The 115343-nt window shown below is 37.4% G+C and carries 113 protein-coding genes, 2 tRNA genes, 3 pseudogenes and 3 riboswitches (1 of these 121 running past the window's edge); of the genes and pseudogenes, 4 read left to right on the top strand and 114 right to left on the bottom strand.

All coding sequences use genetic code 11. The features are described 5' to 3' along the window. The 37 genes from fliD to recD2 form a co-directional block, all read right to left on the bottom strand. A protein-coding gene (gene fliD / locus HNQ80_RS12380; protein WP_184310975.1) for a flagellar filament capping protein FliD crosses the window boundary here: on the bottom strand, positions 1 to 1032 show its 5' portion. Its footprint begins 537 nt before the window's first position; the window shows 1032 of its 1569 coding nt (coding positions 1–1032); the start codon lies at positions 1030 to 1032; the stop codon falls past the left edge of the window. A gap of 53 nt (positions 1033 to 1085) precedes the next feature. Further along, complete coding sequence (locus HNQ80_RS12375; RefSeq protein WP_184310974.1) at positions 1086 to 1442, bottom strand: flagellar protein FlaG; 357 nt, start codon at positions 1440 to 1442, stop codon at positions 1086 to 1088. A 147-nt stretch (positions 1443 to 1589) separates the two neighbouring features. Beyond that, positions 1590 to 2426 carry a dTDP-4-dehydrorhamnose reductase gene (gene rfbD, locus HNQ80_RS12370; protein ID WP_184310973.1) on the bottom strand — a complete coding sequence of 279 codons (837 nt, stop codon included), beginning with the start codon at positions 2424 to 2426 and terminating at the stop codon, positions 1590 to 1592. Positions 2427 to 2437: 11 nt separating this feature from the next. Next, a complete protein-coding gene (gene rfbB, locus HNQ80_RS12365) occupies positions 2438 to 3448 on the bottom strand; it encodes a dTDP-glucose 4,6-dehydratase (protein WP_184310972.1) in 1011 nt (336 codons plus the stop codon). Positions 3449 to 3467: 19 nt separating this feature from the next. Next, the gene (rfbC, locus tag HNQ80_RS12360) at positions 3468 to 4028 is read right to left on the bottom strand and encodes a dTDP-4-dehydrorhamnose 3,5-epimerase (RefSeq protein WP_184310971.1); all 561 of its coding nucleotides are present in this window, start codon (positions 4026 to 4028) and stop codon (positions 3468 to 3470) included. A gap of 15 nt (positions 4029 to 4043) precedes the next feature. Further along, positions 4044 to 4913, bottom strand: a complete 870-nt coding sequence (gene rfbA, locus HNQ80_RS12355) for a glucose-1-phosphate thymidylyltransferase RfbA (RefSeq protein ID WP_184310970.1) — start codon at positions 4911 to 4913, stop codon at positions 4044 to 4046. 63 nt (positions 4914 to 4976) lie between these two features. Next, complete coding sequence (locus HNQ80_RS12350; RefSeq protein ID WP_184310969.1) at positions 4977 to 6086, bottom strand: DegT/DnrJ/EryC1/StrS family aminotransferase; 1110 nt, start codon at positions 6084 to 6086, stop codon at positions 4977 to 4979. 55 nt (positions 6087 to 6141) lie between these two features. Continuing rightward, the gene (locus HNQ80_RS12345; RefSeq protein WP_184310968.1) at positions 6142 to 6756 is read right to left on the bottom strand and encodes a GNAT family N-acetyltransferase; all 615 of its coding nucleotides are present in this window, start codon (positions 6754 to 6756) and stop codon (positions 6142 to 6144) included. A 96-nt stretch (positions 6757 to 6852) separates the two neighbouring features. Further along, positions 6853 to 7221: a holo-ACP synthase gene (acpS, locus tag HNQ80_RS12340; RefSeq protein WP_184310967.1), complete on the bottom strand. Its 369-nt coding sequence runs from the start codon at positions 7219 to 7221 to the stop codon at positions 6853 to 6855. A 17-nt stretch (positions 7222 to 7238) separates the two neighbouring features. After that, complete coding sequence (locus HNQ80_RS12335; protein WP_184310966.1) at positions 7239 to 8600, bottom strand: class I adenylate-forming enzyme family protein; 1362 nt, start codon at positions 8598 to 8600, stop codon at positions 7239 to 7241. 30 nt (positions 8601 to 8630) lie between these two features. Continuing rightward, positions 8631 to 8879, bottom strand: a complete 249-nt coding sequence (locus HNQ80_RS12330; protein ID WP_184310965.1) for an acyl carrier protein — start codon at positions 8877 to 8879, stop codon at positions 8631 to 8633. Positions 8880 to 8979: 100 nt separating this feature from the next. Beyond that, a complete protein-coding gene (locus HNQ80_RS26475; protein WP_184310964.1) occupies positions 8980 to 10797 on the bottom strand; it encodes an HAD-IIIC family phosphatase in 1818 nt (605 codons plus the stop codon). 22 nt (positions 10798 to 10819) lie between these two features. Beyond that, complete coding sequence (locus HNQ80_RS12320; protein WP_184310963.1) at positions 10820 to 11749, bottom strand: class I SAM-dependent methyltransferase; 930 nt, start codon at positions 11747 to 11749, stop codon at positions 10820 to 10822. Positions 11750 to 11760: 11 nt separating this feature from the next. Continuing rightward, the gene (locus HNQ80_RS12315; protein WP_184310962.1) at positions 11761 to 12975 is read right to left on the bottom strand and encodes an SDR family oxidoreductase; all 1215 of its coding nucleotides are present in this window, start codon (positions 12973 to 12975) and stop codon (positions 11761 to 11763) included. Between the two features lie 2 nt (positions 12976 to 12977). Further along, positions 12978 to 13976 (bottom strand): 3-oxoacyl-ACP synthase III family protein, encoded by a 999-nt coding sequence (locus HNQ80_RS12310; protein ID WP_184310961.1) that lies wholly within the window; start codon positions 13974 to 13976, stop codon positions 12978 to 12980. Positions 13977 to 14008: 32 nt separating this feature from the next. After that, positions 14009 to 14707, bottom strand: coding sequence for an MBL fold metallo-hydrolase (locus tag HNQ80_RS12305; RefSeq protein ID WP_184310960.1), 699 nt, complete (start codon positions 14705 to 14707; stop codon positions 14009 to 14011). Next, positions 14708 to 15415 (bottom strand): SDR family NAD(P)-dependent oxidoreductase, encoded by a 708-nt coding sequence (locus HNQ80_RS12300; protein WP_184310959.1) that lies wholly within the window; start codon positions 15413 to 15415, stop codon positions 14708 to 14710. Positions 15416 to 15418: 3 nt separating this feature from the next. Next, positions 15419 to 15724 (bottom strand): hypothetical protein, encoded by a 306-nt coding sequence (locus HNQ80_RS12295; protein WP_184310958.1) that lies wholly within the window; start codon positions 15722 to 15724, stop codon positions 15419 to 15421. Positions 15725 to 15791: 67 nt separating this feature from the next. Beyond that, a complete protein-coding gene (locus HNQ80_RS12290) occupies positions 15792 to 16211 on the bottom strand; it encodes a sugar 3,4-ketoisomerase (protein ID WP_184310957.1) in 420 nt (139 codons plus the stop codon). A gap of 66 nt (positions 16212 to 16277) precedes the next feature. Then, positions 16278 to 17870, bottom strand: coding sequence for a glycosyltransferase (locus HNQ80_RS12285; RefSeq protein ID WP_184310956.1), 1593 nt, complete (start codon positions 17868 to 17870; stop codon positions 16278 to 16280). Then, positions 17867 to 20860 (bottom strand): glycosyltransferase, encoded by a 2994-nt coding sequence (locus tag HNQ80_RS12280; RefSeq protein WP_184310955.1) that lies wholly within the window; start codon positions 20858 to 20860, stop codon positions 17867 to 17869. The genes HNQ80_RS12285 and HNQ80_RS12280 overlap by 4 nt, the downstream gene beginning before the upstream one ends. 45 nt (positions 20861 to 20905) lie before the next feature. Beyond that, the gene (locus tag HNQ80_RS12275; RefSeq protein WP_184310954.1) at positions 20906 to 21274 is read right to left on the bottom strand and encodes a hypothetical protein; all 369 of its coding nucleotides are present in this window, start codon (positions 21272 to 21274) and stop codon (positions 20906 to 20908) included. 21 nt (positions 21275 to 21295) lie between these two features. Beyond that, on the bottom strand, positions 21296 to 23368 hold the full coding sequence (locus HNQ80_RS12270; protein ID WP_184310953.1) for a glycosyltransferase family 2 protein: 2073 nt from the start codon (positions 23366 to 23368) through the stop codon (positions 21296 to 21298). A 48-nt stretch (positions 23369 to 23416) separates the two neighbouring features. Next, complete coding sequence (locus tag HNQ80_RS12265; protein ID WP_184310952.1) at positions 23417 to 25483, bottom strand: glycosyltransferase family 2 protein; 2067 nt, start codon at positions 25481 to 25483, stop codon at positions 23417 to 23419. A gap of 179 nt (positions 25484 to 25662) precedes the next feature. Continuing rightward, complete coding sequence (locus HNQ80_RS12260) at positions 25663 to 26481, bottom strand: flagellin N-terminal helical domain-containing protein (protein ID WP_184310951.1); 819 nt, start codon at positions 26479 to 26481, stop codon at positions 25663 to 25665. A gap of 162 nt (positions 26482 to 26643) precedes the next feature. Next, positions 26644 to 26871, bottom strand: a complete 228-nt coding sequence (csrA, locus tag HNQ80_RS12255; protein WP_184310950.1) for a carbon storage regulator CsrA — start codon at positions 26869 to 26871, stop codon at positions 26644 to 26646. A gap of 13 nt (positions 26872 to 26884) precedes the next feature. Next, on the bottom strand, positions 26885 to 27331 hold the full coding sequence (fliW, locus tag HNQ80_RS12250) for a flagellar assembly protein FliW (RefSeq protein WP_184310949.1): 447 nt from the start codon (positions 27329 to 27331) through the stop codon (positions 26885 to 26887). Between the two features lie 133 nt (positions 27332 to 27464). After that, the gene (locus tag HNQ80_RS12245) at positions 27465 to 28031 is read right to left on the bottom strand and encodes a DUF6470 family protein (protein ID WP_184310948.1); all 567 of its coding nucleotides are present in this window, start codon (positions 28029 to 28031) and stop codon (positions 27465 to 27467) included. Between the two features lie 36 nt (positions 28032 to 28067). Then, on the bottom strand, positions 28068 to 29051 hold the full coding sequence (gene flgL, locus HNQ80_RS12240; RefSeq protein ID WP_184310947.1) for a flagellar hook-associated protein FlgL: 984 nt from the start codon (positions 29049 to 29051) through the stop codon (positions 28068 to 28070). 75 nt (positions 29052 to 29126) lie between these two features. Next, entirely contained in the window at positions 29127 to 29507 is a 381-nt protein-coding gene (locus HNQ80_RS12235) for a four helix bundle protein (RefSeq protein WP_184310946.1), read from the bottom strand. A gap of 53 nt (positions 29508 to 29560) precedes the next feature. Then, on the bottom strand, positions 29561 to 31129 hold the full coding sequence (gene flgK, locus HNQ80_RS12230; protein WP_184310945.1) for a flagellar hook-associated protein FlgK: 1569 nt from the start codon (positions 31127 to 31129) through the stop codon (positions 29561 to 29563). 11 nt (positions 31130 to 31140) lie between these two features. Beyond that, on the bottom strand, positions 31141 to 31638 hold the full coding sequence (locus HNQ80_RS12225) for a flagellar protein FlgN (protein ID WP_184310944.1): 498 nt from the start codon (positions 31636 to 31638) through the stop codon (positions 31141 to 31143). 57 nt (positions 31639 to 31695) lie between these two features. After that, positions 31696 to 31971, bottom strand: coding sequence for a flagellar biosynthesis anti-sigma factor FlgM (gene flgM, locus HNQ80_RS12220; protein ID WP_184310943.1), 276 nt, complete (start codon positions 31969 to 31971; stop codon positions 31696 to 31698). A gap of 80 nt (positions 31972 to 32051) precedes the next feature. Further along, positions 32052 to 32462: a TIGR03826 family flagellar region protein gene (locus HNQ80_RS12215; RefSeq protein WP_184310942.1), complete on the bottom strand. Its 411-nt coding sequence runs from the start codon at positions 32460 to 32462 to the stop codon at positions 32052 to 32054. Positions 32463 to 32535: 73 nt separating this feature from the next. Beyond that, positions 32536 to 33282: a ComF family protein gene (locus HNQ80_RS12210; protein ID WP_184310941.1), complete on the bottom strand. Its 747-nt coding sequence runs from the start codon at positions 33280 to 33282 to the stop codon at positions 32536 to 32538. A 234-nt stretch (positions 33283 to 33516) separates the two neighbouring features. Then, positions 33517 to 35007, bottom strand: a complete 1491-nt coding sequence (locus HNQ80_RS12205; protein ID WP_184310940.1) for a sensor domain-containing diguanylate cyclase — start codon at positions 35005 to 35007, stop codon at positions 33517 to 33519. 78 nt (positions 35008 to 35085) lie between these two features. Beyond that, the gene (recD2, locus tag HNQ80_RS12200; protein WP_184310939.1) at positions 35086 to 37311 is read right to left on the bottom strand and encodes an SF1B family DNA helicase RecD2; all 2226 of its coding nucleotides are present in this window, start codon (positions 37309 to 37311) and stop codon (positions 35086 to 35088) included. Positions 37312 to 37607: 296 nt separating this feature from the next. Here recD2 and HNQ80_RS12195 point away from each other — a divergent pair, with 296 nt between their 5' ends. After that, entirely contained in the window at positions 37608 to 38063 is a 456-nt protein-coding gene (locus HNQ80_RS12195) for a YaaR family protein (protein ID WP_184310938.1), read from the top strand. A 24-nt stretch (positions 38064 to 38087) separates the two neighbouring features. Here the strand turns inward: HNQ80_RS12195 and HNQ80_RS12190 are convergent, their stop codons facing one another. The 12 genes from HNQ80_RS12190 to HNQ80_RS12135 all read right to left on the bottom strand — a co-directional run bounded on the left by HNQ80_RS12190 (position 38088) and on the right by HNQ80_RS12135 (position 44504). Continuing rightward, positions 38088 to 38690 carry a competence protein ComK gene (locus tag HNQ80_RS12190; protein ID WP_184310937.1) on the bottom strand — a complete coding sequence of 201 codons (603 nt, stop codon included), beginning with the start codon at positions 38688 to 38690 and terminating at the stop codon, positions 38088 to 38090. A 124-nt stretch (positions 38691 to 38814) separates the two neighbouring features. Further along, the gene (locus HNQ80_RS12185) at positions 38815 to 38958 is read right to left on the bottom strand and encodes a YvrJ family protein (protein ID WP_184310936.1); all 144 of its coding nucleotides are present in this window, start codon (positions 38956 to 38958) and stop codon (positions 38815 to 38817) included. Positions 38959 to 38971: 13 nt separating this feature from the next. Further along, complete coding sequence (locus tag HNQ80_RS12180; RefSeq protein ID WP_184310935.1) at positions 38972 to 39190, bottom strand: DUF2922 domain-containing protein; 219 nt, start codon at positions 39188 to 39190, stop codon at positions 38972 to 38974. A 40-nt stretch (positions 39191 to 39230) separates the two neighbouring features. Continuing rightward, positions 39231 to 39455 (bottom strand): DUF1659 domain-containing protein, encoded by a 225-nt coding sequence (locus HNQ80_RS12175; protein WP_184310934.1) that lies wholly within the window; start codon positions 39453 to 39455, stop codon positions 39231 to 39233. A gap of 59 nt (positions 39456 to 39514) precedes the next feature. Continuing rightward, entirely contained in the window at positions 39515 to 40084 is a 570-nt protein-coding gene (locus tag HNQ80_RS12170) for an RNA polymerase sigma factor (RefSeq protein ID WP_184310933.1), read from the bottom strand. A 198-nt stretch (positions 40085 to 40282) separates the two neighbouring features. Then, positions 40283 to 40618, bottom strand: coding sequence for a glycosyltransferase (locus HNQ80_RS12165; protein WP_184310932.1), 336 nt, complete (start codon positions 40616 to 40618; stop codon positions 40283 to 40285). A gap of 94 nt (positions 40619 to 40712) precedes the next feature. Beyond that, positions 40713 to 41903, bottom strand: coding sequence for a methionine adenosyltransferase (gene metK, locus HNQ80_RS12160; protein WP_184310931.1), 1191 nt, complete (start codon positions 41901 to 41903; stop codon positions 40713 to 40715). Positions 41904 to 42295: 392 nt separating this feature from the next. Continuing rightward, positions 42296 to 42397, bottom strand: a riboswitch (SAM riboswitch). Between the two features lie 67 nt (positions 42398 to 42464). Further along, on the bottom strand, positions 42465 to 42662 hold the full coding sequence (locus HNQ80_RS12155; protein WP_184310930.1) for a DUF3006 domain-containing protein: 198 nt from the start codon (positions 42660 to 42662) through the stop codon (positions 42465 to 42467). A 4-nt stretch (positions 42663 to 42666) separates the two neighbouring features. Next, positions 42667 to 43542, bottom strand: coding sequence for a ComEC/Rec2 family competence protein (locus tag HNQ80_RS12150; RefSeq protein WP_184310929.1), 876 nt, complete (start codon positions 43540 to 43542; stop codon positions 42667 to 42669). 98 nt (positions 43543 to 43640) lie between these two features. Next, on the bottom strand, positions 43641 to 44108 hold the full coding sequence (locus tag HNQ80_RS12145) for a COG2426 family protein (RefSeq protein WP_184310928.1): 468 nt from the start codon (positions 44106 to 44108) through the stop codon (positions 43641 to 43643). Between the two features lie 237 nt (positions 44109 to 44345). Further along, a tRNA-Glu gene (locus HNQ80_RS12140) sits at positions 44346 to 44420 on the bottom strand. A gap of 7 nt (positions 44421 to 44427) precedes the next feature. Further along, positions 44428 to 44504, bottom strand: a tRNA-Pro gene (locus HNQ80_RS12135). Positions 44505 to 44933: 429 nt separating this feature from the next. Here HNQ80_RS12135 and HNQ80_RS12130 point away from each other — a divergent pair. Further along, positions 44934 to 47759 carry a phosphodiester glycosidase family protein gene (locus HNQ80_RS12130; RefSeq protein ID WP_184310927.1) on the top strand — a complete coding sequence of 942 codons (2826 nt, stop codon included), beginning with the start codon at positions 44934 to 44936 and terminating at the stop codon, positions 47757 to 47759. A gap of 45 nt (positions 47760 to 47804) precedes the next feature. Here the strand turns inward: HNQ80_RS12130 and HNQ80_RS12125 are convergent, their stop codons facing one another. After that, positions 47805 to 48308, bottom strand: coding sequence for a hypothetical protein (locus HNQ80_RS12125; RefSeq protein ID WP_184310926.1), 504 nt, complete (start codon positions 48306 to 48308; stop codon positions 47805 to 47807). A gap of 417 nt (positions 48309 to 48725) precedes the next feature. Between HNQ80_RS12125 and yyaC the strand changes: the two genes are divergently transcribed. Next, positions 48726 to 49292, top strand: coding sequence for a spore protease YyaC (gene yyaC, locus HNQ80_RS12120; RefSeq protein WP_243183216.1), 567 nt, complete (start codon positions 48726 to 48728; stop codon positions 49290 to 49292). On the opposite strand, the gene HNQ80_RS12115 is transcribed toward yyaC, so the two are convergent. The 34 genes and pseudogenes from HNQ80_RS12115 to mreB all read right to left on the bottom strand — a co-directional run bounded on the left by HNQ80_RS12115 (position 49255) and on the right by mreB (position 87494). Beyond that, positions 49255 to 50193 (bottom strand): AEC family transporter, encoded by a 939-nt coding sequence (locus tag HNQ80_RS12115; protein ID WP_184310925.1) that lies wholly within the window; start codon positions 50191 to 50193, stop codon positions 49255 to 49257. The two genes, yyaC and HNQ80_RS12115, sit on opposite strands and share 38 nt — an antisense overlap. Before the next feature lie 138 nt (positions 50194 to 50331). Further along, positions 50332 to 51741, bottom strand: a complete 1410-nt coding sequence (locus tag HNQ80_RS12110; RefSeq protein WP_184310924.1) for a Na+/H+ antiporter NhaC family protein — start codon at positions 51739 to 51741, stop codon at positions 50332 to 50334. A gap of 41 nt (positions 51742 to 51782) precedes the next feature. Continuing rightward, positions 51783 to 52931, bottom strand: a complete 1149-nt coding sequence (locus HNQ80_RS26470) for an alanine dehydrogenase (RefSeq protein WP_184310923.1) — start codon at positions 52929 to 52931, stop codon at positions 51783 to 51785. A 322-nt stretch (positions 52932 to 53253) separates the two neighbouring features. Further along, on the bottom strand, positions 53254 to 54657 hold the full coding sequence (locus HNQ80_RS12100; RefSeq protein ID WP_184310922.1) for a sigma-54 interaction domain-containing protein: 1404 nt from the start codon (positions 54655 to 54657) through the stop codon (positions 53254 to 53256). Positions 54658 to 54886: 229 nt separating this feature from the next. Continuing rightward, positions 54887 to 55354, bottom strand: coding sequence for a VanZ family protein (locus HNQ80_RS12095; protein WP_184310921.1), 468 nt, complete (start codon positions 55352 to 55354; stop codon positions 54887 to 54889). Positions 55355 to 55498: 144 nt separating this feature from the next. After that, a complete protein-coding gene (locus HNQ80_RS12090; protein ID WP_184310920.1) occupies positions 55499 to 56668 on the bottom strand; it encodes a hypothetical protein in 1170 nt (389 codons plus the stop codon). Between the two features lie 129 nt (positions 56669 to 56797). Next, entirely contained in the window at positions 56798 to 57115 is a 318-nt protein-coding gene (locus HNQ80_RS12085; protein WP_207726988.1) for a hypothetical protein, read from the bottom strand. Between the two features lie 96 nt (positions 57116 to 57211). Beyond that, positions 57212 to 58951 (bottom strand): phospho-sugar mutase, encoded by a 1740-nt coding sequence (locus tag HNQ80_RS12080; RefSeq protein WP_184310918.1) that lies wholly within the window; start codon positions 58949 to 58951, stop codon positions 57212 to 57214. 410 nt (positions 58952 to 59361) lie between these two features. Then, positions 59362 to 59544 (bottom strand): hypothetical protein, encoded by a 183-nt coding sequence (locus HNQ80_RS25930; protein WP_243183214.1) that lies wholly within the window; start codon positions 59542 to 59544, stop codon positions 59362 to 59364. Between the two features lie 106 nt (positions 59545 to 59650). Further along, positions 59651 to 61492, bottom strand: a complete 1842-nt coding sequence (locus tag HNQ80_RS12070; RefSeq protein WP_184310917.1) for a nucleoside-diphosphate sugar epimerase/dehydratase — start codon at positions 61490 to 61492, stop codon at positions 59651 to 59653. Positions 61493 to 61651: 159 nt separating this feature from the next. Continuing rightward, a pseudogene (locus tag HNQ80_RS12065) lies at positions 61652 to 62191 on the bottom strand (UTP--glucose-1-phosphate uridylyltransferase); the annotation flags it as partial. 223 nt (positions 62192 to 62414) lie between these two features. Then, the gene (locus HNQ80_RS12060; protein ID WP_184310916.1) at positions 62415 to 62708 is read right to left on the bottom strand and encodes a transposase; all 294 of its coding nucleotides are present in this window, start codon (positions 62706 to 62708) and stop codon (positions 62415 to 62417) included. Between the two features lie 89 nt (positions 62709 to 62797). Continuing rightward, positions 62798 to 62926, bottom strand: a pseudogene (locus HNQ80_RS26580) (UTP--glucose-1-phosphate uridylyltransferase); the annotation flags it as partial. Between the two features lie 5 nt (positions 62927 to 62931). Beyond that, a complete protein-coding gene (gene murJ / locus HNQ80_RS12055) occupies positions 62932 to 64458 on the bottom strand; it encodes a murein biosynthesis integral membrane protein MurJ (protein WP_184310915.1) in 1527 nt (508 codons plus the stop codon). Between the two features lie 40 nt (positions 64459 to 64498). Beyond that, on the bottom strand, positions 64499 to 66112 hold the full coding sequence (locus HNQ80_RS12050; protein WP_184310914.1) for an asparagine synthetase B family protein: 1614 nt from the start codon (positions 66110 to 66112) through the stop codon (positions 64499 to 64501). A gap of 103 nt (positions 66113 to 66215) precedes the next feature. Beyond that, positions 66216 to 66497 (bottom strand): glycosyltransferase, encoded by a 282-nt coding sequence (locus HNQ80_RS12045; RefSeq protein ID WP_184310986.1) that lies wholly within the window; start codon positions 66495 to 66497, stop codon positions 66216 to 66218. Positions 66498 to 67090: 593 nt separating this feature from the next. Continuing rightward, positions 67091 to 68302 carry an O-antigen ligase family protein gene (locus HNQ80_RS12040; RefSeq protein ID WP_184310913.1) on the bottom strand — a complete coding sequence of 404 codons (1212 nt, stop codon included), beginning with the start codon at positions 68300 to 68302 and terminating at the stop codon, positions 67091 to 67093. A 232-nt stretch (positions 68303 to 68534) separates the two neighbouring features. Beyond that, on the bottom strand, positions 68535 to 69629 hold the full coding sequence (locus HNQ80_RS12035) for a glycosyltransferase (protein ID WP_184310912.1): 1095 nt from the start codon (positions 69627 to 69629) through the stop codon (positions 68535 to 68537). Between the two features lie 38 nt (positions 69630 to 69667). Next, the gene (locus HNQ80_RS12030; protein ID WP_334297387.1) at positions 69668 to 70804 is read right to left on the bottom strand and encodes a DegT/DnrJ/EryC1/StrS family aminotransferase; all 1137 of its coding nucleotides are present in this window, start codon (positions 70802 to 70804) and stop codon (positions 69668 to 69670) included. After that, on the bottom strand, positions 70804 to 71721 hold the full coding sequence (locus HNQ80_RS12025) for a UDP-3-O-(3-hydroxymyristoyl)glucosamine N-acyltransferase (RefSeq protein WP_184310910.1): 918 nt from the start codon (positions 71719 to 71721) through the stop codon (positions 70804 to 70806). Before HNQ80_RS12025 ends, HNQ80_RS12030 begins: the two co-directional genes overlap by 1 nt. Positions 71722 to 71750: 29 nt before the next feature. Then, a complete protein-coding gene (locus HNQ80_RS12020; RefSeq protein ID WP_184310909.1) occupies positions 71751 to 72836 on the bottom strand; it encodes a Gfo/Idh/MocA family protein in 1086 nt (361 codons plus the stop codon). 13 nt (positions 72837 to 72849) lie between these two features. Beyond that, positions 72850 to 74133, bottom strand: a complete 1284-nt coding sequence (locus tag HNQ80_RS12015; protein WP_243183213.1) for a nucleotide sugar dehydrogenase — start codon at positions 74131 to 74133, stop codon at positions 72850 to 72852. A 95-nt stretch (positions 74134 to 74228) separates the two neighbouring features. Continuing rightward, positions 74229 to 75431, bottom strand: coding sequence for a glycosyltransferase family 4 protein (locus tag HNQ80_RS12010; RefSeq protein ID WP_184310907.1), 1203 nt, complete (start codon positions 75429 to 75431; stop codon positions 74229 to 74231). 20 nt (positions 75432 to 75451) lie between these two features. After that, positions 75452 to 76075 carry an acetyltransferase gene (locus HNQ80_RS12005; RefSeq protein ID WP_184310906.1) on the bottom strand — a complete coding sequence of 208 codons (624 nt, stop codon included), beginning with the start codon at positions 76073 to 76075 and terminating at the stop codon, positions 75452 to 75454. Between the two features lie 47 nt (positions 76076 to 76122). Beyond that, on the bottom strand, positions 76123 to 76761 hold the full coding sequence (locus tag HNQ80_RS12000) for a sugar transferase (protein ID WP_184310905.1): 639 nt from the start codon (positions 76759 to 76761) through the stop codon (positions 76123 to 76125). Next, entirely contained in the window at positions 76762 to 77874 is a 1113-nt protein-coding gene (locus tag HNQ80_RS11995; RefSeq protein WP_184310904.1) for a DegT/DnrJ/EryC1/StrS family aminotransferase, read from the bottom strand. Positions 77875 to 78142: 268 nt separating this feature from the next. Continuing rightward, a complete protein-coding gene (locus HNQ80_RS11990; protein WP_184310903.1) occupies positions 78143 to 81082 on the bottom strand; it encodes an O-antigen ligase family protein in 2940 nt (979 codons plus the stop codon). 173 nt (positions 81083 to 81255) lie between these two features. Continuing rightward, complete coding sequence (locus HNQ80_RS11985) at positions 81256 to 82212, bottom strand: YveK family protein (RefSeq protein ID WP_184310902.1); 957 nt, start codon at positions 82210 to 82212, stop codon at positions 81256 to 81258. Positions 82213 to 82443: 231 nt separating this feature from the next. Continuing rightward, positions 82444 to 82875 (bottom strand): 3-hydroxyacyl-ACP dehydratase FabZ, encoded by a 432-nt coding sequence (gene fabZ / locus HNQ80_RS11980; RefSeq protein WP_184310901.1) that lies wholly within the window; start codon positions 82873 to 82875, stop codon positions 82444 to 82446. Positions 82876 to 83213: 338 nt separating this feature from the next. Beyond that, complete coding sequence (locus HNQ80_RS11975) at positions 83214 to 83582, bottom strand: rod-binding protein (protein ID WP_184310900.1); 369 nt, start codon at positions 83580 to 83582, stop codon at positions 83214 to 83216. A 42-nt stretch (positions 83583 to 83624) separates the two neighbouring features. After that, positions 83625 to 84416 carry a flagellar basal-body rod protein FlgG gene (gene flgG / locus HNQ80_RS11970; protein WP_184310899.1) on the bottom strand — a complete coding sequence of 264 codons (792 nt, stop codon included), beginning with the start codon at positions 84414 to 84416 and terminating at the stop codon, positions 83625 to 83627. 157 nt (positions 84417 to 84573) lie between these two features. After that, positions 84574 to 84939, bottom strand: a complete 366-nt coding sequence (locus HNQ80_RS11965) for a four helix bundle protein (RefSeq protein WP_184310898.1) — start codon at positions 84937 to 84939, stop codon at positions 84574 to 84576. 59 nt (positions 84940 to 84998) lie between these two features. Continuing rightward, positions 84999 to 86072 carry a flagellar hook-basal body protein gene (locus HNQ80_RS11960; RefSeq protein WP_184310897.1) on the bottom strand — a complete coding sequence of 358 codons (1074 nt, stop codon included), beginning with the start codon at positions 86070 to 86072 and terminating at the stop codon, positions 84999 to 85001. A 390-nt stretch (positions 86073 to 86462) separates the two neighbouring features. Further along, entirely contained in the window at positions 86463 to 87494 is a 1032-nt protein-coding gene (gene mreB, locus HNQ80_RS11955) for a rod shape-determining protein (protein ID WP_184310896.1), read from the bottom strand. Between the two features lie 236 nt (positions 87495 to 87730). Here mreB and spoIIID point away from each other — a divergent pair, with 236 nt between their 5' ends. Continuing rightward, complete coding sequence (spoIIID, locus tag HNQ80_RS11950) at positions 87731 to 87979, top strand: sporulation transcriptional regulator SpoIIID (protein ID WP_184310895.1); 249 nt, start codon at positions 87731 to 87733, stop codon at positions 87977 to 87979. Positions 87980 to 88143: 164 nt separating this feature from the next. Here the strand turns inward: spoIIID and HNQ80_RS11945 are convergent, their stop codons facing one another. From HNQ80_RS11945 to HNQ80_RS11805, 30 genes and pseudogenes are all read right to left on the bottom strand, one after another. Next, positions 88144 to 88992 (bottom strand): M23 family metallopeptidase, encoded by an 849-nt coding sequence (locus tag HNQ80_RS11945; RefSeq protein WP_184310894.1) that lies wholly within the window; start codon positions 88990 to 88992, stop codon positions 88144 to 88146. A 183-nt stretch (positions 88993 to 89175) separates the two neighbouring features. Then, complete coding sequence (gene spoIID, locus HNQ80_RS11940; protein ID WP_184310893.1) at positions 89176 to 90159, bottom strand: stage II sporulation protein D; 984 nt, start codon at positions 90157 to 90159, stop codon at positions 89176 to 89178. Between the two features lie 513 nt (positions 90160 to 90672). After that, the gene (gene murA, locus HNQ80_RS11935) at positions 90673 to 91926 is read right to left on the bottom strand and encodes a UDP-N-acetylglucosamine 1-carboxyvinyltransferase (protein WP_184310892.1); all 1254 of its coding nucleotides are present in this window, start codon (positions 91924 to 91926) and stop codon (positions 90673 to 90675) included. A 110-nt stretch (positions 91927 to 92036) separates the two neighbouring features. Then, complete coding sequence (locus tag HNQ80_RS11930; protein ID WP_184310891.1) at positions 92037 to 92792, bottom strand: YwmB family TATA-box binding protein; 756 nt, start codon at positions 92790 to 92792, stop codon at positions 92037 to 92039. A 384-nt stretch (positions 92793 to 93176) separates the two neighbouring features. Next, the gene (locus HNQ80_RS11925) at positions 93177 to 93734 is read right to left on the bottom strand and encodes a YueI family protein (protein WP_184310890.1); all 558 of its coding nucleotides are present in this window, start codon (positions 93732 to 93734) and stop codon (positions 93177 to 93179) included. Between the two features lie 129 nt (positions 93735 to 93863). Continuing rightward, positions 93864 to 94661: a transglutaminase domain-containing protein gene (locus HNQ80_RS11920; RefSeq protein ID WP_184310889.1), complete on the bottom strand. Its 798-nt coding sequence runs from the start codon at positions 94659 to 94661 to the stop codon at positions 93864 to 93866. Positions 94662 to 94676: 15 nt separating this feature from the next. Next, positions 94677 to 94761: riboswitch (cyclic di-GMP riboswitch) on the bottom strand. Between the two features lie 133 nt (positions 94762 to 94894). Continuing rightward, positions 94895 to 95593 (bottom strand): class D sortase, encoded by a 699-nt coding sequence (locus HNQ80_RS11915; RefSeq protein WP_184310888.1) that lies wholly within the window; start codon positions 95591 to 95593, stop codon positions 94895 to 94897. 69 nt (positions 95594 to 95662) lie between these two features. Further along, positions 95663 to 97552 carry a DUF7507 domain-containing protein gene (locus HNQ80_RS11910; RefSeq protein WP_184310887.1) on the bottom strand — a complete coding sequence of 630 codons (1890 nt, stop codon included), beginning with the start codon at positions 97550 to 97552 and terminating at the stop codon, positions 95663 to 95665. A 166-nt stretch (positions 97553 to 97718) separates the two neighbouring features. Beyond that, positions 97719 to 97810: riboswitch (cyclic di-GMP riboswitch) on the bottom strand. A 126-nt stretch (positions 97811 to 97936) separates the two neighbouring features. Then, positions 97937 to 98341, bottom strand: a complete 405-nt coding sequence (locus HNQ80_RS11905) for a F0F1 ATP synthase subunit epsilon (RefSeq protein ID WP_184310886.1) — start codon at positions 98339 to 98341, stop codon at positions 97937 to 97939. 13 nt (positions 98342 to 98354) lie between these two features. After that, positions 98355 to 99749 carry a F0F1 ATP synthase subunit beta gene (gene atpD, locus HNQ80_RS11900; RefSeq protein WP_184310885.1) on the bottom strand — a complete coding sequence of 465 codons (1395 nt, stop codon included), beginning with the start codon at positions 99747 to 99749 and terminating at the stop codon, positions 98355 to 98357. Positions 99750 to 99787: 38 nt separating this feature from the next. Beyond that, the gene (gene atpG / locus HNQ80_RS11895; protein ID WP_334297386.1) at positions 99788 to 100651 is read right to left on the bottom strand and encodes an ATP synthase F1 subunit gamma; all 864 of its coding nucleotides are present in this window, start codon (positions 100649 to 100651) and stop codon (positions 99788 to 99790) included. Positions 100652 to 100771: 120 nt separating this feature from the next. Then, positions 100772 to 102286 carry a F0F1 ATP synthase subunit alpha gene (atpA, locus tag HNQ80_RS11890; RefSeq protein WP_184310884.1) on the bottom strand — a complete coding sequence of 505 codons (1515 nt, stop codon included), beginning with the start codon at positions 102284 to 102286 and terminating at the stop codon, positions 100772 to 100774. A 19-nt stretch (positions 102287 to 102305) separates the two neighbouring features. Then, positions 102306 to 102848, bottom strand: a complete 543-nt coding sequence (locus HNQ80_RS11885; RefSeq protein WP_184310883.1) for a F0F1 ATP synthase subunit delta — start codon at positions 102846 to 102848, stop codon at positions 102306 to 102308. Continuing rightward, positions 102836 to 103348: a F0F1 ATP synthase subunit B gene (gene atpF / locus HNQ80_RS11880; protein ID WP_184310882.1), complete on the bottom strand. Its 513-nt coding sequence runs from the start codon at positions 103346 to 103348 to the stop codon at positions 102836 to 102838. The genes HNQ80_RS11885 and atpF overlap by 13 nt, the downstream gene beginning before the upstream one ends. Positions 103349 to 103423: 75 nt before the next feature. Continuing rightward, positions 103424 to 103690, bottom strand: coding sequence for an ATP synthase F0 subunit C (gene atpE / locus HNQ80_RS11875; protein ID WP_184310881.1), 267 nt, complete (start codon positions 103688 to 103690; stop codon positions 103424 to 103426). A gap of 156 nt (positions 103691 to 103846) precedes the next feature. Further along, the gene (gene atpE / locus HNQ80_RS26770) at positions 103847 to 104092 is read right to left on the bottom strand and encodes an ATP synthase F0 subunit C (protein ID WP_456298210.1); all 246 of its coding nucleotides are present in this window, start codon (positions 104090 to 104092) and stop codon (positions 103847 to 103849) included. Positions 104093 to 104107: 15 nt separating this feature from the next. Continuing rightward, positions 104108 to 104359: pseudogene (locus HNQ80_RS26765) on the bottom strand (ATP synthase Fo subunit C); the annotation flags it as partial. Between the two features lie 91 nt (positions 104360 to 104450). Beyond that, positions 104451 to 105149: a F0F1 ATP synthase subunit A gene (gene atpB, locus HNQ80_RS11865; RefSeq protein WP_184310879.1), complete on the bottom strand. Its 699-nt coding sequence runs from the start codon at positions 105147 to 105149 to the stop codon at positions 104451 to 104453. Beyond that, positions 105149 to 105553 (bottom strand): ATP synthase subunit I, encoded by a 405-nt coding sequence (locus tag HNQ80_RS11860; RefSeq protein ID WP_207726987.1) that lies wholly within the window; start codon positions 105551 to 105553, stop codon positions 105149 to 105151. The genes atpB and HNQ80_RS11860 overlap by 1 nt, the downstream gene beginning before the upstream one ends. Positions 105554 to 105734: 181 nt before the next feature. After that, a complete protein-coding gene (locus tag HNQ80_RS11855; protein ID WP_184310877.1) occupies positions 105735 to 105956 on the bottom strand; it encodes an AtpZ/AtpI family protein in 222 nt (73 codons plus the stop codon). A gap of 361 nt (positions 105957 to 106317) precedes the next feature. Then, positions 106318 to 106971, bottom strand: a complete 654-nt coding sequence (locus HNQ80_RS11850; protein ID WP_184310876.1) for a 3-oxoacid CoA-transferase subunit B — start codon at positions 106969 to 106971, stop codon at positions 106318 to 106320. Position 106972: 1 nt separating this feature from the next. Continuing rightward, a complete protein-coding gene (gene atoD, locus HNQ80_RS11845; RefSeq protein ID WP_184310875.1) occupies positions 106973 to 107626 on the bottom strand; it encodes an acetate CoA-transferase subunit alpha in 654 nt (217 codons plus the stop codon). A 380-nt stretch (positions 107627 to 108006) separates the two neighbouring features. After that, positions 108007 to 108822, bottom strand: a complete 816-nt coding sequence (locus tag HNQ80_RS11840) for a BKACE family enzyme (protein ID WP_184310874.1) — start codon at positions 108820 to 108822, stop codon at positions 108007 to 108009. 255 nt (positions 108823 to 109077) lie between these two features. Continuing rightward, complete coding sequence (locus HNQ80_RS11835; RefSeq protein ID WP_184310873.1) at positions 109078 to 110442, bottom strand: aspartate aminotransferase family protein; 1365 nt, start codon at positions 110440 to 110442, stop codon at positions 109078 to 109080. 348 nt (positions 110443 to 110790) lie between these two features. Then, a complete protein-coding gene (locus HNQ80_RS11830; protein WP_184310872.1) occupies positions 110791 to 111129 on the bottom strand; it encodes a DUF3870 domain-containing protein in 339 nt (112 codons plus the stop codon). A 298-nt stretch (positions 111130 to 111427) separates the two neighbouring features. Continuing rightward, entirely contained in the window at positions 111428 to 111712 is a 285-nt protein-coding gene (locus HNQ80_RS11825) for a GIY-YIG nuclease family protein (protein WP_184310871.1), read from the bottom strand. Positions 111713 to 111859: 147 nt separating this feature from the next. Next, complete coding sequence (wecB, locus tag HNQ80_RS11820) at positions 111860 to 112990, bottom strand: non-hydrolyzing UDP-N-acetylglucosamine 2-epimerase (RefSeq protein ID WP_184310870.1); 1131 nt, start codon at positions 112988 to 112990, stop codon at positions 111860 to 111862. Positions 112991 to 113037: 47 nt separating this feature from the next. After that, on the bottom strand, positions 113038 to 114108 hold the full coding sequence (locus HNQ80_RS11815; RefSeq protein ID WP_184310869.1) for a glycosyltransferase family 4 protein: 1071 nt from the start codon (positions 114106 to 114108) through the stop codon (positions 113038 to 113040). Between the two features lie 76 nt (positions 114109 to 114184). Continuing rightward, positions 114185 to 114631 (bottom strand): deoxycytidylate deaminase, encoded by a 447-nt coding sequence (locus HNQ80_RS11810; RefSeq protein WP_184310868.1) that lies wholly within the window; start codon positions 114629 to 114631, stop codon positions 114185 to 114187. 267 nt (positions 114632 to 114898) lie between these two features. Further along, entirely contained in the window at positions 114899 to 115093 is a 195-nt protein-coding gene (locus HNQ80_RS11805) for a hypothetical protein (protein ID WP_184310867.1), read from the bottom strand. Positions 115094 to 115343: the final 250 nt, after the last annotated feature.

Below are 115343 nucleotides of genomic sequence, written 5' to 3'. Positions count from 1 at the left end.
CAAGGTCTTGTTGATATATGTATTGCTTCTCAGCAAGCCACTTTTTGCTTTTTCTTCCCAGAGCTCGATTTCCTTTTCTGACATAGATTCTTTTTGCTCATCCGTAAGGGGCTTATAGTCTCGATACTGTTTTTCTGACGTTAACGTATTTAATTTATCTACTAATTCGTTATATTTGTCCACAAATCCCTTGATCTTATTATAAACGCCATCCACATCGGTATCAACTTTTATAGTCTGAGGACCGCTCACTTGCTTCAGCTCCAGTTGAAGGCCATTAATCGTAATTTGATTTGTATCATATGCGATACCAGTCGCTCCATTGTAGTTAATTTTTGCTTGCTGCCCTTTATAGGATGTCCCTGATACAAGTGAAGCTGCAGTGGCATTTTGGTCTGTCACCTTAAGATCAAGCTTTGCAAGCAAAGATCCAGCTGTATCGTCTATCGTAAGCTCCGCTTGTGAGCCCGTCGTAGTTGTATTTATAAAGAACCTTTTAGCCGTTGTATCATAACTTGCCTTTACACCTGGAACTTCTGCATTAATTTTCTTTGCTACAGCTGTTAAGTCGTCTTTTCCAGTGAAAGTGATCGGTTTACCATTAATCGATATTTCATAGGTGTCATCTTCACCAATACCGAGAAGATCTTTAAGGGTTTTATTTTCTACGGTACTTCCACTGGCAGCAGTAACTCCTTTTGCCAACTGTGTTACTTCAATTGTATGGGTTCCTGTAGTTGCAGTGGATAAAGCTGTAGCAGATATAGCACTATCATTGGATGATGTAGCTTTTTTGCCCCATGCCAACTTTGAAGTAGAAGATATGGAATCAATGCCAAATTCCTTTCTCGTATCCAATATAAAATTTGCAAAATCTTTGTTCACATCATTATATAGTTGTTGTTTCCACTTCAACACTTGTTGATTTTGGTTGTATTTGTCAACCTTCGCCCGCTCTGCCTTCATCAAGCTCTTAATAATTGATTCTGTATCAAAACCGCTGGCAAATCCTGTTATACGTGTCACACTCATTCTATTACCTCCTTATATCCAATTTAAACCTTTTTTTAATTAATTTACATTTTTTAAATCTTTTTATCCACAAACAGACCTGTCCGCTCCAGCATAGAAGCTACCATATCTAAAATTTTCTCCGATGGAATCTCTCGGACTACTTCTTTGGTTTCACTGTCTACAACTTTTACTAATATCGCCTTTGTTTTCTCGTGGATAGAGAATTTTAAATTGGTACTTTTAATGTTTAAATCCTTATTTGCACGTTCGATTTCTGCAATAAGCTGCTTTTCCCCTGGAAAATTTGAAGTCGCCGCTTGAACAATTTCTCCTTCGCCAGTTCCTTGTTGCCCATTACTTGCTTGTCCCTGCCTTTGATTTGGCGAGTTAATATCTACAGCATTGCTAATACTAGATTCAATTCGCATATGAACACCACCTCATTATTTTTTCCTATGGATATTATCGGTATATTTTTTATTTACTTTATAGTAGATAAGCTATGAATTGAGGCAGTATATCTACAAGATTTTGACAACACTGCAATAACTAAGCTTAGTCTGTTCATAGGGTATTTATTCTTTCACAAATCTTTTCAATGCATCTACCCAATTATCTAAATGATATCCGAAGTCGAGCTCAAGTAAGTAGTTTCTCATAACTGAATTTTGAGGTCTACGTGCTGAGCGCTTCAATTCTTCTGTTGTTACAGATAGAATTTTTTTATTGATTTGATATAAAGAAAAAATCTGGCTAGCAAATTCGAACCAAGTACAAGCTCCATTATTAGAGGCATGATAAGTTCCGTAGGCTTCCGTTTCCATAAGCAGCCTTATTACCCGTACCAGATCCTTGGTATAAGTAGGCGTTCCCTTTTGATCATCGACTACTCTCAAAATCTCATTCTCTTTTGCCAACTTCAGCATGGTCTTTACAAAATTATTCCCATATTGTCCATATAGCCAAGAAGTTCTTAGAATAAAATGTCTTGGGTATATTTGCCTAATATATTCTTCACCCATGAGTTTGGAATGTCCATAAATATTTATGGGATTTGCCTTGTCGAATTCAATATAAGGTTCTTCTTTTTTGCCATCATATACGAAGTCAGTGGAGATGTGTATCAATTGTGATTTCGTTTCTAAACACGCCACAGCTAGATTTCTGCATGCCAATCCATTGACCCTATAAGCCATATCTCTTTCTTGCTCTGCCTTATCAACGTTAGTATAAGCTCCACAATTAATGATAATATTTGGCTTCATTCCTCGCACAATATTTATTGTATCATCAAGCTTTGTAATATCCAGTTGTGCTCTTCCATACCCCTTTACAGCATAAAAAGGGGACAGCATGTCCATTAAATCTGCCCCTAGCTGTCCATTTGCACCTGTTATTAATATCTTTTTCATCCTAACACCTACTATCGATTGGAATACATCTTTTCATAATAGTCCAAATATGCTCCACTTCTGATTTGCAGCCACCACTGTTTATTTTCTAAATACCAATGGATGGTCTCTTCTATGCCCTTATCAAAAGTATATTTAGGTATCCAGCCCAATTCGCTCTGAATTTTTGAAGAATCAATGGCATATCTTCTATCGTGTCCTGGTCTATCCTTAACATATTTTATTAAAGACTCTGATTTATTCAAAATACCTAGTATCAATTTTACAATCTCGATATTTGTCTTCTCATTGTTTCCACCGATATTATAAACTTGTCCAGGCTTGCCCTTATGTATCACCAGATCAATGGCACTGCAGTGATCTTCCACATGAAGCCAATCCCTTACATTTAACCCATCACCATACACAGGAAGTTCTTTTTCTTCATAGGCATTAGCAATCATTAATGGAATCAATTTTTCAGGGAATTGATACGGCCCATAGTTATTCGAACATCGTGTGATATTCACTGGCAAATGGAAAGTCTCATGATATGCCCTCACCAGTAGATCTGCCGCTGCCTTACTAGCCGAGTATGGACTGTTTGGAGCCAAAGAAGTTTCTTCCGTAAAAGACCCTGTTTGGCCTAATGAGCCATAGACTTCGTCTGTAGAAACCTGTACATATTTTTCTACACTATATTTTTTAGCAGCGTCTAAAAGGGATTGTGTTCCCATAATATTCGTTCTTGCAAATATCTCAGGTTCTTCAATACTCCTATCCACATGGGACTCAGCCGCAAAGTTAATGATGTAGCTTATTCCTCGAGAAACGATTTGATCAACCTGCTGACGATCTGCAATATCGCCTCTAATAAATTCGTAATTCGGATGCGCTTCTAAGCCCTTCAAATTTTCTAGATTTCCCGCATAAGTTAACAAATCTAAGTTAATGATCTTATACTGGTCATATTTCCCCAGCATATAGCGGATAAAATTGCTGCCAATAAATCCAGCACCACCCGTAACTAAGACTTTCTTCATTTTTCTCCACCACCCGATTTTATTTAAAATGGATCTCAGTATTTTTTAGTAATGACCACCTTTTATCCTTTTCTGAAAGAATCACCTGTTCTATCCCGTCTAATGGCCAAGCGATATCTATATCCGAATCATTCCACAGAATTCCACCTTCATCATCAGGATAGTAATAATCTGTACACTTATAAATAAACTCAGCTTCATCAGATAAAACCAAAAAACCATGGGCAAAACCTTCTGGAACATAAAGCTGTTTTTTATTTTCATCTGATAATATGATTCCGAAATGCTTTCCGTATGTTTCTGATGATTGCCTTAGATCAACAGCTACATCGAAAACTTCTCCGTTGATCACCCTTACCAATTTTCCCTGCGGATGCTCTTTTTGGAAATGTAATCCTCTTAATACACCTTTTTTAGATTTTGACTGGTTGTCTTGTACAAACACCATATCTAGTCCATTTTCACAGAATTCGCGATGATTATATGACTCCATGAAATATCCTCTTTGATCTGCAAAAACTTTTGGTTCAATAACATAGAGCCCGCTTATCTCTGTTTGGATAAATAAAAACTTTGCCATATATACACCTCTTATTTAAAGTCCATTGGCTACATCTAATAAATATTTTCCATATTCTGTTTTCGTATATATTTCTGCCAGTTGAACTAATTGGTCTCTATTGATATAGCCCATCCTATAGGCAATTTCCTCTAGACAAGCGATATATAACCCCTGTCTCTTTTGAACTGCTTCCACAAAGTTACTGGCTTCTAGCAAACTGTCATGGGTTCCTGTATCTAACCAGGCCATACCCCTACCAAACAATTCAACCCGTAACTTTCCTTGCTTTAAATATGCTTCATTTACGGCTGTGATCTCAAGTTCTCCTCTTGCCGATGGTTTCAAATTCTTCGCAATTTCAACGACATTGTTATCATAAAAATATAGCCCTGGTACAGCATAATTAGATTTCGGTACTTTAGGCTTTTCTACTATAGAAATCACATTTCCCTTTTCATCGTATTCAACGACACCATAAGCTGTAGGATCTTTTACGTAATAACCGAATATAACTGCACCACTATCCAAAGTACTGGCTCTATGAAGCATCTCTGTAAATCGCTGCCCATAGAAGATGTTATCTCCTAACACCAAAGCTACTTTATCATCTCCGATAAATTCTTCTCCAATGATGAACGCTTCAGCGATGCCATTGGGTGCTTGTTGCACCTTATAAGTGATGGATAATCCTAGATATCTGCCGTCACCAAACATTTTTTCATATAAAGGAACATCCTGCTCCGTTGAGATAATGAGAATCTCTCTTATACCTGAGAGCATTAAAACAGAAAGTGGATAGTATATCATGGGTTTATCATAGATAGGCAATAATTGTTTGGATATTGATTTTGTTATTGGGTAAAGTCTTGTCCCAGAACCACCTGCTAAAACAATCCCTTTCATGAAGTCCTCCTTGTAAATAAGTATTTGAAAACAACATACTAAAATTCGCTCGAGTCAACATGCTTATCTATTAGGTTTCCATTTATTTAAAATATCAATTATATATTCAATTTGTTTTTCCTGCATCCCATACCAGATCGGTAAACTTAATATCTCCTCTGACAGCCTTTCTGCAATAGGAAAATCCCCTTTTTTATAACCCAAGTCTTTATAGGCTTCTTGCAGGTGAATAGGTATAGGGTAATGAATCAAAGTTTCTATGCCATGTCTAAATAAATATTCTTTTAATTCATCCCTAAACTTACTTCTTATAACAAAAAGATGCCACACACTTTTTATATCTTGGGCTGTATATGGCAAAATAATATCATTATTGCTGATATTATTAATATATATATTCGCAATTCTCGATCTGTCCTCATTCCACTTATCTAAGTGCTTTAGTTTTATGCTTAATATAGCGGCCTGAATTTCATCTAGTCGCGAGTTAATCCCTTTATGTTCATGATGATATTTGATGTTTGATCCATAATTACTTAAGTTTCTTATCTTATTTGCCAATTCTAAATCATTTGTTACGACCGCCCCCCCATCTCCAAATGCACCTAAATTTTTTCCGGGATAAAAACTGAAACCAGCAGCATTTGAGATAGATCCGGTTTTTTGCCCTTTGTATAATGCACCATGGGCTTGAGCTGCATCTTCAATAACCTTTAGATCATACTTTTTAGCAATCTCGTTAATGGGTTCCATGTCTGCAGGTTGACCGTATAAATGAACTGCGATAATTGCTTTTGTTTTATTTGTTACAGAATTCTCTATACGTGTAGGGTCAATGTTATAGCTTTCACGTTTAGGCTCTACTAAAATTGGTTTTGCACCCGTATAACTTACAGCCAAAGCAGTAGCAATAAAAGTATTAGACGGAATGATCACTTCATCCCCAAACCCAATCCCGTAACCTCTTAATATTAAATGCAACGCATCTAACCCATTTCCTACACCTACAACATAGCTTGCATTACAATATGCAGAAAATTCTTCTTCAAATAAATGTTTCCTTTCCCCCAATATAAACCAATTCGAATCATATATACCTTCAATAGCTCGTAAAGCCTCTTCTTTTATAGAAGAATGCATGGGTTCCATGTCCAAAAACTTCACCTGAGTCATAATAATTTCACCTTAGTCCTCCCCATAGGCTTATAAGTATAAGAGTACTAGTATTTTATGTTCTTATTTTGCCTATTATATGGTTATTCCAATAGTAATCTAGAAGTGCAATAAAGCTTTTCCTTGTTCGCTCATATTGCTCCTTTGTGTTAACCATTTCTACTAGATGCATATTATTCACAAAGCAATATTGCGGAAATAGAGTATTTTCTGTAGGAACAAATCCGAACTTCTTATCAAATGATATTACCTGCTTATTTTCTTTAACACAATGTCCATATAATTCATTTAATTCTAATTCATTAAATATAAAATCATAAATAAGAACCATTGCTTCAATTAATTCTCTTGAACCTCTATATTCTTTTTCACCTATTAATAGTCGTCCTAAAATACCTGTTTTATTATCAAAGTTTAAATCATTTACACCTATTGTTCCAATTTTTTTAAAGTTCTTCTGTTCTATAATAACAAATAAAATTTCATTACTTTTTAAATACTTGTCTTGATACCATTTATATTGTAATTCCAATGTCAATTGATATGGTTGATTAAGAAAACGATTTATTTCAGGATCATTTCTCCACTTTATGATTTGAGGAAAGTCTTCCTCTATCAAACCTCTCAACTCAACAAATCGGCCTTTTAAAACAATTTCTTTATTTACCATACAAGTTTCCTCCTGGCATAAGTTGTTTTTGGCATTATCTTTATCTCATAGTTGATAAACTATGAAACTATGTATACCTAACACTCCTATTAATAGTCATGTAAGGATCACCATTGCGATAGCATAATTACTACAATGAGAGATAGAAATATTGTATTCACTAATAGCTAGTTCATCTGATAATTCCTTTGCTTTGTTGTGGAGGTTTAAAATGGGTTTTCCTTTTTCATTTTTTAGTATTTCTATGTCTTTAAATGAAATATTTCTATCAAATCCCGTTCCTAATGCCTTCACTGTAGCTTCCTTTCCAGCAAATTTACCTGCCAAGGTTTCTAACTTTTTTGCATAGCTTAGATCCTTTGTTAACTCCAATTCCTGTTTCGTAAAAATTCTACACAACCCACTTTCATAGGCAGTCAGTTTTTCGAATCTTTGAATTTCAATTATATCAGTCCCAATGTACATCTGTAGTTCTCCTAGATTTATTCTTCATCTTTAATTAATCGAACCTTCTTAAATCTTGTACTATGCTGACCTTCTTCTGAAATAATTGTAAAGCGCATTGGTACTTTATATTTCGCAAGTCGCTTAAGACAAAAACTTCTTAATCTAGTACTAAGCTCTAGCAAATCCTCTGGCTTATAAAGTGATACGCGAGCATGAACGACTTGCCCCATTAATGGATGCGCTACTCCGAAGACGGCCGCTTCTTGTATGTTTTCATCCTCTAACAATACTGATTCAACTTCCACTGGATAGACTTTTTGTCCTCCTACATTAATGATTTCTGATTTCCTACCAAGAAATCGAAGTTGATCACCTCTAACCTCTACTTCATCACCCGTACACATCCATCCTTCCTCATTAAAAGGATTAGGCGCATTCAAGTAACCTACCATATTTGCTTCTGAACGAACCCAAAGAATGTTATCTATGATTTTTGTTTCAAAACCATCTCCTCCAACTTTTAGCCATACAGAATTATCCTCTGTTGATTTTGAACGCAATACACCTAATTCTGATAATCCATATGTCTGCTTCAACACGGCATTTGGAAATATCTTTTTTACATTATTCAAAGTTGCTTCATTCATTAACTCAGTTCCATACGTTATCAATTTGATTGAATCAAGCATATATTGTTGATAGCATTTTGAAGCAATGAGTAAATTTAGAAAAGTAGGAGTAGTGGGAAGCAACGTAGCTTTTGATTCTTCTATAATCCGAGACACTGATTCTGGTGTACGTTCAGGTATGCATATTCCTGTTCCACCATATGCAAAAGTAGATAAAAGAGTATTGAATCCTCCAAAATGATCCATCATTAAAAACAACACGGTTCTCCATCCTGGTCTATTAACAACAAACTTGTTCATTACACGTTCACAATCATGTAGAATTCCTTTAGGTGTGCCGGTTGATCCTGATGAAAAGACAATTAGGCCTGGTTTCTCTTTTTTTCTGAATGAGTTAACTAATTCATTTTGAGATACATTATCGAATTTTTCGACTGTATAACTGTCTTCCTCCGTAAAACGAAACATACATTGAACACCAGCTATTTCTCTAAAAACTGGAACCTCGGCTTCAATCGATCTAGTAAATGGAACGAGAATAGCACCCACATTCATTAGTGCAAAGAATAAAGCACAAGTCTGTGGAGAATAATCACTTAAAATTCCACATACCGTTCCCTTCCCAACATTATAGTCATTTAACTTTTCTATCCACATATCGACCATATCAAAAAATTCATCGTATGAATATTCCTTGCTCTTCCAAAAGATGGCTGGTTTTTCATGATTTTCTCGCATTCTCTTTACTACCGTTTCAATGGCTGTCATAATTAAATCCTCCCTTCTTTCAGCTATACATTATATATCAAATCTGATTCCATGTTCCTCTAATACAATCTTAATTAGCGGATAACTAAGAATCTCTACTGTCTGCTCTTCAGTGAAAGTAATATCAAATTCTGCTTCAATGGCTAATACAAGGTTTAAGTGCTTTACCGAATCCCACTCATCTACTGTATCAACAGATGTATCTTCATTAATAGCCTCGTAGGAAATATCAAGAACATCCATCATAACTTGTTTTAGTCTCTTTTCATTATCTTTCATATATCCACCTCATTATTTATTTTTTTCTTCGGATTTTCAACATTTTCTATTGAGTTTTTTGATTACTCTGTCAAGAAATAATAAATATATACGAATAAAATCAATCTATTCGTGTTACCTTAATATATGCTGGTGTACATGTTTCGACTTTTTGTAGATCTGCTTCCCAAATATATTCCCCATTGTTTTGAATCTTAAGTTTAAAGTTGTGCTTTTCGTAAAAATCTTTTACTTGAGCATTCTTCTTTGTAGGAATATAGCGACCAATTATAGATCGATAACCCTTTCCGCGAGCAATTTCGAATAAATGAGATAAAAGTATGTTTTCAATGCTACGTCCAAGCGCTCTACAGCTTAAGAGAAAGCTGTCTATTTCAACAGCAATACCGACATGATATTTGAGGATCGCTACACCGATAATTCCCAAATCCGATACCTTATCATGAAGCTTAATATAAAAAACATCACTTTCTGAACTGTTAGCCAAACTAGCAATTTCAGCTTCTGTATACCTAAAAGTAGTTAAATTGAATTGATTTGTCTTCTGAGTAAGCTGAGAAACTCGGGGAAGTTGAATTGTATTTGGAGTACCAATTTCAACTTCCATATTCAATTTTGTTAAATATTCCTCAAGTGTTCCTGAAGTTTCGTAAATTTGTTTTCTTTGAATATTGTCTTTGTAAGTTTTATTTCTAAGCCTGTCTTCATTTGTATAGACGAGAGTATCAAATAGACCACGGACACTCAGCATTGACTTATAGGATGACGGTTCTTTCGGTAAGTGAATAACCTCAACTTGTGGTAATCTTTCCCTAACTTGGTTGCATTCAAACTCACTATCATCGACAAATACCAGGCTATCTAGTCCAATATTCAAAGTTTCTGCTATTTTAATAATATTGCTCACTTTATCGCTCCAGTTTATTTGCCATGTAGCAAAATGCTCTTCTCTAAGTAACATTCCTGGATGGTTATTCAATACCTCAATAACATCTTCCTCATTGTTTTTACTACATAATGCTAGAATTACACCCTTATGATATAAGTTGATAATCTCTCGCTGAAATGCTTGATAACAAGAGCCAGGATAGTCTACTCCTAGTTTTATTCCATCTAACCCCGCTTCACCTATGATGCCACCCCATAAAGTTTCATCGCAATCTAAAACTAGACATTTCCTTGTCCTACCTTTAAGTGCCCTGAAAAATTTTCCATATTCTTGACCAAGCGGAACAATTCCATGTCTTGATATAGGCGCTCTGGACATATGCCAGTATCGTTCTTCAACGCTATGAAAACTACCTAGTTTATAAATCAACTTAAAATAATCTACTATATAAACATCTGAACTGTTTTTAGCAAGTTCTTTCAACTTACTATTTATATCTAACAATGTGCCCATTTGAGAAATATCATTTTGCGTATCCAAGATTCCTAAAGTATTATTTGTAATTAAAGGAAAGTTATTGATCAAGATAGGCACTGTAGAACTTTTTCTAATCTCTGCAATTATGTTCTTAAAATCCATTATTATTCTTTCAACCTCTTCTGCAATTTCCTCAGGAGATAGAGTTATATAGCTTAATGCTAACTTAGCTGATACAGATTCAAACCACTGTGCTATAATGATCAAATCTGGCTGAAAGTGATATAATCCACTTTGGGGCTCAATCACATTTTGCATAATATTGTCAAAATCCCCAACATAAATCTCTGGATAGAATCCTTCTAAAACAATTTCCCCTCTTATTACAGGTATCACAGGCTCAATTGTAAAATTTCTCAATATAGCCACTTTCATTATTGGAAGGTTTACTGGCTTTAATCTATCAAGTGCATTTGAAATAGCTGTATATGAACTATATGCTTTATCACTTTTTAAGCGGCTAATCAACGAACTTAACTTGGAATCTTGCACATACATCAAACCCCTTCACTAATCAATTAAGCGTTAAAATCGCAGCATAATTAATTGCCACTAAATCCTTTTCCCATTTTTCCTCAGGTATATCTTCAACTGGCAAAACAATTTCGTCACTTATTGACAATCCAATACTTCGAATTAAATTTCTTATTTCATCAATAGTTTTGAAATGATAAATATGATCTATTGCTGGACTGTTTACACAAGTTGACATAAAAATCTTTCCATCTTTGTCTAATAATTCCTTAGCCTTTAATAGAAATCCTGGAGCGTCTTCTACATGCTCTAGTACTTCTCCCATTATAATAAAATCAAACTTAGCTATACCGTCACCTGTTTTCAAAAAGTCTTGAAGCATAAAATGAATATTATCTGTAGGCAAATTAAAAGCGCAGAGTATTTCCTTTGCGATTTGAAGAGATTCATTGCTAATATCTATTATATTTATCTCAGCGTTATTGAATTTTTTTAACACTTGTGCAGTAAATAAGCCGTGTCCTGCACCAATCTCTAAACATCTACTCGTATCGACCTGATTAAGTTCTTTTTGAAAAAAATCAAGTATGGCGTAGTGATTTGGCCAAAAAAGGTAAGATAATAATAATCCAATAATATAATTACGCATTTTATCTTTATCACTGTAAACTTCTGTCTCTACTATCTGACTACTATTACAAAGATAATATCCAGTTTTTTTAAATCTAATTTGTTCTCTTAAAATTTCCATGCATGTTTTATTATAAGCTTTTACAACATCTAGCTTATTATGACCACTCGCCAGAAAATATTGATTTAGTGAGTTACTTAGCTCCTCTGCAAAAGTCCAATAGCTTAAATCTTGTTTCTCCAAAAAAGAACTTATTTTTTTCCTTTGCAATGGATTATCTTTCAGTACTAATTCAATAATGCTTACAAACTCAGGATATTTGTTTTTGTATGAGATCATATACTCCCTCCTTAAAGCATTGTAGACCCACCACATACTCGAATTGTTTCTCCAGTAATATATCGAGCTCCAGGTTCAAGTAAAAAGGATACAACACCAGCTATATCTGAAGGCTCTGCTAAACGTCGTAAAGGTGTTTGCATTTTTACTAATATTTTTGATTTGTCTGGCATATTCCCAATTCTATCTGTCTGAGTCATCCCTGGTGCTACAATATTAAATCGGATTCCTTTAGGTCCATATTCTACAGCCATGCTACGCGCGAAAGTTGTAAGAGCTGATTTTGCTATTATATAGTCCGTCTGATGAAGTGGAGGCACTCCATCAGAAGCAATAGATCCAATAAAGATAAATGAACCAAATCGAGCTTCAATCATATTCGCTATAGATGCTTTTACACAATTAAAGGCGCCTTTTAACTGAATATCAATATGTTTCTGTACTTCATTCCACTCTAATTGATCGAATGCTTTGATTTCATTTTTTGGAGCAGCGCAATGAACTACTGCTTCGACAGCCCCGATATCTTCTTCAATTTTCTTAAACATATCTTCTACTTCATCCCAATTTGATATGTCTGCTTTAAAGGGATATGCGCGTCCACCTTCTGATTCTATTTCTTTAACAACATTAAACGCTTCTTGGTCTGAATTTACATAATTAAGTATAACTGTGTGCCCTTTTTTAGATAAATTATATGCAACTTCAGCACCAATCCCACGTGTTCCCCCAGTAATAAGTACGATTTTCCTATCATCTTCCATCTGCTGTTCCTCACCTTCTAGCTCTGTCAATTTCACCTTAGATTCGCCAACAATCACTAGTTGATTATGTTGATTTTTTATCTCAACACCTAAGACTAATGTTCTTACTGATTTAGATATTTGTTTAATTGTCGCTGTAATATGAATCGTGTCTCCTACATATACTTGGTGTAAAAACTCAATAGTTTGTGAAACCCAAAGGGCTCCTTTACCAGGCAAAAGCATTCCTATCATAGTAGAAATGAATGAAGCAGATAACATTCCATACACTACAGGTTTTCGAAATCTAGTTCTTCGAGCAAACGAAGGATCTAGATGTAATGGATTATAATCCCCTGTTAATTCTGCAAAAGTATCTACATCTTTTTGAGTTATTTCATGCGTTAATTCTGCCTTATCATTCAAGGTGAAACTTTCAAATGGTGTAATAGAAAATTTCTGTGAGTCATTTAACTCATGCATAGTTAATACCACCTCATTGCCGTCGCTCCAAAAGTAAATCCAGCTCCTACACCTGTAATTACGACTAAATCACCACGTTTAATAAGACCTTTTTCTACTGCTTCACACAAGGCGATAGCTAAAGAAGCATCTGCTGTATTTCCAATATCTGCAATATTCGTATATGTTTTACTCATAGGTTGCTTCATTCTCGCCATTAAGTATTCGATAAGCCTCAAATTAGCTTGGTGGAAAATAAAAAAATCAACATCCTCTATTTTTTTATTTATTTTTTCTAGTACTTTTTTTATTACTATCGGTTGATACTGAATAACTTGTTTCCAGACTTCCATTCCATTCATTTCATAATATTGTAATCCATCGCTTACATTATTTTCGCGAATAGGATAGCTAGATCCTCCACCTCTCAGCCTCACTGCTTCATATACTCTACCGTTACTCATAATTTCATTTGCAAGAATTCCATACCCTGCTGGTACCTGTCCCAAAATTGCAGCACCAGAACCATCTCCAAAATACATGGCAGTGTTTGGATCATTCCACTTAATGTATTTAGATTGAACTGCTGTTCCAACAACTAAGCTAAATTTAATATTAGGATCACAATACATACGGTCAGAAGCTACTCCTAAGCCCACTTGAAATCCAGTACAATTTGCCATTATATCAAAAGCACCTGCATTCCATGCTTCCAATTGTTCTTGTATCTTACACGCCATAGCTGGATACACATAATCTCCAGAAAAAGTACATCCCAATATTAAATCTAATTGCTCAGATTTTATACTGGCCATTTCAAGTGCCTTCTGGGCTGAGATCGTTGAAATTCCTGAAGCAGTCTCCCCTTCTTCAATAATATATCTATTTTCTACCCCGGTTTTTTCAATTATAGTTTTGGCTGGAATACCTGCCCATTCTTCAATTTGCTTGTTAGATATTATTTTCTTGGGGATATATTTTCCAGTTCCTATGATACCAACTCCATAATCATTACTCTTCACTGAGTTTCCTCCTCATGCAATGGTATTAAAAATTAATCTGCAATATCGAAAGTATTAAGTTGAGGGGGTACGTCTATTACTTCTTTCCACCATGTTTTCGCCTCATTAACAGACCAGCTTCGGCCATGGCCTGGCAAGATTATTAAATCCTTTTTAGTTCTCTCGAGAAGTTTATTGATTGAGGTTTTTAACTCTTTTCCATTTGAATTGGGTAAATCCGACCTCCCAATCGCCTTATATAGTAAAGTATCTCCTGTAAACAAACAACTCTCTATTCTAATGCAGGCACTACCAGGAGTATGCCCGGGTGTATGGATAACTTCTATTGAAATATCCCCTATCATAAATACATCTTCTTCACAGAAAGTAATTAAATTTGGAATTCTTATGTTTTTACCAGCAAATCTAATTGCATACATAGGCGCATGCATTATAATTCGTTTGTCTTGACTATGTAGTGTACAATTAATTCCATAATGATCAGAGATATATGCTGCAGCACCTACATGGTCGTGGTGCCCATGGGTTAAAAATATGTGTGTTAATTTGCTTCCCATTGAGTTAATCTTACTACAAATTATGTGAGGATCATCACCTGGATCAATTAGTATTACCTGATCATATTTTACGAAACGTACCAAATAACAATTTTCTTTCCATCTACCACCTGTAACCATTTTGTAGACTAAATAATCTTCATTACTATAAATTTTTGTATTTTCTTCTATCATTTAGTTCACCAATCCCATATGAATAACTTGTCCAGTTATACATGCGCTTTGCGGTGCAATAAAAAAAGATAATACATTACAAATTTCGTCAATCGTTAATTTTCTTTTAATCGTTAATTTATTCAATGCATGAGAAATAATTTCATCTCCTAATACTTCCACTGCATCGGTCATCATCATAGACGGAGCCAGGGTATTGCATGTAATATTGAATGGAGCTAATTCTTTCGCTAATATTTTTGTCATTTCCACAACAGCACTTTTTGAAGCAGCATAGGCTGATGTTCCTTCTAGATGTAAACCTACCGCCATAGAAGAAATCGTAATAATTCTACCTGACCGCTGTCTAACCATTTGCTTAGCTACTTCTTGGCAAACATAATAAGTCCCTCCAATATTGGTACTCATGACCTTTTCAACCAGATCGCCTGACATCATAGTCAAAAGCGTAGAAGCAGGCGCAATTCCTGCATTACATATAAGTACATCAATACTAGGACTCACCTTTCTAATACTGCTTATCCATGTTCTTACCTGTTTATAGTCTGTAATGTCTACCTGTGAATGGAAATATTCTGGCTCTTCTAAAGTAGATGCACTTCTACTACATCCAAATACAGTATATCCCTTACTTAGAAAGTATTGTGCTATTCCTCTTCCTATTCCTTTACTTGTCCCAGTAATAATCATAGAAGGATTTTCTTTCATTTTTTACCTCATTCCATCCAACAAATTTTCGATGAATGCTATAAGCACACTAACAGTTAAATAATTCTCTTTTGGATTAAAGTCATGAATTTCGTTAAGTACAAGATATATTTCTTCGTTTGTTTCCACTCTCAATCTATCTTCAATATCAACAAAAAGAGTAACAAATGCTACTGAATCCAGCTCTGAGCCTGGCCCAATTAGAACAGTATCATCTGTTGCTATTATCTTATTTTCTATCATTCCACTCTCATAAAGGCTATCAAATGATTTCTGAATCATTTCTTTAATAGTTGTATTTCTTAACATACCTAATCCCTCCAAAATTTTATTATTTGAATAACATGACTAATTATTTACAAATATATATTATGTGCTAAAATGTAATCTTATCATTTTTAATGTATTCTTGAAATTCATGGTAATCACGTATATAGTCTTCTTCATCATAATTCTTTGATGCTAATACTAGTAGAACAGTCTCATGAGTAAAATTGACCATTTCCCGCCATATTTTTGGCCCAATATATAGACCTATATCTGGGGTATTTAATTGAAATACTTCTTCTGTCTCTCCATCTGATACTTTAATATCTACAGTACCATTGAGACAAATAAGAATCTGCTCTAATGTTTTATGGGCATGAAGCCCCCTTTTTATGTTACTAGGAACATTGTATAAGTAATATACTCTTTTAATATCAAATGGTATGTCCTTATTCCCTTCTATGGGTGTAAGAAAACCTAATATGTTTGTTCCAATTTTACTCAATTTAATAAATTCACATTTTTCCATAATAATCTACCCCTATTATATCTATTCATCTTTCGATTTGTCATAAACAGATACTATTAATACCATTTAATCTGCCCCTAATACTATAGCAATAGCACAATTAATTTGCTTTATTAGTTCGTCTTTTAGATCTTTATTAATTATTTCACTATATTTCTCATATTCAATTTCGCTTGGTAATTTTATTGAAAACACTGTTACTTTTAACCAAGTAAGTAAACATTCTTTATATTCTATAATATCGTCAATAAATACTTTATTTTTATAGGAGTCTTTAATTAAATAAAATGCATCCACCAATCCAAACAATTGCATTCTATGGGTATTCTGATCTTTATGTATTCTAAAATAGCTCAATGTATCAGTGATATATACTGCATCACCTTTCATAAGCAATTCAAACCACATAGCCATATCTCCTGAGCTTCTATGCTGTCTACCTTGATATGTGCAGATGTGCTCGATATCATTTTTCTTAAATAGTACCGTTGAAAGTTCGCCTACTACATTTAATAAGTTTTTAAGCATAAGTTTTCCTAGCACAGCACCATTAACAACCCTAGTCTCTTCAAAGATCTTCGTTGTTGCAGGAATATCTGATAGATAATTCCCCAGTTCATCTATTCTCTGCCTATATGATGTAACTAAAGACACATTGTGATTTTCAATAAAATAATTCAACATAGTTGCTATTTTATCTGGATGAAAAACATCATCATCTAGCAAATAATTAATGTATTCACCTGAAGCGAGATTAAAACATTTTTCTGCATTTAGTAGGCCATTTCCACCTAATGGTCCACCGTTATTGTAATACTTAATATTCTTATACTTATTCAGGTAAGGTCTCAACATTTCTTGCACTCTATCATTCGTACTATCATCGCAGATAATTATTTCAATATTAGGGTATGTTTGAGCAATAATACTTTTAAGTCCTATCTCTAGGAAATCAGGTCTATTATATGCAGGTATTAGAATGCTTACTAGTGGAAATAGTATATTGACATACTCTTTTACAAATCTAGTGCTATATTTAACAGATTTATACACATTTTTTTTAATTTCAACATCATGAACGCACCACGGCTCATTCTGTTTGGGAATAGCGATTTGATACCCTCTTTTCAGAAATTCAGCACCTTGCGAAACATCATAAAAATCCCATCCATCAAAAATATCTTCTCTCCAGGGTAGATCATATTGGGTAACCATTATTAGACCATCTATAGCTTTTACATATTCAAAATCTTTTTCGATGCTATTTAAGCTCAGCATTCCCATCTCTTCATTTTGATACGCATAGGTTTTACCATATTTTTGATTAGACTCTCGCCATATACCACTTGTGGGAACTGTCTTTGCACCAATAACGCCAAGCATTCCTATTTTATCATTCTTCTGAAAAACACTTAAAATATCATGAATAAAGTTTTTATTAATAATGAAAACATCTTGGTGCAAATACACCTTATACTTTGCATCTGAAGCTTTCATTGCTTCATTGTAGGCCTTTGTTATACAGTTCGCATCCTCGATATATATATTCTCAACTTGATAGCCATCTGGAATTTCTAGACTATTGAGATACATCAGACACTCTTCGTATACTTCCATATCATTTACACAAGTTATGAAACATATCTTTTGCTCATTCATCTCTTTTCCCCCATAATTTCTTCCATTAAGCTTATCATGTCGGAATCCTTTTGCTGTATCCCATCAAGTATAGTGATTGCTGTTTCTGTTTCTCCTAGCTTATATGTGATATAGGCTAGATTATAAGCTGTATCATAATCCTTTGGATTCAATTCATAGGATTTCATTAGAATTTCAAGAGCAGCATCTTGTCCACCTCTTTTATAAAATTCTAGTGCAATAGTGTTTAAAAGCTTTTCTTTATGAATCATATTCTTTCTGATATTTTCGATAAGATCAACAATATAAATACTTCCGCTGCTGATTTGGCCTATAATTTCAGCTAAACTCTGATCATATTCAATATTGTTTTCTATTCTTCTTAATAAAAATTTTAGCTTTCTATCTAAATTATTACTAAGAATATTTGTTTGCTTTTCTTCTATTTTACATGAATAATTCTCGCTCATTTTGTTTAGTAGGTGTATACTCTCTTGTAGTTCTAGAACCAGCCCTCTATCCATATCTTGGCCTTGTATTTCTTTGAAAACAGCAGAAACATAGCTTATACAGTTCTCTAGGGCGACCTTACAATCTTCTTTTTTCTGTAGAAATCCTTTTTGGTAAGCTGTCAATATCTCATGTGCATAATCTAAAGCTCCTAGCAATTTCATTTTAGGTGTTTGAAGTTGCTGCTGACTATGAATTCTAAAATAACTAAGTGTATCTGCAATATATACAGCTTTCCCCTTTGCTAATAAGGTAAACCATGCTGCTTGGTCTACATTACACCCATACCTTCTTCCATTAAACGTTCCAAAAGGTTCTATCAAATCTTCTTTTCTAAAAAGCACAGTTGTTGGTTCACCTAAACAATTGAAATTGTGCATCATTACAAAATTTCCTAACTGGTGTCCATCAATTATTGTATCTTCTTTGAAAATCTTTTGGGTAAGCATACTTTCAGGTAGTATATTCCCATTTTCATCAATTAACTGTCTTTGAGATGTAACCAGTTTTATCTCTTTTTTCTTATCTGCGATAAAATACTGCATCATTCTCTCAATTTTCATAGGTTCAAATAGGTCATCATCCATAAGATAATTTACATACTCACCACTTGCTAACTCAAACAGCTTTAAATCATTATCGAATTGTCCTAAATTCTTTTCATTTCGATAATATCTGATATTTTTATGGATACTTATATACCCATTAACCCTCTTTTCCACTTCATCATTCGTGCTATCATCACAAATGACAATTTCTACATTACTATAGGTCTGATTCAGAGCACTCTCTAAGGCTAGCTGCAAATATTCTGGTCTATTATAGGCTGGTATCAAGATACTAACCAGTGGTAAATCATCATGAATATCTCTTTTGTTATATTTTATTTTCAATAATCTACCTTCACTTTTTAAATCAACCCATACCTTCATATCTTTTAAGGCATTGCCTATCTTATCAATATATAAATTACTATTACTTATAAAGTGATCAGATAAGTTTAGAATTATTTCCCCTTCTAACATCAAATAGGGTTTAATAGCCTCCAATACCTTTATGAGATCATTCGCATTTTCATAATGTATCGTTATAACTATATAGTTGAAAAATCTCTTAGAGAAATTTTTTATCTCACTTAGTCCACCCACATGTATGTCAGCAAAGTGGCCTGTATAGTAAACTGCTTGTTTAGCCATTTCTATCCCATATAACTTCGCATGGGGAATTTGATTCTTAATATCTAGTAAAGTACCTCCACCAAAGCAACCTATTTGCAAGATATTTATTTCATCCTGTTGGAGCTCAATCGCTGCAGTGATATCTCTTCTGACCTCTGCAATATATAATGGATCTACTCCCCATTTATTCATAAACTTTTCTCGATTTTTTACTAATAGTGCATTATACTTATTTGCTTCTTTTCCAAAAGAAGCACTTCCGAAATGGTGTATAAAGGTATCTTTGCAGAGAATGAGCCTATATTCTGCTTGTCTAATCCTCAACGAATAATCATCATCTTCAAAATTACCTGGTGTAAATATTTCGTCTAAAAGGCCTATTTCATTGACCACTTTTCTTTTTATTAACATACAGTAGCCTACCAGCCTGAGTCGCTCTTCCCATTTAGTCGGATCACTGATGTTGTAATTCTGTGCGAAGGTAAACATCTCATCTAAATTATTGTATCGTACTGGTATCGTTTGATAATTTGAACATGAGTTGGTTACAGAACCTACTGCGCCAATAGTTTCAGAACTATATAAACATGTATTAAGATTTTCTAACCACCGAGGCGTAACAATCGTATCATTATTTAAAAGAAGGATATCATTATCCTGATCAGCAATTTCTATTCCCTGATTACAACCTTTGGGAAAGCCTTGATTCTCACTATTGAGTATTAACTTTATATCAGTCTGCTCCTTTAGCCAACTGACAGTGTCGTCTTTTGAGGCATTGTCTACCACAATCATTTCATAGGTTCCTGGATCTGTATATGCCCTAATGCTCTCGATACAAAGCTTTGTATATTCCAAATTGTTATAAGTAAGTACTACAATACTTGCCTTTCGAGCATTTTTTTCTACGATTAAGTCATTTTTTGCAGTTTTTCTTTCATCAGTTTGGTGTTCAATATCCATAACTAAATTTTGTAAGTCTTTGCGCAATTCCTCATCCTGTGAATACTGTAATGCTTGCTTATAGCAATTTAGTGCTTTATCCTTTTGATCTATACTGTCATATAAGTATCCTAAATTATATAATAAATCTACATTTTGATTGTCTATCTTCAGACCATTTGTAAATATCGTTTGGGCATCATCATTTCGTTGTTCCAACATTGCTATAATCCCATTCATGGAATAAATCTCAACATCATTCTGAACAATTTCCTCATACTGCTTTAGAAGCTGCTTTGCTTTTTCTAGCCTATTTCCATTCATCAAAATGTTAATATTCTTTTTAATCTCTTGTTTGAAGTAATCCATATTCTGCGTCATATTTACCCTTCTTTCATAACAGATTTGTCACTCATAGTTTGAACGCTATGAAACGATGTAAGGATAAAAAGCCTTATACATTTCTGATCTCCATTGTATATAAAGAGGTATCCCTTTTATACTCAGCACCTCTTTTAACGCTGTAAGGTTATTACCTTGATAAAGAATCTCCATTTGTTCTAGCACAACTTTAAATTCATCTATTCCTTTTAATATAATTTCTGTAGAAAATTGTTTTAGGATAGGGATGATTGAATTCTCTATGGCAATCACAGCATCAGATGTATCTTTTAATAAACCTAGTACTTCCGAATGATTTCCAATCTCCAATTGTTCATTTATATATTGAAGGGCTTCATGGATCGTATCCGATAAATCTACTGCATTTCTCATCACTTCTGTATATTTTTCCATCATATCACCTCTATTTTATATTTATATATCTGCAACTATTAGCCTAGATTTAAGCATTAAAACTTCCAAGTCATTAGACACTATTTTTTCTAACTCATCAATTAATCTTTCTGCTTTCTGTATATTTCTCTCGCATATACATTCCTCTATATGCCTCTTAATACTGCTTTTATATTCTTCAAACTCCTCATTTGTGCTATTCCGTTCACTATTAACATCATCTAGCATAAATTCAATGCCATTTTTCATAAATGGATAAATCTGTAATGCGCGCTTCAAATATTCAATGTGCTCCAACTTGTTCTTCGTACTTGTACGCTTACTATGGTATACATATATTAAAAACCCTTCTTCCTCATCTACTTCAGAGATCCATTTATTTTCAATAACATCTTGATGGTAGATATGGGTTATAAAATATAAACCTTCTTCAATATATCTTGTAAAAATACATTTTTCAGTTTTTTTATCTAATAAGTTTGAAAGCAGTAATATTTTTATCAATGCTTTATTTATCTTGCTTTCAACTATGCCACATTTAAAGTCATTATTATTCAAATATATGACAGCTTGTTCAATAAATTGATTTTCATACTGGTTGATCAGATATTGAAAGTATTTCTCAATTCTATAATACATCACATTATTTAAACAATCCGATAATGAACATCCTAGTTTCATAGCCAAAAATATATTATCGGCATAAAACATAGGAGTCTCATTCAAATTAATCTTTTTCATGGATTCTATTAGATCTCCAGCGGACATCTCAATATTTTCATTTAAGGCTAACCTCACCAAATTCAAGGTTCCATATGTGTCCTGTATATGGGAAAAGATATTCGTAATTTCCTTAATTCTATCTTTACCAAGTATAGCTTTATTGTCCTCTATGCATTGCGTAAAATAATGGGTTAGATCCTTGTTCTTTCTAGAGAGTATACATTGGTAGAACTCCTTTAATTTATTAATCTCACTCAATTTCAGATGAGATTGTATGATAAAAAAAAGCCCCTCTTTTATTAGGTTAGAATCTATTAATTTTATTCCATATTCTAAAACTTTATCATGCTTGCCTTGCCTATTATACAGCTTGCACAAATCTACATATACTTGATCTATCATATCTAAGGTATATGTGGCTACTTGAAAATCCTTAGAACCGGGGAAATCGTCATAATGCTGTGCCATATCTAAATATGCTTCATAATTTTCAATGGCTTGTTCATCTTTGAACAGTTCCTGTTGGGCTTTTGCTAGAAAATAGTATTCATCAATATATCCGTCTTTTACCTGTATAGCTTCATAACATAATCTCTCCAGTTCAGGATATCTTTTAACGATGAAATATAAAAGTGCTAAATTGATATATATATGCATCCTATTTCTCAAATCTATACCTTGCTGCTTTGCAAAATGATACGCTTTTAAGTTTGCTTCTATAGCTTCTTCATAATCATAGTGCGATCCATAGGTTTGAGCAAGTTGAAACCAATAGTAAACATTTTCTGGATTTTTCTCTAACCCATCTATTAGTAATTGATAATTTCTTTTGAATTTTTTTTCTACAAGCTCTTTATCTGTTGTGATATATCCATAATGTAGCAATTTAGATTTTAACAGATAGTTAGGGTTTTTCAATGTTGCCTGTTCATGTATATTCCCCTCATATCGAAAGTCTTTTGTTTTTTTAAACAGTCTAGGGATGTATGCGAGGGTATATTTCACATCTTCAATAGAAAAGTTTTTAATGCCAATTGTGCAAGAATTATAGCCCTTATGTTTATTTGACTGAAAAAACGAGATAATATCATTCGGATCTTCTAAGATTTCATCTCCATCTAGAATAAATACCCATTCCCCTTTTGCATAGCTTATCGTAATATTTCGCATGGCAGCGAAGTCATTATTCCATGGATGAAAATATACTTTATCTGTATGCCTCTTCGCAATTTCTACGGTATTGTCTTCGGATCCTGTATCTACAATAATTAATTCCGAAGACACTTCCTTTCTCAAAGATGCTAAACTTGTAAGGCATCTATCTAAATACCTTGATTCATTTTTTACCATCATTACAATACTCAACTGCATGATATTTCCTTCTCTCCTTTATTTAGAGCCCTATGGTACCATAAAATATTAATATTCTAAAACCGCGATATTAGATTTAAGCATCAGTATTTCCAGATCATTAGGTATAATCTCTTCATAACTCATAATCATAGTTTTCGCTTGTTCAAGCTGTCTGCTCTCTATATGTGTTATGATTGCTTGCTTAATTTTTAATATATACTGATCTATCTCTCCTTCTTTTGATGAACTTTCTGCTTGAAATTCTCTTATCAGAACATCAATGCCATTCTTCATGGCAGGATAGATAGTCAGAGCTTTCTTAAGATATTGAATATAGTCTCTAGGATCTTGTCTCCTAATTTTCTCTGATTGATGAAGATATAGAAGAAATGCATCTTCTTCGTTTTTAACTAAATAGACTAGCTGATTTTCAATAATATCTTGATGGTATGTCTGACAAATGTATGAGATCCCATGTTGTACATATCTCTCGAATATATAAGCTTCCTCATCATGATCAAGCAATCCCCATAGTAACATAGTCTTGCCGATACATTTAATCATGCGATTTTCAGCTAACGTCTTGCCCGTTGCTGTGCTATGGAGATAATCTATAATATCTTGATTCATCTTCTGCTTGTATTTATTGATCAAATAGCAAAAGAATTGTTCTAGCTTATTTTGATTTACCTTGTATAGATATTCATGCAGTGGATATTTTCCTTTTACCAAATAATAAATGATGTCTGCATAATAAGCCGGTAGATCACAAAAATCGAGTGTTCTAATCTTTTCATCAAATTGTTTCAGTTCATTTCGATATATTCTAAGTCTCAATTCATTAAGTAATCCATAAGCTCCATCAGTTTTGGAGAATATGTCAGCAATTTTATCCCAACAATACTTCTTGCGGAGAGACTCTAATGTCTCTAAAATATTAATAAACGTATCTTGTAAATCTGAATTAGCATTTTTTATTGTATTAAAATAATAGTTTTCCAATCTATCAAATTCCTGTAATTTAATAAATGAATGCAAAATCGCAGGCAGAGCGTATTTGATGGCATCCTGCTGATTAATCTTTGTTCCATATTCTAAAACCTTTTCGTATTGTTCTTGTCTTGCATATAAAATACATAATTCTCCCATCACATACTCATAAACATCTAAGGTAACTGTAACCACTGTGATGTCAGTATACCCAGCATAATCATGGTAGCGGAGTGCCATTTCTAGATAATTTCTATAGTTTTTTATAGCTTCTTCATCTTTATAAAGCATCTGTTGGGATTTACCAAGATAATAATAAAGATCAATATAACCATCTCTAACACTTAAAGCTTCTTTGCATACTTTTTCTAATTCTTCATACTTTTTATTTTGATGATAAAATGTTGCAAGATTCGTATAGAGATGCATATGATTATACAAATCTACTTTGTTTTTCATTGCAATATTATAAGCCTTTAGCTGTGCCTCTAAAGCTTCTGTATTGTCTCCATGCATGTTGTAGGCCTGTGCGAGATGACACCAATAGAAAATATTCTCTGGGTCTTTTTTCAACTCTTTCAATAAAATAGCCGAATTTCTATCAAATTTACGATCCATTAATTCTTTATCCGTAGTCAAATATCCATAGTGTAACAATATGGTTTTTAAAAAACACACAGGCTGCTTGATCTCTACTTGTTCATGTATGGAGCCCTTATATTGAAGTGTACGATGGTTTTTGAATAACCTTGATAGGGACACAATATTATAGCGTTCTTTCCCTTTTACATAATTTTTAACTTGGATTATCCCCGCATTATATTCTTTGTATCTTCTTTTTTTAAAAAAACCGATGATCTCAGAACTATTTTCTAGGATTTCATCGCCGTCCAATACGAAAACCCATTCACCTTTAGCATATCTGATGGTTATATTTCTCATAGCGGCAAAATCATTGTTCCATGAATGAAAATATACTTTATCCGTATATCGCTTAGCAATATTGACTGTGTCATCGTCTGAACCAGTGTCTACGATAATCAACTCCGAAGGGATAGACTCTCTAATTAGTGCTAAGCTGTTTAAGCATTCTTCTAAATATTTTTCTTCATTTTTTACCATCATTACAATGCTGAGCTGCATTTAACTACCCCCTCCAAACAACAAAAACTTACATCTTAATATTTATATCGACAATTTATATTTTTTCTTTAGCAATCTTACATGCCAAGACTTGTATAATTTCTCATGACACTAAAGAATGGTAAAAAATAAGAAGGTCAGGGTTTCAATGCCTGACCTTCTTATGAAGAACTTATAGATTATCTTAATAACTGAAGTACACCTTGTGGAGCTTGGTTTGCTTGAGCTAACATAGACTGAGCAGCTTGTTGTAGAATATTATTCTTTGTATACTCAGACATTTCCTTCGCCATATCTACGTCTCTGATTCTAGATTCAGAAGCTTGTAGGTTCTCAGCATATGTATCTAAGTTTTTGATTGTGTACTCTAATCTGTTTTGGTTTGCTCCTAAGTAAGATCTAGCAGCACTTACTGAATTGATTTGAGTTTCGACATCACCTAATGCTGAAGAAGCCCCTGTCTGTGAACTTAAATCATAGTTATCAACTGCAGTGTAAACCGCAGACAAGTCAAAGCTTGCAGAATTTAGTGCTAATGTCTGCGTAGACTCTGCACCAATTTGAAGAGTAACTGTACCAGAGTTGTTTAATAGATTGATACCATTGAACTTAGAATTGTCTTTGATATCTCCAATTTGCTTTGTTAACTCGTCAACTTCTTCTTGAATTCTTGTTAAATCGTTGCTTGCATCATATGTACCGTTAGCAGCTTGCGTAGCTAACTCTCTAATTCTTACAAGCATATTACTTACTTCGTTCAAGTTACCTTCTGCAGTTTGGATCAAAGAAATACCATCTTGAGCATTTCTAGAAGCTTGTTGTAAACCTCTGATTTGCCCTCTCATTTTCTCAGAGATAGAAAGACCAGCAGCATCATCAGCAGCTCTGTTGATTCTGTAACCTGAAGATAATTTTTCCATTGATTTAGCTGAATCATTGTTTGTGATGCTTAACTGTCTGTGTGTGTTCATTGCCATCATATTGTGGTTAATTCTCATTGTAAATTCCTCCTTGATTTTTAATATAATTTGACATCCTTGTCAAAATTTTTGTTTTCTTAAACGCCTCTACTGTCGGCCGCCTGCAGATACGTTTCTTTACTGTTACATACAATATATCGGAAGGTTTATATGGAGACTTTATAGCAAAAATAAATTTTTTTATTTATTTTTTAATAATTGTGAAAGGTGTTCCAAATCCAAGCTTCCAAGAGCTGCATTTTGATTTTCTTGCTGTATCTCTAGATAAATTTCCTTGCGATGAATACTTACATCCTTTGGTGCAGAAATACCTAGTTTGATTTTTCCTTCTTCAATCTGAATGACTTTGATTTCGATACGATCATCAATCATAATGCTTTCGTTTATCTTCCTTGTCAATACCAGCATTTTCTACACCTCCTTATTCTATATTCTTTATCCTGTCTTCAAAAACAAAGAATCTTACAGGAAATTGATCTGTATTTAAAATCATCTGCTTACCTTTTTTTGATTTCACATTGATGATCAAAGGCCCCTGCAGATTGATGGATATCTTATTAACGTCTTCTGGGATAACAGCAATACTGTAGACTACCACATCTTCTTTTTCTTCTATTTCTAACTGTTTTTTTACCTTTTCCGAGATCTCGATCTCATAATCCTTCCTAAAGACAAATGGATCGGTAATGGCAAACGCCAAATCCGGCGTATCAATGGACTGCAACCATAAGAATGGATTTTCTGAATCCTCATTGGGGATCAATGCATATCGCTTCATATCTTCAAAACCAATCAAGCCCTCTTCAAAATAAAGGACTTTGTCTTCATCAATATTGATTTCACCAAAATGTCTTGTATCTAAAAGCATATCCTAAACCCCTCTCTATCTCAGTTTCAAATTTCTACAACAAAAGGGAGAATTTTTTCTCCCTTATTAGCATACCATTTTTTTGTTTAAAACTTTAATCTTTATCGTTCTAAAATATGTATGTATTCTACCGTCACGCTGTCACATTCAAGCTATTACCCACGTATTCGATCTGAATACTATTCCTTTGCCTCAGGTAGATTTCTACCTTACCCCTGGTAAAGTCAATAATTGGCTTATTGACTTGCACCTCCATGTCTACCTTTCCCTCAATCACATTGATGTCTACCGTTCCACCAATAAAATCAATCTTAGGTCTGCTTTTGGGAATGAGGTCGAAGGTAAATTCTTTATCATCCAAGTGGAATGCATTTTCTGCTGCATGAGATGCGATGGGATTTCCGCCCTTATGGATAGCTGCCAACTCATGTCCCTGACGTACTCTCCTTGCGATTCCCTCCATGACCTTTTGGTGTCCTAAATCTGCATTTTCTTTGGATAATTCTGATATAGGCTTTAGTCCTGCCTCTGAAAAGCACTTACTTTGATCGATCTGGACCTGCACTTGCTCCGAATGAATTTCCACTTTAGGATGCTGAGTATTTAATTCCACATCCGCCTTGGGTTGTTGTATTTCTACTTTCCATGGAATGGTGTTGATACCGATCAATGCTGGTGTCGATGTAATGCGGAGATCCATCTTTCATCACCCCCGAAGGATTCTATCTATATAGATTTACTTAATGAAATCGATCAATGTAGGCTGAATAGCCCTTGCTCCGATCGACAGGGATGCTTGATAAACACTTTCATCCATTTGATAGTTCATGATCACTTCAGCCATGTCAGCATCTTCATTTTTGGATAGCAGTCCTGTAAAGTTGATCGTATCTTTCTCGATTCTATTGACTGTCAATTCCAATCGGTTTACTTTTGCACCAATTTCTCCCCTGGCAAGCAGCACATTATCCAACTGCTTTTCTAGACGATCTATGCTCTTTCCAACTTCTTCCTGATTAACAGGTTCGCTATTTAAAGCATTGCTTAATGCTGAAAACACTGCAAGTAATTCCGTTTCTGCGTTTGTAGTTGGATCTGCTAGATCTACCGCATTACTTTTATTAACATTTGGTAGTGCATCTAAATCTGAAGGTTTATTTCCAAAAACATCATATCCATATGTATTTACACTTATTGTGTCTCCAATACCAACTTCAATAAACATTTTTTCTTTATCTGCATTAAGACTATGATCATAGCTAATATTATAATTTCCGTCTGCATCCAGAAGTGGTTTGTTGGTTTGAAATCCTGAGAACACATATTTACCGCCATAGGTAGTATTGGCCAGCTTGATAAGCTGCTCCTTCATTTGATCCACTTCTTGCTTGGCACTTTTTGCATCTGCATCAGAAAAAGTTCCATTAGCCATACGGGTAGCTAGTTCTTTTGCATTTTGGATGATATCTCCAACATCCGCAATAGCCGATTCCGTGATTTCAAGCCATGATATGGCAGTTTCCGCATTGCTCTTATATTGCTTTAGTTCAGATAGTGTCGTCTTTAACCCTAAACTTTTCGATACGCCAATCGGGTTATCCGATGGCTTATTAAACAACTTTCCTGTAGACATTTGCTGTTGATGTTTATCTAATCTAGATAGATTTCTATTTAAATTCTGCAACATACGACTATTCATCATCGAGTTGGTTATACGCATTGTTTTATTCCTCCTTTTAGTCGGATGAGTTGTAAGTTATAAGTTGAAAGTTGAAAGTATTAAAAACCGAAATAATCATTTATCACTGTTGTTAGCATTCTTAAGATAGTTTATTAATCCCAATAATGCTTTAGAAATCTGAGAAGTTCTATCGTACAAATTTTTGAAAGTTCTCTCGTCTATATAATTTAAGTCAATTAACACATATAGCTGACTTTTCACCTCTGCACAAGAACCTCTAGCAATATATAGAAAATGAATAAATTCTCTATAACTATTTCTCTCAAATCCTTCTGCAATATTTGACATAACAGATACAGCAGCTCGTTGAATTTGGTCTCTTAATCCATAGTCATATTTCAGTCTAGTAGTTTGAGATAAGATATATATATCTTTAACTAAATTTCGAGCATGTTTCCATGCTTCAATTTCCTCAAAACTTTTAAACTTAGCCATTTAGCATCCTTTCGAAACTTACAACTTTCAACTTATCTCTTGTCTCTTACTCCCTATCTTCCTACCATACCCATACCATTGATGATCTTGTCCAGCATTTCATCGATGGTGGTGATCATTCTTGCGGCGGCGTTGTAGGCGTGTTGGAATTTTACCATGTTTGCCATTTCTTCATCCATGGAAACTCCAGAAACGGATTGTCGGCTATTTTCAATTTGGTTGACCAAAACATTTTGATTGTCCATCATACGTATTGCCTCTTGAGAGTCAACCCCGAGGTTTGAGATTAAAGATTTAAAAAAGTCATCCGGGCTTCCCCATGAAAACATACCCGTATCGTGTCTCATATTGAGTAGAAGCAACGCATTGCTTCCGTCTCCAGGTCCTGTTAGTGGGCTTGCGGCAGCAGCTATTTTATTCAAACCATCGTTACCAGCGATATCATCAGAAATATTGATATCCGCAGCTGTTATTGTCGTTGCTTTATACCATTTACCATCTGCTTTAAAAACTACAGTTCCTGCTTCTTCAAAGTTACTAATAATCTGGGCATCTGTCCATGTTGGGTCTATTGGATCAGTAATTTCTGCTACAGTAGGCCCGTTGAAGAAATTAATACCTGTTGATCCATCAAGTGCTGCCCCTTGACTATGCTGTAAATTAAATCGGGCTGCAAAAACTGTTGTAAATCGATTTAATTGGTCCATATAGTATGGAATTCCCTTTGTATTCCCGTCTATATTATCTCTTGTATCCAATACACCCTGGAGCTTCCCAGATTTACAGTTAAAGGAGGTTCCATTCTCCCATTTTACTTCTAATAACCCTTTGTTATCCACACCAGGATTCTTTTCAGTTGTGCGTTTTTCGACCTTAAGCTGCTGGCAATCATAATGGGATACTAGGCTTATGCCATTCACAGCAACCTTGAATCTACCATCCGCGCTCTCCTGGACTTCAATATCCACTAACTCTGACAGTTGATCCACCAATAGATTTCTTTGATCTCTCAAATCATTGGCATTACTACCGTCTAATTCGTATTGGAAAATTTGTTTATTTAGATTTGCGATTTGTTTGGCATATCCATTGATTTGGTCTACGGTTGTCTGCACTTCAAAGTCCATATTTTTCTGCATATTTTGCAGTTGACTGTACATATGGTTTAAAGTTTTCGTTAGGGCAATGCCTCGCTCTCTTACTTGTGTTCTTACAGTAAGGTTGTCAGCTTTTTCCCCTTGACTTAACTCCTGCAAGGCAGAATAAAACTCGTCCATAACAGTCTGAATTCCACTATCCGAAGGTTCATTGAGTATAGCTTCTATCTGTTCTAAGGAATCTGCTCTGGTAGTCCATTTCCCAAGAGTTGTATTTTCTTGCCAATATTTATAATCTAAAAATTTGTCTCTCAATTGCTGAATATTTCTCGTATCAACGCCTGTACCAATCATCCCTTGTCCATTTGGAAGGGTCAAGGCAAGAGACTGGGTTACATTTAGTCTCTGTCTAGAGTACCCTGGTGTATTGGCATTGGAAATATTATGACCTGTTACATCTAAGGCTCTTTGGCTGGCAAAGAGTCCCGATACGGATGTATTTAAACCAAAAAAAGTCGATCGCATGAAAATCCTCCTTATATCTTGGCATCAAAAATATTTGCTCGTGCCTTTAAGTCTTTTTCATCAGCCTTGTTCCCATAGGTGCTGCTTTGTGGTTGCGCACTTGTCAGCAGATTAATATTATAGTCTACATATTCTAATGCTTGCTGAAGCAGTTCGCTATTTATATGATTCAAATTCTTCGTTTCTTCCAGCAGTGCAGCAAGATTGTCTTTCAATTTTAAAATCGTCGCCCTGGCTGGTTCCTCAATCAGATCTGCTAATTCACTGATCGTTTCTACACTGGCTATATTTTTCTCCAGGAGTATGTTGCCGATAATCGCTGTACGAATCTGGTCTACCTTCCCCATGTTCACGATCATATTCTGTTCTCGCTTTGTGATATGATCCAATTCTTTGATTTCTCCCTTAATGACAGCAGTCTTTTTTTCACGCGCCAAATCCAAATAATCCTTATATAGATTGCATTCTTCCTTTAAAACCGTTATCAACTGCTCAATGGATTTTGACATGACGTTCCTCCTTATTCATAGACGAAGTTGAAGGTACAACACCTTCAACTTATAGGATTAAATCTTACGATCAAATATGCTATGTACAACTTCTTCCGCAGAAGGAGTATAGTTTCCAGATTGGATTTGTTTCGTAACTTCATCCACCTTATTCTGTCTTACCTCTGGCAACTTTTTATAAGCATTCAGCGCAATTTGAAACTCCCTTGCGGTTTCGGAAATCTCCACCTTATCATTTTCTTGCTTCAGCTTAGCTGTCTTTTCAGTACCTTCTAACTTCTTTTTATAAGCACCCAATATTTTTTGTACGTTTTGATTATTTGTTATTTTCATAAAAAAACACCCCACTTCTACCGAATCTTCTATTCCTAGTATCGGCATAAGCAGGGTATCACTTTACGTTTTTTTTAAAATTATCTTCTCTTGTTCATTTCAGCTGTAAACATTTTATTTCCGATCGGTTTTTGTTTCTCAGCAGCTCTAGAGAAACCACTCTTTAGTTCTGTCTCGATTTCATGGGCACAAGCATCACAGAAACGACCTGTTTTAATACCTCTTCCGCATCTTTCACAATCCAACACCAAGGCACCGCCTTCACCGGTGAGTTCAAGCTTTCCTTGTCTTAAATATCGCAGAATACGATCCTCATCCACATTTGTCTCTTCGCTTACCTCTGTGATCGTGGCACCTGGATGGTCATAAACGTACTCCTTTACAACCTTAAATAGTTCATCATCTTCCCTAGCACACTTGGCACATATTTTAGTTATCCCATTGTATTGAAATAACTTCCCACACTGCTTGCAGTTCCTAATATCTCCCATGTCCTTTCCTCCTTCTATGGCGGTTAACCGTTATCGATTGTTGTAGATTTTATTTGAATAAAAGCTTTCCTTCCTACACATTCCTACCTGTAGCAAAGGTCATGAAAATGATTTCCTTTGGCTTCATCTTACACAATTCTTTGGCACAAGCATCCATCGTACTCCCTGTAGTATATATATCGTCAAGAATTAAAACTTTTTTATCAGTAAATTTTTGACTTTTTATAATTTGAAATGCATTTTTCAGATTTTCTTTTCTTTCTTCCCTATTCAACCTATTCTGAGTTTCTGTTTCCTTGGTTCGTAGAACTGATCTATACTCAACTGGGATATCTAAAGATTCTCCTATATACTTTGCGATGAGGGCTGATTGATTAAATCCCCTCTCCTTCTCCTTCTTTGGATGAAGGGGTATGGGCACAATCACATCAGGCTTCTCCCACTCCAGTTTCATAAAACGCGCCGTCATCATTTCCGCCATATGATAAGCCAGGTATCTTTTATTGTGGTATTTCAAATCATAAACCAACTTCTTTATATTGTCATCATATTCTATGCAGGAGAACCCCTTTGTAAAATAGTGGACATTCTGTATGCAATCAGGACATTTTTGCGGTAGATACATGGATTCCAGAGGCTTTCCACATTTCTCGCAAAACCTGGAAGTAATAAACTTGACCTGCTCTTGACAGGTTGTACATAAGGAATAGCTCTCTGTCTTTTCAATGACCTCCCCGCAGAGAATACAGTATATGTTTCGAGGATAGACAAAATCAAGAAGTGTCTCTATCAACTCATTGACCATAGTCTTATACCCCATAAGAATCCCCCTTAGTGGTTAGTGGTTAGTGGTTAGTGGTTAGTGGTTAGTGGTTAGTGGTTAGTGGTTAGTGGTTAGTGGTTAGTGGTTAGTGGTTAGTGGTTAGTGCAATTTTATTTGGGGCATATATTCTTGTCAAGTTTTTTTCTTCCGTCAGACATCCTAGCCAAATCCTATAATCTTCTAATCTGTTTTGGTTTTACCACTATCTACTAACATCTAACTACTAACCTTTTACGCAATAATCCGATCTCCGCCCATGGCTTTCCCTTTATACATGCGGACGTCTGCAATATCCACCAAATTGACAAAATCGTTAGAGCAGTCAGGATAACAAGAGATACCAATACTGACCGTAATCTCTACATCTTGCCCATGGAGCTGTTCGATGGTCTCTGTTGTTTTCTTTACATTACTTCGTATACGGTCTGCAACCTTAACAGCTGTTTCATCGTCTGAATTCGGCAAGATCACTGCAAATTCTTCCCCACCATATCGAGCTGCAAAGTCCGTTTCCCGAATGCTTCTCTTTATAGTATCTGCAATCTGCACCAACACTTGATCCCCTACCAAATGGCCGTATTGATCATTAAATGCCTTAAACCGATCGATGTCAATCATCAACAGGTATAATTGATATTCCTTTTTCTTTGCGGTCTGAATTTCATGTTTTAGACGGTCATAAAACTGCTTATGATTATAAAGTCCCGTGAGTCCATCCATAATCGCTTTGGTATGAATCTGCTTATATAGCTTATCATTTTCCAGGATCATTCCAATCCTTGAACCCATCATATCCAATAGGTCGATGTCCTCAGTGGTATAATGCTTGTCTTCCACATCGTAAATACTTAGGGTTCCAATTACCTTGTTTTTCAAATATAAAGGGATGACCGTTATGGTTTCAAGCTTTCCATGAAATATTTTACGATAAATCTCTAAATCCCCTATTTCACTGCAGGTAATTCTACTGCTGTTTTCAACGACTTCGCCCTCAATGCCCTGATTTTTCCTCAAGGCAAAGTTCTTTATGGCATCTTCTGACACACCATAACCCGCCTTTGCCACCAACAGCTCTTGTTCTTCATCATACAACATGATCAGACACATGGCAGCTCCAATGGTTTCTGCGACAATCGTCGTGATTTTATCCAAGATTTCATCTGTGCCTGGAAAATAATCTATCATTTTACTAATCTTATATAGAGCATCCAGTTCTCTGATCTTATGATCCAACTTCCTCTGCCGTGCTTTTTCCTTGCGTATAAAATAGCCAATGACCAAAGCACCACCATAGGCATAGCTATGAATAATGAAGCTATTCAAAATATGCTCCTGAGAAAACACCATCCTTAGGGCAATTACAAAGTTCAAGGCCAATGTCATTACACCTGCCATAGGAGAAATCAAAACAGTTGTTGAAACAATCATAAAAAAATGAAATACTGTATAGGATAAATTTGTATATCCCCCAATGAAATATAGCAGTGCGCTAAAGAGGATAAAATTGCCTATGATCTTTATCCATGTTCGATACACCCGATTCCCTCTGGGAATTTTCTTGGCACCCACCATATAGTTCAGAAGGATCCATATAGGCAGCAAGGTTCCTACAATCCCAAAATTCCAGGAGTTAATATTTACGAGATTTAGCGCAAAAATGATACCAAAGGTTATAAATATAAACAATCTATAATAATCGTTATAACCAAATTCCTTTTTCATGTGAAGCTCCTCCCACCCCTATACCTGTGAATATTTTATCATAATTTGTAAAATATTCCAACAACAATAAGGGAATTCCTAAAACTCAATAAGGTTTTCAGTTAAAAATCGTTTTAGTCTTGTACCTAGCCCAGAATTTCTCCGAATGATTCTGTTGTTGTTCACCATTTCTTTTAGATTGCTCTCCATCCCCACCAAAACCACCAGCTCCTTGGCACGGGTTACGGCAGTATATAATAGATTTCTTGTCAAAAGCATGGGAGGTCCCCAACAGACAGGCATAACCACCACAGGGAACTCACTCCCTTGGCTCTTGTGGATGGTAATACAATAGGCCAGTTCCAGCTCCTCCAGCTGAGCAAAATCATATTTTACAAGTTTCTCTTCATCGAAGAGCACCACCATTTCTCTCTCTTCATGATCTATCTCCTGGATATATCCAAAGTCACCATTGAAAACTCCTTCACCTTCTATCCCATCCTCAAGCTTCTTCCACTTCAAATTGTAGTTATTCTTCATCTGCATAACCTTGTCTCCCACCCGGAATCGCTTGTCCTTCATTTCCTTTTCCTCCTTGCTGATATGGGGAGGATTTAAGATTTGCTGCAGCTCATTGTTCATCTGATACATCCCTACTTGGCCCTTTTTCATAGGGGTGAGAACTTGTATATCCTTGATAGGATCAAAATTATTATATTTTGGCAGACGCTCCTTGCATAAATCCTTAATGGTCTGGGCAATCTGCTCTTGGCTTTTTTTGGTGATAAAATAAAAGTCCTTATCCTTGCTGTTGATATATGGATAATGTCCCTTATTGATTCTATGGGCATTGACAATGATCATGCTTTCCTGGGCTTGTCTAAAAATTTGATCCAGCTTCACCACAGGGATGATTTGACTATCTATGATGTCCTTCAATACATTTCCTGGACCTACCGAAGGCAGCTGATCCACATCCCCCACCAAAATCACTCTTGTTCCAAGCGTAATGGCCTTCATCAAAGCCTTCATCAATAGAATATCTACCATAGACATTTCGTCAATGATCACCACATCCACAGGCAAGGGTTCCTCCTCATTTTTCGTAAAACCCATGGCAGCGTCATCCTCACCAAAGGAATACTCCAACAATCGGTGGATCGTCTTCGCCTCTCTTCCTGTGGCCTCACTCATCCGCTTTGCAGCCCTCCCTGTGGGTGCAGCCAAAGCCATGGTTAGATTTTGATTTTCAAATATTTTAATGATGCTATTAATCGTCGTTGTCTTTCCTGTACCTGGTCCACCTGTAATCACCAAAACGCCGTTTTTACAGGCAGCTTCAATGGCAGCTCTTTGATTTTCTGCCAGTTCAATCCCACTGTTTTTTTCAATAGCATCTATTTCAGCCGTTAATCCATCGGTCAAACGATCGATCTCACCTTGTCCTAACTCTATGAGCTTCTTGCATACGTAAAGCTCAGCATAATAATAAGGCATCCCAAATACGACAATTTCTCCCTCAAGGTTTTCCAATTGAATGTCATAATTCAGTGCAAGGTTGGTAATGCCATCCTCCACCAGATTCCGATGGACCTCAAGCATTTTTGCCGTAGATTCCACCAGTTCCTCTCGCTGAATATAGGTGTGCCCTTCCAAGCTATATTGTCCTAACATATATTTGATTCCGCACATCACCCTGTAAGGAGATTGAGGATCGATCCCCATCCGCTTGGCGATGGTATCGGCCATCTTAAATCCAATACCAATGATGTCATCGGCCAGTCGATATGGATTTTCTTTGATGCGTCCTACGGCTTCATCTCCATAACGCTTATAGATCTTCACCGCATAATTCGGCGTCACCCCAAACAGTTGGAGGAATAACATCACCTCACGAAGCTCCCGCTGCTCTTGAAAGGCTTCTGCGATCATGTTCGCCTTTGCTTGTCCAATGCCCTCAATCTTCATAAGCATATGGGGACTGTACTGAATGACATCCAATGCATCCTTTCCAAACTGTTCCACAATTTTTTTGGCTGTCTTGGCACCAATGCCTTTGATCACTCCTGACGCCAGATAGTTCTCAATGCCTTCAATAGTATTGGGGACAACCTGTCTGTAGGATACAATCTCTAATTGCTCACCATAGACGGGATGCTGAATCCATTTCCCTTGGACAGCAAGATTCTCCCCTTGATTCATCATGGGCATATATCCCACAATGGTCACGGGTTTTTCTTCTGTGTCAAGGACACCTACGATATAGCCATTGGCTTCATTGCGAAAAATAATCTCAGATAATATTCCTTGGATTTCTACAGACATAATTTCCTCCTGATGGATTTGTTACTATTATTATAGCACAGTAGTCATATATACATTTCAAATGGTTTGTGATAAACTTTCAGTAATCTATCACATTTAAAAATTAGCTTCATAAAGCTTATAAAAAATTGAATTTTTTCTTTTTGTTGCCGAAATATATAATAGAGCATCTGAATAGCTCTTTATAATTGTCTAATTTCATTTCGCATAGAAGGAACTTAAGTCCCTTCTACCGTATGTAGGTCATATTTTAAAAAGAATTTTAATAGAATCCTTCGTAGTTGGGAGAGGAATCCATGAGTTTAAAAGTTACAGATATGAATAAACAAAATGTTTTTGGCAAAACCATGTCCAGGGAACCTGCTAAAATCGAAAAAGATTTTGGTTCCAGCTTTGACGTACGTCTAAAACAGTTAAAAGGTAGCAATGTCACAGAAAAGTTGACCAGCTTACTGTCAGATATCGATCAGCAGGCTGACAAATTTAATGATAAACTCTACTTGGGAGATTTATTACAATATAAAAAACTTGTACAGAACTTTATGGATGTAGCTGTACGCAACACTTACCAATTTTCCAAAGACAGCTTCTTAGACCGTCGTGGCAGACATAGAGTTTTCTCTATCGTCAAAGAGGTCAATAGTGAACTAGAAAGCTTAACCAAAGAGTTTCTAAAAAACGAAAAAGATAACATCCGTATTCTTAAAAAAGTCGATGATATTCGTGGTTTACTCGTCGATATGTTCATGTAATCACAAAGGCCTTTACGGCCTTTTTTATTTTCCCAAACTCTTCTTCAGCACCTGAACGAGCTCCAATACTTCCTTTTTCAATAGTTCGATATCTCCTCTGGTAGCCGGTGCATGATAGTGCTCATATAACTCATGAACTCGATCATAACCTTCCTGATCATCTCCAAATAAGGAGAACTGTCTAGCAATCAGCCGCGCATTATTCACATGCTGATATACGGTTCTGAGTCGGTGCATGCACTCAATCTCTGTACCATTTTTCAAAACAAATACCGTATTTTCATCCTTACCTTGAATGGTCTCTATTCCATGAAGATTGATATAACCACAGGCACCATCATTGGCAAACATCGGCTTTCTAACCTTTACAGGTATCAAAAGCAAATCCTTATGAATAGGTAGTGGAACACTAAGCCGTTGATTAATCATTTTTCCATATTTTTCCCTACAATGTTCTATATGAACCGCATACTGCTTGCAAATAGATTTCAGAACGGTTTTCACAACTCGACCATCTATATAGATACTTCCATCCGTACCAATGATTTTCGTAACATTTCCCTTCGATGGCTGATAGGTAGGTACTACTGCATAGATTCCTTTTTCAATGATCTGCTCTAGTTTCATAAGTTTTCACCTCATCCTTAAGAACGTATGTTCTATTACGTTCTATTATATCCTATTCTTTTTTCTATGTCTATGAAAAAAAGGGAGCGTTTTCCAATCATTTGGAAACGCCTCCCTTTTTTACCTACTTCATCGCTGCAACTGCCTTCGCTAGCTCATGTATGCTTGCGCTGAGATATTCCAGTTTCCCCTCAATCCGAACCAACAGGTATATCGAGACAGCAATAGGAAATCCCAGATTGGCAATATGAGTATAGACTTCTTCCACGATGGTTCACCTCCTAGGCTATCACTTCCTCCACATCTGTCGTTACGATTCTGGCTGAATCGATGGCAACCAGTTCTCCACTGTTGGTTTGGAAGATATTCTTATCGAGGATGAGCTGCATCGCTGCCTGTACCTCGGCCTCGGTAGTATCGTCCCTCACTTGGTCTACAGTGATCTTCATCGTTGTTCCCAACTGATTCTTAAAGGTCATTTCCAATCTTTTTTCTGGCATTCATGTCACCTCCTTCCATCATCCGACCTTGAAAAGAAAACTACGCCTGTGTAATTTTCTTCTCATCCACTCTACCCACACTCACCACAGGATTGCTCTGTAACCCTACCAAAGCACTGGCTACTGCATAAACATCATCATCCAATGCTGTTGGTTTTATGTTGGTATAGGTTTTGGTCTTAAGCTTCTCTTTTCCATTGTCATCAAGACCTACGCTGTACGAAATTTTAAGTCTTGAAGCGCCTAATGTTACATTTACTGGCATCAAAATCACCTCCTTTCACTTATATAGATGGAAATGTGATGAAAAAATTAGTATAGTACTTATAATTTCACACAAGATCTTATCCTGCGAATGGCTGCGTCCTTTGTTTTTATTACCGTCTGATAATGAACCTCTAAGTGATCTGCAATCTTAATCCAGCTCAAACCTTGCCCATAATGTAATAGCAGTATCCGTTTTTGTTTATCTGTTAATAGGGCCAAGGCTTGTCCTAAAGCAAAATAGGCTTCCTTACTTATCAGCAAATCTTCTATAGCAGGCCTGCCATCAGGTATCCAATCTATAAATTCAATAACGCTATCTCCTTCCAGGCTTAAATTGTTCAAAGATAATTCAGGGATTTCTCTCCTGCCTTTATCCATGTAGAAATACTTTAACTGCTGTTTTATAAATCCTAGAAAAGGTATGCCTCGTTTCTCATCAAAGCGTCCGATCTCTGCCAAAATCTTTACATATCCCGCCTGTAATAGATCCTCATAAGCTTCCCGACCAAAATAATAATTTCTTATGGAAGATAGGATCAAAGGTCTTAATCTCTCCAAAATCTCCTGTTTCGCTGCTTCCTTTCCTTCTTTACAATCCAGAATCAAATCCTTCAATAGGTACTCCATATTTCTTCCTCCTTCATTCAAGGAGGACCGGTCCTCTATTTACCATGGTATAGTCCTATTGTAGGCTCCTAGAACAAAAAAGAAAAAAGCCGACCTATTCCTAAGTCGACCTTTACCTTCATATACTCGTGAAGTCCATTGTAATCTGCATTTATGTGAATGTGTCTGTATTAGCATGTTGAAAACCATTATTAAAAATCATGGATGAATGTCTTTGTCTATCTCTTCCTCCACTTTTCCAAAGTCTTCCTCTATCAAATGAATATTCTCCTGATCGTGGGATAATTTTTCTATAATTCCTCTGGTGGCATCGGTAGATTTCTTATCTACCACATCAATCTCAAATCCTTGAGCGGCCAACGTTCGCAGCAGCCCTTCAATATAATCCTCTCCATTATGAACTACCATGACCAGCCTGCTGTCTTTCTTTTTCTTATACCCTCGAGATCTATAGAAGAGCATACATGCAAATTCATACAGCCCATATAGGAAGAAAATCCAGATAAACCATTGTATCCATATATCTCGTCCCATAGAATTACCCCTTTTGTTTAGCATATGCAGCATTGGAAAAATATGTGCTATATCAAAAACAAAAAAGCCCCGCATTTGCGGGGCTTCCATATTATTATGCGCCAAGACCTTCTTTTCTTAATGTCTCTGCTTTGTCTGTTTTTTCCCATGGAAGCTCGATATCCGTTCTTCCAAAGTGTCCGTAAGCAGCCACTTGTCTGTAGATAGGTCTTCTTAAATCCAAATCTCTGATGATGGCAGCTGGTCTTAAGTCAAAATGCTTCTTCACCAACTCAGCCAATTTTTCCTCGCTGATTTTAGCAGTACCAAAAGTTTCTACTAAAACAGATACAGGCTGTGCCACACCGATTGCATATGCAAGTTCGATTTCACACTTATCAGCAAGGCCTGCTGCAACGATGTTCTTTGCAACGTATCTTGCTGCATAAGCCGCAGAACGGTCTACCTTTGTAGGATCTTTTCCTGAGAACGCACCGCCGCCGTGTCTTGCATATCCACCGTAGGTATCTACGATGATTTTTCTACCTGTTAAACCAGCATCTCCCTGAGGTCCACCGATTACGAATCTACCTGTTGGGTTGATGTAATACTTTGTCTTATCATCTAAAAGATTCGCTGGTACAATCTTTCTGATTACATGCTCAATCATATCTCTTTCGATTTCTGGTTGATTTACCTCTGGGCTGTGCTGTGTTGAGATAACGATTGTATCTACACGCACTGGCTTATCATCTACGTATTCAACAGTTACTTGTGTTTTTCCATCTGGTCGAAGGTATTCCAACGTTCCATTCTTTCTTACCTCGGATAATCTTCTTGCCAGCTTATGAGCCAATGAAATAGGAAGTGGCATCAACTCTGGTGTTTCATTACAAGCAAAACCAAACATGATTCCTTGGTCTCCTGCACCAGTAGCTTCGATAGCGTCATCCATCTCACCTTTTTTATGCTCTAGGGCTTCATTAACACCCATGGCGATATCAGGTGACTGCTCGTCAATAGAAGTAAGTACTGCACATGTATCGGCATCGAAACCATACTTTGCTCTTGTATAACCAATTTCTTCAATCGTTTTTCTTACTACCTTTGGAATATCTACATAGCACTTTGTTGTGATCTCTCCTGCTACCAAAACAAGTCCAGTCGTTACAGATGTCTCTGCAGCAACACGAGCCTGTGGGTCCTCTGTAAAAATAGCATCTAAAATAGCATCTGAAATCTGGTCACAGATTTTATCTGGATGTCCTTCTGTCACTGATTCTGAAGTAAATAATCTTCTTGTCATTTGTATACCTCCCTTGAAATATGTATATTTTAAGTTTTATTGACTTATAAAATGATTGCTAGTACCAGAGTGAATCTTACAATCTCGGTACTCGGTGCACGGTTCGAGGCCTCTGAAAAAATCTAGAATTTTGTCATTCTGAATGAAACGCAGTGAAATGAAGAATCTCTAAAGCCTTTAAATACTAGATTCTTCGCTGGGCTCAGAATGACAGGCTCGAAGATTTTTCTCTAATTGAAACTTTTTCAGTGGTTTCGCACGGCTCATGGTGTCCGGTGTCCAAGATTAACTTCGAAGAAATCTCCTCCAACCTTCAACTTACATCTCATATTCTACCCTAAATTCACATAAAAAAACCTCTTCATCACAAGAAGAGGTCTATTACCAATTCGCCCTCATCTCTCAGATCGCATACTCTGTAGGATTTAGCACCGCGTTTGTTACCGGTTGCCGGGTTTCTCAGGGCCTATTCCCTCCACCACTCTTGATAAGGCATCAAGATTTCTATTCAATTCAACAGAAAAAATACTATCATGGATGTCTATGAAAGTCAATACTTTTTCAATCAAAAAGTCTTCTTGCTTTTTCTTCCAATCTTTCCTTCCTGTTGTTAGTCTGTTCCTTATTCACAGAAATATGTATTTGCAGAATGTCTCCTTCTTTTGCATTTTCAGGAAGCAATGTTTTGGGCAGCTGCAGCATCGTTTTTCCATACTCAACCATTGCCCAATCACCCTCTATACGATCCAACACAAACATCCCTTTATTCCCCTTTCAAAATTTGTATCCTTTGTCCGTCGCTTTTAAAAACGATGTTTCCATCCATATCCGTTCTCAACACTTGAATACCCATATTCTCAAGCTTATCCATGGTTTCTTTGTGGGGATGACCATATTTATTGTCCGTTCCTGCTGAAATCACCGCGTAGTCAGGTGCTACAACCTCTAAAAAAGAATCTGAAGTAGAGCTTTTACTGCCGTGATGACCTACCTTCAGCACATGGGCTTTTAACAATCCTGACGGGTTGTTCATCAACATTTCTTCCTCTGCTAACGCCTCCGCATCCCCTGTGAAAAGGAATACCATATCCTTATATTGCAATCGAATCACAGCACTATAATCGTTCAATTCTTTGTACTTTTCCTCAATAGGTGCTAAAAACATGCTTTGGACGCCTTCCACTTCTAGCTTCTCCCCGTGAATCGCCCGGGTGATTTTCAATCCTTTACGATCTATGGCATCTAAAACATCTTCAAATGTCTTGGTGTTGTGAATCACCTTCGGCATATATACTTTCTCCACTGGAAAATGATCGATTACTTGATCCAAACCACCGATATGATCTTCGTGAGGATGGGTTCCTACTACGGCCTTCAACGATGTTACTCCTTGATTTTGCAAGTACGCCACTACCCGCTCCTCGTCATCATTCCCTCCAGCGTCAATCAAAACACTTTCATTCATAGGTGTCTTAATCAAAATCGCATCTCCTTGCCCCACATCGATAAAGTGCACCTCTAATTCTTGACTTCCCTGGAACTGTTCCCCAGGCTCCGTTGTCACCTCAATACTTCCACACGAAGTTAGCAGTAGCACAGCCAACATGATCAATACAATTAGTAATTTTCTTTGCTTCATATCGTACTATTTCCCCTATCATAATAAATTCAACGTAATGGATATATCTTTTTACTTGTACTTCAGCCATCGCACTTTTCTTTAAAACTTCTAACCTCCTAAAACCCAAACGCTGCATGGCTTAACGCCATCATAATCAACGCTGCAATGGAATTCCCGGCAAATATAGCCAAAAATGCAGTCCGAAAGCGTATATCCAGCAATGCTGCCGCGATAGACCCAGTCCAAACCCCTGTGGTAGGCAAGGGTACTGCTACAAAAATCAGAAGTCCCAAAGCACTGTATTTTTTGATATTTTTCGCTTTCTTCATGGTTCTGTGGGTAACCCATTCCACAAACTTCTTAAACAGCCGATGCTTCCTCATTTCTCGAAACACAGGTTTTAAAAATAAAAGCAAAAACGGTACTGGAAGCATGCTTCCTAATATCCCCAACACCATGGCATGCAAAGGATGCATACCGAGGGATACCCCAAATGGAATCGCCCCTCTCAGCTCCACTACTGGCATGGCAGCAATCAAAAGAACCATAATCTCATCCGATAAAAAATTTATAATATTCGTCATCCATATCTCCTTATTATCTCATTCATCTCATACCCTCAGGCTACATTAACATTATATAGGATATTTGACTATTTATGAACCCTGACTTTTTAACAACTTGCATTAAAATGAACGCTTGTAGGAAACGTAGGGAACGATGCCCTCGTCGTTCCGAATAGAAGCAAACATGAAAAAAAGAAGTGCACTATTATGCACTTCAAAAAAATTTGGCTAAATGATATTTGTACCTTCGTACAATGGTGACCCATCCGGGAATCGAACCCGGGTTACCGCCGTGAAAGGGCGGTGTCTTGACCGCTTGACCAATGGGCCATAAAAATGGTCGGGGTGGCAGGATTTGAACCCGCGGCCCTCTGGTCCCAAACCAGATGCGCTACCAAACTGCGCTACACCCCGACATAATCACAAGATTTATTTTACGATAAAAACCGAGATTTGGCAATAGGTATTCTCATATTTTATTCAGAAGATTTTCTTCCATATATTTCAAAGAAAATATGAATGTTTCTATGTCCTTTAAAAACCTTATGCTTCAATGTTTTCCCCATCCCCCCTTACGCTTGTAACACTATCTTAATATTCATTTCCCCATTTCTTTCGATATAATGGAACTGTAGCTTGGGGAATCGTATCGCCTTATGTCTTGGAACATCTTTCCTACAAAGAAATTTAGTACCAAAGCCCTGTAACTTTTCTTGCCTAACTGTCGTCTAAACTCAGTAAGGCATTTCCGACGCTACGCCCTGGTGAACTGCACAACAAAATATATAGGTTGGTTAAGACATTTCTTAACCTAAAAATTCTATCTTGAAAGGAGCAATGCATATGCACGGATGGAAAAAATGGATTATTGCATCGACCTTAGCAATTTCTTTGACATCTTCAGTTTTTTTAGTTCCAGTCCATGGTGATTGGACCCAATCTCTCTATGAGGAAAAAAAGGAAGAATACATATCGTCAGGTGTCAAACACGAACAGCTTCTGCGCTTTACCGACAAAGGCTGGCTCAGTGTAAATGTGATGCGGATCAATGTCCAGGACAATTTCACTTCCTTGGAGGTACTCTTTAACCAAACCGGTCTAAAGAATAAAGCCAAGTTGTCTGAACTGGCAAATCAAAACCCTCAGGTAATAGGTGCCGTCAATGGAGACTTTTTTAATACGAAGGGTGCAGCCACCCTGGGTCCCATCGTAAAAGATGGAGAACTGGTTTCAACGCCTTACTATATTCCCAATCAGATGGGTGTATTTAACCAAACAAAGGATGGTACCCCTTTTATCAATTACTGGGCTCCTGAAAATGTGGGCATCACGAATCAGCGATCCTCTGCCTTCTTAAAAATAGGCTCCGTCAACAAAGAATCTGACTATGGAGATACAGCGATCCTTTTCACACCTACCTTTGGTGAGAAAACACCTGCCCTAAGTCCAAATCTTTCAAGTGCCGTGGAAATGGTAATCGAAAACAATATGGTAAAAGAAATCGTAAATGCTAAGGAAGGCACTTACATTCCAAGGAGCGGTTCCGTTGTATTTGCCACAGGTTCCTTTGCCGATTTGATTTGGAGCAATTTTGCAGTGGGTGATGGCATCGAACTTTCAGCTTCTACAACCCCTGACTACCAATCCTTGGCTTTAGCCATGGGCGGCGGTGCAGTGGTGCTGCAAGATGGTATTGTTCCAGCCACCTTCTCCCACAATATCACAGGAAATCATCCAAGGACAGCCATCGGCATCTCAAGGGATAATAAGGAAGTACTCTTTGTTACCATTGATGGCCGTACCTCTTCCTATACAGGTGTCACCCAGAAAGAGTTGGGGGAGATCATGGCATATCTTGGTGCACAACAAGCTATTAACCTGGATGGTGGTGGTTCCACCGAAATGATTCTCCGACCTCTGGGTGAAGAGAACAAAAAGATCGTCAATACCCTTTCCGATGGCAGCGAGCGAAGACTGATGAATGGTATTGGTGTGGTCAGCACAGCACCCCAAGCCGATCTAGCCGGTATTAAGGTCCAAGCCCAGGATACCAATGTGTTCGTCAATGGTTCAAGACAACTGGATATCAAAGCTTACGATGAGAATTACAACCCACTACACGTGGACTATAGTCGTATAAAGTGGCATATCACAGGAGCAAATGGCACCTTCAGCGGTAATACATTTACAGCTACTGCACCTGGAAAGGCTGCAATCGTAGCTGAGTATGATGGAAAATATGCTTCATTAGAGATGAATGTATTGAATCAGCCTGTTAGTCTAAGACTATCTCCAAACAAGCTTTTTATAGATAAAAATGGCGAGCGGGCCCTCACTATAACCGCTGTAGATAGCGATGGATATAGTGCCACCCTTCGTCCTCAAGATATCACCTTTGAAGTTCCTCAGAACCTGGGCTACATCGATGACCGAGGCTTCTTTAAAGCAGCTTCTCAAGGAGGTTCAGGGGTTATCAAAGGTACATTTAAGGGGTTAGAGGCATATATTCAAGTAGCTGTTGGCTCCCAAGAGGTAGTGGTAGACGATTTTGAGGCTGCCAATGGAAGCTTCTTATCCTACCCAGCCGAGGTAACCGGAACCTATAATATTGCACCATTCCCTAAATCAGGTAATAGCGCTGGTTCATTATCCTATGACTTCACTACAACCGATGCTACCAGAGCAGCATATCTGGTATTTAATAATGGTGGTATTCGTTTCGAAAATACTCCATCAAAAATTGGCGTTTGGGTCTATGGCAATGAAGGTGGCGGTCATGGTTTAAAAGCGAAGTTGGTTGGTGCCGATGGTACTGCCCATACCTTGGATCTGGCGGCAAGTATCAACTGGAGTGGCTGGAAATATGTAGAGGCAGCGGTTCCTTCTACCTTGAAGGTTCCCGTAGTTCTCGAGCGGATCTATGTGGTGGAAACCAATGCCCTTGCTAAAGACACAGGCATCATCTACTTGGATGGCTTGACCGTTTCTTATCCAACCAACCTGGATGCTGCGATTCCCCAGGCTCCTGTGCAAGACGTAAGAAATGTCAGCGCGCCAGCAGAAGGTGCAAATTCCTTTAAGTTCTTCGCCCACGGTGCTGTAAGCGGTATCGATACTGCTCAGGATCAGGCGGCGGTGGCCAAGCTGGCGGAATTATCCAACAGCACAGCAGCCCTCAATGTTTTCACCGATACACTGGATCCTTCCCTAAAGGGCAACCTAAAACAACCAGTTGTTCTGGGAGATGGCAGCTATAGTGCCACAAAGCATCAAGACAGCTTGTTTATTCAGCTGGATAATCGAAAAGGAAGTCTTAGAGAAAGTAATGTACAGCAGTGGACATGGTTTATCAATACAGTAAAATCCGCTGATGCAAAGCAAATCTTTGTAGTGCTTCCAAAGCCATTATCCTTCAGCGATCCTCTAGAAGAGAAACTGTTCAAGGATACCCTGGAGAAAGCAAAGAAGGAAAAGAATGTAGATGTGTGGGTACTCAATGGCGGCGGGTCAAATTTTGCTGTAACGCCACAAAATGGAGTACGTTATGTAACCTTGAAGGATTATCCACTGCAAAATGATATGGATGTCTTTTCACAACTCAAATACATGGTGTTTACCGTAAATGACAATATGGTAACCTATGAAATCCTATCCGTAAATACAAAATAACAAATAATACCGAAACAATAAAGAGATGGAGGTACCTCCATCTCTTTATTGTTTCGGTATTATCAAATTATCTAAGTGCTCTAATTCCTGCTCAAAAAGATTTTCCTGCAGAATTTCTTCCACCTCTTCCACTGTCCCACTACTTACTTCTTGACTTAATACTTCCTTCAAATGAACCAGATTGATGGTCCCCATATTCTCCAAGACACTCCGAACCTCTTCTTTTCTTTCAAAGGTAATCTCAATGGGTGCAGGGCTTTTTCTCAACTTATCATGGTAAACATAAATGAATTTATCTAAAGTCGCATCGTCGATGATCATTTGATACTGTGAACCCTCTTGATCCAAGTTAAGGATGTCATCGAAATAAATATCCAGCCTCGTCTCAAGGGGCGTTTTGTCCTCTAAGCTGCCATTGGGTCTATACCCTGTATTTAGTTCTGGCAGCAATCTTTCCTCTGCGGGTCGCATGCTCCAAATACCCAGTACCGTAATCACCGTTAAAACTACAACCATCAGTTCATTGTATCTTTTCTTTGGCTCTGTCATGCTTGATACCACCCTATATCATATTTTTTACGCTAAAAGCATTTCATGCTTCCACTTCTAGTATGATATAAGCTTTCCATAATTATGCATGGTAAAACGCTACTCTCTCATGACTTCTTGCATCTATTGTAGGGACGGACGACCCTGTCCGTCCGTTGACATAAACAAATCATCGGCTGGGCAGGGTCGTCCAGCCCTACCAATTTTAAAAAACTTTTTTTCTTTGTAGGGACGGACGACCCTGTCCGTCCGTTAACATAAACAAATCATCGGCTGGACAGGGTCGTCCAGCCCTACCAATTTTAAAAAATCTTTTAGCCATTAGCGAATGGCACACAACGGGCAGCCAAAGTGATTTTTCCTGTCATCAACATCTCGTCCTTCGTATATATATTCCTTATAAGGAGGTGTGTTTCTTTGATCCATAATCCTTGGAAATATAAATATGAAGTTCGTGTACACTATACCGATGAGAACGCTGTTGAAACCTTAGCAAGGTATATGAAAGAGCACCTCAAAGAAGACATGGTGCTGATCTGTATTGGCACCGACCGATGTATCGGCGATGCCTTGGGTCCTATTACGGGAACCCTGTTGGAAGGTAAAGACTTTCCTTATCCATTCTACGGCACCGTTGACCATCCCGTCCATGCTGTAAACCTAAAGGATATGATAGATATCGTCACCACCCAGCACCCCAACGGCTTTTACGTGGCTGTTGATGCCTGCCTAGGCGCCGAAGACAGTATCGGCAGTATCCATATAAAAAAAGGCCCCATCTTTCCCGGAAAAGGCGTCGGAAAGAAGCTGCCCAGTGTTGGTAATCTTTCAATTGTAGGAATTGTGGATAAAATCAACCACGACGACTGCTTTGCCATCCATAACATCCGCCTCAGCCTCGTCATGAAAATGGCCAAAGTCATCGCCGATGCCCTTGTATTAGCGACTACAGCAGCGTCACAATCAACGGGATCGTCACCATAGAAAGCATGGTCGATATGAAGATGGCCTGAGATGCCAGATGGTAATCGTTTTCATACCGTGTAGCCATGATGGCACAGTTGGCAGCTACCGGCATAGCTGCAATCAGCACAGGAATTCCTATCATGATCTCGTCCAAAGGAAATATCTTTAAGACGAATAAGACCAAAAGAGGTAAAATGATCAATCGAACTGCACTGACAATAAACACCTTGATGTTTGAAAATATCTCTTTGATATGAATATCTGCTAAAATTGATCCGATAAACACCATGGACATGGGTGTGGTCACATCTCCCACCATTTTAAAGGTTTTATAGACAGGTCCTGGTAGCCTAGTAGAAGTCAAAAACATAGCAAATCCAATGCATACTGCAATCAAGCCTGGGTTTAAGAGCTGCTTGATCTGAATACTACCCCGTTCATCAAAAGCAAGCTTATTTCTTTCCATGGTAGGTCTGCTCAACACTGCCACCCCAAAGCTCCAAATCACCATATTGAAAGGCAAGTTGTATAAGGCAGTATAAAATACCCCCGTCTCCCCAAACACTGCATTCACCACAGGATATCCCATGAAACCTACATTCGAAAACACCACCATAAATTGGAAAATATCCCTGGCTGTACCCTCTGCCTTGATGATTTTAGGTACCATATAAGATATGGTGATGGACAATGCATAAACACCCCAGGAAATCACAAACAGCTTGCCACTCTTGACAAGTACTTCCTTAGAGAATTCAAAACTGCTCAACGTAGAAATAATCAAGCACGGCAGGGCAATACTTGTAATAAAGTTACTGATGTCACGATTCATATCATTGCTGATCACCCGCAGCTTCTTGCTTATATAGCCAATAATTAATAATAAGAATAATACCAGTATCTGATTTAATGTCTCCACCGTATGCCTCCCTTCCTATGCTTAATATTATATAATATTTCATCTCCAGTTAAAACGCTAATATTTCGGAAAAAAATTACCCATGCCTTTATCTACATGGGTAATCTCGTTCTTCTTTTATTTTCCTTTATCATCCCACTATATTGCAACAAAGCCAATAATCAAGTAGATCGCCGCAGCCAGCATTGCAGCCAAACCAGCATAAGGGATCTGTGTTTTCACATGGTCTATATGATCTGCTGCAGCTCCCGTGGAAGCTAATATGGTAGTATCTGACAGGGGAGAGCAATGATCTCCGAAAACTCCCCCTCCTGCAACAGCAGATATGGTAGCCAGTACCAGTGTAGTTACTTCTCCCCCTGCAAAACTAAAGGCTAGTGGTACCGCAATAGGCATTACAATGGCAAAGGTTCCCCAAGAGGTTCCTGTTGAAAACGAGATCAGCATTGCGATGATGAATGTAATGAGGGGTAACAAATTGGGTGTCATCCATCCTTGCGTTACCTCAATTATGTAATTAGCCGTTCCCATATCCTTGCTCAATTGGTTGATAGAATAGGATAGGGCTAGAATAATGATGGCTGGCATAACCCCTTTCATTCCTGCCATAGCTGTTTTCATAATGTCATTAAAAGGTACCCCTTGTATTCTCATAATCACACCCAAAACAACTACCGCAGTAAGGAATGCTTCCATGGTTTTCGCAGATTTCAATGTGATAAAGGTTCCAATGGCAATACTAATGACGATGAGTACAGGAAAAATAAAGTTCAAAAATACATTGGTTTTGATCCCTTCATAAGGAGGTGTATCCGTTAATTCTTCACCTAATAGTGGCTCTGCCCCATCCCTTAATACTTTGCCTTCCTCCAATGCCCTTTTCTCCGCTTTTTTCATTGGTCCAAATTCTGGGATCACACCCAGTGAAAATAGCCCTACCAATACAACAGCGATGAGTGCATAGAAGTTAAACGGAATCGCTCTGGTAAATACCATCATGGCTTGGGATGCATCCTGTATAGGACCCATACCGATCAACAATCCTGAAATAAACACAGCCCATCCTGTGATAGGAGCCAATACACTTACAGGCGCTGATGTGGAGTCGGCAATATAGGCAAGTTTTTCCCTTGAAATCTTCGCCTTATCCGATAGGCTTCTCATGGTAGACCCTACAAACAAGGGGCTAAAATAATCACTAAAGAAAACAAACATCCCCATGACCCAAGCAACCAGCTGAACCTTTACTCTACTTAATTTCTTTTCCTCCATGATTTTTGTAAACCCTTGAATCGCACCGGTTCTTTGGAAGAAGGCAATCAAAATACCAATAAACAACTCCAATAAGAAAATCCAAGAAAAGCTAGTGGTCCCTAAAGAAGTCTTTAGCAGTGTTGGAAAGCCCATCAATCCTTTTCCAGAGAGTAAAATACCAATAAAACATGCTAATGCCAAGGAAAATACAGTGTTTCTAGTTTTGAATGCCAATAGGATGGCTATCGCTGCTGGTATAATAGAAATAAAGCCTAATGTTGCAGTTGCGTCCATAATGCTCCCCCTTTTCACTTATTTCTTTATGAATCTTCACCCTAAGCAGTAATTACAGCCTTAGGAGCTATGTCCATATCCTTATAATCTCTCAATCCCAATACTTCCTCAGGCCTTACCCATTCTCTTTTCTGAATCAAACTGGTCTCTTCGTGGGTCAAGACTCCTTTATAGGCTGTTAGGCTCCTTCTCAGGTAACCGTCCTTACGACAGGCTTCCTTGACACCATCGTTCAATATAGATCGAAAATGGGGCAATACAGTCGCTGCATAGGCCACAGAGGTTGTATGGGGTACTGCTCCTGGTATATTGTCCACACCATAATGTACAATGCCGTCCACCACATAGGTTGGATTTTCGTGGGTAGTTGGACGATAGGTTTCGATGGCGCCCCCTACATCCGCACTGATATCTACAATCACAGAACCTTTTCTCATCAGCTTAAGCATTTCCTTTGTTACCAGATGATCCTTTCGATGCTTGGGCCATTTGACACAGTTTACGATCAAGTCTGTTTTGGGCAACAATTTTTTAATATTTTCCTGATTGGAAAACGTCGTTTGAACGTTCTTAGGAAATATTTGTTGGACGCTCCTCAAGACACCAACATTTACATCCATCAAGGTGATGTTTGCTCCTAAGGCGCATAATACTTCTGTGGCACCTTTCCCCACAATGCCCGCACCTAAAATAATCACATTTGCTGCCGGTGCACCTCCTATTCCACAGATTAACTTACCACTTCCCCCATGGATACTTAACAACTGGTATACCCCCATGAGTGCCCCCAGCTTTCCTGCCACCTCACAGTTGGGTGAACCATAGCGATGGGTATCCTCTGCTGTAAAAGCAATGACTTTCTTCTCCAGCAGCGCATCTACCTCTTCACGGTTGGCAGCTGGGTGGATACAGGTAAATATAATCTGCCCCTCCCGCATCAATCCATACTCCTGAGGGGTGATCTCCTTCACCTTCGCCACCATGTCACTGGCTGCATAGATTTCCTCCATAGTTCCTTTTACCTCTGCTCCTGCCATCACATATTCTTCATCTTCAAAACCAGCCAATGCTCCTGCCTGACTTTGTATAAAAACCTTGTGCCCGTTGGCACATAGCTCTGCTGCCTCAATCGGCGTCATAATTACCCTGGATTCACCTGGTTTGATATCTTTTAATACTCCAAGAATCACTGCTATTTCCCCCTTATCTTCATATACATGTCATATTTGCAACACTGTTTCCAATACCATTTCTGCAGAATGGGTATCTAATCAGATACAACTAAGGTACTTTAAGTGCAATTATCATGCCACATTGATTTTTAAGTTTTTGATTCTTTAAAAAACTTCTTTTTACCAAGACGTTGATTTTTCCGAATTATCTATTATTTAACAATCATTCTCTCTCCGTTGTTGCCTTTATACTTATCCAAAATGTAAAAAAGCTGGCAATAATTCATACCTTACCAACTTTTTTGTTATATTTAGAGCAGTTTTTGTTATATTTAGAGCATTATTTCGTGGACAAGTTATACTTATTCATTTTTTTCTGTAAAGTTTGTCTGGGTATTTGGAGCAAATCAGCTGCTTTGGATACATTCCCTGCCGTTTTTCTTACGGCTTGCCCAATCATGGTCCTTTCGATGGATGCAATGACATCTTTTAAAGGGACTACCTCTTCACTGCTTTCTATGTCTTCAATTCCCATCATCTCATTTATTTTCTCTGTGATATGATGAATATCGATGATATCTTCTTCCTGGTCTAATTTGTTGATGGCATACTCAATAAGATGCTCTAGCTCCCTCACATTCCCTGGCCAACTATATCGGGTAATCAGGTCATATACCGCCTTGGAGACCCCCTTAATCTTTTTATCCAGCAGCCTATTGTATTTGTTCATCAAAAAATTCAACAAGATAGGAATGTCGCCAATCCTTTCACGAAGAGGTGGAACATATATGGTGAGGGCGCAAAGTCTGTAATATATATCCTGCCGCAGCAGCCCCTTCCGCACACATTCTTTTGGATTCATATTGGCTGCCACAATTACCCGGGTATTGATTTTGCGCTCCTTTTTATCTCCTAGTCTTCTTACAAAGCCATCCTGTAGGACCCGCAATAGCTTAGACTGCAAGCTGATGGGCATGGAGTTGATTTCATCCAAAAATATACTGCCTCCCTCGGCAATTTCAAACAGGCCTGCATTATCAAAAGCACCGGTAAAGCTACCCTTTGTTGTTCCAAATAAGATACTCTCCAGCAAATTTTCCGGGATTGCTGCACAGTTTTGCGTGATAAATGGCCCTCCCTTTTTACCTCCAGCGTTATGTATGGCGTGGGCAAATAGTTCCTTGCCTGTACCTGTTTCCCCATAGATAAACACCGGCGATGCACTATTGGCAATCTTAGGAATAAAAGCCTTTATCTCCTTGACTTTACCATCATCAGAAATAATATCTTCTAAAGTATATCTGGCCCGATCTGGCCCCAGATGATCTCTAAACAACTGATAGTCGAACTTGTCGAAGTTCATCTCGATAATTTCATTGCTTTCTATCCTGTTGCTCGTTATGTCCTTGGAAAGTTCTATCGCCCCTATAATACGACCATTGGTCTTGATGGGAACCGATACATTGGTTGTATAGATCTCGTCATTGGTACCAGATACGATGGGCTGTCTTTTTTTATAGATTGGAATGCCTAATTTCATCGATTTGATCAATGTACTGGTATCTTCATTGATGTTCGTAAACACCTCTGTTAATTTTTTTCCTAGGATATTATTATCAAAAACCTCAGGATGAAAAGTAGGATTAAATTTCACAGAAAACAATATGGTTCCTGACGTATCAATAATAGTAATTCCATCGATATATTCCATTTTTTTGATCATATCATCTTTTTTTGTGGCCATCTCTGCTGGATCCCCCTCTCCTTATTACCGCCGCTAGCCTAATTCCTTCCATCACATCATCGTTTATTTGTATATCCTTTTTCCATTTCTGATGATAATTTTCCTGCCATTTTCATATTTATATTTATACAAGCTTACTTATAGGAGCCGTGAAATGCAAAATTGCCCGTATCTTTATCTACACGGGCAATTTCTCTCTTCTTTCATTTTTCATTGCTTTACTTCCATCTTATGATCTCATCTTTATATGATGTCCTCTATACCTTCGCAGCATCGCAGACAATAGAATGCCCATCGCCACGCCCACACCATCTAACAGGACATCCGACACCTGGGGCCCTCGCCCTGGTACAAAGGATTGATGAAATTCATCGAGGCTGGCATATACCAAGGACATATAAAAGGTTACCGAGTACAGCTTCAATCCCTTTATCCCGCTCACCCACAGGGCATTGAACACCAATACAGCCAGGATAAAGTACTCCAGCAGATGCCCTGTCTTTCTGATATAGTATTCCAGCCGCACCCGTATGTTACGATCTATTCCGTTCTCTTTTACTACTTTTACAATAACCTTCTCCACCGTTTCTTTGATCTTAGAACTTCTATCATGGGATACAATCCGATCCTCTGCTGAGAAATAGAAGATCACACCACACCACAAAATCACCAAGACCCACGCCACAATCTTTTTCATGAAATTTCCACCTTCTGCATATAGATATTACATTTTCTGCTCGTTATCCTGTTGTTGCTCATAATTGTTATCTTTGACTACATCCAATGGATTCATACTTCTCCTAGGGAATATCCTACGATACAAAAAGCCTTGAATTATAGTTTAGTCTTCTTCTAAAAATTCATAGAAGCTATCGAAGCCGCTGTGGACAAACTCATAGAGCACAGAACGATCTAAGTGAAATTTTTCTTCCAATTCAAGGATGCCTTCGTAGCTAGAACTGCCAAAATACTTTTCCAACTCCCTAATCTGCTTTTGACTATAAGCACACACCAATAGTTGACTGCTCTCAGTGATATAATATACACCATATATATCATCATTGAGATAGTAGCTGGTATTTTTCACGTGCTCGTTGGTGGGATTGAATTCTGTATATAAGATCCCTACTTCATAGCCATGCTTCATGGCATGGGGTTTTTCTTTGTCTATTTTTCGCATAAACTCTCTGAAGTTTTTTACATGGTATACAGTGATGTATTCGTCCTTGCTCAAGCTAAAGGCAGCCTCCATCCCTGTAATGTTCATGGAGGTTTTCACTTCAGCGGCCTTTACCCGCCAGCCCTTCTCCGTTTCCTCTGTTTTGATTTCTGACACAACCATCTTATAACCCTGTTCCAGATCAATAAGAGATTCTGCCATGTAAGCGCTTTGGTTTTGTCCATCGACTGGCTCAATGATATTCTTTAACAGGGTAGCAGGTTTTTTCACGATTTTATAGGAAATTCCTTGTCCCTCACTTAAAAACCTCATGCCTTCTTCGTCAAAGGCCGCAGCTCGCATAACAAAATAGTTGACCAATTGAATCGGTGAAATCACTGGCTCACAGATTTTATCCCATAAATCAGTAATTTCCACTTCATCCAGCTGAGGCTTTGCGTCCATAGCATACTCATATTCATGGATGGGTTCTGGCAACTCTTCATTGAATTGTTTACTTTTTTCAATAAATTGCTGAATCAGATACACGGCTTCCTTTTCTCTAAGTGCTACTGTTTTTCCACCCAGTCCTCCCATCATGTTCGCAGCAGTCATTTCGACGCTTTCTTCTGATCCAGATAGGATACTGATGTAATCATCTAAACCAAATTCCTCAGCATCTAGATGGAAGAATTGGTGAAATGTCTCTCCTAGCTCTGTTTCCCATTTTATAATAAGTCCAACGACGCCCATGAGTCTTGTATTGGTGGCATATGCCTCAATAAACCTATGGGTTAACTCGTAGTCGGCTCCTTTTTTCCCTTTGATTACTTCGAATTTTCTATCTTTCATTTCCTTCTCCTTTTTTGCTGGTGTCTACAGTCTTACCAAGTCACTCAATATTATATTACTATGAAAACAATAAAACAACGAGGTATTCATAAAGTTTTCCCGTTGTCTTATTTTTCCTTGTTATTCGGTTTATATAATTTTCTTCTTCTTTAGCTGTCGGATGAAAACTTCATGGTCACTCCACATGGAAATTACTGAATCAAATTTTTCGTTCATTCTTCGTTGTTCTTCCTTAACATCCTGCACTTCTTCTTCCAACCGATCCATTCTCTCTTCAAAGCGATCCATTCGGGTCTCTAAGCTCCCCACTCGAACTTCTAATCGGTCAACCTTTTTTCCCACATCATCAATCATTCCGACGAGTAAATGTAGAGTATCTTTGATCTCTTGTTCCATTTCAGCACCTCCAAATTTTCTATTCCCAGATGCCGTTTCTTCAGTGTACATTTATTATATCATAAATCCATCCTGGTGTTAAAACAAAATCAATATCCTAACATAATAGGGGACTTCAGTTCTCAAACACAAATATATGCTGCATTACTAGTCTATAAGCTCTCGTATCAGTCCCATGACTTCTCTTTTCAACTCATCTAGCTTCTGTATTGCACCATCCAAGCTATTTCCTACTACTGAAAAATAGATTTTCACCTTTGGCTCTGTGCCCGATGGTCGGATGCAGAACCATGAACCATCCTCCAAGGTAAAGTGGAGCACATTGGACTTTGGCAAGGTTAAATCAGATGTCTCCCCGATCAGCAAATCTACATGCTTCCCATGGTCATAATCCTTTAAGATACAAATCTTCTGATCGTTCATATGGCTCAGTGGATTTAATCGAAAGTAGCTTAGGATTTCATCGATTTTTTCCATGCCTTCTTTTCCTTTTAAGGTAATGGACTCCAGGCCCTCTTGATAGTAACCATACCTCTCGAACAATCCTATCAAAGCATCATATAGCGTCATTCCCTTTGATTTATAGTAAGCAGCCATCTCACAAATCAGCATGGACGCAATCACAGCATCCTTGTCACGGACAAAGGTACCTGCCAGATAGCCGTAACTTTCTTCATAGCCAAAAATAAACTCCTTTTCTCTGCTGGTCTCAAACTCTTTGATCTTTTCTCCAATGAATTTGAAGCCTGTCAACGTATCCAGTGAATCCACTCCATAGCTTTGGGCGATCTTAGCTCCCATCTCGCTGGTAACGATGGTTTTGATGACCAATCCATTTTTAGGAATCGAGTCCGCCTCTTTCATAGCAGATAAGACATAGTCGATCAGTAGGGCTCCTGTCTGGTTTCCTGTCAATATTTGATAAGCTCCATCCTTATTCCTCACCACAGCACCTACTCGATCACAATCTGGGTCTGTTCCGATGATCACATCGGCATCCACTTGATCCGCCAATGCCAATGCCAATGTAAAGGCTTGATGCTCCTCAGGATTTGGGGATTTGACCGTAGAAAAATTTGAATCAGGATTTTCTTGCTCCGGCACAACCCATACCTTCTCAAATCCTAACTCTTTTAGCACTCTTCTTACAGGCATATTCCCCGTACCGTGCAGAGGTGTATAAACGATTTTTACATCTTTCCCTGTTTCCTTGATCAACTCATCTCTTAACACCAAGCTTTTGACACGATCAATATATTTTCTATCGATCTCTTCTCCGATCATCACCAATAGTTCTTGGGATAATGCCTCTTCTTTTGTTATGTAGTTTACGCTGCTATAGTCTTTTATTCCCTGTATTTCATTAATGATCTTTTCTGCTTCATCGGGTATAATTTGTCCCCCATCTTCTCCATACACCTTGTACCCATTATACTCTGGTGGGTTATGGCTGGCAGTGATGACGATCCCTCCAGCACAGCCTAACTCTCTAACCGCATAGGATAACTCTGGCGTTGTTCTAAGAGCTTCAAAGAGATATGCTTTGATGCCATTGCCATTCATCACCAAAGCCGCTTCCTCAGCAAACTCTGGTGACATGTGTCTAGAATCATAGGCAATCACAACGCCCTTCTGTCTTGCTCCACCTACCTCCTCTAACAGATATTGGGCAAAACCTTGCGTCGCTCTGCGAACAGTATATTTGTTCATTCTATTGGTTCCTGCACCGATAACCCCCCGAAGTCCACCCGTACCAAACTCTAAATCTCTATAAAAGCGATCCTCGATCTCTTTTTCGTTTCCCTCTATAGCTTGCAACTCTTTTCTTATATCCTCATCAAAATAGCCACTGTTGATCCATTCTATATAGCTCTCCCTATATCCCATTTGTCACTCACCTCTATCAATTATTTTCATTCCATCCTATTATATATCAATCTCCTCATGAACATGTCATCTATTATACATTACTCCTATAGGGTACTTGAAAAAATAAACCATCAAGATTCTGATGGTTCTTATTCTATAGAAATCTGCCTGTAAGTATTAAATTACTAACCCCAAAATTCAACGGTAGTGGGGACTTCAGTCCCCATCCATGCAAGATCAACAAATTTTCAATAATAAAATATATATTTCAATGGACTTTAGTCCTGCACGAAGTTACAACCTATACACATCATTTCTGATACTGCTTATTTCCCACCTTTAATAACCCGTATCTCTACTTCCTGTCGCTCTACTTTGCCACTTAAATCATTTATCTTAGTTTCTACATCACAAAGTTTTTTTGTGTTTTATTTGTAGCTATCATACAAAGCTTTCAAATGATTATCCATTTTATTCTCGATTCTTACAACATCCTGCTTTACTTCTCGAATTTCGTCTTTTACTCCCCTAATTTCCCCTCTTACTTCTTCAAATCCAGTTTGCATCTCACTATACATTTTTTCCAACAATCCAAAAACTTTATCCTCCATTCCCTTAACCTCCGTTTTTTGGATAGCTACATTATATCATTTTTCTAAATATCTATACAAACAAAAAAACCTTTCAAAGAATCACTTCTTCAAAAGGCTTTTCTGTCTAACTAGTCCTTTTATACGTAGGCACCATATGCTCAATATAATCCCTCAAATCATTATTTTCATCCAATAGAATTTCCCTTAAATGATTTAACTCTGATATCAACACCTTATAATCAATAAAGATAGGCTTTCCAATAAAGATCTTGTGATGTTTCGTTTCTGTTAAACCTTCTTCATCCATTAACAACTCTTCATAAAGCTTCTCTCCAGGCCTTAACCCTGTAACTTGAATGTCAATATCCTTGTATGGCTCAAAACCAGATAACCTGATCAAATTCTCTGCCAAATCAATAATCTTTACGGGTTGTCCCATATCCAATACAAATATTTCTCCACCCTTGGCCATGGCACCAGCCTGAATTACCAGTTGGACAGCCTCAGGAATCGTCATGAAGTACCGAGTTACCTCTGCATGGGTAACCGTCACAGGTCCTCCATTTGCAATCTGCTTTTTAAACAATGGGATTACACTGCCATTGCTTCCAAGAACATTTCCAAATCGAACCGCCACAAATTCCGTTTTGCTATTTCTACTCATCGCTTGCACAATCATCTCAGCAATACGCTTTGTCGCTCCCATCACATTGGTAGGGTTAACCGCCTTATCCGTAGAAATGAGTACAAACTTTTCAACGCCAAATACACTAGCTATCTCAGCCACATTTAGAGTTCCAAAAACATTGTTCTTGATGGCTTCTTTAGGGCTTTCTTCCATTAAAGGCACATGCTTATGGGCTGCCGCGTGGAAAACCACTTGGGGCTTATATTTACTAAAAACCTCATGGAGTCTTTGCTTATCTCTAACAGATGCAATTAATACCGTTAGATCTAACTCTGGATAGTTTGCAGCCAATTCATTTTGAATGTCATAGGCATTGTTTTCATAAATGTCTAAGATCAATAGCTTCTTGGGATTAAACTGGGCGATTTGTCTGCATAATTCAGAACCGATGGATCCGCCACCCCCTGTTACAAGCACAAGTTTGTTCTGCAAATAGGAGCTCATTTCCTCTAGATCAACCTTAACAGGATCTCTCCCCAATAAATCCTCGATATCCACATCTCGAATTTGGCTGATGCTCACTCTCCCATCAATTAATTCATATATTCCAGGTAATATCTTTAATTTACACTTGGTCTTACTACATTCTTCTACGATCTCACGAATCTCACTCTGGGAGGCTGAAGGGATTGTAATGATAATTTCATCAATACGTTTGCTTTCGGTGATCTTTCTGATATGATATCGATCCCCTAGAATAGGTACCCCATTAATCTTTCTTCCTATCTTTCTTTCGTCATCATCGATGATTACTACGGGCTTACTATTCAGGTCATCATGATTTTTCAATTCTTTAATAACCATCGCCCCAGCCTGTCCAGCACCAATGATCATCACTCGTTTGAAGTTTTTTCTTCTGTTCAATCCATTCTCTCTTATACTACGAGATGCTCGATAACTAAAGCGGATACCCCCAATGAGGATGATGTCGATCATAAATGTCAAAATATAGATACTTCGTGGCAAGTGCTGCTGCATAATAACCATATAACTTACTGTTCCTGCCATAGCAAAAAAGGATGTCGTAATAATTTGAACGAATTCCTCTATACTTGCATATTTCCATAAATTGTTGTACAGTCCTAATCCATAAAATATAACGATCTTGATCAGCGTTACTGTAATAATACTCTTGATATAGACTGGAAAATATTGCATTGCTATACGATGGCTTATTATGTGTCCATCAAATCGAATGGCAAATGCAAGAATAAATGATAGATTAATACACACTGCGTCTATGAATACCAGTAATAAATTCAAAACCTTATTCTTCATTTTATTCACCCCGATATTATAGTCTATATTAACTATATAATTTTACCAGGTTTGTGTCAATGAAATGAAGTAGATTGCAAATAATTCTCATCTTTGCTTATTTCTAGATAAAGAAAAAACGGCCCAAGCTTCATCCATCTCACCGTTTTTTCTTTATACTTATTCTATTGTTTTTGCAGCCTCTTTATATATCTCAGACCCTAATTCGCTATTTATAAGTTTCACAAGATAATCTCTGAATTCATTTCTAAGATCATCTCTTCTTAATGCAAACTCTACAGTAGCTTCTAAAAATCCTTGTTTATCCCCTACATCATATCTCCTTCCCTCGAAATTATAGGCATACATAGTTTCTCGTTGAGCCAATTCTTTTAGTTCATCCGTTAACTGAATTTCTCCACCCTTTCCAGGCTTTGTATGCTCAAGTATTTCAAAGATAACTGGATTGATAATATATCTTCTTAAAATAGCCACATTAGAAGGAGCATTTTCAACAGCAGGCTTTTTCACCAAATCTTTCACCTTATATACTCTACCTTCTATGTGTTTTCCTTCCACAATACCATATTTATTCACGTCTTCTTGCGCTACTTCCTGCACTCCTAAAACTGTAGTCTTATAATCTTCATAAGCCTCGATCATTTGCTTTAAGCAAAGCTTGTCTGCATGAACTATATCATCTTCTAAAAGTACTGTGAATAATCCAGATAGTTTTGAGCCACCATTCCGGCAATGAGTCAGTTTGATAAATTTCCCTTAGAATGTAGATATGCACTAGTTTTAGTGTAAGTTCATTATACCGGGATGCGAAAGCAGTGGCTCTCAGAGTACCATGATGGCTCTGGTAAATGCACATAGTGGCTCTCAAAAATCGGAATGGTGGCTCTATGGCATCATATTATTCACTTCAAATATTGGAATCTTACACATTCTTTTTCTTCAAGAAGGCCCGGAATTTTTTTAGCAGTTCCAACTCTGCTCTAAGATCTTCATTTTCACGCTTAAGCTTTTTAATTTCATATTGAGAATTGTAAAGTGTGCTTCCATGACCTGGAAACGCACTTTCCTCATATTCTTCATATTCACCTATCCATCGATAAAGGCTATTGTAATGGATAGATAATTCCTTTGCAACCTCAGCAACAGACATATTATCTTCCAAAACTAATTTCACTGCAGCCATCTTAAATTGACGATCATAACTTCTTCTACCCATAAACTGTCACCTTTTTCCCTTAACTTAGTGTCCAGTTTATTATGCCATTTCCATCAGGCTGACATTTGGAATGATATGAAAAATAGGGTCAGATCATACCTTTTACCAATGAAGTCATATTCGTACATAGATTCTTTAGCGGCTAGGACTTTAAGGGCATCAGTGAGTTGAATCTCTCCACCTTTACCAGGCTTCGTTTCTACTAAAATATCAAAAATTGATTTTATGCAGCTCCTCTTCCTAGCTTCTTCTTGATTGCTCCAACGATTGCGTCAACATCTTCAATCTTCATAAAGTAAATAATCCCAAAGTATGAAACCGCTCCGACCCCGATTGCTATTAAGAGTGAAAGGTTCTGTGATAATGAAGTTGTTAAGTAATTGAAGCTCATTTTGGAGAAGAAGCCCATAAGCAATGAGGCAAATAGAATTTTTAGAAATGAAATGCTGATTTGCTTCATGCCGAATGGACCTATTTTCTTTCGTAAGCTTATAAATAATAATAATGTTGTCAATGTAGCTGCAATAGATGTTGCAAGTGCCAATCCACCTATTCCTAAATATTTAGAAAGTATAAAATTTAAAAAAATATTAATAAACATACCTATACTTGCATTTATCATAGGTGTAGTAGTGTCATGCATTGAATAGAAAAATCTTGATAATACTTCCCTTAATCCAAACCCTATCATCCCAATTGAGTAAAAAAATAAAGCTGATGAAGTTATATTAACAGCATGTTTAGAAAATGCGCCCCTTGCAAATAACAACTCGATTATTTCTGTTGAAAAAATCATAGATCCTACTATCGTAGGTATAAGTAATATGCTTGTTATGTTTACAGATTCTGCTAGTACTTTTTTTAGACCTTCCGTATTATTACTGGATGACAGTTTAGAAATAACAGGGTATATTACAGTAGATATAGACACAACGAATATTCCATGAACAAACATATTAAGCCGGTTAGCATATGAGAGTGCAGAAATTCCACCAGTAGTAATATTTGAAGCTATAGTTCTATCAATTAAAATATTTATTTGATTTACCGATATTCCCAAAATTACAGGCAATGAAAGAATAATAATCTGTCTTAAATGACGGTCATTAAGCTTTAAGACTACTCTATACTTAAAATTCTTATTTTTAACAAGCCAGTATAAAAATAACATTTGTGTCAATGTAGCGATTACCATTCCGACAGGTAAAAAAAGTACATTCTTATAGTAGCTTGAGCATATTATGCTCAATATAATAACTAGATTTAAAGGTATCCCTGAAATTACAGAAGCAATAAAATTGTTTTTTAACTGCAGGTATCCTCCTAAAATATAAATAGCACCATTAAACAAAATGCCAAAAACGCTTATTCTCGTAAATAATGTAGCTAAATCAAGTACCTCTCCCTCAAAGCCAATTGCAAAAATCTTAACTATCGGTTGAGCAAAAATATATACACCTATAATTATAAAGAAACTTATAATTAGTACAAAGTTAATTAGATTATTGGTAAAATTATCTGTTGATTCCTCCCCATAATGTTCCATTACACTGTTGCACACAGGAATATATGAAGTAACAATTCCATTAACCACAAAAGCAAATATAACAGAAGGTATAATAGTAGAAATCAAATAAATATCACTTATTTGTGTTGCTCCATAAAAATATGACAACACTAGGTCTCGAAAAAATCCAAACCCTTTTGATATAATTGTTATGAGCATCACTATTATTGCAGTTTTTTTCATAAAATCAGACCTTTTCTCTCAATACAGCTTGTATTTATTATTAATAATATTCTTTTTCTAACAATTCTTTCAATTTAGTGATTTCTTTAATATTGTAAAGCATCCCCATCTCTGTAAAAATATGCGATGTTACAGTATTAGTTCTGTATCCCTTAGTTAAATATAATATCTTTAAATAGTCTTTCAAATTCACGGAATAAAAAGGATTTTTCTCTCTAATAAATTCTTTAAGTTTTTCTAAAGGGTAAAAAAACTCAATAATTGGCATAAAATGATTTTTAATTAAGTTTATGCTCTTACGATATAAACTTTTATTGTTTGCACTAAGAAATTTTTCATTCTTTACATACTCATAGTATAGCTTTCTATTACATCTCAGGTTAGAAGGTACTCTTAGCCAGAATTCTACAAATTCGTTATCCCATAAAGGTAGTCTCCATTCATTTCCAAGATATTCATCATAACACCTTACATCATTTATGACATATTTTGATTGTCTCTCTCTCCAGTTAAAACGTTCACATATATCATGACATTCATCATATGAATATATTTGTTTGTCCCCGATAAATTCAACTGCGAATCTTCTAAATAAGTTTTTTTGTCCAAATTTTTTACCAAAAATCATATAGTGTGTATCAATTATAGAATCTATTATAATATTTTTCTCGTGTTCTTTTCCTTCTTTAAATCGAGAATCAAAATGTTCTCCTTCAACAACATCTCCTGAATTTCCCGTTAGAAAAATTGCATCTTTTGGAATCAACCCTCTTTTTATAAATTCCTCTGCTACAATTCCTTGGTAATAAGGGCTACATATCCCATTTGCTGCTTTTATAATATATTCTCTAAATTCTTCTTCTTCCAATTTTTTTCTAAAATAATTTTTTGAAAAATTAATCAAATACCATTTTAAACCTAATGTTGAAGCTACATTTTTAGCAGCAATAACTTCTTTATCCTTTTCCTGACCAAAAGATATGCAATACATATTTTCGTAACCTAACCTTTTTAACATCACTGCAACTAATCTTGAGTCATATCCACCACTTAAAAATAAAACCACTGGCTTCCCATTTAAACTCTTAATTAATCTTTTAAATACATTCACTAGTACAGCATCCAATTCTTCACATAACTCTTTATTGCTTTTTTCAAAATCAGCAGAATGTTTATGAGAATAATATTGACGCACTTCTATGTCCCCAGTCTTATTATCAACAATTAAGTATTCTCCTGCTTGAATTTGATATATATCGTTGTAAATAGTTTTTTTCCCAGTTACAAAACCTGTTGCAATGAGTTCTTGTAAACTGGTTAGCTTTATTTCTTTGTCATAACAAAGATTCTTTAAAGTTTCAATATTATCGCTAATAAAGACTTTTTGTCCAATTTTTGTATATAGAAGTGGAAAGCTCTTTATTCTATCCACAGCAACATAGGTTTTTTCCTTACACTTCGAAACAATTGAAAAGTTTCCATTCAATGCCTTAAGTTTTTTTTCGAAGTTTTTTTCATTTATATCTGTAAAAAAAATAAGAGTTTCTTTTTTCTCGTAAAATTCTTCATCAATAAAATACCATCCTCGGAAATAATTCTCACAACTCTCTTGCCATTCTATAGCTTTATGTTCTGATAGTATTATATCTATCAAAAAATCACCACCTTACATTATACATATATATCATCTAAATAATTGATAACTTTATTCCAAATATAAGCAAATTGAATTTTAGCTATATTTTTCGTTTTTAAATCTAATATTTCTTTATTAAAATAATAGCTTTTATGCAGTCCCTAATATCCTCAACATTATTTCCATCAACTGAAAATCCGATATTATGCTCTTCAACAAATTTTTCAACATTAGAACCTTTACTTACAATAACTGGGGTCTTAGCTAGAATGGCTTCATAAAACTTAACAGAAAACGACAATTTATTTTGAATGTTGTCCACTGGGTATACAGCATATAAAACATCCGTATTTTGATAAAGTTCTCCAATTTGAGATGCATTATAAGTGTCAGTTACTTTAATATTATTATAATCAGATTAAATATTATATAAATCTTTGTAAGCTACTCCCATTCCATGTATCAGAACTTCCACATTTTTCATGTCTTTACATGTGCATCCATAAGGTTTTTTAGTTCAGAGTATTGTCTAACAGATCTAATATAAGCTATCCTAAGACTATCCGAATAGTTCTTTTTTACGTCTTTAAAATACCCCTTATCAAGGTAATTGGGCAAATAGACTGATTTAATTCTATACTTATATTTTACTACTTTCATTTGCACTTCATTAACATAAATAATTGCATCAGACTTTTTCTGAAAAACGAAACTATTAATCGTATGATATATCTCAATTTTTGATTTTTCCCTAAAACTTCATAGAATTCATGCAGATAAAAGATTAATTTTGTTATTTCTATTTGAGAAAAATCCTGCAATAATTCCATCTAAGTCATGACAGTGTAGATAACTATAATTAGTATCAAAGATGTATCTTCGCACCTCCAATACAAAACACAGAAAAGCCACTAATTGTTTTAAACCTGAACCATACTTAGCAGATGGAAAGAATCGCTTTATTTTCACTCCATCTATTATTTCTAATAAAAAAGATTACTCAACTCTCGAAGCAAATTTCTTCTTTTTACGCCTGAATGTACTAAGTAATAGTCCTACTAAGATAAAGAAACTTGGTTTCTGTATATAATCTCCAGAAATGAAATATAAAACAAAAGAAGAAGACATAAAAATTAATATTAAATCTCTGGTAAATTTATCCTTAACATAAATAATACGTATTTGAATCATAATTGTTAATAAGGTAATAATACCTCCGAAAATTACACCGAAAGATAATAACAGCTCTATAACCATATTATGTGGCCCTTGTCCTTTACCTAACCATCCACCCATTATTCCCCATCCTATTATTGGTCGTTCTCCTACTAAGTTAAGGTAGTATCTAAAAATTTCCATTCGACCAGCGTCATTAGTTATATCGCTATTAAATAGCAAAAATAAAGTTCGGCTATAATAACCCCTCTCGGCCAATGCTTTTAAAATAAAATTACCAATGGTATAATAATTAAGATATAGTATAGATATTATTGTGATTGAAAATAATAATAGCGAAAGTTTCTTAGCAATACTCACTTTACTGAATAAAAATTTGAATACGATATAACTAAATATTGAAAGAATAGCTCCTCGCGATCCGTACAATAATACTAAAGCAATTTGTATTATTGATAAAAATAAGTACTTCATCTTTTTGGAATTCAACCATTCATTGACATGGAATAATATGGGTAAAAGTAATGCATAAGAAAAAGACATGCTGTACACTCCAATATTATTACCAAGGAAAATCATTAATATTAATAATGTTGACATTAAAAAGGAAAATTTTAAAAACATATTGTATAAATATTCTTTATTATTGATTGAAAATGCATAAACACCTAATGGTACTGAAATTAATGCAGCCCATATGAAATTTTCATACAATAATGAACTTTCAGCATTTTGCATTAAAGCACTAGTCAAAAATAATATCAAAGTTATACCCTCAGCAGTAAAAAAAGCCTTCAAAGACCTATTCAACACTATCGAAAATGATCTCAAAAAAGTTACAACCAATATTAATCCAAAACTTATACTCATCAAAGAATAATATTCTAATGGAATAGGAAATATATGTTTTGAAGAAAGATTTAAAATTTGTACTAGAAAATATGAAACAATAAAGATAGCAATTTTGTTTTCTTCATTTTCAACTTTATTTATTTCATTTTTAGCATAAATTGGGGATCTATTTAGTGTCATAATTCATTCTCCAATTTTATTTTATATTATCTAATATTTTTCTATTTATAGTCCACCTATTAGTTCTCTATATAATATCCACTTCAGAAGATACGAGAAAATGTACTATTTTATATTTAATTCGTTAATTAACTATATTTACCATTCACCTAGAAATCTAAAATATCCTTAACATCCGCACTAAATACTTTTAATTGCCTTTTAGTATAATTTATTATCCTCTATTAATTTTTTAGGTGTATAATACATCTAGATTTTTAACAACTTCTTCCCAGCTATAATTAAATTGAATCTTTTCTAAGTTTTCAACCTTTTCTAGAAGAATTTGTTTGTTATTATTTATATATGATACTAGGTCTTTAATTTCTTCTTCATTCCCACCATCAACTACAAATCCTATATCATGCTCAGCAATAAAACCTTCTAATACTGAGCCTTTACTGACAATTACAGGAGTTTTAGTAATAATCGCTTCATAAAATTTCACAGGATATGACAGTTTATTTTGTATATTATCCATAGGATATACAGCGTAGAGTATGTCAGTAGCACAATACAAATCACTACTTTGTGTAAAATCAAACACACCAGTTAAAATAGCATTTGAATAGTTACCAATAATTTGTTTCAGTTTCTCATAAGCAACTCCCATACCATGTATTGCTACGAGTACGTCATCCATATCTTTGCATGCATCTATAAGATTTTTCAGTTCATTATACTGTCTAACTGAGCCAATATATGAAATCCTGAGCTTATCATCAGGAGCTTTATATTTCATATCGTAATTGCTTAACTCAGGGTAATTAGGCAAATAAATAAGCTTTTCATGGTTCTTCTTACTTGTCCTCGTTGTTTGTACTTCATTAACATAAATTATCCATTTAGATTTATTTTGGAAAACTGAAACAATCCATTTTATTAATCTTCTATTTTTGTTGTTACTATTAAGTCCCTCATAAAATTCGTGCATATCGAAAATTAGTTTAGACTTCTTAGATTTTCCTATATACCCAGCAATCACGCCATCCAAATCATGACAGTGAAGATAACTATACTCAACTTTGCTAAGATACTTTTTAATTTCTAGTATAAATTTAATATATGCTTTTATTTGCTTTATTCCTGTTCCATACTTTGCATACGGAAAAAACCTTCTTATCTTTATACCATCCATTTCTTCAATTGCTTTATTAATATATTCATTTTCTCTATCCCAGCATAGAATCTCAACCTCAAACCCTCTACTAACAAGGTACTTTGCTTCTTTATGCACCCTTACATCTGGATCATATCTATTAGTCACAATCATTATTACTTTCTTCATTCAGCACCATCCTAAGAATCTAATCATTACCTACTTCATTATCTATTCAAAATTTTCACAATAGAATTACACACTTTTTCAACATCTATTTCTCTTATATAAGGATGAATTGGTAATGACAGCACCGTATCACAAAGCTTATTGGTTACTTCAAAATCACTATCATCATATTCTAACGCCCTAAATGCATCTTGTTTATGCATAGGTTTTACATAATAAATCATACTCGGGATTCCATTTTCTTTTAACTTAGTTTGCAAAGCATCTCTTTCTTCTCTGCTTTTTAGTTTAATTGTATATTGAGCGAAGCTAGATACATAACTATTAGGAATAAATGGCGTTTCAACAATACCCTTAAGTCTCTCTGTATAAAACCTATACACTCTATTTACATCATCAAGTTCATGATTAATAAACGCAGTAAGTTTTACATTTAGTATTGCCGCTTGAATTGTATCTAATCTTGAGTTAACACCAATTCTAACGTTATCATATTTATTTTCTCCTTTCCCATGTACCTTGTAAGAATTAAGCAGATCTGCTAAAGCATCATCGTTCGTAAAAATCGCTCCTCCATCTCCATAACATCCCAATGGTTTCGCAGGAAAGAATGATGTTGTTGCAGCATCTCCGAAACTACAGGCTTTTTTCCCGTTGATGCTTCCACCAAATCCTTGAGCAGCGTCTTCAAGGACTTTTAGCTTATATTTTTTTGCTATCCTTTCAATCTCAATATGATCTGCCGGAAGGCCAAATAAATCTACTGGGATGATAACCTTTGGATTTAGCTTACTTTCTTTTAATACTTTATTTATCGCTCTTTCAAGTTTAACTGTATCAATGTTGAACGTGTCTCTATCTACATCAACAAAAATGGGTGTAGCACCCCTAAATGACACAATTTCTCCTGTCGAAAAGAATGTAAAGTCAGGAACAAAAACTGCATCTCCTACTTTAATATCCCAAGCCATCATAAGAAGCGTCATGGCTTCAGTCCCATTTGCGCAAGTGATGCAATGTTTAACGCCAACGTATTCAGCTAATCCCTTTTCAAGTGTATCTACTTCTTTTCCACCGATAAAATTCGTATTATTTAGTACTTCCTGAATTGCTGAATCAATCTCATTTTTATATTTATTATATTGAGCCTTTAAGTCTCTAAATTCCAAAGCCATCACTCCTTGTTATTACTCAATGATTTTTTTAAATTTTTCATAAATATAGAATGTTCAATAGCAAAATTACCAGTATAGCTACCTCCGTCTGGAATAGACTTAGTAACTACGGAACCAATGTTTGCCCTAGCATTATCTCCTACTGAAACTCCATTTGTTATCGTTGTTGCAAATCCAATCCAAGTATTTTGTCCAATTGTAGTTCTGCCTCCTATTCCTACATTTGCTACAATCATTGAATTTTTACTAATTTTGACTCCATGAGCAATATGAACCAAATTATCTATCTTACAATTATCTCCAATAATAGTGTTATCCCAATCGTACACTCCTCTATCAATACATGTATTGTATTGTATTTCTACATTATTACCTATTATAACGCCTCCTGCGTGGGCGACACTTAATATTCCTTTCTCAGTTTTTTTAAATTCATACCCTTGACCACCAATAATTGATCCGGCTCTAATTATTGAATTATCACCAATAGTTGTATTCTCACGTACAACTACAAACTCTTCAATAACTACATTGTTGCCGATTTTTACATTATTTTTTGAAATGCTTGCTAAATTACTAATATCACAATCATTACCTATTATTGTTTTTTTCTTTTCTTCCGATTTATCACGTCTATCTGATAAGTAATTGTGGATATGAAAAAAGACTTCGCGCGGGTTGTCTACAATACAAATTCCATAGTTTGTACCCTCTAGCAATTTCGCTATATTTTTGTTTGTTATTATCATTCTTACGTTTGTTTTTATATCATCAATATATTTCTCATCATCTAGAAAAACACATAATAAACCATTAACATCTGAAGCTGTCAAACCAAGATAATCAAAGTTTTTTTCGTTATTTATAACTGCATCTTCAAAACAATTGTATTCTTTAAATATATTACTTAGCAACATATAATTGCCCTCCCCCCAAAAAAATTTTATTATTCTTTTTCAAACCTTCCTTTAAAATCTAATGTACTGCATTTATCAAGTGGGAGTTTTACACTCTTTCCTTCAGCAGCAGATTTGTAAATAGCAAGAACAAGTTCTAGTGCGTTTCTTCCATCAACCGCTGTTACATAAGGTTGTCTATCATTCTTGATTGCATCAATCACATCTGCATAAAGTGGATTGTGCCCAAAACCATAAACATTTGGCGGATTCTCATGATATTTTTCTTTAACGTCTTCTGGATCATCCAGTTTGTCTGCAAACTGCCATTCTTCAATTAAGTTTACAGACTTCCCTCCCGCTTTAACTGTTCCTTTTTCGCCAAAAATATATAGGGTTTCTTCAAGGTTTCTAGGATAGATATTTGTAGTACCCTCAATAATTCCATAACTTCCATTTGGAAATTTCACTAAAGCCATCCCTAAATCTTCAGCATCAATAAACCCGTGGATGAGATTATCTGTCATACCTACTACTTCGGTGATTTCATCACCCATCATCCACCTTAAAAGATCAATGTTATGAATACACTGGTTCATTAAGGCACCGCCATCTTGTTCCCAAGTACCTCTCCATGGTGCCTGCTTATAGTAGTCTTCTCCTCTATTCCATCTGATGTGGGCGGTACCATGCATCAATTTTCCAAAACGGTTACCTTCAACCGCTTCTCGAATCTTCTGTATAGATTTATTAAATCGATTCTGGTGACATGCACTTACCTTGATATTCTTATCATTAGCCTTCTCAATGATCAAGTCAGCTTCTTCTAGAGACAGAGCAATAGGCTTTTCAATGATAAGGTTAGCATCTGCATCAATACAATCCAGAGCAATCTGACCGTGTTTTCCACTTTCAGTGCAAATTGCTACAAGTTCTGGTCTTTCAATATGAAGCATTTTTTTATAGTCAACATATTTTTTTGTATCTATTGGAAGATTGAATCTTTGGATCGTAGCATTCATCTTAACTTCTTCAATATCACATAGTGCTACAATCTCAAGTTTGTTTTCAAGTGCAGCTGCTATATGATTAGGTGAAATCCTTCCACATCCAATAATTGCGTATTTTAAACTCAATGTAAATCCCCCCTTATAGCAACTCAATATTGTCACGTGCGTCTATGTGCTTCATAACATTTTTCGTATCAAAAATTACTTTGGCATGCTTTTGTATAAACCCATAATCAACATTTGTATGTGCTGTAGTAATAATAACTAGGTCTGCACTTTTAATCAGTTCAGCAGTCAATTTAGATTCACCCTTTTTCACTACTCCATGCTCTCGATATTCAGATACAAATGGATCGAAATAGGCAACTTCTGCACCTTCTTTTTCCAGTTCTTCAATTACTCTTATAGCAGGACTTTCTCTATAGTCATCGATATCTTGCTTATATGCTACACCTAATACCAAAATCTTAGATCCATTCATAGCTTTTTTAAATCTATTTAGGATTTTGCTTGATCTCTCTGCACAGTATTCTGGCATTCTGTCATTAACCATCATTGAGGACTCTATCATAGATGTATGAAATCCATACTCTCTAGCTTTCCAAGAAAGATAATATGGATCTAAAGGTATGCAGTGTCCGCCAAGACCTGGTCCTGGATAAAACGCTTGAAATCCATAAGGCTTAGTCTTTGCGGCATCAATAACTTCCCATATGTTAATTCCCATCTTGTTGCATAATATTGCCAATTCATTAACTAAACCAATATTGATGTTTCTATATGTGTTTTCTAATATCTTCTCCATCTCAGCTACTGCTGGAGATGATACTCTGTGAATCGGTGCTTCTAAAATAGCTTCATAAAGCGTAGCAGCAACATCAGTGCACTCAGGTGTAATCCCACCGACAACCTTAGGGGTGTTTTTTGTTTTATAAATGAGGTTACCTGGATCTACTCTCTCTGGTGAGAATGCGAGATAGAAATCCTTTCCACATTTTAACCCTGATTTTTCAAGAATTGGCTTTAAGAGTTCTTCTGTTGTTCCTGGATACGTAGTTGACTCTAAAATAATCAACATGTCTTTATGCATATACGGAACAATACTTTCAGCAGATGATTTTACATAACTTATATCTGGCTGTTGATGTTCATCCAAAGGAGTAGGAACGCATATACAAACACAATCTGCTGATGCAACCTGTGCAAAGTCAGTTGTAGCAGATAAAAGACCAGATTTTATGATTTCTTCTAAATCTTCATTTACAACATCTCCAATGTAGTTTTTACCAACGTTAACCATTTCAACTTTTGATTCTTGTACGTCAAAACCTATCGTTTTAAATCCTGCTTTTGCTTTCTCTACTGCTAATGGAAGTCCTACATATCCTAATCCTAAGACACCCAGTATAGCTGTTTTAGCCATCAATTTTTGCTTTAATATCATTATAATCCGCCCTTCTACCGCTCCATTTTTAAAAAACCTATTGTTAAAAATGTTATAAAGTCAATACATTAAAACTAGACTTTTTCTATGATTGTCATAATCTCTTTGTATGTTTTGCTTCTATCAAACTTTTCTTCTGCCAATCGTCTACTATTTTTCCCCATCTGGTTTTTCATTTCATTATCTTTCAATAAAACTAATAATTTTTCAGCTAAATCTTTTGAATCATTGTTATTACAGTTTAATCCCATTTGATACTCATCTACTAAATTTCTATACTCTAAGCATTCCTGTGTGTTTATCACTGGTAAACCTGCAGCTGCATAATCTCCCACTTTATTGATGATAGTACCTGCTGAGCCAGAAGCAATCGGATTGACCGCTATATCACACACACCAAGCAATCCCACCATCTCACCATATGGCAATCTACCTGTAAATAAAGTATTGATTTGCTTTGCTTTTGCATATTCTTCAAACTTTTCTTTTAACGGCCCATCTCCCATAACTATTAATTTCAAGTCATTAATACCTTTATTCTTTAAAATCTCTAGGGCATCAAAAACACTAGTCAAGTCATAACTGTGACCCAAAGTCCCTGCATAAGCAACCCAAACTTGGTTCTCAGCTTTATTCTGGTACTTGTTATTAATAAATGCTTCGTCGAATTTGCTTAAGTCTGTTCCTAAAAAAACTACTTTACCTTCTTCAACTTTTCTATTTACTTCTAACGCTCTGTTTAAATATGTTTTAGAAACTGCAACAATTTCATCTGCTGATTTATATATATAGTCTGCTTTCTTTTTCATAGGATAAAAGAGCATATTACTTATGATTGGAATATTGAAAACCATTTTGAAAGCTTCAGGCCATAAATCTTGAACATCAATTATAAACTTTATGTTGTTTTCTTTTGCATATTTAGCAGCTGTCGCAGCAACATCTAGTGAAGGTACTGAACAATATATTACACTTGGCTTTTTTCTAAACTTTAGGTATTTTTTAAGGTTTTCAGACATTGCATAGTGACTGTAAAATCGTTTTAGCGAAACATTCTTCTTATAGACAGGTTCTTCAATAAAAGTCACTTTATAATTTATATCTTTGGAAATATTCTTTTCTCTTTTTCTTTTTTTATTGTGAGAAAAATCCGAAGTTACTAATTCAACACTAAAATTATTATTTGCAAAAAACTCAGCTAAATAGTTGAACCTATTATTCCCTTTTCCATCAAAATCACTACAAAAATGTACTATTAGCAAAAGATCCCCATTCATTAGCAAACCCTCGCGTTTCTCTATTTAAAAACTCTCCTCACTGGAACCCCAACATATGTCCCAGGTTCAGTAATATCCTTAACCACCACAGCACCTGCACCTAGTTTGCAACCACTGCAGATGTTGACGTTATTGCTCACAACACTTCCAGTACCTATCCAACTTCCCTTGCCAACTTTAACTGTTCCAGCCAAGTTAGCTCCTGGAGAGATGTGAACATAATCTTCAATCACATTGTCATGATCTAGACTACTACTCGTGTTAATTATGCAGCCTTTTCCTATCCGACTAGAGCTGTTAATCACAACACCTGCCATCACTACTGTTCCTGTGCCAATCTCAACGTCAATTCCAATAACAGCATTTGGATGGATCAGCTTCACCATTGACAATCCTTCTTCTTCCAACTTTTCTTGTATGTTTTCCCTCGTAGCATTGTTCCCAATAGCTACAAAAAAGTCGGCTTCATCTTTATATGTTAAAGCATCAGCCGTCTTGCCGATGACTTTTGACCCCATGCATGTCTTAATAGACTCATCATCATCGAGGAATGTCATGCTTTGCCAATTATTCATTTTTATTGCGATGTCAGCGACAACTTTAGCATGTCCACTGGCACCTATAATAATTAATTTATCTTTCATGGTAAGTACATTCCTCTCTAAAATGATAATGATATAATTGCTTAAATTTAACTATTTGTATTATTAACTGAACCTCTAAAAGGCTCCATCGTAACTGATGTATCTGAACTAATTCCTTCCCTAACAAATACCTTCTTTATTGTAAGAAATATAATCTTCCAATCTCCTATAAAGCTCACATTATCTACATACTCCACATCTAAGTTGAACTTATCTTCCCAGCTGATGGTATTACGCCCATTTACTTGAGCATGTCCTGAAAGTCCAGGTCTAACTTCATGCCTTCTCTTTTGATGGCCGCTATAAAGCTCCAAGTATTGAACTAATAAAGGTCTAGGTCCTACTATCGCCATATCACCACGAACGATATTCCAAAGTTCAGGAAGCTCATCTAAGCTTGTAGCTCGAAGCATTTTGCCAAACTTAGTGAGTCTTACAGAATCGGGTAATAGGTCTCCACTTTCATCTTTCTCATCTGTCATGGTTCTAAACTTATACATTTTAAAGATTTTCTCATTCAGTCCAGGTCTATCTTGGATGAATAGGATCGGACTCCCTAGCTTTGTTCTGACTAAAATGGCAACAATAAGAAGTATTGGACTCAGCAGAATAAGTGCAACCAAAGAAAGAACAAGATCCTGCGACCTTTTTATGAACTTTTCGTAGAATCCTTTCTTTCGCCCCATTTATCTCCACAACTCCTTAATAATCCTACAAATTCTCTCTAAATCAGAATCTGTCATCTTCGTATCACTTGGAAGGCATACACCAGTCTCAAATAACTTCTCGCTAACATCTCCCCCGATATAATCATACTCAGCGAAGAATGGCTGCATATGCATCGGCTTCCAAATAGGTCTTGATTCGATATTGTCTCTCTCAAGAGCTTCCATTACATCAAGTGGTCTTACTTTTCCACTCAAGGTCATGACACTTAACCAGTAATTCGGCTCATTCCATTCGTTGATAGGCATGAAGTCTACGCCTTCTAACTGACCAAGCTCTCTCTTGTAAAACTCAAAGATATACTTCTTCTGAGCCACTCTTTGGTCTAATACCTTAAGCTGTCCTCTTCCAATCCCAGCCACGACATTGCTCATACGGTAATTGAACCCTAATTCGCTATGCTGGTAGTGCCTTGCTTGGTCTCTTGCTTGCGTTGCCCAAAACCTTGTTTTAGCAATTTTCTCTTCATTATCTGAAACAAGCATCCCGCCGCCTGAAGTCGTGATGATCTTATTTCCATTGAAGGAAAAGATACCATAATCTCCGAAAGTACCAGTATGCTTTCCTTTATAATAAGTGCCTAAACTCTCAGCTGCATCCTCAATTAGCAAAACGTTTCGTTTCTTACAAACCTCAACAACCTTATCCATATCTGCAGATAAGCCATAAAGGTGAACCACTAATACAGCTTTTACATTTGGATACTTCTCGAATGCTTTTTCTAATACTACTGGACTCATATTCCAAGTTTCATAATCACTATCAATAAACACAGGTACCGCACCTTGATAAATAATTGGATTCGCTGTAGCAGAGAAAGTCAGTGTCGGACAAAAGACGATATCTCCTGCACCTACTCCTACAGCTTTAAGGGCCAAATGAATGGCAGCCGTTCCCGATGATAATGCTGCAGCCGATTTGACACCTACTTTAGCAGCAATCCCATATTCAAACTCATTTACATTCTTGCCAAGAGGCGCAATCCAGTTAGTATCAAACGCTTCTTGTATATACTGCATTTCATACCCTTCATCACTCATATGAGGTGAAGACAGATATATTTTATCGCCCATATCTAAGTGCTCCTTTTCTCTAGAATATTTACCTTTCAAATTTATGGTCTAACTAACTCTAGGTATATAGAAGGGACTGAATAATAATATATCCCTTTCATAACTTAAGTTTGGTATAAGATTTAACTTATCTTATTTTCATAACTATCTTATTTAGTTTAAACCCTTCAGTCCTTTATAAATACAGAATCTGATGTTATATTCCTTCCTTGCAATAAACATTGAAACATATCCCTACTATTCTAAAGGACAATTCTTTATTTTATGATCAGTTGTTCTCCTTCATTAGGCTTACTTGACGAATTTTTATAACGCCCTCATCGTTTCCACGATGCACAACCCCAATCCTTTGTTTCTCCGCTGTTATTGCTTCTGGCGTTATAAACTGTAGTGTTCTTGTTGTAAAATGATCGCTCTTCTGTAGATTATCTAAACGTGCAATAATTGTACTCTTTCCGCTTGAATAATCATAAACATACAAGTCAAATTTGTCGTCTTGTACAGTACTACTGTAATTAACTTCTAATATATAGTTACTATTTGATTCTAACTTCATATGATCGATCCAAAACACACCATAGTCTGAGCCTTCATTTAGAAGAGTAACATATTGTTCATTTTCTTTTAGCTTTAGTTTGCCATTAGGAGTATTAGTAATTCTAGCTCCATCAGGAATATTATTCTGATCAATATCCATGTCAAAATTGTTATATATTTCAACATCCTTTAAACGCTTTAATTTTTCAATGTTTCCTCTATTTTCTAAGACATAATCAAGCTTTTGTAGGTTCAAATCTAAACCTACGCTCATTTGTATAGGCTGCAACGAACTTTGAGCTGTTTTATTTAGCATATTTTTAATGTCAGGTATTTTATCAATAACGTTCTCTAAGCTTTTACGATCTCCACTATTCATCAAAAAACTAATTACAGTCAAATATCCATTTGTTTGATATACATAATTATCTATATGCATAGGCTGTACTTCTATCATTTGGTCTAGATATCCTAATCCTTTCAAATAATGGCCTGTTTGTATACTAAGCTCTGCAGCCTTCTTAAGAATTTTGAGACTATAAGGTTCTAGTTCTACAGCCTTTTCTAGTTGTTTTTCCGTCTTCAATAGCCATTCTTGATCATTCTTCCCTGTCATTATATATAGTGTAGCTAAGTCTATACGGTTAGATGCAGAGAAAGGATCTAGAGCTGCAGCTTTTTCAAAGTATCCTATGGCTTCCTGTATTTCTTTTTGTTCAGTTGCTAGAATCCCATCTTCTATAAATCCTTGTGCCATGGAGAGAGACATACTCCCTAATGCTAGTGCAAAAGTTAATACAACTATCCCGTAACGATAATATTTCAAACTCGTTGTCTCCCTTACCTTAAGAACAAAGTCCTGCCTAGTTAGGGCATATAACGTCCAAAGCAGGATTGACATAGCTCCTAAAGATAAATCAAAATCCATAACACTATGGGCAAGGATTGCCACCCATCCTATGCTTATACTCACTTCTGTTATCTTAATTTCATCGCTGTCCGATTTTCTTAATGTCTTGAATACATTAAATAACATCATAATAATGAAAGTTAAATATATAAGCAAACCCACAGTTCCGATCTCAATCCATAACTGTAAGAAATAATTATGGGCTTGGGTTGTCCAGTACATATAAGATTGATACATAAAGTATAAGGTTGCCCAAGCACCACCACCAGCGCCAAATAGTAGGCGATCTTTTATAATCTTTAAGGCATCCTTGTAAAAGGACATTCTTCCTTGTATACTGCTGTCTCCAGCCGTAATACTATTTATCCTCGTAATGAGACTCTCAGGGATATATTTATAACTAAGCTTTAAATCATTAATCTTTTCCCCTGTATCAGCATCGAAAACTTTGCCTTGGTCAAAGACAACTTCTGTATTTCCATAATAATTTGAAAAGCTGATTCTTATAGCTTCTGTTGTATCTAAAGTTGTAAAACTTAGATCAATCTTTTTATCTTCTACTATATTTTCTGTTACAAGTACTTCTGACTCACCTTTTCCATTTATACTATAAATATCTATTCTGCCCCCATAGGGTTTATTTTCTGGATTTTTGATTATTGCTGATACTTCAAAGCGATAATCCATATTTTTAAATATGTTTGATATATCTCGAGTCACAATTTTATATGCATCTTCTTGGCTGCTCATATTAGAAAGAGTTAAAGGTTGTGTCATGCTGAACGCAAGCGTTATGGCTATAACTAATCCTATCACAAGTACTGTTGCCACCATTAGTATTTTTCTAAAAGAAATTTTATCATAATCAATATTTCGCTTTTCCAATAAATAAATCAACCCAATCGTTATCCCTATAGATAGGATTGTAATCATCCACTGTAACAATGCAGGACTTTTCCCAATTCCACGTATAAAGAATAAAGAGAATACTCCCGCTGGCAACATCGTCAAAATACTAAAATATATTGTCTCCATTTTCTTTTTATTAGGGATACATGCAAAATAAACAAGATAGATGATAGGCGCTAGAAGCCACATCCCCCTTGAAAAGGTAGGAATAAAGGTAAATAGATATATATTGCATAACCCTCCATAGAGAAGCTGCTCTTTTTTACTTTCGGAATCTTGTAGCAATCCTAGGGCTAAGATAAATAGTACAAATAGATAGGAGGCCAAAGTATTAGGATACTGAAAAGTAGAGTTGATTCTGCCGCTGGCAAAGGCACCGTTATAATTGAATGTACCGATGGCACTTCCTACTCCGATGATAGATACGATGACTCCACTGAATAAGAGTGCATGTAATATATATTTCTTTGTTTGAGGATATTCTTGAGTAAATTTCTTTACCATAAAATAAATCGCAATGTAGTTTGCATATTTTAAAAACTCTGCAATAGACAATCGAGTATTGACTCCATAAAGTATGGAGATACCATACATCAACAAGACGCCTAGTGCTAATATATCAGTTTTAGAATCTACTAATTTGAAGGTGACAGATTTAATTTTTGACAGTATCCATATACCAAACAATATAAAAGTGAAAATATGAGTAATCAAAAGTTCTTTTTCGAAAAATAGCCCTCTAAAGAAAGGTGGGTAAAACAACAATATGCACAAGGAAATAAATACCAGATATTGCCCTGGAGACAATATGCCATATAAATCATTTGTTTTTTTCTTTGTTTTGATAGTCATAAGCAGCCTCCATATTTTACGAAATCATTTTTTTAGAATTGCAAACCATAGGATGCACTTTTTCTGTACCATGAACTTTCATAATTTCTTATTTTATGCAGGAAAGTCTTTCGGCTGGTGAAGCATCAATCCATACAGTTAAACCTTTCAATTAGTACTTTCCTATCTGTTGTCTATTTTTCAGTTTTAACAGGTGCCGAGTTTTCCCAGTATTCTTGGAAGAATGCGATGAATACAGATATCATCAATCCCAATACAAAGGCAATAGCAATATTCAGTATTTTATTTGGAGAAACAGGTTTTCTTGGTTCATAGGCAGGTGCAGTAATGGTGATACTAGAATCTCCAAAATCTGCCTTATCAATCAAATCAAGTTGTTCACTTTTTTGTATCAATGCTTGATAAGTATTATTTAATACCAATAGTCTTGCATCTAATCTCGATTTAGTTGATTTATAATTACTGGCGTTTAGATCTAGCGAAGCAATCTGATGACTCAGGTCATCAATCTTTTTTTCTTCCAGCGCAATCAATTCATCAATATATTTTTTTAATTTCTTCGTTTGCTTACTGTTTTCTTCTGTAATGAATTGAATCAAATGTTTAGAGATAGCATTAGATATCTTTGCAGCCACCTTTGGATCTTCATCTTCCACTTTTATTTCCACCAAATTGGTTCCCTTTGTATTTTCTACTGCGATTTTATCTCTCAGGTTTCTAATCCCATAACCTTGCTCTGCTAAATTCAATTCATCGATCACTTTTTGCATGATTTGAGCATTTTCAGTCTGAGTTACAAAGGCTTCTATGGACATCTGATTATATTTAAGCAGTGAATTCAACATAGCCGAAATATCTCTTTCTGCACTTTTGTCTAAATACTTCATCATCTCATTGATATCTACTACTTGCTCGCCACCAGGCATCACGACATTTGTTGTTGGAGTATTTGTATTTGTAATGGGTACGATGCTAGATACTGCCAATGTGGTAACTGCCTCATAGGTTGGTGATAGAACAAAGAAGCTTAAGATTCCACTGATTAAAACAAATATCAAAGGAATTACCAAGATCATTTTTTTTCTTTTAAGCATTATTTCAATCAATTCCCGTACAGAGATTTCTTCCATCGTAAGTTCCTACCCTTCCGTTATCTTTTGTTTTGTTGGAGAACAGGCATGCCTGTTCTCTACAATAATATTTATATTTATGAGTCGACACTAAAAACTGTGTTTAATAAGTAAATCTACTTTTGTATCTATCATTCTTATAAAACAAAGGATCTTAAGATTCTTCACTACGTTCAGAATGACAACATCAATGTCAAGAACCTATTTTGATGAAGATCCATGTCTATATTGCTATTCCTGATTGATTAGTGCAAAGGTAAGAATACCTTTACAAGCTACGTCTTCTCCTACGTAAGCAGTAGCTTGTGCTTTGCCAATATTTCTTTTCAAGGCGATCATCTCTACTTCCATTCTCAGGGTGTCTCCAGGCACTACCTGTCTTTTGAAGCGCAGTTCATCAATACCTGCAAAAACGCCAAGTTTTCCTTTATTCTCTTCTAGGGACATCATAGCTACAGCCCCTACTTGAGCCATAGCCTCTACGATCAATACTCCTGGCATGATAGGGTTTCCAGGAAAATGGCCTTGAAAGAAAGGTTCGTTTATTGTTACATTTTTTATACCTATTGCTTTTTTGCCTGCTTCCACTTCCTCGATTCTATCAACCAATAGAAATGGATATCTATGAGGAATGATTTTTTGAATTTCCATATTATTTAACATTTTTATCTCTCCTTTGGCTAAGTCTTAGCTTAACGCTAATCGTAGTCATTTTTTGTTATATTTATTCTAAAACCATTAAGATTTGAAAGAAAAAATTTTTTTAATAAGCAATTTTGAAATATTGTTCTCTTTCATTTTAGCGCTATTATATACATTTTTCAACAAATTATGGATTTTTGTTAAATGATACACTTTATAGTACATTTTACAAAACAAAAGAGCTAGATTTCTCTAACTCTTACTGATTCAACAAGATATAAGAATATTCCTTTAAATCTTCCAAATTATTTCCAAAACATAATAAATTCACTGCTTGCTGTAATAAGTATTCCAATTCTCTATAATTTTGAATCCTCTGGAGACTGGTTTTTTAAATTTCTTGACAGTTGTTTGTACATCTGCTGGGCCAATCCGACGCCCTGACCCTTTGCAAGGGTTTCGGCTATCTTCTCGTCTAGCATTCCTTCAAAAGTTTCTCTTCCAAAGCTTTTTTCAATGAATCCATCGCTCGGAACAGTAGCACGCATGTTTTTGAACATCATATTCACAAAGACAGATTCCAGCTCTTTACAAGTCTGCATAAGCCTTTTCTCGTCCTGGTTTTCTTTCGCTTTCTCGAACGTTTTTTGAAAATTCTCAGCTTGAACCTCATCTTTCTTATACTGTCCTTGATTTGTTGATATAGGAAGACTACCATCAATCTTCATATTTAGCACCTCTTTTCGCTAGACTTGTCTAGTCAAAGAATTCTATCTTCTCAAGTTATTTGCTTGTTCTAGCATCTGGTCTGCGGTTTGGATGGATTTGGAATTGATCTCGTAGGCTCTTTGGGCTGTGATGAGTTTGATCATCTCTTCAACGATTTGTACGTTGGATGTCTCTAAGAAACCTTGTACGATGCTGCCCGCTTCTCCTTCGAAGGCTTCGATAGCTTCTCCTGAAGCGGCCGTTGGTCTTAGGAGATTTTTTCCTATAGATTCTAAACCTGCTGGATTTACAAATCGAGCCAGAGTTAGTTGTCCAATCTCTTCGATATCTTCTTCGCCCTTTCTTCTTACGGTGATTATGCCTAGATCCGATACATTTATTTCTTCAATATCAGAACCAAGCTCCACATCAGCCCCATCAGCCTGTAGATAGTAACCATCTGATGTCACCAGTCTTGCTTCCTCGTCTTCTACGCTTAGTTTGAAACTGCCGTCTTTTGTATAGAGCAGATTATCATTTTCATCTCTTACTACAAAGAAGCCATCTCCATCAATGGCAAAATCCAAATCATTATTGGTTTGCTCCAAGTTTCCTTTTGTGAAGGATCTCGTGGTTGCCGTGGGCATAACACCGTGTCCTACCTCAAGGTTTACAGGCTTGCCTTGTCCCTGATCTAAATTCGTCCTACTCAATGTCTCATATAAAAGATCTTTAAATTCCACTCTTTGTTTTTTGTATCCTGTTGTATTCACATTCGCCATGTTATTTGCGATTGTATCTACATTTAATTGCTGAGCTTTCATTCCTGATGCAGCAGTCCATAAAGCGCGCATGTTTTGGCCTCCTTTGTATTGTTATTCTATTTGATAAGTTAATCGTCTTCAATAATTTTATCTCAATTCTCGTTAGTAGTTAGTCGTTAGTGGTTAGTAGTGCACATCTCAAAACATACATAGTAGTAAGAAATCTTATCCTGATAATCAAATTTTCCTAACTCTTCGTATACTTATATAAAGATGAGATTAGATTGCTAAGCATCCCAAGTATTCTCTCGATCTGTCTATTAAGATTAACAAATTGGATTTTATTAAGATAACCCAATTCATAACAGAGATAGATAAGATATTCTACTTCTGAAGCAGAACCCTTTGCTATTCTCACGAAATTGGCAAACTCTTTGTTATTTGATCTTCCTTGCCCTTCAGCAATATTAGTAGGAATTGAAGAACTAGCTCTTCTAATCTGACTAATTAATCCAAACTTTTCTTCATTAGGGAAAGTGGCTGTAACTCGATATATGTCTAAAGTAAGTTTATGAGCTTCATTCCAAACATCCAACTTTCTATATCCACTCATTTTCATCACCCTAAATGATTTTTGCCACTAGCTACTAACCTCTAACTACTAACCAAACTCTATACCTTTCCTATATCATTCACTGTCTTCTGCAGTGTGTCGTCGTAGGCTTTGATCATGCGTTGGTTAGATTCGTAGTTTCTGAATAGGGTGATCATTTCTACCATTTCTTTTACGGAGTCCACGTTGGAGCCTTCCAGGAAGCCTTGTAGAATTTCTCCTCTGAAGGGTTGGCTTTCAAGCTCCATTCCATCCTCTAGACGGTATAGGTTGTCTCCATCTTTTCTCAAATCTCTTAGATTGACGATCTCTATCATATTCAATTGATCGATATATTCTCCATCTACCAAAATATTGCCTCTTTCTGATACAGCCAATTCTGCTCCTTCAATTACGATAGGGCCTTCTATACCTAGTACGCGATAGCCTTCGTCCGTGACCAGTTCGCCTGCTGTATTCAGTTTAAAGGAGCCATCTCTTGTATAGCGAACCCCTTCTGGTGTCTCTACCTGAAAAAATCCTCTTCCCTTTATGGCAAGATCCATTTTATTGTCTGTTTCATAGACCTGTCCTTGCTCATGATTTGTTTCTATTTTATCTAGCCTTACCCCAGAGTTTAACGTACCGATAATTCCTGGTGGTGTAATCATCACCAGATTGTCTACGATGTTCCCATTTACCATCACTTGTCCCCTGTCGTTCACTTCCAGCTGTCCGTTTCCTACCAAAATAGGGCCTCGGTTACCTAATACCTGGTAACCTGCAGAAGTATCGATGTTTCCATCTTGATCGCGATAGTATGTACTGAGATATCCTTCTTCATTGACTGCAAAGTTCACAGCCTTTTCATAGCTTATTCCCAAAGGAGTCTTGGTGCGAAAGAATCCGCCCTCGGTTTTCATCTCATAGGTGTTGCCATTTTGAACGACTTCGACTCCTTTGAAGAAATCTGTGTCCATCATGTCGTTGGATCCTGCTATCTTTTTAATCAGTACTTCAGGAAAAGTTTCTGAAACCACAAGATCCTTCTTATATCCCGTTGTATTGATATTTGCAATGTTGTTGGTTACAACATCTAGCTTTTTATTGTTTGTTGTCATGGCAGAAGTAGCTGTATAGAGTCCTCTTAACATGAAGCTTCAACCCCTTTACGGTTAGTCCATAATCTATTTATATTTTTCGGCATTTCTAGACAAAATCTTTAATGCTATTTTTGGAAAAGATGTAGGTTTTTAGACCTATAATGCAACCATAAAAAATCAAGGGATTCGCAATGGATTAATCTTTGCAAAATTTTATTCGTACTCAAACGGAACGACAAGGGGCGTCGTTCCCTACAATCATTGAAGCGAAGCACATCAAAAGTCTTCATCTACAGCGATAGGGGAGACTGAAGTCTCCCCTATGAAATACGTAATAGATAATTATAGATATTTAATATCGGAACGACGAGGGCGTCGTTCCCTACACGTCTATTTACATGGATGCCCTGGCATCACTACCGACTAACCATTAATCTCCAACTATCTCAATCTGCTGAAGGTTTTGCTGCTGATCATACTTTTTTCCAATATTTGAAGTGACTCTAAAGACATACCTGTTCCCTTTGCTACACAGGACACTGCATCCTCAGCAATATAGGTAGGTATTCCCGATCTCTTTTCAATCAACTGGTTCAAACCATGGAGTAATGAGCCGCCTCCGGTCATGACAATCCCGCGATCACTGATATCGGCAGCAAGCTCTGGTGGTGTTTTCTCCAAAACTGCATGTACTGCATCAGCGATAGCCGTTACAGGCTCCTCTAAAGCTTCTAACATCTCCTCAGAACTAACCGTGATCGTCTTTGGTAATCCTGAAACCAAGTCTCTTCCTCTACATTCCATCTTTGCATTTTGCTTTCGTGGATAAGCTGTTCCAACGTTCACTTTTAAATCTTCTGCCGTTCTTTCTCCAATCAATAGATTGTGTCTCTTTCTCATATACCGAACGATGGCTTCGTCAAATTTGTCTCCAGCCACCTTAATAGATTCGCTGACAACAATACCGCCTAAAGAAATTACCGCAATATCTGCTGTTCCCCCTCCGATATCTACGATCATATTGCCATCTGGCTTGGAGATATCGATCCCTGCACCAATGGCGGCTGCAATAGGCTCTTCGATCAAATAGGTTGTTCCACCGCCAGCTTCAGTAGTTGCATCGATTACTGCCCTTTTCTCTACTTCTGTTACGCCACTGGGAACGCACACGATAATTTTGGGTTTGAAGAATCTTCTTCTTCCACAAGTCTTACTTATAAAATAACGCAACATTCTTTCTGTCACTTCATAATCCGAAATAACACCATCCTTCAACGGTCTGATGGCCACGATATTTCCAGGTGTTCTCCCTAGCATCTTCCTAGCTTCTGCCCCTACAGCCAATAATTGATTCGTATTTTTATCAATGGCAACTACAGAAGGTTCCTGCAGTACAATACCCTTCCCTTTAATGTATACAAGTACGCTAGCCGTACCAAGGTCAATTCCTATTTCAGCACCAAAACCAAACATTTACGATCACCTTCCATTCAACTCTCAGTTTTTCACTGGACGCTATATTTTTATATCAATGCTTTGTACTAACAATTTTTGTATAACCAGTATTTGTATTCGCTATAAATTACATAATTCCTCTTTCTTTTCATAACTTTTTCAAACTATATTCTGGAAGTTGAGATTTTCAGTTCTATCGAGTATGGCTCGTGCATATTATTTAACAAAGGAATCATCAAGGAGGGGGTTAACCTGTGAAAGATTACATAGAAGAAAGAGCACTAGAGATCGCAGAATATATAATAAATAAAAAAGCAACCGTACGACAGACAGCGAAAGTTTTCGGAGTAAGCAAAAGTACAGTCCATAAAGATGTTACGGAACGACTTCCCAAGATAAACCCTCTAGTAGCAAATCAAGTAAAAGGAATACTCGACAACAACAAGGCAGAGAGACACATCAGAGGCGGTAAAGCTACCAAATTGAAGTACAGAAGCGTATAAAGAACATTCATCGTTAACGGTTAACTGTTAGCGGTAAAACATAAAAGATTGTTTTTAAAAGAGCATAAAGAAAAAGACAGGGCAACTTTAGGCCCTGTTTTCTATTTACTTTTTAAAGTTTTTGTTTTTCAACCTCTAACCTCTAACTTCTAACCACAAACACTTTATTTCTTCGGTAAGTATTTGTTTGGATCTACAGGGGCGCCGTCCACGAGGACTTCAAAGTGCAGATGGGGTTCTTCCATACTTTCAAATAGTGCCGTTTTTCCTACACCACCGATTGTCTGTCCCTTTTCAACCTGATCTCCTACCTTTACCATTTCACTGGTGCTTAGGTTTGCATATCTGGTGATCATATCTCCTTCATGGGCAATAGCAATAACAATGCCCAGCCTCGAATCACTAACCACTTCTATGATTTCCCCTGATAAGGCTGCTACAACAGGCGTATTTTCTGGTGCAATGATATCCAATCCATGGTGGGTAGCATACTGATCCAGTGTTTTTGAATACACCAAGGTATCGGCTGCATAATTCATTCCAATAGTACCTATGACAGGCATCTTCATAGCAGCGGCTTTACTACTCTGGGCAGGCCCGGGAGCACTGTTCACGCTAGGCTTAGTTTCTGATTTTTGTACTTCTGCTGGTTTTGATATGGAAGGTTTTTCAACCTTATTCTCTTCTGCTGCCATGGTTGGGGCCGCATCCTCTGTATTTTTATTCTCTTCCACTGTGATGACAGGCACTTGCTCGTTCTCTGCTGTCTCTTGGTTCAATGACGGAGCAGACATATCTTTTTCTTCTGGCAGCCATGACTTATTTAAATTTTCCACTGCCAAACGATCAATATTGTTTTTGGCTACCCAAACTGCTGACGTGGCTACAATACAAATACAAAGAAACAAGATAACATAAAACCCTTCCTTATCTAAAAATTTATAAATACCATTTTCTTTTTTGTTAAATATGTTTTTATTTTTTTTCCTATCTATCCATTTTTTTATACCCATATATGACACCTCCATTTTGTATTGTTACCAAAAGGTGGGGATTCATACATGGGCGGAAAAATTTTTGGACAAATCACTAACGGGTATAGCCCTATCGCTTTTGGCTGCTAGCTACTCGCTAAAAGCGTCTAAAACAGCATTTTTGAACTTTAAACGAGAAGCGAGTAGCCAGTAGCCATGATTCTATTTCATTTTCATCACTTCTGTACCCACATAATAATGCTTCAATATTTCTTCAAAATTATATCCATTTAAAGCCATGCCATTGGCCCCATACTGGCTCATCCCTACCCCATGACCATTTCCAAACGTGGTGATTTCAATGTTCTTATTATCTATGGTCATTTTAAAGTTGGCCGACCGCAGCCCTAGTAATTCTCTAATTTCTCTCCCAGTTACCGCCTTGTTCCCTACCTGCATTTTAAGTATTCTGCCACCAGTACTGCGCTCCATAATTTTTATTGCTGTTTTTAGATTGGATGCATTGATGTCACTGTCATTGTATTTCGATTTAAATTTCGCAATAAACGTCGGGATCGAAATCACCTGCACCTCTGCATAGTGAGGCGTATTTTCTTCGTAAGGGCTTTCAACACTTCTTAGATAGGGTACCGCGGATGCGAAAACATCTTCCGAGTTTTCTGTCCTACCTCCACTGGATGAATGGAACAAAGGCTCTCCAATTGGCTCTCCTTGATAGGTCAATATAAGTCCCTGGGTTTCTTCTACTGCTTCCTCAATCTTAGGCCAGTAATCCCGCATCCAATATTTAGGCTTTACTTCCCTTAATTGATCCTTTGACAACCATACTTGACAATGGACATCATCACACAGTTCTGCCCCTGGATGAGCAGGCTGACCTCCATCTTTAAACTTGAGGATTCTGGAGACTGCATAGCTCCGCGCAGCTACGGCCTGAGCCTTCAGCGCTTCCATTTCAAAACTCGCAGGCATTTCCCCTGAAATTACACCCTTTATATACTCTTCCAAATCCATTTCAACGATTTTTTGAGTTTTGTGCATATATACCCTGACCATCTGACTGTTTTCAACAATTTGTTCCTTTTCTATCTCCGGAGTTGATACATCACAGCTTTGAATCAACACCATAGGTATGATAATAATTGTCACCAATACACTTGCTAACAGCATCAAAATACTTCTCATCCGTTATTCTCCCCCTTGTCCCCTTTAATGCTGAATACAAATTGACTTTACATTGTATGATAGGTTGGGAGAGAATATGACAGGGAGCGGATAGTATTTAAGAATCTATACGGGTTGTGTGGTATACAACCCGTATAGGTGCTGACCTAACCCATGATTTGTCATCCTGAGCGGAGTGAAACGGAGTCGAAGGATCTCAGACCCAAAGGAAATACATCCAAAAAGCTTTAAATGACCTAGCTTAAAGGTAATCAGATTCTTCGCTAAGGCTCAGAATGACACACCGAGAGGGGTTCTAGAAAGCTTGGATGAAGTTAATAGCTATGATACACTCCTTACTATAATTTTCTGTGATCTGTTCAAAACTGGCGAACACTGTTCGCCCCTACTTCCTGCCACACTCTTCCACTTTCAACTTACAACTTTCAACTTTTCTTTCCATATTTCCCGGGAAATGAACAGCAAATAAAAAAATGTGCCGATTTACGACACATTTCTGTTTTCCCAGTTAATTTATTCAGTTCTTCGGATTTTGGCACCTAGACCTCTTAATTTTTCTTCAATCTCCACGTAACCACGGTCCACATGGAAGATATCACTGATTTCTGTAGGTCCATCGGCAACCATTCCAGCTAAAATCAAGGCTGCGCCAGCTCTTAGATCTGTGGCTTTCACTTGGGCCCCCTGCAATCTGTCAACACCTTGCACCACAGCACTTCTGCCTTCGATCTTGATATTGGCCCCCATACGTTTCAACTCATCCACATGCATAAAACGATTTTCAAATACCGTTTCGATTACCACACTGGTTCCTTGAGCAACTGTTAAAAGAGACATAAATTGCGCCTGCATGTCTGTAGGAAATCCTGGATAAGGCAGTGTCTTAATATCTGTAGATAAAGACTGTCCATTGGCTCTTACGCGGATATTATCATCAAATTCATCTATGGTCATCCCACATTCCCTTAATTTCGCCGTAATGGGCTTGAGATGATCAGGCAATGCATTTAAAATGGTTACATCTCCACCTGTTATGGCAGCAGCAATCATGAACGTCCCTGCTTCGATTCTATCAGGTATGACAGTGTGCTTCGATCCGCCCAATTCTTTCACACCTTGAATCTTAATGGTATCTGTGCCCGCACCTTTGATTTTGGCGCCAAGACTATTTAAAAAGTTTGCTAAATCCACAATCTCTGGTTCTTCTGCTGCATTTTCTATGACGGTTGTTCCCTCTGCCATAGTAGCTGCCATCATAATGTTCTCTGTGGCACCCACACTGGGGAAGTCTAAATACACTTTGTTTCCAATGAGACGGTCTGCCGCTGCCTCAACATATCCATGTCCTAACTCGATCTTTGCCCCAAGAGCTTGGAAACCTTTTAAATGAAGGTCAATAGGTCTCGTACCAATGGCACATCCACCCGGAAGGGCAATTCTAGCTTTCCCTCTCCTCGCTAACAAAGGTCCCATCACCAGGAAAGAAGCTCTCATTTTTCTGATCAACTCATAGGGTGCTTCTATATCATAAATTTTCGATGCATTTATTTCAATAATTCCTTTATGATTGCTATTTACCTTGGCCCCAATGGCCTCTAATACTTCACAGATGACTTCTACATCTTTTAGCCCAGGTATATCTTCCAATACACAATTGTCCTGAGCCAGTAAGGATGCAGCAATGATAGGCAACACTGAATTTTTGGCTCCACTTACTTTTACGGTCCCCTTTAATGGAGCACTCTTCTCCACAATGATTTTTGCCACATCGGGTCCTCCTTTGTTTCGATTATTACTGCCGTATTCTAATATACATCTTTTTTCAATAAATTTCTACATCAATTATATTTTTCCTCTAGGTAATTTGTAACATATTATTAATAGGCAATAGAAATCAATGGGTTCCCAATCCATAAATAAGTTTTATCCTCATAGGAGTTATATCTTAAGGCGATATTTAAATTTACTTTTTTTCCACCATAGCGAATCCACTGGGGAATCATTTTGCTGTAGCCAACAATACTGATGAGATGATCCTCTCGGATTCCTTCTATTTCTTTAGCTTCTAATGAAGCCATTATATTACTAGTTATATTCATTTGTTCTTCTTTGCTTTTCTTCCCGGGAAAGGTACCAGATACCCATGAAGATAGCTCTACATCTCCATATCTCCCTAATACCGCCTTTAGTTCTTTTCCTATTTCTTGGATCGAGGTTAGCTTTTCTTTTCCCATCAAATCAACAACAATGTTCGTCTCTTTTCCAGCTTCAGTTTGTGATGATTGAACCATCACTGTAATATCCTGCTCCCCTTTGTATTTTCCAGTAACCCAAGTCTGTACATTTTCTTTTGAATGATTGCTTTCCATCACTGCCTTTTTCATTCCTAATCTTCTGGATAAATCCCAGCATAGATTTTCCGCTTCCTGCATATCCCTGGATTCTCCAAGGATCCCTACATGGGCATTGACATTGTATTCGGCCAGTTGCGCCCCTGATGTTTTCAAGACTTCTTTTAGTTCAATTTCCTTTGCTCCAGCCTTTGACTGATAAAAAGGGACGAGAACCAAATACATAATAATCAAAAAATAAAGTCCAGTTTTTCTTTTCTTTAATATTTGATTTCCAAACATAATACACGACTCCCTTGAGGTATGATTGCAATAGAAAGGGAAGAGAATCTGTGAGTAAATATGTTAAAGGGGGACGAAAACATATTTTCTACTTACTCTCTTCCCTTGTTATTAAAAGTATTGACCGTACAAAAAGGGAATATACATTTTAACGGCGAAAAATTGTCCGTTGAGTTCTTACATTTTATTAATATTGAGCGAAAATGTAAGCACAGCAAATTCTCTGCAAAACTGCCTGTCATCCTGAGCACTAGCGAAGGATCTTGTGAATTTGAACACTTTACCCTGAGATTCTTCGCTGTGCTTAGAATAACAATGGAGCACATCTTTTCTTAATAATAACACACTGCTCTAGTAGAGCTTTTATTTAAGCTTCTAACCCTACTAATACAGCGGACCCAGATCTCTTTCATCTTCACATACGCCACATTTTGTGCCGATCATCTTATCTACTACACTGATTTCCTCAAAACGATTTTCAAATTGGGGATATTGGGCCCTTAGCTCCTCCATATGCTTCTTGCATAGCTTGTTATTTCTGGCATTGTAAAACTGGTCTGATAAAAGGGTGGATGTGTCCAAGATCACTTCCTCTTCATTGACTGCTTCATCACTGACCAGTACCATGGCAACATCTCCTTTTGAATCGGGACGATTGACGCTTCTATAGTCTTTTCCTGTCCGTTGGCAGATCGTCATAAGCTTGCCAGCGATTTCTTGATTGACCTGTCCTTTTACAATCAGAGCATCTATTCTACGATCCTTCATTTTCTCTTCAACCAGTTGCAGGGCATCGTCCCTTTGTATTTGCTCATCCGTGAGTGCCAATACAACCCTTTCGCGAAATTCTCCCAACCAGTTTCTTTTTTCATCCGCTTTGATCTCTGGCGTTCCGTATAAAGCAAAATCTATGTATCGCTCCAATTGATTTTTTTCATCCATTCTATCCTCTCCCTAATTTTTTCTCATTTATTCAGGTGATTTCTGCTTTACCTCAGTATACCCATTTTCTACTTAAATAATGAAGTATTCCAAAGCAAAAACCGCTCTTCATCTCGAGCGGTTTTTTGATTAGTACTCATATGTTTTATCATAATCGCTGCTATTTTTGTAGATTGTATGTTTCAGCTTATTTTCTTTCATTTGCGCATCATAGGTTGTATCAATAATCATCCATTTTTCATTTGCATAAACTTCATTCCATGCATGATATCCTTGCGCATTCTTTGTATATCCTTTGATAAGTTTCGCTGGAATTCCAACGCTTCGTAACATACCTGCAAATAATGAAGAATAATCATAGCAGATACCAAGATTTGTGGCAAAAGTAGTGTCAATGACTGGTAGATAGTCATAATTCAAATTTCTAGCTTTATCATAGTCATAACGAATATTCTCAACAATGTATCCATGAATCGCTGCTATTTTTTCCTCATCTGTGTCTAAATTTCTAGTTAGTTCCTTCGCCTTCTCTATTGCCTTCATAGAGTCATTCCATTCGATTAACTGTATCGAGTTAAGAAATACGTTTTTCTTATCCTCTACTTTTACATCAATATTGGCTGCTGCGACAATTTTATAGGAACTGCCACTGACATTCTCTAATATACTAACCTTATAATTCCCATCATTTAATTGAAGAGGAAAATTCTCGATCTTCTTATCGCCTTTTAAATTATATGTATATTTGGCTTGTCCTTTTTCTACAACCAACTTAACCTTCTTATTACCAACACCATAGTTTACTCCGATGATTCCCAATCTACTTTTTGAACTATCAAACACTGCAGGATAATTTTTCTCCACAGCATATCCAAAGCTTGTAAACAATATAATGAATGCAGCTATAAAAGACACTATTTTTTTCATAATAAAAACTCCTCTTTCGGTAGCTCGGCTGCCATTCAATTCGCTGAAAGGCCCTATGGCTTTGCGTCCCACCCTTTCGAGTGGTTTGCCTTTATCGTTGAAAAGTTTTCAACTTTCGTATTCACATATATTTAGCATCATCGTATCATGCTTTACATAAATCGTCAACATATTCTGAGAACATTACATTTCTACCCTATGCGCTCGACCTGAACCATGTCTTATAATATTTCCTAAAAAGTTTTTGCACGAATAATTAGCCGATGGGTTGAAGTATATAGGGGATGACAGGTAATGAGTGTAAGTGTTCTTTCCTTTTTATTTATCCTCAGCACTGAAATATCTGTTGGGTCAACCACTAATTTCTGAGTAACCACATATCTTAAATTTTCTCCTGCAACTTGAAGAACAATTTCATCATTTACTTCCAATTCGTCCAATCGGTTAAAAAACCGTCCATAGGTATGGCTCCTGTGGCCTGCGATGGCTGCATTCCCAAGTTCTCCAAGTTTACTCGTTCTTTCCATGTGCCCTAATCCGATTTTCAAGTTTTTCTGATTTGTTCCCTCAAATATGGGTTGCATAAGATGAATCTTATCAATTGTCAAAACACCTATGGGAGTAGGTAATTCTTTTTCACTACTCGTTGTCTTATTTGTATTGTTCACTACATTTTCATCTCTTTCTAAATCTACATCTTGATTTTCAATACTTACGCTGTCATTTACTTCTGACTGCTGTATATCAAGCATATCTTCATATCCATACGCTTCTATCTGTACATCATCTATTTCCTTACTTAAGGTGGCATTTAACTCCTGATAATTTTCCATGATTTGACGTTGCCAGTACCAGCTATAGAATCTATCTCCCATGGGATACATAGCAATCATAATTCCTATAGCAATCAACATTACAGACACCTTTTTCATCTCTCATCCCTCCCTTATAATAAGTAAGCTGGAGAATTATCCTCCAGCTTATTTGTATGCTTCTAAAATCTATTTGATTCTGCGCCTCATCACGATTCCTACCAGTGTAGCTAATCCACCTATGCCATAGAATATTTCTGGAGGAAGTTCACTAGTCTTGGGAAGTGTAGCTACACCCAATGGAATCTCTTCATCTATGATATCGATAGGTGTTTCTTCAATAATCTCTGTAGTATCTTCAGGGATTTGGTCGATCTCCACCAAATCTAGGTCCACTGGAGCCAACGGAATATCTTCGTCTGTAATAATAACTGTATCATCATCGTCGTCATCTGATGAGTCTGTTGGATCCGTAGAGTCTGTTGGATCCGTAGGGTCTGTTGGATCCGTAGGATCTGTTGGGTCTGTTGGATCTGTTGGGTCTGTTGGGTCTGTTGGGTCTGTTGATGTAGTAACCGTGATGGCCACTTCATCTGTATCTGTAACCTTTATCTCTTTGTAATAACCTTCCGCAATGACTGTATTGATGAAATTACCCACATCTTCGGTCTTCATTTGGTAAGAAACTACCACGGTTTCAGGCTGATCTATCATGAGTTCACCAATCATTGCACTCCAACCAATTTTTTCATCGGTAATCACTATGTTTTTCAAAGGCTCTTCCGGTTCATCGAAATACTGGGTTGTATTTTTGATTATAAACGTATAGGTTACAGTTTCCCCTACTTCAGCGGTTATCTTGTTGGCTGTCTTTATAATCTCAATACTCGGTTCAGCCTTCCGATATATAGTTACACTGTCCTCATCCATTACTTCCTGCGCTGTCATTACCGTAGCTGTATTCATGATTGGGAATTCTGCGTCCTCAGGTATGATATAGCTCACTGTGAAAGTTATACTTTCCTCAACGCCTAGGGAGGCTACTGTATAGTTCCATTCTTCTCCAAACATTGGATCTGAAACAACTATATTGGTTAATGTAACATCCCCTGTGTTGGTTACTACAAAAGTATAGTTTACAGTTTCTCCTGGTTTCGTATATTCTGTGTCGACTGTTTTTTCTAAGTCTATTGATGGATTTTCCTCTACACAATTGACTGTGATTGCGTCACTCCAAAGTACACCTTGCCCAGGGTGTCCTGGTCTTTGATAAGCCTTAAACATATAGTTTCCTGACGCTCCATTGGGATTGCTTTGAGGATTATAGGTGAGGGTTTGACTTTCTCCAGATTCCAAAGCTTCTATTGAACCACTGGCAATAACAACACCGTTTTTAGGATTTCCTGTTGTAATCCAATAAAGTTCCCAAGTAGTTGTACCAGTCATATCTTTGGATCCTCCATTTTTTACTACTGCCCAGATCTCTTCACAATCTCCACCACTGTTTAGAAATACCAAAGAGCTTTTATCCCACTCAGGAAAGATAAATAATGGTGTCATTTGAATAATCTCAACTGGGAATTGAACTTCTTCTTGTAAAGGCTCTCCATCCTTTTGCACTTCTGTTTCATCAATATTTTCTTCTATATTCTCTTCTGGTACGGTCACATCTTCACCTGGTAGGTTTTCTTCATTGACCGGTAGTTCTTCATCTATTTCTGCTTTTTCTCCATCATTTGCACCTTCTGCTGGAACTGCAGGTGTATCTACATTCCCATCAGGCAGTTCTATTTCATCTACATTTTCTTCTGTGCCTTCTTCCGGTATGGCCACAGCTTCATCAGATAGGCTTTCTTCATTGCTCGGTAGTTCTTCCTCTATTTCTGTGTTTTCTCCGTCATTTGGACCCTCTGCCGGAACTGCAGGTATCTCTGCATTTCCATCAGATACTTCCACAACTATCTCTGAATTTTCAAGTCCCTCTGCAAATGCTGATATGAATATATGGGGGATAGATATGAAAGATATCAGCATCACCATCGTGGCATACACCCACATTTTTCTCCTAAACTTTTTCATGATCTCACCTCTTTCAAATTTTTAAAATAATTGTATATTTAAGCAAAGCCCGGTAATCCTATGTATTTCATATTCTCTATTCATTCGGGTATCTTCAGATATTTTTCTCTGTATTTCTTCTATTCCTAATTGTGCTTCTAGCAAACAAAAAGACTGCCATGAATACTCTGGCAGTCGGTCGATCTTAGTATATAGCAAATATACTTTAGATACCTGGCTTTGCGTCCCATCCTTTCGAATGGTTTGCTCTTTTCATTTTGGATAATATTTTTTTGTTAGGAATATTTTGTATTTAATATATACCTACCCAAACTTGGTCTAAACATTTTTTGTGTCAAAAAAATCATAAACCCTCGAACAATAATTGTTCGAGGGTTTATGAAATTAATCTCTTCTTGCGACTCTCAATCGATTGAGGGCACGATCCAATGCTGCCTGAGCACGAATCATATCGATTTCAGATGACTTCGTCTTCAGTCGATCTTCTGCCCTTTCTGCTGCTTTTTTCGCTCTCTCCACATCGATCTCAGCTGGCCACTCGGCAGAGTCGGTGATAATCGTCGCCTTGTCCTGTCTGACTTGAACAAAACCACCGGCACAAGCTGCTTCTAGATACTCACCATTTTTCTTGATCTTGATGGCTCCCACTGCTAGCGGACTCACGAGAGACATATGATTTTTTAGGATCCCCAGGTCTCCGGCAGTCGTTCTTACAACCACCATGTCCACCTCATCCTCATAAAATTTTCTATCGGGTGTTACAATTTCCAGTTGAAAGGCTGAAGCCATGTCTTCACCTCCATTAGCTTTCTTTCTTAGCTTTTTCTACCACTTCATCAATAGTACCAGCATATAAGAAAGCTGATTCTGGAATATCATCATGCTTACCATCAAGGATTTCTCTAAATCCTCTGATGGTTTCCTTCAGTGGTACATACTTACCAGGTGAACCTGTAAACTGTTCTGCCACATGGAAAGGCTGAGAAAGGAATCTCTGGATCTTTCTCGCACGGGCAACCACCAATTTATCTTCATCGGATAATTCATCCATACCTAAGATTGCAATGATATCCTGTAATTCCTTATATCTCTGAAGTACTTCCTGTACATCACGGGCAACTCTGTAATGTTCTTCTCCAACGATATTCGGATCTAGGATTCTAGATGTGGAATCCAGTGGATCCACCGCTGGGTAAATACCAAGCTCAGAAATCGCTCTAGAAAGTACTGTCGTCGCATCTAAGTGGGCAAAGGTCGTAGCTGGAGCGGGGTCAGTCAAGTCATCCGCTGGCACATATACAGCCTGTACAGAGGTGATAGATCCCTTCTTAGTAGAAGTAATTCTTTCCTGTAAAGCGCCCATCTCTGTTGCCAAAGTCGGCTGATAACCAACGGCACTTGGCATACGGCCCAACAGCGCGGATACCTCTGAACCCGCTTGGGTAAATCTAAAGATATTATCGATGAATAGAAGTACGTCCTGACCTTCCTTATCTCTGAAATACTCTGCCATAGTCAATCCTGAAAGGGCTACGCGCATTCTCGCTCCTGGTGGCTCATTCATCTGACCGAATACCATGGTTGTTTTGTCAATAACGCCTGAATCAATCATTTCATGATAAAGGTCGTTACCTTCTCTCGTTCTTTCACCAACACCTGCAAATACAGACAATCCACCGTGCTCTTTTGCAATGTTGTTGATCAACTCCTGAATCAATACCGTTTTTCCAACGCCGGCACCCCCGAATAGACCTACCTTACCACCCTTTGCATAAGGTGCGATCAAGTCGATAACCTTGATGCCTGTTTCAAAGATTTGAGTAGATGTTTCTTGGTCTTCGAAAGCAGGGGCTGGCCTATGAATCGGTGATGTTTCCTTCGTCGGAACCGCACCTTTTTGATCGATAGGTTCTCCCAATACGTTAAATAATCTACCTAGGGTAGCCTTTCCTACAGGAACAGATATGGCAGCCCCTGTATCTACTGCGTCCATTCCTCGAATCAGTCCATCTGTAGAGGACATGGCGATGCATCGAACTGTATCGTCTCCAATGTGCTGTGCAACCTCTGCCACTACTTTTCTATCACCAGCCGTTACTTCAATTGCATTTTGCAGCCTTGGAAGGTTATCTGAGCTAAATTTTATATCCAAAACTGGTCCAATGATTTGGACCACTTTTCCGATATTTTGCGCCATTCGCTTTCACATCCTTTCGTTTTCCTTGTCGCTGATGACTATTTCAGTGCTTCGGCACCGCCTACGATTTCAGCGATTTCTTGGGTGATCGCCGCTTGACGTGCTCTGTTATAGCTTAAAGTCAAGCTGCCAATCATTTCTTCTGCACTATCCGTAGCATTTTCCATCGCTACCTTAGTAGCCCCTTGATAGGATGCTGCGGATTCTACCAGGGCACCAAAAACCGTACTCTCTATATACTTTGGTATCAAATAATCCAATACGTCCTCAGGAGATGGTTCATAGGATACATACTCAAACTCTTTGTTTGCATCCTTTTCCTTTTTGTCTCCCGCCAAAGGTAATAATCTGATCACTTCAGGCTTCTGAGAAATCGTACTCACGAACTGGGTGTATACGAGATACACCTCATCCGCCATTTCTTTTTCGTAGAGCTGTAGCACAAGGTTGCTGATTTGTTTCGCATCCGTGTAACTAGGATTTTCAGAAATCTGCACAAACTCTCCGTCGAAATCATAATTTCTTTTCTTGAAGTAAGTTCTTGCCTTTTTCCCTACTGTAATCACAGATACAGACTCTTTTTCCTGCATATGAGATACAGCTGTCTTGATCGCATTGGTATTATAGCCTCCCGCAAGGCCTCTGTCTGCGGTAATGACAATATAACATGTCTTCTTAATTTCCCTCTCATTGACAAAAGGGTGCTTGACACCACCGGAACTGGAAAAGATATCTTGTACCGTGGCTGTGATTGTATCGAAATAGGGTCTGGTTTTTTCTACTCTTTCCCGGGCACGCCTTAGCTTTGCAGAAGAAACCATCTCCATCGCCTTTGTAATTTGTTTTGTGCTGTTTACACTTTTGATTCTGCGCTTGATATCACGCATTCCCATTCCTGCCACTTCGTTGCTCACCTCCCGTGAACGGTTACTAGTTGACAGTTTACAGTTGACGGTTAAAGATCTAAAAGCTTTCTGACCCTAACAAATAACTGACAACCGATAACCGACAACTGACAACATCTATATCTCTAACTTAAACTGTCCTTTGAATTCTTCAATTGCGGTTTTTAGTTTGCTCTCCATCTCATCAGACATTACGCCTGTGCTCTTGATAGAAGCACCAACTTCTGCATATTTGCCATCCATGAAACGTAAGAATTCTTCTTCGAATCGCTTTACCGCCGTTACAGGGATATCGGCTAAATATTTGTTGATTACCGCATAGATAATCATTACCTGATGCTCTACTTTTACAGGAGCATATTGTGGCTGTTTCAAGATTTCAAGGATTCTTTCCCCTTGAGCCAATCTTTCCTGGGTATCCTTATCCAACTCTGAACCGAATTGGGCAAATGCTGCCAATTCTCTATATTGAGCCAATTCAAGCTTTATTTTACCTGCAACCTTTTTCATTGCCTTAATCTGAGCATCTCCACCTACACGGGATACGGAGATACCAGCATTTACCGCAGGACGTTGACCAGCAAAGAACAATTCAGTCTCTAGGAAGATCTGTCCATCGGTAATGGAAATTACGTTGGTTGGAATATATGCCGATACGTCCCCTGCCTGGGTTTCGATCAGCGGTAATGCCGTAATAGAACCACCGCCCAGCGCATCACTTAATTTTGCAGCACGCTCCAATAATCTACTATGAAGGTAGAATACGTCCCCTGGATAGGCCTCACGTCCTGGTGGACGACGAAGTAACAGAGACATGGCACGATACGCCACGGCATGCTTTGATAAGTCATCATAGATGATGAGCACATCCTTGCCTGCATACATAAATTCCTCTGCCATAGCAACACCGGCATATGGTGCAATATATTGCAATGGTGCAAGTTCACTAGCCGTTGCAGATACGATGATGGTATAATCCATCGCTCCTCTATCTTCCAAGGTCTTCATGATATTAGCAACTGTGGACTTCTTTTGTCCGATGGCTACATAAATACAGATTACGTTCTCTTCTTTTTGGTTTAAGATCGTATCGATGGCAATCGCCGTCTTACCTGTTTGTCTATCTCCGATAATCAACTCTCTTTGGCCTCTGCCGATTGGAATCATGGCATCGATGGCCTTGATACCCGTTTGTAGCGGCTGGTGTACAGATTTTCTATCGATTACACCTGGTGCATTGGCCTCGATCGGTCTGTATTTGTCTGATTTGATAGGTCCTTTGCCATCGATAGCCTGACCCAACGCATTTACAACACGACCAATCAATGCATCTCCTACAGGTACTTCCACGATTCTTTCCGTACGCTTTACAATGTCACCCTCCTTGATATTGTCGTCAGATCCCAATAATACGCATCCAACGTTATCCTCTTCAAGGTTCAATGTCATTCCGTATACACCGCCCGGGAATTCCAACAATTCTCCGGCCATACACTTTTCTAATCCATGTATTCTGGCGATACCGTCTCCTACTTGAATAACAGTACCGATATCTGTAACTTGAAGCTTGTTCTCATATCTCTTGATCTGCTCTTTAATAATTGAGCTGATTTCTTCAGGTCTGAGATTCATTGTCTTTCACCCCTATCACCTAAACTATTATTTGTGCAAGGCTTTCTCTTAGCTTACTTAATCTGCCTTGAACTGTGCCATCTATTACTTTATCTCCCATTCTGATTAGCATTCCACCAATGATGGTTTGATCCATTTCATTTTTCAGGATAATTTTCTTACCCGTCATTTTAGAAAGCTTTTCTTCCAGCGCGACTTTATCTTCATTCTTTAATGGCACCGTTGTGACAGCTACCGCCTCCACAATGTTTTGGTGTTCATGTGCCAGCTTGTGATAATCTTTCACAATCGCCTCAATGACATTGGTTCTTCTTTTGTCAGAAAGAATTTTCAAGAAATTCATGATTTCAGCGCTCAGCTTTCCTTGGAAAACAGCTTCGATAATCTGCTTTTTTTCTTCATTGCTGATTCTAGGCGTTTTATATAGCTCATAGAAGTCAGTATGTTCTTTAAAGCTTTCCATCACAAAATCTAGTTCTTGCCCGTACTGATCCAACTGGTTCAGTTCCAGGGCGACGCTAAACAAAGCCTCTGCATAGGTTTTTGCAACTAATTCGACCATGTTGTTTCCCCTACCTCATCGATAAAATCCTTGATGAGCTTATCATGACCCTTTTCATCAAGATCTTTACCTATAATTTTACCAGCAGCCATTACTGCTAGTGCAGCCAACTCTTCCTTCATCATGTTAGCAGCCTTCTGCTTTTCTCTTTGAATGTCTGCTTCGGCTCTATCCTTTATTTTCATCGCTTCTTGTTGAGCTTGGATAATAATTTCGTCAGCCCTAGCATCAGCTCTCTTGGAAGCATCCTTGATAAGCTCTCTTCCTTCTGCATGAGCGCCTTCAAGCTTTCTTTGATATTCTAGCTTCAGCTGGTCTGCTTCTTTATTCTTGTTTTCCGCCTCTTTAATAGACTCCGCAATAGCGTTTTGTCTTCCTGCCATCATTTCAGAGACTGGCTTAAACAACAACTTTCTTAATATTAAAAATATTATAATTGTATTGATTAACTGAAACACCAAGGTCCAGCCTATTTCTACTAATCCTGCCTTTACCACCATTTGGATACTGCCTCCTTTCTCAAGGGATCATCATAAGCAGGAGATGGTCTTTACCATCTCCATTTCTTCTATCAATTATAGAAGTCCCACCAATGGATTTGCGAATAGAAGAATCAATGCTATGATTAATCCGTAAATACCTGTTGTCTCTGCTACGGCAGCTCCAAGTAACATCGTTCTTACAATATCACCTTGTGCTTCTGGCTGTCTACCTACCCCTTCAGCACCTTTACCTGCGGCATATCCCTGACCGATACCAGGTCCTATACCTGCGATCATCGCTAAACCTGCTCCGATTGCTGAACATGCTAATATTAACGCTTTTCCTGTAATTGGTTCCATAATAATTTTCCTCCTTTTTCTATTCAACAGATAATAAGATAATATCTTTTTTTGTATAGCATATCTTTAGATGATATGCATGATGCATCACTACATGTTTCACGTATAGAATAAATGCTTCTACAGTTATGTACAAACATTACTCCTCCATTATATCTATAATAATTTCACTAATGGATTTGCGAACATGAGCACCAAAGCTATTATCAGTGCATATATACCAGTTGTTTGCGCTACCGCTTGGCCCAGGAACATGGCTCTGATGACACTGGATTGATATTCAGGTCGCCGTCCGGTGGCTTCAGTACCTTTACCGGCTGCATATCCCTGCCCTATGCCAGGCCCAATTCCTGCAATCATGGAAATTCCAGCCCCTATTGCTGAAGCAGCAAGAATGATCACTGCACCCTCCTGCGTAACAATAGGATTACCAAACAATAGAATTAATGAAACAACTAGTGCCAATATGCCCGAAGTTTCTGCAACGGCAGCTCCTAATAGCATTACCAGTGTAGCCTGTTTACCAGCCTTTGGATTAATGCTCACCGCCTCTGCCCCTTTACCTGCTGCATATCCTTGACCTATCCCTGGTCCGATTCCAGCAATCATGGCAACACCTGCCCCAATCGCCGAAGCCGAGAGAATCAGAGCTTTACGGTCAAATGTCATCAGCCAGTTAAGGAACTTAACAATAAAATTGGCATCTTCCATATTCATTTGTCCTCCTTCAGCTAAATGCGTTCTCCCTACCTAGGACGTCTTAATCCATTGCACCTGAGACGAATACCATCGTCAGCATGGCAAAGATAAAGGATTGCAAGACTCCTGCAAACACGTCAAAATACAGGTGTAATACCGCTGGGATCCCGGTTTGGAAAACAGGAATCGCTATGCCTAAGTTTGTACTCAGGCCTGCTAGGGCTCCATAAAGCAAGTTCATGATGATAAGCCCTCCAACAATATTACCGAAGAGACGGAATGATAGTGAAATTGGAGTTGCAAGTTCACCAATAATGTTCAATGGAAGCATTACCGGGAAAGGTTGTAAGAAACCTTTTAGATAAGTGCCAACTCCTTTTCGCTTCATTCCGAAGAAATGGATCATAAAAAATGTTAGTAGGGCCAAAGCCATAGTCGTATTGACATCAGCTGTCGGTGGTCTAAAACCGAACAACCCTGCAAGATTCGCACAAATTAGGTACATCATAAGCGTACCAATGTATGGTGCAAACGCCTTTTTGTCTTCTCCCATGGTCTGAGCAGTGAGTTTGTATACCATGTCTACTAATAGTTCAATCACATTTTGCAGTCCCTTTGGCACTTTGTCAAACCGTCTGGTTGCAACAAATGCAAAAATGGTCAGAACCGCCATTATGATCCAAGTAGTAGTTACAGTTTCCGTAACCGGAATGCCTCCTGGTAACTCAAATATGACTCTTGGGCCAAATCCTCCTTCCACTATTCTTCCTCCTTTCTTTTAAAGATTCTTTTGATAAATAATGTATCATATAGGTTTGTACCAATAATAACAAACTTAATGGTAAACAAACCTAGTACTGCCCCTAGAACATTTAAATAATCAGCCTTGATACAAACAAAAATCACCACAGCATTTATGAAAAAACGGATAAAGTATTTGGAACTTGCATAAACCTGGGCATGACCTGGGTTCATGGTTACTGCCTTTTCAATGGTCAAAGCTAAATTTCTGAAATTTAATATGCTAATTAACGTTCCAAATATCAAGGCATAAATAAAAGGCCTCGGTTCTTGAAAAGACATGGCAGCAGCAACAGCAATTAGTATCATCATTAATATCGTATATTTTACAATCTTAATCTGTATGTCCCATGTATATCCCATCATAAGCCAAAAGACCTTCCTTTTGAAGGATAGAAGTTAGACGTTAGTCAGTAGTCGGTAAATACTCATAAATACTTCCGAGTTTTTACTTACAACTTCTAACCTTTAACAGCTAACCGAAATATGTATATAGTGATAACAATTTATATATAGTTTACGAAAAACAAAGGTATTTTTGTATTTATTTCTTATCCATCGATTTCATGATAATTTTATATACGTTAAAAAACGAGGCCGCTATTCCGATCATCGTGAAGATAATCATAAAAGCATTTCCTGATTGGATCTTTCTATCGATTATATTTCCAAGAAGAAATCCTGCCATAATTGGAATAATCATAGCTAGCCCTATATACGTTAAAAGAGAAAGATTCTTTAGGAACTTCATGTCTCTATTGTCCATATAAATCCTCCTCTTTTTTATTATAGCACTACTAAGTAAATATACAAGCAATTTAGAATATTTATGAGCACTTTTTTGTCATTAAATTAACAAAGTATCGAAACTACAACTACTAAATTTCGACTTTTTTTTTAGATTTCCTTCTTTTTTGTAACTTTTTTTTACCGAAGTGAATTGAACGACAAAACTGTAAAATACAGCCATCCTGTCTTCAGATAGCTGCATTTAGTATCCCACCAATATATGGATTTATGCAAATTTGTGACAGCTTAATAGATGATAGGTTGAAATTATTTCTAAATTTATTGGCCCTCTTAAGTTATAGCTTTCTCCTATCTCCTTTTACACCTATCTCTACTTCCTATACTTCCATCTCCTCGAGTTCCTTAGCAATAATTAGTTCTGCCTCAGTAGCCGCCTTTACATCCTCTATGGTATATGCTGGATTGATTTCAGTAAGTACAAGTCCTTCATTGGTTACTACCATGACGCCCATCTCCGTCACGATCATATCTACCTCGTTGGCAGCTGTCAAAGGCAACGTGCATTCCTTCAAGATCTTTGGGCTTCCCTTGGCAGTATGCTCCATAGCTACAATTACCTTTTTCGCACCAGATACCAAATCCATAGCACCACCCATACCAGGCACCATCTTTCCAGGGATCATCCAGTTGGCTAGATTCCCTTTCTGGTCAACCTGTAGAGCACCTAATACAGTGGCTGCTACGTGTCCCCCACGAATGATGGCAAAGGACATGGCACTGTCAAAGAAGGCTGCCCCTGGCTGAAGGGTTACATTCATTCCTCCTGCGTTCACCAGATCTTTTATTTCCTTGCCCTCCTCGGCTTGGGGTCCCATACCCACGAAACCGTTTTCCGATTGCAGAATAATATCTACACCTTCAGGCACATAGTTGGCCACCATGGTTGGAAGTCCGATACCTAGATTGACTACATCTCCATCCTTTAATTCCTTTGCTACTCTCTTGGCTATGATTTCCCGTACGTTCGCCATGTTATTTCACTCCTTCCACAATCATATCCACAAAGAGTCCTGGCGTCATAACATCATTGGGATGGATCGCTCCCGTCTCTACCAATTCTTCTGCTTCCACGATCACCAGGTCAGCCGCCATAGCCATCAACGGATTAAAGTTTCTCGCAGCATGGTTATAATAGATATTTCCCTTCTTGTCTACCTTTGCCCCCTTGATCAAAGCCACATCTGCCCGTAAAGCTAGCTCCATCAAATAGGTTTTTCCATCAATTTCAACCTTCTGCTTACCTTCCTCCACAATGGTACCTACCCCTGTCGGCGTTAAGACACCACCTAAACCTGCACCAGCAGCGCGAACCTGCTCTGCCAATGTTCCCTGGGGTACCAATACCACTTCCAATTCTCCTGCATGCATCTGCTCCCCTGTTTCAGGATTTGTACCAATATGGGAAACAATGACTTTCTTTACTTGCTTGTTGACAACCAATCTTCCAATACCCTTTTCAGGAAATCCAGTATCATTCCCGATAATTGTTAGGTCCTTCACACCTTTTTTAAGGAGATAATCTATAAATGTTTCTGGCGTTCCTGTACCTAGAAAACCACCGATCATCACAGTCATACCGTCTTTTATGTATTCCATGGCTTGATCTATTGTCTTCACTTTATCCATGGGAACCACCTCCTTGTTCAATTTGTTCCATGTACATTTTATCACAATTGCTGAAAATTATAAATATTTGGTTCCACCATTCGCTCCTCTTATAGAAGCAAAACCTATATCTTTTTACTGGCATTCGTAGGGGCCAACAACCTACTTCATAACTTGTCATCCTGAGCGAAGTGAAACGCAGCCGAAGGATCTCAGACCCAACAAGGAATTCACCCAAAGACTTCAAAATCTCAACTTATATCCACCCAGATTCTTCGCTACCGCTCAGAATGACACTTCAAGAGAAATTTTTAATAAATTAATTTTATGCCGCTAATAGAGGCAGATCTGCGTGTTTGTCTAAAGCCTATGGCAAAACAACTAGACAGGGTCGTCTGCCGCTACAAAATTCCTAAAATTCTTTTTGCATCTTCTGTCGATGCAATTTCTCGGCCAATCGCCTTGGCAATGCTAACGATACGTTCCACCAACATCGGATTGGTGGTTGGAATCCCCTTTTCCACTTCCAGTACATCCTCTAATCCTGTTCGTACATGCCCTCCCATCAAGATCGCCATGGTTAGCATGGTAATTTGTGATCTCCCGATGCCTGAAACCGTCCAAGTAGAGTCCTCCGGCAAGTTTTCTGTCATAAAGAGAAGATTTTTTGGTGTTCCCTCGATGGATCCAGGTACATTCATCACCAGATTAAAATGGAGAGGGCCTTTCAATATACCTTTCTTCAAAAGTTTTTTTGCATTGGAGATCATGGCCACATCGAAGGCTTCAATCTCTGGCTTTATTCCATTGGCATGCATCTTGTTTGCTAATGCCTCAATCAAATCTGGTCCATTGGCATTTACACTATTGGGAAAGTTAGATGATCCCGTAGACAAACTGGCCATATGGGCATTGAGATCCAGCATCTGCCCACGCCAATCCACCGTATTTTCTCCGCCCCTGGCTCCGGTGGACACCTGCTTGATTACATCGATTCTTTCCTGATCCAATCGCTCCAGAACTTCCTTGAATATGGATCTTTCACTAGTAGGATGTCCTTGCGCGTCCCTGACATGAATATGAGCAATGGCTGCTCCCTTTTCATGACATGCTTCTATATCCTTCACAATCTCCTCTACCGTTATAGGCACGCTGGGATTCATCGCCTTTGTAGGCACATTTCCTGTAGGTGCGATGGTGATAATGAGTTTTTCCATGGATTAATTCCCCCTTTACTATTTATAAAATCTCGGTTCGCGGTGCACGGTACATGGTTTCACGGATTTATACTTGTTTCTGACTTCTCGCTGTTCACTTTTTTAACAAACTCTGTTGAAACACTATGTGATATTTTGTAATGCATCAAGAGAAACCTAATGGCCGTAGGGGTGGACGCCCCTGTCCACCCGTCTATGTTTTGATTATCTCTGTGGACGGACAGAGTCGTCCGTCCCTACTCAAACTGCACACGATTAGCGAGTAGCGAATTCTTCCACCGTTCTTCTAATCCCTCTTTCTAATCCTTCAAACAGCTCGTCGATCTGTTCTCTCGTAATGCTCAATGGTGGGGCGATGAGGACGTGATCTCCGTGGATGCCGTCTACGGCGCCACCGCCTGGATATGGAACGATACCTTCTTCCATACAATTTGCAGTGAACTTTCCTTTAATATTTTGTTGGGCTTCAAAAGGTTCCTTTGTTTTCTGATCCTTCACAAACTCTATCCCTATCATTAAACCTTTTCCTCGGATATCTCCTACGATCGGATACTGATACAAACTATGAAGTTTTTCCATGAAGTATTCCCCTTGGGTTTCTGCGTTTTCTACCACATGGCCCCGTTCCAGGATCTCCATCACCTTGGCTGCGATGCCACAGGACAGAGGATTGCCTGCGTAAGTATGCCCATGAATAAATTGTCCAGAGCCTTCAACCATGATGGTGTCAAATATCTTCTGAGATGCGATGGCAGCACCCATAGGTGTGTAACCACAGCTCATTCCCTTGGCAGCTGTGATGATATCAGGTATTATGCCATAATGATCCACGCCAAACTTTTTCCCTGTCCTTCCAAAACCAGCCATTACTTCATCTACGATAAGCAATACGTCATATCGATTGCAGATTTCTCGTACCATTTCAAAATATATCCTTGTGGGATGAATACCGGGACAAGCTGCACCTACCACAGGCTCTGTAATGAAGGCTGCAATATTTTCTGCTCCTTGTTTTAATATTTCCGATTCTAAGGCTTGAGCTGCTCTAATACTGGTCTCTTCCAAAGTCTCACAGCCCCAAGGGTTGCGATAATGATAGAACTGTGGCGCCTTAGGAAAGTCCAATAGCATTGGCTCATAGATCCTTCTTCTCTCAGGTATGCCTGTCATGGAAAGAGCTCCCATGGTATTGCCATGGAAAGCATGCCATTTTGAGATCACCTTCCACTTTTTCGTCTCTTTGCCATCCCGTTCGGTGAAATACTGCCTAGCCATCTTAATGGCTGTTTCTGTGGCCTCAGAACCACCGGAAACAAAATATACATGGTTTAAATCTCCAGGTGTCCATTCCGCCACCTTGGCCGCACATTCCTCTATGGTATCCACCGTCCATCTAGACAGATGAGTGAAGGCAATCCTCTTCATCTGCTCCGCAGTATAGGCTGCTATTTCCTGATTTCCATGACCAATGTTGGCCACAGCAGATCCAGAACAAGCATCTATATACCGCTTACCATTAACGTCAAATAGATAAATCCCTTCCCCTCTATCTATTTTGGGATAATGCCAATTTTGATTCCGATAAAAAACATTGTTCTTTGGAGCTTTGTTTTGACTCATTGTTTGTTGACCTCCTTTGATCTTAAATAAGGTAGTGGTTTTTTGTTTTCTTACTGCATGCTTATCAAAGTCTAGTTAGTAGTTAGTTGTTAGTCGTTAGTGGATAAAAACCTTAAGAGCATTTAAAAAGTTTATTTTATATATCATGTTATCTGATATCTTATCCGAGTTTGTAAAATCATTCTGATCGAGTAATTCTATACCACTAACTACTAACCTCTATCCACTAACACCAATAAAAAATCCAGCACAAAAACAGCTTAAGGTTTTCCCTTAAATGTTTCGCACTGGATTTTACTCACTTAGTCATTGTGGGTTGCACAATCACTGCAAGGAAAGCAGTCTTTTTCAAATATTCATTTCACTTCTCCAAGTCATGTATCGGTCATAAGTAGCTTTTAGGGCTACACAGATGGCCTTCTGAGACAAGCCATGGAATCGATATTTTACCTTTTCAATCAGCCCATCAATTCCTTCGGTGTGGAGGTTATGACCTACAAGGAGTTGCTTTAAAAAGGCTCTTGCCTCCTCCGTAATCAACGTACAGGAAGAGTCTTCAATGATACCTGTATCCTTGTGAATAATCAAACCCACGCCTACTACCTTATGGAGATTGGCTGCGGGCATCTCCCCCGGCAGTTTTGCGTAGGAAATGAAATACACAGTATCTTCACTATATGTCTTCACAGGGTTACCCCCTTGGATAAGATTTGAGGCCCACCGTATCGTGGACTTCGAATCTATTCTATTCATATGATACAATTCTATTTTATTACCTTAGAAGACCTTTTTCAATAGGCTTGAATAAATTTTTTATGATGCGGAAAACAACATTTTGTCCTAAGGAATCTCCCCCCCTATGTGTCATTCTGAGCGCAGCGAAGAATCTGAGTATTTATAAAAGCTTTAGAGATTTTTCATTCCACTTCGTTCCATTCAGAATGACAAAATCTTAGCTTTTCAGTGATCTTTTTTTATCAAAATCTCAATTCTTAAAATCCTCGGATAAGTCTTTCCATAGAGGATTTACACTTTCTATCAACTCAACCTTCTTACGTCTTGTCCAACCCTTAATCTGTTTTTCCCTTGCAATTGCTGATTTAACATCAGTTGTACTATCAAAGTATATTAATTTATTCACATTATATTTTTCTGTAAATCCTTTGATCAGCTTATGCTTATGTTCATATAGTCGTCTTTCAAGATTATTCGTTATACCCGTATAAAGAACCTTGTTTGACAAATTTGTAAGAATATAAACATAGTACATAATACTCACCTTCCTAGAACATTTTTCTCTCCTAAAGATCCTTCGCTATCACTCAGGATGACAGATACAAAGGCTTTGCACTATCATAGTTTTATATTATTCTACAGAAGATGTCATTCTAGGCTCAACAATGAATCTTAATATTTTCTAACAATTCTCATCCTTAAAATACTCTAAAATCGCTGCTACGGTCCTTTGGGCGGCTTTTCCATCTCCATAGGGATTTACCGCATTGGCCATTTGGTCATAGGCTACCTTATCATGGATCAACTCTTCCATGAGGGCTACAATTCTATTCTTTTCCACCCCTGCAATTTTTACGGTGCCAGCCTCCACAGCCTCTGGACGCTCCGTTTCTGTTCTTAATACCAACACAGGCTTACCTAAAGCTGGTGCCTCCTCTTGAATGCCTCCTGAATCGGTCAACAGCATATAGGACCTTCCTTGAAGGTTGGCAAAGGGCTCATAATCCAACGGTTCTATGATATGTATATTCTTTGTATTTCCTAGAATTTCAGCAGCCAGATTTCTTACCTGTGGATTTAGGTGGATCGGGAATACAATCTCTATCTCCTCATTTTGATCGGCCACTTCGCGAATGGCAGAAAAAATATTCATCATAGGTTCTCCCAGGTTTTCTCTACGATGGGCTGTCATCAGAATGATCTTCTTATTTTTATAATCCAATTGATTTAACAATTCATTCTCAAAACGATAATCCTCTTTGATCACCTGTAATAGGGCATCGATGACGGTGTTTCCTGTCAAGACGATATTTTCTTCTTTGATTCCCTCTGCCAATAGATTTTTCTTATTCCCTTGGGTAGGTGCAAAGTGCAGATGGGTTAGTCTCCCCGTCAGCATGCGGTTGGCTTCCTCTGGATAGGGAGAATAAATATTTCCACTTCGTAACCCTGCTTCCACGTGTCCTACCTTCACCTGCTGATAAAAAGCGGCCAACGCTCCTGCAAAGGTCGTCGTCGTATCCCCATGAACCAACACCATGTGGGGTCGTACTTCTTTGATGACTTCTTCCAGTCCCAACAATACCCGAGATGTAATTTCACTCAAGGTTTGTCCAGCCTTCATGATATTCAAATCATAATCGGGCTTGATCTGAAACAAATCCAGTACTTGATCCAACATTTCCCGATGCTGGGCTGTGACGCACACAATGGATTCGATCCCCTCATGCTTCTCTAGTTCTTTTACCACAGGTGCCATCTTAATGGCCTCCGGTCTTGTCCCAAATATGGACATGATTTTTATTTTGCTCATATATTCCACCTCTTTCTAAGAAAAAACCAGGAATATGCTTCCTGGCGTTATTCTTTCAAAGTACTTTTGTGCTTCTGGAATTTTGGGATACCAACGGTCATATACATCATGCCACTTGCTATAAATAGAATAACCAATGCATCAAGCATCTTGCTGCTGGACATGAAGCCTGCACTAAGGCCTAGGGCAGCACTAATGGCATACAATACCAATACTGTTCTTTTTTGCCCCATTCCTGTAGAAAGCAATCTGTGATGCAAGTGTCCCTTATCTGGTTCCATAATAGGCTTCCCATTCAAAGCTCTTCTTAAAATTGCAAAGGCTGTATCAAAGATCGGCAGCCCCAATGCCAATACTGGAACAAACGTGGCGAAAGCTGTAGCCCCTTTGATCGCACCATAAATAGAGATCCCAGAAAGCATATATCCTAAAAAGAGAGATCCTGTATCTCCCATGAAAATCTTTGCAGGATTAAAATTGTAAGGTAAAAAGCCTAAACAAGCACCAGCGATGGCCAAAGTCATGATAGCAGCATTGGAGCCTCCATTGGCATCAACCACCCAAGGAATCCAGTGAAGATCATTGACATGGGCTACATAAGATAGAGAAAGGGCTGCAATCATAGATACCCCTGCTGCCAATCCATCTAATCCATCAATCAGGTTTACCGTATTGGTGATCCCTACAATCCAAAAGATCGTTACAGGTATACTCAGATATCCTAAATAAATCTCTGCACCTTCTATAAAAGGAATATTGAATTTACCAATTCTCATCCCACAATATACCAAAATCAATGCGCAAATAATTTGTCCTGCCAGCTTGGTCTTGGCTGACAAAGGCTTGATATCATCCACAATCCCCATGGCCACAATCAAGGTACCTCCGACCAGCATACCCACGATGGTTTTACTAAGGGGTAACATAAGTAGCACACTGACCACAACCCCTAGATAGATGGCCAATCCTCCAAGCCTTGGAATTGGTGTCTTATGTACACGGCGGTCATCCTTTGGCACATCGATAGCTCCAATTTTAAAGGCCAGCTTTCTTGCTAACGGTGTCATCACTAATGAAACGATTGCAGCTATTAAAAATACTATCCAGTATTTGCTCACAAAGAACACTCCTTATTAGACATAGGTTTACAGAGTAATTGTACATGAAAGCCTTTTGAAAATCAATGTCTAAACGCTAAATGTTATCAAATTGTATTAATTCAATCCCTGCTTCTTTCAACATCTCCATAGAAAGGGCATCGGGATAATTTCCTTTAAAAACAATCTTAACAATCCCTGCATTGATCGCCATCTTTGCACACAAAACACATGGTTGTAGGGATGCATAAAGGGTGGCACCTTCAATACTTACTCCATGATATGCCGCTTGTATAATTGCATTTTGCTCCGCATGTAGCCCTCTGCATAATTCGTGTCTTTCACCTGATGGAATACCAAGTTTTTCACGCATACATCCTATATCTAGACAATGTGCCGTACCTGACGGTGCACCATTATACCCTGTAGATAGGATTCGCTTATTTTTTACAATCACAGCACCTACCTGTCTTCTGCTGCAGGTAGAGCGTGTCTTGGCATGCTCTGCCATCTCCATGAAATATTGATCCCAATCTGGACGCATCCTTTGTATCCCCCTTATTGGTTTGTGGCCGATAGCTGATAGACCATTATTGTCGTATCTTGTAATTATTCTATACATTGTAAAAAATATTTCTTAAGTTCAAAATATTAGACGTGGCTAACATGAATTTTGTTTCATAACTTTTTGATACGCTGAAAAATCTTTTAAAAAATATACATCTGATGCCAAAACCTTTACCTATTACCTAATGAATACTTCTACATTTTTATGCCAGATTCCTGCAAGTTATTTCAAAATCGGACATGATCATAGATGTACTTTTTTTCCATTTATAGATATGTTTTGAAAATTTTCTTCATTCCCTGAATGGATAATTCTCTGCCTTCCCTGTAAAGTATGACCAAAAACCAAAAATTTTAGCCTGCTAACCAGATCTCCACTCAATTTTTCTTCTACAAGGACATCAGATTTTGCCTCTCGCAAAAAACAATATTTATCCATCCTATGCAGCCCCCCTGAACAAAGTTACCTATCGGCAATTTGTTTTCGCTAGGAAACCCTAGGTTTCCTTCGACGCCTGCAATGCAGGCTGAGCACCTTCCTGAATACGGCAAAGGGGAATCCCCTCTGCACACCCCATATCTAAGAAATTGAACACCATAATTTCCTACGAAAACATATATTGTATTTTACCGGGCTTAGACAATAACAATCTAAGCCCATTTACTCTAAATGTGCTAAATCAAGTGTT

Origin of the sequence: Anaerosolibacter carboniphilus, from assembly GCF_014205875.1 — a bacterium.
Classification (GTDB): Bacteria; Bacillota; Clostridia; order Peptostreptococcales; family Thermotaleaceae; genus Anaerosolibacter; species Anaerosolibacter carboniphilus.
Note: the sequence above shows the minus strand (reverse complement) of the source record. Positions and strands in the feature narration are given on the sequence as shown.

Coding starts and splice junctions, on each gene's coding strand:
- HNQ80_RS12375 (WP_184310974.1), bottom strand. CDS start 1,442: ATGCGAATTGAATCTAGTATTAGCAATGCTGTAGATATTAACTCGCCA.
- rfbD (WP_184310973.1), bottom strand. CDS start 2,426: ATGAAAAAGATATTAATAACAGGTGCAAATGGACAGCTAGGGGCAGAT.
- rfbB (WP_184310972.1), bottom strand. CDS start 3,448: ATGAAGAAAGTCTTAGTTACGGGTGGTGCTGGATTTATTGGCAGCAAT.
- rfbC (WP_184310971.1), bottom strand. CDS start 4,028: ATGGCAAAGTTTTTATTTATCCAAACAGAGATAAGCGGGCTCTATGTT.
- rfbA (WP_184310970.1), bottom strand. CDS start 4,913: ATGAAAGGGATTGTTTTAGCAGGTGGTTCTGGGACAAGACTTTACCCA.
- HNQ80_RS12350 (WP_184310969.1), bottom strand. CDS start 6,086: ATGACTCAGGTGAAGTTTTTGGACATGGAACCCATGCATTCTTCTATA.
- HNQ80_RS12345 (WP_184310968.1), bottom strand. CDS start 6,756: ATGGTAAATAAAGAAATTGTTTTAAAAGGCCGATTTGTTGAGTTGAGA.
- acpS (WP_184310967.1), bottom strand. CDS start 7,221: ATGTACATTGGGACTGATATAATTGAAATTCAAAGATTCGAAAAACTG.
- HNQ80_RS12335 (WP_184310966.1), bottom strand. CDS start 8,600: ATGACAGCCATTGAAACGGTAGTAAAGAGAATGCGAGAAAATCATGAA.
- HNQ80_RS12330 (WP_184310965.1), bottom strand. CDS start 8,879: ATGAAAGATAATGAAAAGAGACTAAAACAAGTTATGATGGATGTTCTT.
- HNQ80_RS12320 (WP_184310963.1), bottom strand. CDS start 11,749: ATGATCTCATACAAAAACAAATATCCTGAGTTTGTAAGCATTATTGAA.
- HNQ80_RS12315 (WP_184310962.1), bottom strand. CDS start 12,975: ATGCATGAGTTAAATGACTCACAGAAATTTTCTATTACACCATTTGAA.
- HNQ80_RS12305 (WP_184310960.1), bottom strand. CDS start 14,707: ATGATAGAAGAAAATACAAAAATTTATAGTAATGAAGATTATTTAGTC.
- HNQ80_RS12300 (WP_184310959.1), bottom strand. CDS start 15,415: ATGAAAGAAAATCCTTCTATGATTATTACTGGGACAAGTAAAGGAATA.
- HNQ80_RS12295 (WP_184310958.1), bottom strand. CDS start 15,724: ATGTTAAGAAATACAACTATTAAAGAAATGATTCAGAAATCATTTGAT.
- HNQ80_RS12290 (WP_184310957.1), bottom strand. CDS start 16,211: ATGGAAAAATGTGAATTTATTAAATTGAGTAAAATTGGAACAAACATA.
- HNQ80_RS12285 (WP_184310956.1), bottom strand. CDS start 17,870: ATGAATGAGCAAAAGATATGTTTCATAACTTGTGTAAATGATATGGAA.
- HNQ80_RS12280 (WP_184310955.1), bottom strand. CDS start 20,860: ATGACGCAGAATATGGATTACTTCAAACAAGAGATTAAAAAGAATATT.
- HNQ80_RS12275 (WP_184310954.1), bottom strand. CDS start 21,274: ATGGAAAAATATACAGAAGTGATGAGAAATGCAGTAGATTTATCGGAT.
- HNQ80_RS12270 (WP_184310953.1), bottom strand. CDS start 23,368: ATGCAGTTGAGTATTGTAATGATGGTAAAAAATGAATCAAGGTATTTA.
- HNQ80_RS12265 (WP_184310952.1), bottom strand. CDS start 25,483: ATGCAGCTCAGCATTGTAATGATGGTAAAAAATGAAGAAAAATATTTA.
- HNQ80_RS12260 (WP_184310951.1), bottom strand. CDS start 26,481: ATGAGAATTAACCACAATATGATGGCAATGAACACACACAGACAGTTA.
- csrA (WP_184310950.1), bottom strand. CDS start 26,871: ATGCTGGTATTGACAAGGAAGATAAACGAAAGCATTATGATTGATGAT.
- fliW (WP_184310949.1), bottom strand. CDS start 27,331: ATGCTTTTAGATACAAGACATTTTGGTGAAATCAATATTGATGAAGAC.
- HNQ80_RS12245 (WP_184310948.1), bottom strand. CDS start 28,031: ATGGATCTCCGCATTACATCGACACCAGCATTGATCGGTATCAACACC.
- flgL (WP_184310947.1), bottom strand. CDS start 29,051: ATGCGTATAACCAACTCGATGATGAATAGTCGTATGTTGCAGAATTTA.
- HNQ80_RS12235 (WP_184310946.1), bottom strand. CDS start 29,507: ATGGCTAAGTTTAAAAGTTTTGAGGAAATTGAAGCATGGAAACATGCT.
- flgK (WP_184310945.1), bottom strand. CDS start 31,129: ATGCGATCGACTTTTTTTGGTTTAAATACATCCGTATCGGGACTCTTT.
- HNQ80_RS12225 (WP_184310944.1), bottom strand. CDS start 31,638: ATGTCAAAATCCATTGAGCAGTTGATAACGGTTTTAAAGGAAGAATGC.
- flgM (WP_184310943.1), bottom strand. CDS start 31,971: ATGAAAATAACAAATAATCAAAACGTACAAAAAATATTGGGTGCTTAT.
- HNQ80_RS12215 (WP_184310942.1), bottom strand. CDS start 32,462: ATGGGAGATATTAGGAACTGCAAGCAGTGTGGGAAGTTATTTCAATAC.
- HNQ80_RS12210 (WP_184310941.1), bottom strand. CDS start 33,282: ATGGGGTATAAGACTATGGTCAATGAGTTGATAGAGACACTTCTTGAT.
- HNQ80_RS12205 (WP_184310940.1), bottom strand. CDS start 35,007: ATGAAAAAGGAATTTGGTTATAACGATTATTATAGATTGTTTATATTT.
- recD2 (WP_184310939.1), bottom strand. CDS start 37,311: ATGTCTGTAGAAATCCAAGGAATATTATCTGAGATTATTTTTCGCAAT.
- HNQ80_RS12195 (WP_184310938.1), top strand. CDS start 37,608: ATGAGTTTAAAAGTTACAGATATGAATAAACAAAATGTTTTTGGCAAA.
- HNQ80_RS12190 (WP_184310937.1), bottom strand. CDS start 38,690: ATGAAACTAGAGCAGATCATTGAAAAAGGAATCTATGCAGTAGTACCT.
- HNQ80_RS12180 (WP_184310935.1), bottom strand. CDS start 39,190: ATGCCAGAAAAAAGATTGGAAATGACCTTTAAGAATCAGTTGGGAACA.
- HNQ80_RS12175 (WP_184310934.1), bottom strand. CDS start 39,455: ATGCCAGTAAATGTAACATTAGGCGCTTCAAGACTTAAAATTTCGTAC.
- HNQ80_RS12170 (WP_184310933.1), bottom strand. CDS start 40,084: ATGGAGTACCTATTGAAGGATTTGATTCTGGATTGTAAAGAAGGAAAG.
- HNQ80_RS12165 (WP_184310932.1), bottom strand. CDS start 40,618: ATGGGACGAGATATATGGATACAATGGTTTATCTGGATTTTCTTCCTA.
- metK (WP_184310931.1), bottom strand. CDS start 41,903: ATGACAAGAAGATTATTTACTTCAGAATCAGTGACAGAAGGACATCCA.
- HNQ80_RS12155 (WP_184310930.1), bottom strand. CDS start 42,662: ATGTTTGTGTTGGATCGTATAGAGGGTGATTGGGCAATGGTTGAGTAT.
- HNQ80_RS12150 (WP_184310929.1), bottom strand. CDS start 43,542: ATGAAGCAAAGAAAATTACTAATTGTATTGATCATGTTGGCTGTGCTA.
- HNQ80_RS12145 (WP_184310928.1), bottom strand. CDS start 44,108: ATGACGAATATTATAAATTTTTTATCGGATGAGATTATGGTTCTTTTG.
- HNQ80_RS12130 (WP_184310927.1), top strand. CDS start 44,934: ATGCACGGATGGAAAAAATGGATTATTGCATCGACCTTAGCAATTTCT.
- HNQ80_RS12125 (WP_184310926.1), bottom strand. CDS start 48,308: ATGACAGAGCCAAAGAAAAGATACAATGAACTGATGGTTGTAGTTTTA.
- HNQ80_RS12110 (WP_184310924.1), bottom strand. CDS start 51,741: ATGGACGCAACTGCAACATTAGGCTTTATTTCTATTATACCAGCAGCG.
- HNQ80_RS12100 (WP_184310922.1), bottom strand. CDS start 54,657: ATGGCCACAAAAAAAGATGATATGATCAAAAAAATGGAATATATCGAT.
- HNQ80_RS12095 (WP_184310921.1), bottom strand. CDS start 55,354: ATGAAAAAGATTGTGGCGTGGGTCTTGGTGATTTTGTGGTGTGGTGTG.
- HNQ80_RS12090 (WP_184310920.1), bottom strand. CDS start 56,668: ATGAAAGATAGAAAATTCGAAGTAATCAAAGGGAAAAAAGGAGCCGAC.
- HNQ80_RS12085 (WP_207726988.1), bottom strand. CDS start 57,115: ATGTACACTGAAGAAACGGCATCTGGGAATAGAAAATTTGGAGGTGCT.
- HNQ80_RS12080 (WP_184310918.1), bottom strand. CDS start 58,951: ATGGGATATAGGGAGAGCTATATAGAATGGATCAACAGTGGCTATTTT.
- HNQ80_RS25930 (WP_243183214.1), bottom strand. CDS start 59,544: ATGGAGGATAAAGTTTTTGGATTGTTGGAAAAAATGTATAGTGAGATG.
- HNQ80_RS12070 (WP_184310917.1), bottom strand. CDS start 61,492: ATGAAGAATAAGGTTTTGAATTTATTACTGGTATTCATAGACGCAGTG.
- HNQ80_RS12060 (WP_184310916.1), bottom strand. CDS start 62,708: ATGGGTAGAAGAAGTTATGATCGTCAATTTAAGATGGCTGCAGTGAAA.
- murJ (WP_184310915.1), bottom strand. CDS start 64,458: ATGAAAAAAACTGCAATAATAGTGATGCTCATAACAATTATATCAAAA.
- HNQ80_RS12040 (WP_184310913.1), bottom strand. CDS start 68,302: ATGACACTAAATAGATCCCCAATTTATGCTAAAAATGAAATAAATAAA.
- HNQ80_RS12035 (WP_184310912.1), bottom strand. CDS start 69,629: ATGAAGAAAGTAATAATGATTGTGACTAATAGATATGATCCAGATGTA.
- HNQ80_RS12030 (WP_334297387.1), bottom strand. CDS start 70,804: ATGGCTTTGGAATTTAGAGACTTAAAGGCTCAATATAATAAATATAAA.
- HNQ80_RS12025 (WP_184310910.1), bottom strand. CDS start 71,721: ATGTTGCTAAGTAATATATTTAAAGAATACAATTGTTTTGAAGATGCA.
- HNQ80_RS12015 (WP_243183213.1), bottom strand. CDS start 74,133: ATGGCTAAAACAGCTATACTGGGTGTCTTAGGATTAGGATATGTAGGA.
- HNQ80_RS12010 (WP_184310907.1), bottom strand. CDS start 75,431: ATGAATGGGGATCTTTTGCTAATAGTACATTTTTGTAGTGATTTTGAT.
- HNQ80_RS12005 (WP_184310906.1), bottom strand. CDS start 76,075: ATGAAAGATAAATTAATTATTATAGGTGCCAGTGGACATGCTAAAGTT.
- HNQ80_RS12000 (WP_184310905.1), bottom strand. CDS start 76,761: ATGGGGCGAAAGAAAGGATTCTACGAAAAGTTCATAAAAAGGTCGCAG.
- HNQ80_RS11995 (WP_184310904.1), bottom strand. CDS start 77,874: ATGGGCGATAAAATATATCTGTCTTCACCTCATATGAGTGATGAAGGG.
- HNQ80_RS11990 (WP_184310903.1), bottom strand. CDS start 81,082: ATGACTATCAAAACAAAGAAAAAAACAAATGATTTATATGGCATATTG.
- HNQ80_RS11985 (WP_184310902.1), bottom strand. CDS start 82,212: ATGGAAGAAATCTCTGTACGGGAATTGATTGAAATAATGCTTAAAAGA.
- fabZ (WP_184310901.1), bottom strand. CDS start 82,875: ATGTTAAATAATATGGAAATTCAAAAAATCATTCCTCATAGATATCCA.
- HNQ80_RS11975 (WP_184310900.1), bottom strand. CDS start 83,582: ATGAAGATTGATGGTAGTCTTCCTATATCAACAAATCAAGGACAGTAT.
- flgG (WP_184310899.1), bottom strand. CDS start 84,416: ATGCGCGCTTTATGGACTGCTGCATCAGGAATGAAAGCTCAGCAATTA.
- HNQ80_RS11965 (WP_184310898.1), bottom strand. CDS start 84,939: ATGAGTGGATATAGAAAGTTGGATGTTTGGAATGAAGCTCATAAACTT.
- HNQ80_RS11960 (WP_184310897.1), bottom strand. CDS start 86,072: ATGTTAAGAGGACTCTATACAGCTACTTCTGCCATGACAACAAACAAT.
- mreB (WP_184310896.1), bottom strand. CDS start 87,494: ATGTTTGGTTTTGGTGCTGAAATAGGAATTGACCTTGGTACGGCTAGC.
- HNQ80_RS11945 (WP_184310894.1), bottom strand. CDS start 88,992: ATGGGTATAAAAAAATGGATAGATAGGAAAAAAAATAAAAACATATTT.
- spoIID (WP_184310893.1), bottom strand. CDS start 90,159: ATGAGAAGTATTTTGATGCTGTTAGCAAGTGTATTGGTGACAATTATT.
- HNQ80_RS11930 (WP_184310891.1), bottom strand. CDS start 92,792: ATGTTTGGAAATCAAATATTAAAGAAAAGAAAAACTGGACTTTATTTT.
- HNQ80_RS11925 (WP_184310890.1), bottom strand. CDS start 93,734: ATGGATGAAAAAAATCAATTGGAGCGATACATAGATTTTGCTTTATAC.
- HNQ80_RS11920 (WP_184310889.1), bottom strand. CDS start 94,661: ATGAAAAAAATAGTGTCTTTTATAGCTGCATTCATTATATTGTTTACA.
- HNQ80_RS11915 (WP_184310888.1), bottom strand. CDS start 95,593: ATGAAAAAGGTGTCTGTAATGTTGATTGCTATAGGAATTATGATTGCT.
- HNQ80_RS11910 (WP_184310887.1), bottom strand. CDS start 97,552: ATGAAAAAGTTTAGGAGAAAAATGTGGGTGTATGCCACGATGGTGATG.
- HNQ80_RS11905 (WP_184310886.1), bottom strand. CDS start 98,341: ATGGCTTCAGCCTTTCAACTGGAAATTGTAACACCCGATAGAAAATTT.
- atpD (WP_184310885.1), bottom strand. CDS start 99,749: ATGGCGCAAAATATCGGAAAAGTGGTCCAAATCATTGGACCAGTTTTG.
- atpA (WP_184310884.1), bottom strand. CDS start 102,286: ATGAATCTCAGACCTGAAGAAATCAGCTCAATTATTAAAGAGCAGATC.
- HNQ80_RS11885 (WP_184310883.1), bottom strand. CDS start 102,848: ATGGTCGAATTAGTTGCAAAAACCTATGCAGAGGCTTTGTTTAGCGTC.
- atpF (WP_184310882.1), bottom strand. CDS start 103,348: ATGGTGGTAAAGGCAGGATTAGTAGAAATAGGCTGGACCTTGGTGTTT.
- atpE (WP_184310881.1), bottom strand. CDS start 103,690: ATGGAACCAATTACAGGAAAAGCGTTAATATTAGCATGTTCAGCAATC.
- HNQ80_RS11860 (WP_207726987.1), bottom strand. CDS start 105,553: ATGGGATATACATGGGACATACAGATTAAGATTGTAAAATATACGATA.
- HNQ80_RS11855 (WP_184310877.1), bottom strand. CDS start 105,956: ATGGACAATAGAGACATGAAGTTCCTAAAGAATCTTTCTCTTTTAACG.
- HNQ80_RS11850 (WP_184310876.1), bottom strand. CDS start 106,971: ATGGCGAACGTACGGGAAATCATAGCCAAGAGAGTAGCAAAGGAATTA.
- atoD (WP_184310875.1), bottom strand. CDS start 107,626: ATGGATAAAGTGAAGACAATAGATCAAGCCATGGAATACATAAAAGAC.
- HNQ80_RS11840 (WP_184310874.1), bottom strand. CDS start 108,822: ATGGAAAAACTCATTATCACCATCGCACCTACAGGAAATGTGCCTACA.
- HNQ80_RS11835 (WP_184310873.1), bottom strand. CDS start 110,442: ATGAGTCAAAACAAAGCTCCAAAGAACAATGTTTTTTATCGGAATCAA.
- HNQ80_RS11825 (WP_184310871.1), bottom strand. CDS start 111,712: ATGTACTATGTTTATATTCTTACAAATTTGTCAAACAAGGTTCTTTAT.
- wecB (WP_184310870.1), bottom strand. CDS start 112,990: ATGAGCAAAATAAAAATCATGTCCATATTTGGGACAAGACCGGAGGCC.
- HNQ80_RS11810 (WP_184310868.1), bottom strand. CDS start 114,631: ATGCGTCCAGATTGGGATCAATATTTCATGGAGATGGCAGAGCATGCC.
- HNQ80_RS11805 (WP_184310867.1), bottom strand. CDS start 115,093: ATGGATAAATATTGTTTTTTGCGAGAGGCAAAATCTGATGTCCTTGTA.